Source organism: Pseudomonas moraviensis subsp. stanleyae, from assembly GCF_036283065.1.
Lineage (GTDB): Bacteria > Pseudomonadota > Gammaproteobacteria > Pseudomonadales > Pseudomonadaceae > Aquipseudomonas > Aquipseudomonas stanleyae.
Genome location: NZ_JAADJI010000002.1, coordinates 1 through 115,343, shown reverse-complemented (window position 1 = coordinate 115,343; position 115,343 = coordinate 1). Strand labels below are relative to the sequence as shown.

Annotated in this window: 91 protein-coding genes and 2 riboswitches (1 of these 93 running past the window's edge); of the genes, 35 read left to right on the top strand and 56 right to left on the bottom strand. The window is 60.6% G+C overall.

Translation table 11 applies throughout. From position 1 onward, the window contains the following. The 9 genes from GXB78_RS03015 to GXB78_RS02975 all read right to left on the bottom strand — a co-directional run. A protein-coding gene (locus GXB78_RS03015) for an amino acid deaminase (RefSeq protein ID WP_329514104.1) crosses the window boundary here: on the bottom strand, positions 1-678 show its 5' portion. The gene continues 537 nt to the left of window position 1, outside the view; the window shows 678 of its 1,215 coding nt (coding positions 1-678); it begins with the start codon at positions 676-678; its stop codon lies off the left edge, out of view. A gap of 38 nt (positions 679-716) precedes the next feature. Further along, positions 717-1,481 carry an IclR family transcriptional regulator gene (locus tag GXB78_RS03010; protein ID WP_041478714.1) on the bottom strand — a complete coding sequence of 255 codons (765 nt, stop codon included), beginning with the start codon at positions 1,479-1,481 and terminating at the stop codon, positions 717-719. 206 nt (positions 1,482-1,687) lie between these two features. Continuing rightward, positions 1,688-2,080, bottom strand: coding sequence for a RidA family protein (locus GXB78_RS03005; RefSeq protein WP_329514103.1), 393 nt, complete (start codon positions 2,078-2,080; stop codon positions 1,688-1,690). A gap of 31 nt (positions 2,081-2,111) precedes the next feature. Then, on the bottom strand, positions 2,112-2,903 hold the full coding sequence (locus tag GXB78_RS03000) for an amino acid ABC transporter ATP-binding protein (protein ID WP_329514102.1): 792 nt from the start codon (positions 2,901-2,903) through the stop codon (positions 2,112-2,114). Then, the gene (locus tag GXB78_RS02995) at positions 2,900-3,562 is read right to left on the bottom strand and encodes an amino acid ABC transporter permease (protein WP_329514100.1); all 663 of its coding nucleotides are present in this window, start codon (positions 3,560-3,562) and stop codon (positions 2,900-2,902) included. The genes GXB78_RS03000 and GXB78_RS02995 overlap by 4 nt, the downstream gene beginning before the upstream one ends. A gap of 9 nt (positions 3,563-3,571) precedes the next feature. Beyond that, entirely contained in the window at positions 3,572-4,234 is a 663-nt protein-coding gene (locus GXB78_RS02990) for an amino acid ABC transporter permease (RefSeq protein ID WP_126362776.1), read from the bottom strand. 51 nt (positions 4,235-4,285) lie between these two features. Further along, entirely contained in the window at positions 4,286-5,134 is an 849-nt protein-coding gene (locus tag GXB78_RS02985) for a transporter substrate-binding domain-containing protein (protein WP_329514099.1), read from the bottom strand. Between the two features lie 280 nt (positions 5,135-5,414). Continuing rightward, positions 5,415-5,696, bottom strand: coding sequence for a type II toxin-antitoxin system RelE family toxin (locus GXB78_RS02980; protein ID WP_329514098.1), 282 nt, complete (start codon positions 5,694-5,696; stop codon positions 5,415-5,417). Further along, positions 5,686-5,934 carry a type II toxin-antitoxin system Phd/YefM family antitoxin gene (locus tag GXB78_RS02975; RefSeq protein WP_329514097.1) on the bottom strand — a complete coding sequence of 83 codons (249 nt, stop codon included), beginning with the start codon at positions 5,932-5,934 and terminating at the stop codon, positions 5,686-5,688. The genes GXB78_RS02980 and GXB78_RS02975 overlap by 11 nt, the downstream gene beginning before the upstream one ends. 250 nt (positions 5,935-6,184) lie before the next feature. On the opposite strand from GXB78_RS02975, the gene GXB78_RS02970 reads away from it, so the two are divergent. Continuing rightward, on the top strand, positions 6,185-6,616 hold the full coding sequence (locus tag GXB78_RS02970) for a thioredoxin family protein (RefSeq protein WP_329514096.1): 432 nt from the start codon (positions 6,185-6,187) through the stop codon (positions 6,614-6,616). 138 nt (positions 6,617-6,754) lie between these two features. Here GXB78_RS02970 and GXB78_RS02965 read toward each other — a convergent pair whose 3' ends face one another. From GXB78_RS02965 to cobW, 5 genes are all read right to left on the bottom strand, one after another. Next, positions 6,755-8,314: a TerC family protein gene (locus GXB78_RS02965; RefSeq protein WP_329514095.1), complete on the bottom strand. Its 1,560-nt coding sequence runs from the start codon at positions 8,312-8,314 to the stop codon at positions 6,755-6,757. Between the two features lie 348 nt (positions 8,315-8,662). Next, positions 8,663-9,355 (bottom strand): vWA domain-containing protein, encoded by a 693-nt coding sequence (locus tag GXB78_RS02960; RefSeq protein WP_329514579.1) that lies wholly within the window; start codon positions 9,353-9,355, stop codon positions 8,663-8,665. Continuing rightward, entirely contained in the window at positions 9,328-10,338 is a 1,011-nt protein-coding gene (locus GXB78_RS02955) for an ATP-binding protein (protein WP_329514094.1), read from the bottom strand. Before GXB78_RS02955 ends, GXB78_RS02960 begins: the two co-directional genes overlap by 28 nt. A 217-nt stretch (positions 10,339-10,555) precedes the next feature. Further along, positions 10,556-14,404 (bottom strand): cobaltochelatase subunit CobN, encoded by a 3,849-nt coding sequence (gene cobN / locus GXB78_RS02950; protein ID WP_329514093.1) that lies wholly within the window; start codon positions 14,402-14,404, stop codon positions 10,556-10,558. 3 nt (positions 14,405-14,407) lie between these two features. Continuing rightward, positions 14,408-15,472, bottom strand: coding sequence for a cobalamin biosynthesis protein CobW (gene cobW / locus GXB78_RS02945; RefSeq protein ID WP_329514092.1), 1,065 nt, complete (start codon positions 15,470-15,472; stop codon positions 14,408-14,410). A gap of 99 nt (positions 15,473-15,571) precedes the next feature. Then, positions 15,572-15,782: riboswitch (cobalamin riboswitch) on the bottom strand. Between the two features lie 1,488 nt (positions 15,783-17,270). Next, positions 17,271-17,490: riboswitch (cobalamin riboswitch) on the top strand. Between the two features lie 123 nt (positions 17,491-17,613). On the opposite strand from cobW, the gene GXB78_RS02940 reads away from it, so the two are divergent. The 4 genes from GXB78_RS02940 to cobM all read left to right on the top strand — a co-directional run bounded on the left by GXB78_RS02940 (position 17,614) and on the right by cobM (position 19,758). Further along, positions 17,614-17,811, top strand: coding sequence for a CbtB domain-containing protein (locus tag GXB78_RS02940; protein WP_101159413.1), 198 nt, complete (start codon positions 17,614-17,616; stop codon positions 17,809-17,811). Positions 17,812-17,822: 11 nt separating this feature from the next. After that, on the top strand, positions 17,823-18,524 hold the full coding sequence (locus GXB78_RS02935) for a CbtA family protein (protein ID WP_329514091.1): 702 nt from the start codon (positions 17,823-17,825) through the stop codon (positions 18,522-18,524). Continuing rightward, positions 18,521-18,934, top strand: coding sequence for a cobalamin biosynthesis protein (locus GXB78_RS02930; RefSeq protein WP_329514090.1), 414 nt, complete (start codon positions 18,521-18,523; stop codon positions 18,932-18,934). Before GXB78_RS02935 ends, GXB78_RS02930 begins: the two co-directional genes overlap by 4 nt. 77 nt (positions 18,935-19,011) lie before the next feature. After that, the gene (cobM, locus tag GXB78_RS02925; protein ID WP_329514089.1) at positions 19,012-19,758 is read left to right on the top strand and encodes a precorrin-4 C(11)-methyltransferase; all 747 of its coding nucleotides are present in this window, start codon (positions 19,012-19,014) and stop codon (positions 19,756-19,758) included. 166 nt (positions 19,759-19,924) lie between these two features. Here cobM and nfuA read toward each other — a convergent pair whose 3' ends face one another. Then, complete coding sequence (nfuA, locus tag GXB78_RS02920) at positions 19,925-20,509, bottom strand: Fe-S biogenesis protein NfuA (protein WP_003225494.1); 585 nt, start codon at positions 20,507-20,509, stop codon at positions 19,925-19,927. Positions 20,510-20,773: 264 nt separating this feature from the next. On the opposite strand from nfuA, the gene GXB78_RS02915 reads away from it, so the two are divergent. Beyond that, complete coding sequence (locus GXB78_RS02915; protein WP_329514088.1) at positions 20,774-25,240, top strand: SET domain-containing protein; 4,467 nt, start codon at positions 20,774-20,776, stop codon at positions 25,238-25,240. Positions 25,241-25,366: 126 nt separating this feature from the next. On the opposite strand, the gene GXB78_RS02910 is transcribed toward GXB78_RS02915, so the two are convergent. Next, positions 25,367-27,661: a fatty acid cis/trans isomerase gene (locus GXB78_RS02910; protein ID WP_329514087.1), complete on the bottom strand. Its 2,295-nt coding sequence runs from the start codon at positions 27,659-27,661 to the stop codon at positions 25,367-25,369. A 155-nt stretch (positions 27,662-27,816) separates the two neighbouring features. On the opposite strand from GXB78_RS02910, the gene metH reads away from it, so the two are divergent. Further along, a complete protein-coding gene (gene metH / locus GXB78_RS02905; RefSeq protein ID WP_329514086.1) occupies positions 27,817-31,527 on the top strand; it encodes a methionine synthase in 3,711 nt (1,236 codons plus the stop codon). A gap of 55 nt (positions 31,528-31,582) precedes the next feature. On the opposite strand, the gene GXB78_RS02900 is transcribed toward metH, so the two are convergent. The 3 genes from GXB78_RS02900 to GXB78_RS02890 all read right to left on the bottom strand — a co-directional run bounded on the left by GXB78_RS02900 (position 31,583) and on the right by GXB78_RS02890 (position 46,192). Further along, positions 31,583-38,893: a dermonecrotic toxin domain-containing protein gene (locus tag GXB78_RS02900; RefSeq protein ID WP_329514085.1), complete on the bottom strand. Its 7,311-nt coding sequence runs from the start codon at positions 38,891-38,893 to the stop codon at positions 31,583-31,585. Between the two features lie 133 nt (positions 38,894-39,026). Further along, positions 39,027-40,511, bottom strand: coding sequence for an NEL-type E3 ubiquitin ligase domain-containing protein (locus GXB78_RS02895; RefSeq protein WP_329514084.1), 1,485 nt, complete (start codon positions 40,509-40,511; stop codon positions 39,027-39,029). Positions 40,512-40,627: 116 nt separating this feature from the next. Further along, on the bottom strand, positions 40,628-46,192 hold the full coding sequence (locus GXB78_RS02890) for a leucine-rich repeat domain-containing protein (RefSeq protein ID WP_329514083.1): 5,565 nt from the start codon (positions 46,190-46,192) through the stop codon (positions 40,628-40,630). 152 nt (positions 46,193-46,344) lie between these two features. On the opposite strand from GXB78_RS02890, the gene GXB78_RS02885 reads away from it, so the two are divergent. The 3 genes from GXB78_RS02885 to GXB78_RS02875 all read left to right on the top strand — a co-directional run bounded on the left by GXB78_RS02885 (position 46,345) and on the right by GXB78_RS02875 (position 49,170). Beyond that, on the top strand, positions 46,345-46,563 hold the full coding sequence (locus GXB78_RS02885) for a DUF2970 domain-containing protein (protein ID WP_329514082.1): 219 nt from the start codon (positions 46,345-46,347) through the stop codon (positions 46,561-46,563). 470 nt (positions 46,564-47,033) lie between these two features. Further along, complete coding sequence (locus GXB78_RS02880) at positions 47,034-48,692, top strand: nitrite/sulfite reductase (RefSeq protein ID WP_329514081.1); 1,659 nt, start codon at positions 47,034-47,036, stop codon at positions 48,690-48,692. Continuing rightward, positions 48,676-49,170 carry a DUF934 domain-containing protein gene (locus tag GXB78_RS02875; protein WP_041478697.1) on the top strand — a complete coding sequence of 165 codons (495 nt, stop codon included), beginning with the start codon at positions 48,676-48,678 and terminating at the stop codon, positions 49,168-49,170. The genes GXB78_RS02880 and GXB78_RS02875 overlap by 17 nt, the downstream gene beginning before the upstream one ends. A 66-nt stretch (positions 49,171-49,236) precedes the next feature. On the opposite strand, the gene sohB is transcribed toward GXB78_RS02875, so the two are convergent. Beyond that, positions 49,237-50,268, bottom strand: coding sequence for a protease SohB (gene sohB, locus GXB78_RS02870; protein ID WP_329514080.1), 1,032 nt, complete (start codon positions 50,266-50,268; stop codon positions 49,237-49,239). A 204-nt stretch (positions 50,269-50,472) separates the two neighbouring features. On the opposite strand from sohB, the gene GXB78_RS02865 reads away from it, so the two are divergent. Both GXB78_RS02865 and GXB78_RS02860 read left to right on the top strand, forming a co-directional pair. Continuing rightward, a complete protein-coding gene (locus GXB78_RS02865) occupies positions 50,473-51,183 on the top strand; it encodes a histidine phosphatase family protein (protein ID WP_329514079.1) in 711 nt (236 codons plus the stop codon). A 63-nt stretch (positions 51,184-51,246) separates the two neighbouring features. After that, positions 51,247-51,564 (top strand): SCP2 sterol-binding domain-containing protein, encoded by a 318-nt coding sequence (locus tag GXB78_RS02860; RefSeq protein ID WP_016774477.1) that lies wholly within the window; start codon positions 51,247-51,249, stop codon positions 51,562-51,564. A gap of 108 nt (positions 51,565-51,672) precedes the next feature. On the opposite strand, the gene GXB78_RS02855 is transcribed toward GXB78_RS02860, so the two are convergent. The 3 genes from GXB78_RS02855 to GXB78_RS02845 all read right to left on the bottom strand — a co-directional run bounded on the left by GXB78_RS02855 (position 51,673) and on the right by GXB78_RS02845 (position 53,037). Continuing rightward, positions 51,673-52,167, bottom strand: coding sequence for an RES family NAD+ phosphorylase (locus GXB78_RS02855; protein WP_329514078.1), 495 nt, complete (start codon positions 52,165-52,167; stop codon positions 51,673-51,675). Next, positions 52,164-52,640 (bottom strand): antitoxin Xre/MbcA/ParS toxin-binding domain-containing protein, encoded by a 477-nt coding sequence (locus tag GXB78_RS02850; protein ID WP_329514077.1) that lies wholly within the window; start codon positions 52,638-52,640, stop codon positions 52,164-52,166. The genes GXB78_RS02855 and GXB78_RS02850 overlap by 4 nt, the downstream gene beginning before the upstream one ends. 76 nt (positions 52,641-52,716) lie before the next feature. Then, the gene (locus GXB78_RS02845) at positions 52,717-53,037 is read right to left on the bottom strand and encodes a hypothetical protein (RefSeq protein ID WP_329514076.1); all 321 of its coding nucleotides are present in this window, start codon (positions 53,035-53,037) and stop codon (positions 52,717-52,719) included. Positions 53,038-53,049: 12 nt separating this feature from the next. On the opposite strand from GXB78_RS02845, the gene GXB78_RS02840 reads away from it, so the two are divergent. From GXB78_RS02840 to GXB78_RS02825, 4 genes are all read left to right on the top strand, one after another. Continuing rightward, positions 53,050-54,777 carry a hydrogenase maturation protein gene (locus GXB78_RS02840; RefSeq protein ID WP_329514075.1) on the top strand — a complete coding sequence of 576 codons (1,728 nt, stop codon included), beginning with the start codon at positions 53,050-53,052 and terminating at the stop codon, positions 54,775-54,777. Between the two features lie 232 nt (positions 54,778-55,009). Next, a complete protein-coding gene (locus GXB78_RS02835; protein ID WP_329514074.1) occupies positions 55,010-55,873 on the top strand; it encodes a LysR family transcriptional regulator in 864 nt (287 codons plus the stop codon). Positions 55,874-55,985: 112 nt separating this feature from the next. Continuing rightward, positions 55,986-57,131 carry a sterol desaturase/SRPBCC family protein gene (locus GXB78_RS02830; protein ID WP_329514073.1) on the top strand — a complete coding sequence of 382 codons (1,146 nt, stop codon included), beginning with the start codon at positions 55,986-55,988 and terminating at the stop codon, positions 57,129-57,131. Then, entirely contained in the window at positions 57,128-58,204 is a 1,077-nt protein-coding gene (locus tag GXB78_RS02825; protein ID WP_329514072.1) for an SMP-30/gluconolactonase/LRE family protein, read from the top strand. Before GXB78_RS02830 ends, GXB78_RS02825 begins: the two co-directional genes overlap by 4 nt. 107 nt (positions 58,205-58,311) lie before the next feature. Here GXB78_RS02825 and GXB78_RS02820 read toward each other — a convergent pair whose 3' ends face one another. Next, positions 58,312-58,476 carry a hypothetical protein gene (locus GXB78_RS02820; protein ID WP_329514071.1) on the bottom strand — a complete coding sequence of 55 codons (165 nt, stop codon included), beginning with the start codon at positions 58,474-58,476 and terminating at the stop codon, positions 58,312-58,314. A 99-nt stretch (positions 58,477-58,575) separates the two neighbouring features. Further along, the gene (locus GXB78_RS02815; RefSeq protein WP_329514070.1) at positions 58,576-58,830 is read right to left on the bottom strand and encodes a hypothetical protein; all 255 of its coding nucleotides are present in this window, start codon (positions 58,828-58,830) and stop codon (positions 58,576-58,578) included. A gap of 204 nt (positions 58,831-59,034) precedes the next feature. On the opposite strand from GXB78_RS02815, the gene GXB78_RS02810 reads away from it, so the two are divergent. Continuing rightward, positions 59,035-59,556, top strand: a complete 522-nt coding sequence (locus GXB78_RS02810) for a DUF4142 domain-containing protein (RefSeq protein WP_329514069.1) — start codon at positions 59,035-59,037, stop codon at positions 59,554-59,556. Between the two features lie 57 nt (positions 59,557-59,613). Here GXB78_RS02810 and GXB78_RS02805 read toward each other — a convergent pair whose 3' ends face one another. Then, a complete protein-coding gene (locus tag GXB78_RS02805) occupies positions 59,614-59,877 on the bottom strand; it encodes a hypothetical protein (RefSeq protein WP_329514578.1) in 264 nt (87 codons plus the stop codon). Positions 59,878-60,137: 260 nt separating this feature from the next. Between GXB78_RS02805 and GXB78_RS02800 the strand changes: the two genes are divergently transcribed. From GXB78_RS02800 to GXB78_RS02775, 6 genes are read left to right on the top strand one after another with little or no spacing between them, the layout of a single operon-like run. Beyond that, positions 60,138-60,989, top strand: a complete 852-nt coding sequence (locus GXB78_RS02800; protein ID WP_329514068.1) for an STAS domain-containing protein — start codon at positions 60,138-60,140, stop codon at positions 60,987-60,989. A gap of 2 nt (positions 60,990-60,991) precedes the next feature. Further along, positions 60,992-61,354 (top strand): STAS domain-containing protein, encoded by a 363-nt coding sequence (locus GXB78_RS02795; protein WP_329514067.1) that lies wholly within the window; start codon positions 60,992-60,994, stop codon positions 61,352-61,354. Beyond that, positions 61,351-61,755 (top strand): anti-sigma regulatory factor, encoded by a 405-nt coding sequence (locus GXB78_RS02790; protein ID WP_016774465.1) that lies wholly within the window; start codon positions 61,351-61,353, stop codon positions 61,753-61,755. The genes GXB78_RS02795 and GXB78_RS02790 overlap by 4 nt, the downstream gene beginning before the upstream one ends. After that, on the top strand, positions 61,752-62,765 hold the full coding sequence (locus GXB78_RS02785) for an ATP-binding protein (RefSeq protein WP_329514577.1): 1,014 nt from the start codon (positions 61,752-61,754) through the stop codon (positions 62,763-62,765). The genes GXB78_RS02790 and GXB78_RS02785 overlap by 4 nt, the downstream gene beginning before the upstream one ends. Further along, positions 62,758-63,633 carry a sensor histidine kinase gene (locus GXB78_RS02780; RefSeq protein ID WP_329514066.1) on the top strand — a complete coding sequence of 292 codons (876 nt, stop codon included), beginning with the start codon at positions 62,758-62,760 and terminating at the stop codon, positions 63,631-63,633. The genes GXB78_RS02785 and GXB78_RS02780 overlap by 8 nt, the downstream gene beginning before the upstream one ends. Next, positions 63,623-65,566 carry a response regulator gene (locus GXB78_RS02775; protein ID WP_329514065.1) on the top strand — a complete coding sequence of 648 codons (1,944 nt, stop codon included), beginning with the start codon at positions 63,623-63,625 and terminating at the stop codon, positions 65,564-65,566. Before GXB78_RS02780 ends, GXB78_RS02775 begins: the two co-directional genes overlap by 11 nt. 332 nt (positions 65,567-65,898) lie before the next feature. On the opposite strand, the gene GXB78_RS02770 is transcribed toward GXB78_RS02775, so the two are convergent. The 19 genes from GXB78_RS02770 to GXB78_RS02680 all read right to left on the bottom strand — a co-directional run bounded on the left by GXB78_RS02770 (position 65,899) and on the right by GXB78_RS02680 (position 90,747). Further along, the gene (locus GXB78_RS02770; RefSeq protein WP_329514064.1) at positions 65,899-68,532 is read right to left on the bottom strand and encodes an excinuclease ABC subunit UvrA; all 2,634 of its coding nucleotides are present in this window, start codon (positions 68,530-68,532) and stop codon (positions 65,899-65,901) included. A gap of 39 nt (positions 68,533-68,571) precedes the next feature. Further along, complete coding sequence (locus GXB78_RS02765; protein WP_329514063.1) at positions 68,572-70,683, bottom strand: ATP-binding protein; 2,112 nt, start codon at positions 70,681-70,683, stop codon at positions 68,572-68,574. Positions 70,684-70,818: 135 nt separating this feature from the next. Continuing rightward, positions 70,819-71,508, bottom strand: a complete 690-nt coding sequence (locus GXB78_RS02760) for a GntR family transcriptional regulator (protein ID WP_329514062.1) — start codon at positions 71,506-71,508, stop codon at positions 70,819-70,821. Positions 71,509-72,379: 871 nt separating this feature from the next. Beyond that, positions 72,380-75,478: an error-prone DNA polymerase gene (locus GXB78_RS02755; protein ID WP_329514061.1), complete on the bottom strand. Its 3,099-nt coding sequence runs from the start codon at positions 75,476-75,478 to the stop codon at positions 72,380-72,382. Then, positions 75,454-76,869: a Y-family DNA polymerase gene (locus GXB78_RS02750; RefSeq protein WP_329514060.1), complete on the bottom strand. Its 1,416-nt coding sequence runs from the start codon at positions 76,867-76,869 to the stop codon at positions 75,454-75,456. The genes GXB78_RS02755 and GXB78_RS02750 overlap by 25 nt, the downstream gene beginning before the upstream one ends. A 5-nt stretch (positions 76,870-76,874) precedes the next feature. Then, positions 76,875-77,492: a translesion DNA synthesis-associated protein ImuA gene (gene imuA, locus GXB78_RS02745; protein WP_042610311.1), complete on the bottom strand. Its 618-nt coding sequence runs from the start codon at positions 77,490-77,492 to the stop codon at positions 76,875-76,877. After that, on the bottom strand, positions 77,492-78,109 hold the full coding sequence (lexA, locus tag GXB78_RS02740; RefSeq protein WP_329514059.1) for a transcriptional repressor LexA: 618 nt from the start codon (positions 78,107-78,109) through the stop codon (positions 77,492-77,494). The genes imuA and lexA overlap by 1 nt, the downstream gene beginning before the upstream one ends. A 213-nt stretch (positions 78,110-78,322) precedes the next feature. Further along, positions 78,323-78,628 (bottom strand): DUF971 domain-containing protein, encoded by a 306-nt coding sequence (locus GXB78_RS02735; RefSeq protein ID WP_329514058.1) that lies wholly within the window; start codon positions 78,626-78,628, stop codon positions 78,323-78,325. Further along, the gene (locus tag GXB78_RS02730; protein ID WP_329514057.1) at positions 78,625-79,587 is read right to left on the bottom strand and encodes a HEAT repeat domain-containing protein; all 963 of its coding nucleotides are present in this window, start codon (positions 79,585-79,587) and stop codon (positions 78,625-78,627) included. The genes GXB78_RS02735 and GXB78_RS02730 overlap by 4 nt, the downstream gene beginning before the upstream one ends. Next, entirely contained in the window at positions 79,584-80,432 is an 849-nt protein-coding gene (locus tag GXB78_RS02725; protein ID WP_329514056.1) for an ABC transporter ATP-binding protein, read from the bottom strand. The genes GXB78_RS02730 and GXB78_RS02725 overlap by 4 nt, the downstream gene beginning before the upstream one ends. Beyond that, entirely contained in the window at positions 80,432-81,211 is a 780-nt protein-coding gene (locus tag GXB78_RS02720) for an ABC transporter permease (RefSeq protein WP_186569798.1), read from the bottom strand. Before GXB78_RS02720 ends, GXB78_RS02725 begins: the two co-directional genes overlap by 1 nt. 448 nt (positions 81,212-81,659) lie before the next feature. Continuing rightward, positions 81,660-83,084, bottom strand: coding sequence for an ABC transporter substrate-binding protein (locus GXB78_RS02715; protein WP_329514055.1), 1,425 nt, complete (start codon positions 83,082-83,084; stop codon positions 81,660-81,662). A 211-nt stretch (positions 83,085-83,295) separates the two neighbouring features. Next, the gene (locus GXB78_RS02710) at positions 83,296-83,541 is read right to left on the bottom strand and encodes a 4Fe-4S dicluster domain-containing protein (RefSeq protein WP_007959413.1); all 246 of its coding nucleotides are present in this window, start codon (positions 83,539-83,541) and stop codon (positions 83,296-83,298) included. A 27-nt stretch (positions 83,542-83,568) separates the two neighbouring features. Beyond that, positions 83,569-85,299, bottom strand: a complete 1,731-nt coding sequence (locus GXB78_RS02705; protein WP_329514054.1) for a fumarate reductase/succinate dehydrogenase flavoprotein subunit — start codon at positions 85,297-85,299, stop codon at positions 83,569-83,571. After that, entirely contained in the window at positions 85,296-86,048 is a 753-nt protein-coding gene (locus GXB78_RS02700; RefSeq protein WP_126368057.1) for a GntR family transcriptional regulator, read from the bottom strand. The genes GXB78_RS02705 and GXB78_RS02700 overlap by 4 nt, the downstream gene beginning before the upstream one ends. 225 nt (positions 86,049-86,273) lie before the next feature. Further along, entirely contained in the window at positions 86,274-87,239 is a 966-nt protein-coding gene (locus tag GXB78_RS02695; RefSeq protein WP_329514053.1) for a Gfo/Idh/MocA family protein, read from the bottom strand. Between the two features lie 9 nt (positions 87,240-87,248). Beyond that, on the bottom strand, positions 87,249-88,136 hold the full coding sequence (locus tag GXB78_RS02690) for a Dyp-type peroxidase (protein ID WP_329514052.1): 888 nt from the start codon (positions 88,134-88,136) through the stop codon (positions 87,249-87,251). A gap of 75 nt (positions 88,137-88,211) precedes the next feature. Continuing rightward, complete coding sequence (locus GXB78_RS02685; protein WP_329514576.1) at positions 88,212-88,949, bottom strand: DUF72 domain-containing protein; 738 nt, start codon at positions 88,947-88,949, stop codon at positions 88,212-88,214. 10 nt (positions 88,950-88,959) lie between these two features. Further along, the gene (locus GXB78_RS02680) at positions 88,960-90,747 is read right to left on the bottom strand and encodes a thiamine pyrophosphate-requiring protein (protein ID WP_329514051.1); all 1,788 of its coding nucleotides are present in this window, start codon (positions 90,745-90,747) and stop codon (positions 88,960-88,962) included. Between the two features lie 180 nt (positions 90,748-90,927). Between GXB78_RS02680 and GXB78_RS02675 the strand changes: the two genes are divergently transcribed. From GXB78_RS02675 to GXB78_RS02655, 4 genes are all read left to right on the top strand, one after another. Further along, the gene (locus GXB78_RS02675; protein WP_329514050.1) at positions 90,928-91,428 is read left to right on the top strand and encodes a cupin domain-containing protein; all 501 of its coding nucleotides are present in this window, start codon (positions 90,928-90,930) and stop codon (positions 91,426-91,428) included. A 208-nt stretch (positions 91,429-91,636) separates the two neighbouring features. Then, on the top strand, positions 91,637-92,476 hold the full coding sequence (yghU, locus tag GXB78_RS02670) for a glutathione-dependent disulfide-bond oxidoreductase (RefSeq protein WP_329514049.1): 840 nt from the start codon (positions 91,637-91,639) through the stop codon (positions 92,474-92,476). A gap of 267 nt (positions 92,477-92,743) precedes the next feature. After that, complete coding sequence (locus GXB78_RS02660) at positions 92,744-94,912, top strand: TonB-dependent siderophore receptor (protein WP_329514048.1); 2,169 nt, start codon at positions 92,744-92,746, stop codon at positions 94,910-94,912. A 130-nt stretch (positions 94,913-95,042) separates the two neighbouring features. Then, positions 95,043-96,236, top strand: coding sequence for a GAF domain-containing sensor histidine kinase (locus tag GXB78_RS02655; RefSeq protein WP_329514047.1), 1,194 nt, complete (start codon positions 95,043-95,045; stop codon positions 96,234-96,236). An 8-nt stretch (positions 96,237-96,244) separates the two neighbouring features. On the opposite strand, the gene GXB78_RS02650 is transcribed toward GXB78_RS02655, so the two are convergent. Continuing rightward, complete coding sequence (locus tag GXB78_RS02650) at positions 96,245-97,177, bottom strand: helix-turn-helix transcriptional regulator (RefSeq protein ID WP_329514046.1); 933 nt, start codon at positions 97,175-97,177, stop codon at positions 96,245-96,247. A gap of 551 nt (positions 97,178-97,728) precedes the next feature. Here GXB78_RS02650 and GXB78_RS02645 point away from each other — a divergent pair. From GXB78_RS02645 to GXB78_RS02630, 4 genes are all read left to right on the top strand, one after another. Continuing rightward, on the top strand, positions 97,729-99,078 hold the full coding sequence (locus GXB78_RS02645; RefSeq protein ID WP_329514045.1) for an MFS transporter: 1,350 nt from the start codon (positions 97,729-97,731) through the stop codon (positions 99,076-99,078). A 99-nt stretch (positions 99,079-99,177) separates the two neighbouring features. Next, on the top strand, positions 99,178-99,870 hold the full coding sequence (locus tag GXB78_RS02640) for a fumarylacetoacetate hydrolase family protein (protein ID WP_329514044.1): 693 nt from the start codon (positions 99,178-99,180) through the stop codon (positions 99,868-99,870). Positions 99,871-99,903: 33 nt separating this feature from the next. Continuing rightward, the gene (locus tag GXB78_RS02635) at positions 99,904-100,662 is read left to right on the top strand and encodes an SDR family oxidoreductase (protein WP_329514043.1); all 759 of its coding nucleotides are present in this window, start codon (positions 99,904-99,906) and stop codon (positions 100,660-100,662) included. Positions 100,663-100,693: 31 nt separating this feature from the next. Next, positions 100,694-101,644 carry a 2-hydroxyacid dehydrogenase gene (locus GXB78_RS02630; protein WP_329514042.1) on the top strand — a complete coding sequence of 317 codons (951 nt, stop codon included), beginning with the start codon at positions 100,694-100,696 and terminating at the stop codon, positions 101,642-101,644. Positions 101,645-102,655: 1,011 nt separating this feature from the next. On the opposite strand, the gene GXB78_RS02625 is transcribed toward GXB78_RS02630, so the two are convergent. Then, positions 102,656-102,997: a YajG family lipoprotein gene (locus GXB78_RS02625; RefSeq protein WP_329514041.1), complete on the bottom strand. Its 342-nt coding sequence runs from the start codon at positions 102,995-102,997 to the stop codon at positions 102,656-102,658. Between the two features lie 86 nt (positions 102,998-103,083). Then, complete coding sequence (locus tag GXB78_RS02620; RefSeq protein ID WP_329514575.1) at positions 103,084-103,725, bottom strand: ATPase; 642 nt, start codon at positions 103,723-103,725, stop codon at positions 103,084-103,086. 167 nt (positions 103,726-103,892) lie between these two features. Here GXB78_RS02620 and GXB78_RS02615 point away from each other — a divergent pair, with 167 nt between their 5' ends. From GXB78_RS02615 to GXB78_RS02605, 3 genes are all read left to right on the top strand, one after another. After that, on the top strand, positions 103,893-104,141 hold the full coding sequence (locus tag GXB78_RS02615; protein ID WP_122507053.1) for a hypothetical protein: 249 nt from the start codon (positions 103,893-103,895) through the stop codon (positions 104,139-104,141). Positions 104,142-104,245: 104 nt separating this feature from the next. Next, entirely contained in the window at positions 104,246-105,403 is a 1,158-nt protein-coding gene (locus GXB78_RS02610; protein ID WP_329514040.1) for a GGDEF domain-containing protein, read from the top strand. Between the two features lie 8 nt (positions 105,404-105,411). Beyond that, complete coding sequence (locus tag GXB78_RS02605; RefSeq protein ID WP_329514039.1) at positions 105,412-105,921, top strand: PaaI family thioesterase; 510 nt, start codon at positions 105,412-105,414, stop codon at positions 105,919-105,921. A 194-nt stretch (positions 105,922-106,115) separates the two neighbouring features. Here the strand turns inward: GXB78_RS02605 and GXB78_RS02600 are convergent, their stop codons facing one another. Continuing rightward, the gene (locus GXB78_RS02600; RefSeq protein ID WP_329514038.1) at positions 106,116-108,320 is read right to left on the bottom strand and encodes an OsmC domain/YcaO domain-containing protein; all 2,205 of its coding nucleotides are present in this window, start codon (positions 108,318-108,320) and stop codon (positions 106,116-106,118) included. A 220-nt stretch (positions 108,321-108,540) separates the two neighbouring features. Here GXB78_RS02600 and GXB78_RS02595 point away from each other — a divergent pair, with 220 nt between their 5' ends. After that, complete coding sequence (locus tag GXB78_RS02595; protein WP_329514037.1) at positions 108,541-111,150, top strand: bifunctional diguanylate cyclase/phosphodiesterase; 2,610 nt, start codon at positions 108,541-108,543, stop codon at positions 111,148-111,150. A 3-nt stretch (positions 111,151-111,153) separates the two neighbouring features. On the opposite strand, the gene cydB is transcribed toward GXB78_RS02595, so the two are convergent. The 7 genes from cydB to GXB78_RS02560 all read right to left on the bottom strand — a co-directional run. Beyond that, on the bottom strand, positions 111,154-112,155 hold the full coding sequence (gene cydB / locus GXB78_RS02590) for a cytochrome d ubiquinol oxidase subunit II (protein WP_329514036.1): 1,002 nt from the start codon (positions 112,153-112,155) through the stop codon (positions 111,154-111,156). A gap of 12 nt (positions 112,156-112,167) precedes the next feature. Beyond that, positions 112,168-113,541, bottom strand: a complete 1,374-nt coding sequence (locus tag GXB78_RS02585) for a cytochrome ubiquinol oxidase subunit I (protein ID WP_329514035.1) — start codon at positions 113,539-113,541, stop codon at positions 112,168-112,170. A gap of 3 nt (positions 113,542-113,544) precedes the next feature. Next, positions 113,545-113,934 (bottom strand): VOC family protein, encoded by a 390-nt coding sequence (locus GXB78_RS02580; RefSeq protein WP_329514034.1) that lies wholly within the window; start codon positions 113,932-113,934, stop codon positions 113,545-113,547. Positions 113,935-113,957: 23 nt separating this feature from the next. Then, positions 113,958-114,173 carry a hypothetical protein gene (locus GXB78_RS02575; protein WP_329514033.1) on the bottom strand — a complete coding sequence of 72 codons (216 nt, stop codon included), beginning with the start codon at positions 114,171-114,173 and terminating at the stop codon, positions 113,958-113,960. Between the two features lie 76 nt (positions 114,174-114,249). Continuing rightward, entirely contained in the window at positions 114,250-114,729 is a 480-nt protein-coding gene (locus GXB78_RS02570; RefSeq protein ID WP_329514032.1) for a hypothetical protein, read from the bottom strand. Positions 114,730-114,866: 137 nt separating this feature from the next. Beyond that, positions 114,867-115,118: a hypothetical protein gene (locus GXB78_RS02565; protein ID WP_329514031.1), complete on the bottom strand. Its 252-nt coding sequence runs from the start codon at positions 115,116-115,118 to the stop codon at positions 114,867-114,869. A gap of 22 nt (positions 115,119-115,140) precedes the next feature. Continuing rightward, positions 115,141-115,343, bottom strand: a 203-nt coding sequence (locus GXB78_RS02560; protein ID WP_329514030.1) for a hypothetical protein, incomplete at its 5' end; no start/stop codon positions are given.

The window sequence follows — 115,343 nt, the reverse complement described above, 5'->3', positions numbered from 1 at the left end:
TTTGGCGATCGCGAAAGCGCCGCTGTCCTGCAGTTGCACTGCCAGCCGTACCAGCGACGCGGCGAACTCGCGAATGCCACTGACCGCGTGATCGCCGTGAATCACACCTTCGTAACCTTCGATACCGGTCAGGGCCAGCGCCGGTTGCGCATCGATGGCCTTGGCCAGCTCGATGACTTCCTCCTCGCTGCGGCAACCGCAGCGGCCGCCGACCACGCCGTATTCGATCATCACATTGAGCTTCACGCCCCGCGAAGCGAAGTAAGCCCCGAGGTCGGCGACATTGTCCGGATGATCGACCATGCAATAGAAATCGAATGTCGGATCGGTGAGCAGATCGGCAATCAGCGCCATGTTCGGCGTGCCGACCAACTGATTCGCCATGAGCACGCGGCGCACGCCGTGGGCATAAGCGGCGCGGGTCTGGGTGGCGCTGGCGAGGGTGATGCCCCAGGCGCCGGCATCGAGCTGACGCTTGAACAGTGCCGGGGTCATGCTGGTTTTGCCGTGGGGCGCCAGTTCCGCGCCGCTGTCGCTGACAAATTTCTGCATCCAGCGGATGTTGTGCTCCAGCGCCTCGCGGTGCAGCACCAGCGCCGGCAGGCTGACGTCGCGGGTCAGTTGCGCGCCGATGGCGGCGTCGCCTTTTTCCACGGCAGAGTTGATGGCAGTCGTCATGGTCCAATCCTCACAGTCGCGGCCGCAGGCAGCCGCGGTTATTCGTTGATCCGCCGGGCGAGGCTGTTGGCGCTCTCGATCAATACCCGGCGGTAGTCGTTGTAATTGTTTTTCGCATCGGCCCGCGGAGCGACGATGCACAGCGTGCAAATGGCCACGCCTTGCGGGTCTTTGACCGGCGCGGCGAAGCAATGGGTGAAGGTGTCGGCGACGCTGTCGAAGGAGAAGAAGCCGTCGATGCCGGCCTGACGGATCTCCGCCAGGAAGCGTTCCAGTGGCAGACGCTCGCCGTCGGGCAGGATGTAGTCGTCCTCGTCGATCAGGTCGATGATCTGCTGATCGCTCAAATGCGCGAGCAGCAGACGCCCGGAGGCGGTCCACGGGATCGGCGCGTTCTCGCCGATGTCGGAGGAGATGCGAAAATGCCGCTCGCCCTCTTTCATCAACGCCACCGTGTATTTGCGTCCGTTGAGCAGGCACATCTGCGCGGTTTCGCGGGTCTGGCTGACGATTTCCTGCAAGGCGTGATCGGCCTCGCGGCTGAGGTCGAAATGGCGCAGATGCGCCTGGCCCAGGAAGTACAACTGGCGACCCAGATAGACGTGACCGTCCTTGCCCACCGGCTCCAGAATCCGCCGTTCCAGCAGGGATGCGACCAGTTCGTACACCGTGGATTTCGGCCCGCCGATGCCGTTGGCGATGTCGTTGGGGCGCAGGGGCTGGCCGATTTCCTTGAGAAAATCGAGGATATCGAACGCCCGATCCAGACCGCGTGCCCGGCGTTTGATGGTGTCTTCGGTCATTTCAGTGGTTTCCATTCAAAGTCGCCGGATGGTAACTGGCCCTTGGTGCCGTGTCAGTGACATTGCTGCCCTCACCCCCCGCCCTCTCCCGGAGGGAGAGGGAGCCTGATCGAATCGATGCATAAATCACTGATAAACGTCGATTCTGCATCGATAAAGATCAGTCCCCTCTCCCTCCGGGAGAGGGCTAGGGTGAGGGGAAAGCTTCACTCAGATCTTTTTTTGTAGGCAATGCAGTCGATCTCAACCTTGCAATCGACCATCATGCTCGCCTGCACACACGCCCGTGCCGGGGCGTGTTCGGGTTTGAAATACTCGGCGAAAACCTTGTTGAAGCTGCTGAAATCCCGTGGATCGTCCAGCCACACACCGGCGCGGACCACGTCTTCCAGCCCATAACCGGCCTCTTCGAGAATCGCGATCAGGTTCTTCATGGTCTGGTGGGTCTGCTCGACGATGCCACCGACAATGATCTCGCCATCCACCGCCGGTACCTGACCGGACACGTGCAGCCAGCCATCCGCTTCGACAGCGCGGGCGAATGGACGAGGCTGGCCGCCGGCGGCGGTGCTGCCGGTGCCGTAACGCGTAATGCTCATGGGTGTTTCTCCTGATTGCAAAAGTACAGATTCAAAACCGCGTGCTCTTGAGAAATTCCGCCAGACGCGGCGATTGCGGGCGTTCGAACAGCTCCTTGGGAGGCCCCTGCTCTTCGATCCGCCCTTGATTCATGAAAACGATCTTGTCCGAGACCTCGAAGGCAAATCGCATTTCGTGGGTCACCAGCAACATGGTCATGCCGTCCTCGGCCAGGCCCTTGATCACGTTGAGCACCTCGCCGACCAGCTCCGGGTCGAGGGCCGAGGTGACTTCGTCGAAGAGCATCAGGCTCGGGTTCATCGCAATGGCCCGGGCGATGGCCACGCGCTGTTGCTGGCCGCCGGACAACTGGCCGGGAAAGTGATTGCGCCGCTCCAGCAGGCCGACGCGCTCCAGCCATTTTTCGGCGAGCACCACGGCTTCGTCCTTGGGCATCTTCTTCACTTTGAGCAGGCCCAACGTGACGTTCTGCAACGCGGTCAGGTGCGGGAAAAGGTTGAATTGCTGGAAGGCCATGCCGGTCATCGCGCGATGGCGAGCAATGACTTTTTCAGGATGACGCACGCGTTTGCCGTTGACCTCGTCGTAGCCGATGGATTCGCCGTCGAGCAGGATCTGCCCGCCCTGGAATTCTTCGAGCATGTTCACGCAACGCAACAGCGTGGTCTTGCCCGAACCGCTGGAGCCGATCAGCGTGACCACGTTGCCGCGCTGCATGCTCAGGTCGACACCCTTGAGCACTTCCACCGCGCCGTACTGTTTGTGCAGGCCGCGAATGTCCAGCAGCGCCTGATCCTGTGAAGCAACTTGAGCTTGAGTCATGGCAGGGCCACCCGCTTTTCAATGTGCCGGCCGAGTAATTCGATGCCGTAGTTGATGACGAAGAACAGAAAACCGGCGAACAGGTAAAACTCCAGGGTCATGAAGTTCCGCGCGATGACCTGTTGCGTGCTGAGCAGCAATTCGGCGACGCCGATCACCGAGAGCAAGGTCGAAGCCTTGACGATTTCGGTGGACGAGTTGACCCAGGTCGGCAGGATCTGCCGCAGCGCCTGAGGCAACAGCACGTAACCGAGGGATTGGTAGAACGTCAGGCCGATGGCTTTACCCGCCTCCATCTGCCCGCGCGGCAAGGCTTGCAGCGCACCACGGACGATTTCGGCGACGTGCGAGCCGCAGAACAGCGTCAGGCCCAGGGCACCGGCCTGGAACGCGCTGATCTGCCAACCGAGCGCCGGGGCCATATAGAAGCAGGCCAGCACCAGCACGAACACCGGCGTGCCGCGAATCAGATCGACGTAAACGCGGAACGGCGCGCGCATCCAGAATTTGCCGTAAGTCAGTACCAGACCGGCAACCACACCGAGCACGGTGCCGAGCACAATGGCCAGCGCCGAAACCTGCACACTGGTCAGAAAGCCCTGCCACAACGGCTCGCGGGCGACCCACAATTCATGCAACCAACTGGGAGATTGGTACATCGCAGCCTCCTATCGGCGGATCGCCAGACGCTGCTCGAGGTAACGCAGCAGCATGGCAATGAGGTAACAGGCCGCGACATACAACGCCGTGGTCACCAGCCAGGTTTCGATCACCCGGTAGCTTTCGACGTTGATCTTGCGCGCGTAATAAGTCAGCTCCGGCACTGCAATCGCAGCGGCCAGCGAAGTGTCCTTGAACAGCGAAATGAAGTTGTTCGAGAGCGCCGGCAAGACGTTGCGCAGCATCACCGGAACGGTGACGTAGGCCTTCACCTGCCATTCGCCGAGGCCGATCGCCAGCCCCGCTTCGCGTTGCCCTTTGGGGATGCTCAGCAAACCGCCACGGAACACTTCGGTCAGGTACGCGCCGGCATACAACGACAGGGTGATGATGAACGAAGGGATCTTGTCCAGACGAATCCCGAGGCTCGGCAGTGCAAAGTAGATCAACAGAATCAACACCAGGATTGGCGTATTACGCACCACCGTGACGTACACCGAGGCCAGCACCCGCAAGGCGCGATGCCTGGAAAGCAAGGCAAACGCCATCAGCAGGCCGATTACGCAGCCGATGGCGATCGACACCAGCGCCAGTTGCAAGCCCAGACCGAGCCCCGCCAGCAAAGTGTCGAAATCGCGCCACACGGCGGCAAAGTTCAACTGATAGTTCATGGTCAGCAGTACCTTGAGCGGGGCGACTTAAATCGCCCCACTCTCACGGGATCATTTGAATTCGACTGGGAAACCGATCGCGGGCGACGGCAGATCGACACCGAACCATTGCTTGAAGGAGGCGGCGTAGGTCGGGAACTCAACCCCGGTCATGGCTTCATGCAGCGCGGTGTTGACGAAGTTCAGCCAGTCCTGATCGCCGCGTTTGACCGCACAGGCGTAGGTCTGTGGACTCCAGGCGTAGCTCGGGCTGCGATAACGGCCCGGGTTCTGCACCATCAGGTATTTGACCGAGGACTGGTCCGTGGCGGCGGCGTCGGCGCGGCCGGAGTTCACCGCCTGATACATCAGGTCGACGCTGTCGTACTGATCGACTTTGGCCTTGGGCAATGCCTGATGCACCAACTCTTCGGCATATACGTTCTGCAGTACCGCAACGGTGACGTCATCGCCTGCCGCTTGCAGGTCTTCGATTTCCTTGTACTTGCTGTTGTTCGGCAGCAGCAGGCCGACACCTTCGCGGTAGTACGGCAAGGTGAACGCGACTTGCTGCGCACGGCTGGCGGTGACGGTGATGAACTGGCAGCTCATGTCGACCTTGTCGGTCAGCAGGTTGGGAATGCGCGCGTCGGATGACTGCACCACGAACTCGACCTTGCTCGGGTCATTGAACAAGCCCTTGGCCACGATCCTGGCGATGTCGATATCAAACCCCTGCAACTTGCCGTCCGCGCCCTGAAAGTGCCACGGCGCATTGGTGCTGCCGGTGCCCACGATCAACTTGCCACGGGCCAGAACACTGTCGAGCTTGCTGTCAGCCGCTTGGGCCAGGCCGACGAGCGAAGAAGAAGCTGCAAGAACAAAAACACACGCTTTGAATAACGAAGGATGGCGATGCATGGCAAGCACTCCAGAATTGTGTTTATTCCGCTATACCGGAACACGGTTTGTTACTACGGAATAGACAGCAGAAAGTGTGCCACAGGAATCAGGAGAAATCTGTAGTTGCGGAGAATGCTTTGGTTATCAAATAGATATGGACTTGCAGAGCAAACGCTCGGTCCGTTCCAGCACGCAGGAGGTTTCTTGCGATCGTTGAAGAAGGGGTAAAGCATTCCCAAATTGGGTCGGATGGCGTCGTCATGGTGCGAATCAGGGTTACAGTTGAGCAAGACCGGCGTCAGCGCTTGAGAGCCTGCCTGTAAACATCACCACCCTGCCGTTTCCCGACCGCTATCACCGTAACGACCAGCACCTCGTCCCTGACCCGATAGACCAACCGATATCCAGCGCTTCGAAGCTTGATTTTATAGGCGTTACTCAACCCTTTCAGGCGAGCCGCCGGAACGTGCGGATTTGCCAGCCTTTCCAGAAGTTTATTTTTGAACTGCTCTCTGAGCTCCGACCCAAGCTTTCCCCACTCTTTCCAGGCCTTATCAGAAAACTCCAGATCATAGGTCACCAATGGAAACCTTGATGGTCGGATCGTTTTCTCGCTCCTTACAGAGGGCGATCAGTTCCAGATCCTCAAGGCGCTCCATCATTGCCTCGTATTCTTTGGCGGGCACGCAATAAAAAGCCGGTTCGTTTCGATTAAGGATCGCCACTGACCGCCCTCCACCAGCAGCCACTGTACCCATAGGATTTTTTTTCAATTCGGAAATACTCGCTACGACATGAGAAAGAACGATGTGCGTCATGAACTGTGCTCCTTGAAGTGCTCTGGTTGGTGCTCAAAATAGCACTCCAAGTGGCGCTCGGCTCGATGTATGGAGGTTATCACGCGCTTTCTTGTGAGGTTCCTGCATTGGTTGTCGGCGCTATCTGGTGTTTTTGTGGGATTAATCCCGTGGTCAAGCAGCTCACCTGTAATTTCTGACAGTAGACCCCGACACGTTTGTTCCTTTAACGTCAACACACCTTTCGCTCGTTGAAAAAAAGGATCATTCGATGAACGCCTCAAACACAACTTTTGCGCTGGCACCGGTTTACCGCAAAGCCCTGAAAACCTGGCGCCCGGTCATTCTTTATTTCGCCAATGAACACTGCCCCGCCTGCGAATGGGCCGGGCCGATCTTTCGGCAGATTGCCGAGCCTTACCGGCTGCGCGCCAACATTTACATGCTCGACACCAGCCAATCGCCCAAGCACCCCAACGTGACCGGCACGCCGACGGTGCTCTTTTACAAGGGCGGCAGGCTGATAAAAAAACTCAAAGGTATCGGCAATGAAGAAACTCTGGCACGGGATTTCGCCGTGCATATCGGCAAGACCAAAGCGCCCGTTGCCGCGCGCAAACGAACGCATGATCTGGTTTGGTTGCGTCAGACCCTCCGTACTTTGCGTACAGTCCCACTTGCACGCCTGCGCCGGATGTTCTGAACGAGCCTCACCAGAGATGTGAAGTGCATGCCAAATCGCCTTCGCGAGCAGGCTCGCTCCCACATCGAACCGCGTTGCAATGTGGGAGCGAGCCTGCTCGCGAAAAGGCCGGCACAGCTGGTAAAAAAAGCGCGAGTATTACGCGGCAGCTCTCTCCAGCAACACCCGCGTCACCCGCCGCTCTTCGACAGCTTTGACGGTCAGTTGCCAGCCCTCGTATTCCAGTCGGTCACCCGTCATCGGCAACCGATCCAGCAGACTCATGACCAGCCCGGCCATGGTCTGATAGTCCTCGGTCGGCTCGGCACCGAAGCCGGTGCGCTGGCGCACTCGTGCCAAGGGCAGCGCACCACTGACGAGGAATCCGCCGCGCTCTTCGACCACGTCCGGGCCTTCGATTTCGCTGGCATCAGGTAACTCGCCGGCGATCGATTCGAGGATGTCGGTCATGGTCAGCACACCGACAAAGTCACCGAACTCATTGACCACGAAGGCAATGTGCGTCGATGCCGCACGCATCTGCTCCAGCGCATTGAGGATCGAATAACTGTCGAGCAGATTGAGCGTCTTGCGGGCCAGATGCTCGAGGTTCGGCTCGTTGCCGGCCAGATACTCCTTGAGCAGTTCCTTTTTGTGTACGAAGCCCAGCGGTTCATCCACTGCGCCATCGCGAATCAACGGCAAGCGCGAGTAGGACGAGTGCATCAACTTTGTGCGAATGCTCTTGGCATCATCGGCAAGATCAATCAGGTCTACGTCGGCGCGTACTGTCATCAGATTGCGGATCGGCCGTTCCGCCAGTTGCAGCACGCCGCTGATCATCACCCGCTCACGGCGGTCGAACAGCTCGGCAACCGGCGCCTCACCGTTGTCGAGCAGGTCGGAAATCTCCTCGCCGACCTCCTCCACCGCCAGCTTGCGCCCGCCGAGCAAGCGCATCACTGCATGGGCCGTGCGCTCACGCATGGGCCGCAAGCCCTGCATCGAACGTTTGCGCCGAGCCCGGGCGATCTGGTTGAACACTTCGATGAGGATCGAGAACCCGATCGCGGCGTACAGATAACCTTTCGGGATATGGAAGCCCAGGCCTTCTGCGGTGAGGGCAAAACCGATCATCATCAGGAAGCCCAGACACAGCATGATTACAGTCGGGTGTGCGTTGACGAAGCGGGTCAGCGGTTTGCTGGCAACGATCATCAGGCCGATGGAAATAATCACCGCGATCATCATCACCGCCAGTTCATCGACCATGCCCACGGCGGTAATCACCGCGTCGAGGGAGAACACCGCGTCGAGCACTACGATCTGTGCCACGATCGGCCAGAACAACGCATAGGTGGCATTGGTCGAGCGCTCGCCGACGTGGCCTTCGAGGCGTTCGTGCAATTCCATGGTGGCCTTGAACAACAGGAACACACCACCGAACAGCATGATCAGGTCGCGGCCGGAGAAGCTCTTGTCGAACACCTCGAACAACGGCTGCGTCAGCGTGACCAGCCAGGAAATACTCGCCAACAAGCCCAGACGCATGATCAACGCCAGCGACAGGCCGATGATCCGCGCGCGATCGCGCTGATGCGGCGGCAGTTTGTCGGCGAGAATTGCGATGAACACCAGGTTGTCGATACCCAGCACCAGTTCCAGCACGATCAGAGTCAACAGGCCTAACCAGGCCGTGGGATCCGCTAACCATTCCATAAAACGTCTCTATCTCTCTGCAGTGAATTCAGGCAGCCGGACACGGCAAAGTGCAACGCGAAGGCTCAAGAGCCGCGTTAACAACCATAGTCGGGAGTCGGAAGACGGAATGCTGCGAATGGATCAAGACCGCACGAAGGCGCGCTGGAGAGTGCTGACTGGGAGGCTCCGAGAGGGTGCTCATGTAAATCCTGAATGAAAAATGGCCTTGGAGCGTACAGGGTCGAAGGGTCCGCTCCACAGCGGCAAATCATTTCAAAATCTGTACGAATCGAAGATTTTCAGCGTTGGTGAAGACGCCTTCGCGAGCAGGCTCGCTCCCACAGGGTTTGAGCAGTGCGGCGGATTTCAGCGCAAACCCAGCTCATCGATGTGCCGATACTGCGCTTGCAGCGCTGTCGCCAGTTCCTTCGCCCGGCCCAGTCGAATCGGCCCGCGCTCGATGTCGATGAGCAATCCGGGGCACACCAACGCTGGCAGAGCCGACTGGTCTTCCACCCGACCATCGGTCACGATCAGGCAGCGCTGCTGTTCGGCGGCAAAGCGCTTGCGCCGCAGCGTCAGCCATTGCTGCGCCTGCTCCAGTGCCGCGAGCAACGGCGTGCCGCCGCCGGCGCCCAGATTGTCGAGCCAGAGCCGCAGGCCACTGGATGCCTTCAAACCTTGCACTTGCCACTTTGGCGCAGCGCCACTGGCCGTCAGCAAGGCCAATCGCGCCCGTTGACGGTAAGCGTCGTCGAACAGCTGCGCGAGCAGGCCCTTGGCATCGCTCAAAGCCTGATGGCGACGGGTCGAGGCCGAGGCGTCGACGATCACCAGCCAGATTTCATGGGGCGAACGGGTGCGCTGTTGAAACAGCAGATCAGCGCGGCGCTGAGGGCGGCCATTGAGCAGCGTGCCCGGCCAGTTCACCGAACCGCTGCTGGCTGACTGCCGCTGGCCCTGACGGCCATTATCGAGCTGCCCGGCGCGGGGTCTGGCATTCGCCCCCGCGTCGGATCGGGGGCGAATGCCTAGGGCTTTTTTGCCAGCGGCGGCCAGCTCGGGACTTCGCGACGGGCGCCGGTGGCTTGCGCTGTTGCCGGCATCTCGCCCCACTGGCCCTGCCCTTCACTGGGCTTGTTCTGTGCGCCTGAGGGAGATTGCCCAGAGGGCTCAGCGCTCGTCGGGGGTTGCTCGCGACGGCGATGGCGCAGGGCAAACTCCGCCACCGCGTCGATATCTTCTTCAGCAATCGCATCCGCGCCACGCCACGCGGCATGGGCGCGAGCCGCGCGCAACCAGACCAGATCGGCGCGCAAGCCATCGACGCCAGCGGCGAAACAACGCTCGGTAATAAGCGCCAGTGCCGTATCGTCCAGCGGGACGTCGGCCAAGCGCTCGCGCGCGGTTTCACAGCGCGAGCGCAAGATTTGTTGCGCGCTTTCCCATTGCGCGCAGAAGGCTTGCGGATCGCTGTCGAAATCCAGCCGCCGACGGATGATCTGCCCGCGCTCGGCGGGCGCGGTGTGACCGTTGAGGGCGACATTCAAACCGAAACGGTCAAGCAGTTGCGGCCGCAGCTCACCCTCTTCCGGGTTCATGGTGCCGATCAGGACGAATTTCGCCGAATGCCTGTGGGAAATGCCGTCGCGCTCGATCAGGTTGGTGCCGCTGGCGGCAACATCGAGCAGCAGGTCGACCAGATGATCGGCCAGCAGATTGACTTCATCGACGTACAGCACGCCGCCGTCAGCCTTGGCCAATACGCCGGGGGAGAATTGTACGCGACCGTTGCTCAGGGCTGCGTCGAGATCGAGGGTGCCGACCAGGCGCTCTTCAGTGGCACCCAGCGGCAAGGTGACAAACTGGCCGCTGGCGAGCAGATCCGCCAGACCCCGGGCCAGTGTCGACTTGGCCATGCCGCGCGGACCTTCGATGAGCACACCGCCGATCTTCGGGTCGATGGCGGTCAGGCACAGAGCAAGCTTCAAGTCATCGGCGCCGACCACGGCGGAGAGCGGGAAATGCGGGGTGTCGTTCATTTGGGTTTTCTCTTTCGTGGTCGTGGGTGCTTTTTAGATCGCGGTGTGTCAATTGTTGCCCACCCTAGCCCTCTCCCAGAGGGAGAGGGAACCGACCGTGGTGTTCTCTCGAGTGCTGTCGACCTGATGTATCGGGTCGACGCAAACTTCGACAGCGCTGAAGATTTGCTCCCTCTCCCTCCGGGAGAGGGCTGGGGTGAGGGTAGCTTTTTAGCGCCTACATATCTTCCTCGATATCCAACAGCAAATTCTCCAGCGCCTCTTTATAAGCCCCAGGCTCCTGCCACATCCCCCGCTGCTGCGCCTCGAGCATGCGTTCAGTCATGTCGCGCAGCGCATGGGGATTATTCTCACGGACAAAATCCCGGGTCGCCGGATCGAGCAGATAGGCATCCGCCAGCAAGGCATATTGATGATCGTCGATCAGCTGCGTCGTCGCATCGAAGGCGAACAGATTATCAACCGTTGCGGCAAGTTCGAACGCGCCCTTATAGCCGTGACGCTTGACCCCTTCAATCCACTTCGGATTGGCCGCCCGCGAACGCACTACGCGGTTCAGCTCTTCCTTCAAGGTACGAATCTTCGGCAGATCCGGCTGGCTGTGATCGCCGTGATAACTGGCCGCAGCCTCGCCGCGCAGGCTTTCCACCGCAGCGAGCATGCCGCCCTGGAACTGGTAATAATCATTTGAATCAAGCAAGTCATGCTCGCGATTGTCCTGATTTTGCAGCACCGCCTGCACCTGGCTCAGGCGCTGGCTGAATTGCTCGCGGGCGGCGGTGCCTTCGTCTGCGCCGCCATAAGCGTAGGCGCCCCAGTTCAGGTAGACCTCGGCGAGATCTTCACGGGTCTGCCACAGGCGCCCGTCGATCGCGCCTTGCACACCGGCGCCGTACGCTCCCGGCTTGGCGCCGAAGATGCGCCAGCCGGCCTGACGCCGTGCTGTGTCCTCATCCATCCCGGCTTGCAACAGAGCTTGACGTTCGGCGCGCACCTTGGCGGCCAGTGGATTCAAGTCGTCCGGTTCGTCCAGCGCGGCCACCGCTTGCACGGCGGCGTCGAACAGGCGGATGAGATTGGCAAACGCATCACGGAAGAAACCCGAGACCCGAAGCGTCACGTCGACCCGTGGGCGATCGAGCAGACTCAGCGGCAGAATCTCGAAATCATCCACGCGCTGACTGCCTGTAGCCCAGACCGGACGCACGCCCATCAACGCCATGGCCTGGGCAATGTCATCGCCGCCGGTGCGCATGGTCGCAGTGCCCCACACGGACAAGCCGAGTTGGCGCAGGTGGTCGCCATGATCCTGCAGGTGTCGCTCGAGAATCAGCGTGGCCGACTGGAATCCGATGCGCCACGCGGTGGTCGTCGGCAGATTGCGCACGTCCACCGAGTAGAAGTTGCGCCCGGTGGGCAGCACGTCGAGGCGGCCACGGCTGGGTGCACCGCTGGGGCCGGCCGGGACGAAGCGACCGCTGAGGGCGTCGAGCAGACCGCGCATTTCGGCCGGGCCGCAGGCGTCGAGGCGCGGGGCGACGACTTGGCGCAGGGACTGGATGATCTCATTCACATCAGACCACCCTGGCCCCTGTGGGAGCGAGCCTGCTCGCGAAAGCGGTGTGTCATTCAAAACTGAATTGCCTGTCCCGACGCCTTCGCGAGCAGGCTCGCTCCCACAGGGGAAATTCAGTGTCTGGGAGATCAGCTCGGTGGCGAAGAGTTCGAGGCGTTCGCGGGTGTCGCCGGTGGTGCGCCAGAGTTCATCGCTGATCGTCTGCAACTCGCTCGGTCGCGGGCCGTTCCACGGATCGGCCAATGTGCAATCCAGCGGATCGAAGCCCAGTTCAAACGCCTTGGCCAACGCCCGCAACAGACTCGACCGCGCGCCCTTGCCGTCACCGCGCGGGATCCGCAGCAACGCCAGCAACGTGTCAATGCGCAAGCGCCCGCTCGGCGATTCGCCAAAGATGTGCAGCCCATCGCGAATCTGCGATTCCTTCAGATCGCACAGATAAGTATCCAGACGTGGCAGCCAGATTGCCGCATCGGCATCGCTGTCCAGCGCGGCATCCAGTTGCAATTCGCGGTCGATTTGCGTGTCACGCACCAGTTGCAGAATGTCGCGCTGCAACTCGCGAGCACGGCGCGGATCGAGCAGTTGCGCTTCGTAGTATTCGTCGGCGAGCAACTCCAGATTGCGCAGCGGCCCATAGGTTTCGGCGCGGGTCAGCGGCGGCATCAGGTGGTCGATGATCACCGCTTGCGTGCGCCGCTTGGCCTGGGCGCCCTCGCCCGGATCGTTGACGATAAACGGATAGATATTCGGCAGCGGCCCGAGCAGCGCGTCCGGCCAGCAATTCTCGGAAAGGCCGACGCCTTTGCCCGGCAGCCATTCGAGGTTGCCGTGCTTGCCGACATGGACTACGCCGTGAGCGCCGTAGGTGTTGCGCAACCAGAAATAGAACGCCAGATAGCCGTGCGGCGGGACCAGATCCGGGTCGTGATACACCGCGCTCGGATCGACCTGATAACCGCGTGCCGGCTGGATGCCGACGAAGGTCAGACCGAACCGCAACCCGGCGATCATCAGGCGACCGTCGCGGCACATCGGATCTTTGTCTGGCGAACCCCAACGCTCTTGCACCGCGACGCGATTCGCTTCCGGCAACGCCTTGAACATTGCCAGGTAATCGTCCATCGCCAGGCTCTGCTGGCACGGGCGCAGGTCGAGACTGTCGAGGTCATTGCTGACGCCGCCGAGCAGTTGCTGAATCAGCGCGGTGCCGCTATCCGGTAACTCGGCCGTGACCTGATAACCCTGGTCGCGCAATGCACGCAGGATATTCAGCGCCGCCGCCGGCGTATCGAGGCCGACGCCGTTGCCGATACGACCGTCGCGAGTCGGGTAGTTGGCGAGGATCAGCGCGATGCGTTTTTCGCCGTTCGGCACGCGCGCCAGATCAACCCAGCGCCGCGCCAGTTCGGCGACGAAATCCATGCGTTCGGGTTGGGCGCGATAGCAGACCACATCGGACTGACTGCGCTCGCTGCGCCAGGCCAGATCCTTGAAGCTGATCGGCCGGCTGATGATACGTCCGTCAAGCTCCGGCAGAGCAATATGCATCGCCAGATCCCGCGGCCCGAGGCCCTGCTCGCTGTCGCGCCAACCGGGCTCGTTGTCCTGAGCGCAGATCGCCTGAATCACCGGAATGTTGCGACGAAACGGGCGCAGGTGCGGTGCTTCGGGGCTCGATTGAGCAAAACCGGTGGTGTTGAGAGTCACCCCGGCCTCGACCTCATCGAGCCAATCCTCAACCACCGACAGGCAGCCAGGTTCTTTCAGACTGGCCACCGCGATCGGCAGCGGATTGAGCCCGGCAGCCTGCAAACGCTGACAGAACACATCGATGAACGCCGTGTTCGCCGCTTGCAAGTGCGAGCGATAAAACAGCAGCGCCGCCACCGGTTGATCGGGCAGCCATTCGGCTTGCCAGTCACTCAGGGCGGCGCTGTTTTTCTGTGGGTGATAAATCGCCGTGCGCGGCAGCGTTTGCGGCTCGCTCCACGGGTAATCGCGGGCGAACCATTGGTTGCCCAGGCACCGGAAGAAATCCAGCGCATTGCCCATGCCGCCCTGACGCAGGAATTGCCAGAGTCGATCACGTGCTTGGGCGCTGACCGTGCTCAAGTCGCTGAGCTCGGGATCCGGGCGGTCATCGCCGGGCACCAGAATCAGTTGCACACCGCGTTCGGACAACTCGACCAGCCGCTCGACGCCGTAGCGCCAATAAGCGATGCCGCCGTGCAGGGAAATCAGAATGACCTTGGCGTGGCGCAGCACTTCATCCACGTACAGATCGACCGAGGCATGATTCTGCACCTGCATCGGGTTGGCCAGGCGCAGGCTCGGATAATCATCCGGCAATTGCTGCGCAGCCTCGGCGAGCAGCGCCAGGCTGGAATCGCCGCTGCACAGGATCACCAGCTCGGCGGGGGTTTGTCCGAGGTCGGCAATGTTGTCATCCGAGACGAATCCGCCGGGCTGGGTCCTGAGCAGGTGCATGGCTTAAACGCTGAGCGCAGCGTGCAATTGCGCTTCTAGTTGAGCGGCATCGAGTTCCTGACCGATCAACACCAGACGCGTGACTCGCGCTTCTTCGACACCCCACTGGCGGTCGAAATGCTTGTCGAAACGCGTGCCCACGCCCTGGATCAACAGGCGCATCGGCTTGTTCGGAATCGCCGCAAAACCTTTGACGCGGAGGATGCCGTGCTGCACCACCAATTGCGTCAGCGCATCGAGCAGCAGGCTTTCGTCGGCTTGCGGCAGTTCGAGGGAGATCGAATCGAAGGCGTCGTGATCGTGGTCGTCATCATCACCGTCATGGTGATGGTCGTGGTGGCTGTGGCGGCTGTCGATGTGTTCCTCGGAACCGGCACCGAGGCCGATCAGCACGTCGAGCGGCAGACGGCCGTTGCTGGCTTCGACGATTTTCACCGCTGGCGGCAGTTCTTCTGCGACTTCTGCGCGCACGCGAGCCAGATCTTCCGGGCTGGTCTGGTCGGCCTTGTTGAGGATGACCAGATCGGCACTGGCCAGTTGATCGGCGAACAGCTCGTGCAGCGGCGATTCGTGATCGAGGTTGGGATCGAGTTTGCGCTGCGCATCGACCTGATCCGGGAACGCGGCGAACGTGCCTGCGGCGACGGCCGGGCTATCGACCACGGTGATGACTGCGTCGACGGTGCAGGCACTGCGAATTTCCGGCCACTGGAAGGCCTGCACCAACGGCTTGGGCAGGGCCAGACCCGAGGTTTCGATGAGAATGTGATCGAGGTCACCGCGACGGGCGACCAGTTCGCGCATTACCGGGAAGAACTCTTCCTGCACCGTGCAGCACAGGCAGCCGTTGGCCAATTCGTAGACGCGGCCGCTGGCTTCTTCTTCGGTGCAGCCGATGGTGCATTGCTTGAGGATTTCACCGTCGATGCCCAGCTCGCCGAACTCGTTGACGATCACCGCGATTCGCCGGCCCTGAGCGTTGTCGAGCATGTGTCGCAGCAGCGTGGTTTTGCCCGAACCGAGGAAACCGGTGACGATGGTGACGGGGAGTTTGGCCAGTGTTTTCATCGGTATGCCCTTTGGCAAGCGGCGGGCATACGGGACGAGAACCGGCATCGCGCGTGCACGCCGGAAGCATTCGCCACCGGATCACCCCGCCCGGTTGTAGTGAGAATCTGTGACGAGGCAGGTCTCCTGGCTGACGGTGTTCAGGCGGGGGGCCTGGCGTTCATTGCGCCTTCCCGCTGGCTCATGGCTGAGCTGGCAGTGGCGTGGCAACGAACATCACCGTTCACAGTTGCGGGGGCAGCCGCGGCTTTGACCGCGTTCCCTTCTTAGCTTCGGCGCGTGCCGAAGAACCTCGAAAGCGCAAGGCTACGCATGGGTCCGTCGTGGGTCAATGGTCGGTGAGTCTGAAACTGGGGGTATATCCGTTGCTGCGGTAACGGCTTCTTATGGTTTCGCTCTTACAGCGACTCACTTTTCCAAACGCCGAAAAGTAAGCAAAAGGCTTTGCCCCGGCGTACGGCCCACTCGCTGGGGCTCGGGGTACCTTCGTTACGGGATCGATCCGGGCGCAGCGTCTCCGGTTTGCTCCGCTGCACCTCCTCCCGCTGTGTACGACTGCGTCGTACGGTCGCTGCGCTCCCACGCCCGGTTCGATCCCGTAACGAAGCCTGCCGAAGGGGCGGAAGATCAAAAGCCGAAGCAAAGCAAAAGCCAGATCAAGAGCCCCTCACCCTAGCCCTCTCCCGGAGGGAGGGGGGACTGACCGAGTTGTAGAGGCGAAGTACGCCGACCTGAGATACCGAGTCGAATGCAAATATGCAGAAAATCAAAAGCCCCTCACCGTAACCCTCTCCCGGAGGGAGTGGGGACTGACCGGGTTGTACAGGCGAAGTACGCCGACCTGAGATACCGAGTCGAATGCAAATATGCAGAAGATCAAAAGCCCCTCACCGTAACCCTCTCCCGGAGGGAGTGGGGACTGACCGGGTTGTACAGGCGAAGTACGCCGACCTGAAATATCGAGTCGAATGCAAATATGCAGAAGATCAAGAGCCCCTCACCCTAGCCCTCTCCCGGAGGGAGAGGGGACTGACCGGGTTGTACAGGCGAAGTACGCGACCTGAGATACCGAGTCGAATGCAAATATGCAGAAAATCAAAAGCCCCTCACCGTAACCCTCTCCCGGAGGGAGTGGGGACTGACCGGGTTGTACAGGCGAAGTACGCGACCTGAGATACCGAGTCGAATGCAAATATGCAGAAGATCAAAAGCCCCTCACCCTAGCCCTCTCCCAGGGGGAGAGGGGACTGACCGAGGTGTTTAGGCGAAATATGCCGACTTGCGATACCGAGTCGATGCAGATTCTGAAAAGCCCGCAAATCGGCCCCCTCTCCCTCGGGAGAGGGCTGGGGTGAGGGGCGAATCCAACGCAGATCCAAAGCAGACCACACGCTCTTCACCACTCAACAATGAGCGTTAGCTCGAGTGCTCTTGATCTTGATCTTGATCCACGGGCGACTTCGGAAGGCTGAGCGGAGGGATTGATCCGGGCGTGGGAGCGCAGCGACCGTTTGGCGCAGCCAAACACATCGAGAGGAGGTGCAGCGAAGCAAACCGGAGGCGATGCGCCCGGATCGATCCCGCAGCGAAGGAACCCGAGCCTGCGAGGGCCGAACGCAGGAGCAAGCCTTTTCGGTTACCTTTTCGGCGTTTGGAAAAGGTGACCCGCCGTCAGGGCGGAACCCTGAGCAGCCGTTACCGCAGCAACGGATATACACACAAAAACATCAAAAAAAATGCCCCCCTCGCAGCACCGAAAACTCCCCGGAAATTGACTAAAAACCCAAACCCATGTTCTCCTGCCCACCTTGTTACGGGTGCCCTTCACAGGGTGAAACGGGAAACCGGTGAATCATGTGCTTTACTCAAAGCCATGTCAGTCCGGTGCTGCCCCCGCAACGGTAAGCGAGCGAAGCGTCAAATCCACTGTGCTCAAGCATGGGAAGGTGACGCTTGCAGGTCGGCCCCCAGGCCAACCCCTCGTGAGCCCGGAGACCGGCCCGCAACACCCAGCGCGCGTACACGCCGCTGACCACAAACAAACCCGCGGTGGGCGGGCGCTGTTCGAAATCCCTGCGTGCCCGGCTCGCAGGGATTTTCATGCGCTCTATTCACCCGCTGACATTTCAGAGGGAAGCGCTATGTCGATCATCAGCAATACCGTCAGCCACACTGACCACATCTCCAGCACCACCACCCTGGGCCAACGCGTGGCTGCCGCCCTCTTCGCCTCGATTCTCGGTGCCAGCCTGGTGTGGTTCGCCGGTTTCTCGCACATCGAAGCGGTGCACAACGCCGCTCACGATACCCGCCACAGCGCCGCATTCCCGTGCCACTGAGGCCTGCAGAGATGATCAAGCGTATCGCGCAAACTGCAGGTTTCACTGGCCTGCTGGCCGCCCTGCTGCTGACCTTGCTGCAGAGCTTCTGGGTTTCGCCACTGATTCTTCGGGCCGAAACCTTCGAGAAATCCGAACCGGTCGTCGAAGTCCACGAACACGCCGCTGGAACCGCCGCCCACAGCCACAGTGCCGAGGCCTGGGAGCCGGAAGATGGCTGGCAACGCGTGGCTTCGACCACTGGCGGCAATCTGGTGGTGGCGGTGGGTTTCGCCTTGATGCTCGCCGGCCTGTACACCCTGCGAGCGCCAACGAAAACCTCGCAAGGTCTGCTCTGGGGTCTGGCCGGTTACGCCACGTTCGTTCTCGCGCCGACGCTGGGGCTGCCACCTGAATTGCCGGGCACTGCAGCTGCCGATCTGGCATCACGACAAATATGGTGGATTGGCACCGCTGCTTCGACCGCTGTCGGTCTGGCACTGATCGCTTTCAGCCGTCACTGGTTGATGAAGATTCTCGGTGTGGCGATTCTCGCCGTGCCCCATCTGATCGGCGCGCCGCAACCGCAGGTGCATTCGATGCTCGCTCCAGAGGCATTGGAAACCCAGTTCAAAATTGCTTCGCAACTGACCAACGTCGCGTTCTGGCTGGCTCTGGGCCTGATCAGTGCGTGGTTGTTTCGCCGCAAAAGCGCAGGGCACTATCCGGCATGACCGATGACCGCGCAGCGCCGACGCTGGTTGTTGGCTTCGGCTGCCAGCGCGGCTGTCCGGCCAGCACGCTGCGCGCGTTACTCGATCAGGCATTGCAGGCGCATCGCATCGAACTGCGAACAGTCAAGGCGTTGGCCACCATTGATCTGAAGCGCGACGAACCGGGGCTGCTGGAACTGGCCAGCCAGTTGAATCTGCCATTGCAGTATTTCAGCAGTGCCGAACTGGCCGCTTATCAGGCGCAGCTCAGCCATCACTCGCAGATCGCTTTCGAACGCACCGGTTGCTACGGCGTGGCGGAAAGCGCCGCGCTGGCGCTTGCCGAGCAACTGATTCAGGCGCCGGCGAAGCTGCTGATTCCCCGGCAGAAATATGCCCAGGCCACGCTGGCATTGGCCGGCGCTGCATAAACCCCGATAATTCCCGCCATCGATCATGAGCACGCTTCATCTGAAGTGCGGCTGCGCCTCTTCTCAAGGATCCAACGATGACCGTTTACTTCATCGGCGCCGGCCCCGGCGACCCTGAACTCATCACTGTCAAAGGCCAGCGGCTGATCCGCAACTGCCCGGTGATCATTTATGCCGGTTCGCTGGTACCCCCGGCGGTGCTGGAAGGTCATAAGGCCGAAACCGTCGTCAACAGTGCTGAACTGCACCTGGAACAGATCATCGACCTGATGAAGAGCGCCCATGCCAAAGGCCAGGATGTCGCCCGCGTGCATTCCGGAGATCCAAGTCTGTATGGGGCGATTGGTGAACAGATTCGCTATTTGCGTGAGCTCGGCATTCCTTTCCAGATCATTCCGGGCGTCACGGCTACGGCGGCATGCGCAGCGCTGCTGGGCGCCGAGTTGACCCTGCCGGACATCTCGCAAAGCGTGATTCTGACCCGTTACGCCGACAAAACTGCGATGCCGGCCGGCGAAGAACTGTCCAGCCTGGCGCAGCATGGCGCGACCATGGCGATTCATCTGGGGGTCAATCATCTGCAGAAGATACTGGTTGAACTGTTGCCGCATTACGGCGCGGATTGCCCGATTGCGGTGATCCATCGTGCGACGTGGCCGGATCAGGATTGGGTAGTGGGAACGCTGGCGGACATTGCCGGGAAGGTCGCAGCCAAAGGTTTTCGGCGCACGGCGCTGATTCTGGTCGGGCGGGTACTGGGCAGTGAGGTGTTCAGCGAGTCATCGCTGTATCGCGCCGGGCATGCGCACCTCTACAGACCCTGAAAACAACTGTGGCGAGGGAGCTTGCTCCCGCTGGATCGCGCAGCGATCCCAAAATCAGACAACCCATTCATCACGGGTAAATGCGTCGCCTGAATTGTGACTGCTACGCAGTCAAGCGGGAGCAAGCTCCCTCGCCACAACACCGTTTCAACACGCAGCGAACGCCTTAGTAGTAGGCGTTTTCTTTCTGCGTGTGGTCGGTCACGTCGCGAACGCCCTTGAGCTCCGGAATGCGCTCGAGCAAGGTGCGCTCGATGCCTTCCTTCAAGGTCACGTCAGCCTGGCCGCAGCCCTGGCAACCGCCGCCGAACTGCAACACGGCGATGCCGTCCTCGACCACATCGATCAGGCTGACCTGACCGCCGTGGCTGGCCAGCCCCGGGTTGATCTCGGTTTGCAGGTAATAGTTGATGCGCTCGTTGACCGGGCTGTCGGCGTTGACCATCGGCACTTTGGCGTTCGGCGCCTTGATGGTCAGCTGGCCGCCCATGCGATCGGTGGCGTAGTCGACAACGGCGTCATCCAGGAACGCTTCGCTGAAGGAATCGATGTAGGCGGTGAAGCTTTTCAGCCCCAGCGCAGTATCTTCGGGTTTTTCTTCGCCCGGCTTGCAGTACGCAATGCAGGTTTCGGCGTACTGGGTGCCAGGCTGGGTGATGAAGACGCGGATGCCGATGCCCGGGGTGTTCTGCTTGGAGAGCAGATCAGCCAGGTAATCGTGGGCGGCGTCGGTAATGGTAATAGCGGTCATAAAAACTCCTCGCAGGCTTGGGCGCAGTTTACGCCAATCGGCGCGCGGGACAAAGTCCCAGTATTTTTGTCGGAAAAAGCCCGGCGCATGGCCTCAGGCACGCCCTTTTTCTAACGTGGCAGTCCCGCAGGCAGCCATCTGCAACCTTGCTGACAAATGGAAACTCAAGCGTTGACCAGCCTATATATATGTATGCCTGCGCACGTTTTCCAGTCCCTATAGTTGCCTTCGACTTTGCCGACAGCAGTTTTTCGAAGGCTCTAAATGACTACATTACTAACAAGGCTTTACAACAGAACACCGCCGCGCAGATTGCAGGACCTCAATCACCTGATCAGTTACCTGCATGCACTCATCAACGATGATTTCGACACTGATGCCAGCCACTTTTATTACCACCCTCCCGCTGACTCCGAACTGGGTCGCGAGTGCCAGGAAGCTTTCCGGGTTCTGCAAAAGCTGGAGAATGACGAAGATTTCATTGCTGATATTGCAAGGCAGGCCAAAGCCGATGAATGGCCGCTGGGCAATGATTTTCTCTATGATTTCCTGTCGTTCCAGTTGAGTTCTACAAAGAACCCGACACCCAACCCTGCCGAAGTATTCACCATTGCCGGTCACTCGGTAACGTTGAGGAATATTTCGATCTATTGGGCGATGGACGTTAACGTCTTGCTGGATATACACCGCAAGATTGGCAACGGCCTCAAAAGTGACGGTTCAGTACGGCTCGACCAGGTTCTTGACTACTACGCGCTGATTCCCCCCCGCCCGGGCACCAATGCGGACTGGCGACGCCTGCTGCACAATCTGATCGACCAACGTGCATTGTGGTTTCTTGGGTACAACGGGCATGTCAGTGATCTGCAACATTTGCTGGGCGCGCAGGGTGACAACACCATTCTGGAAGTTATCCGGAAAATCGAGGGCGAAACATCTCGATCACTATGGGCAAGTATCGTACCGGCAAAATTCAATGCCAAACTTGAACGATTTGCCAGTACTACGCCGGTAGCGCTGCTGGAAACGATTTTGCAGACCAGGAAAAATTTGCAACTGGCACAACGTATCGCCACCGAACTGGACTGGTACGGCGCAAGGGGCCAGCAAACCTGTCCCACCAGCGTACTGACAAAATTATTGTGGCGAGCCCTCTGGTTAAGTGTGAAACCGGACCCCCACAGCATCCATCCAAATGAATTACGTATTCTCATCGAATCGGGTAGTCGTTACTCCTCGATACGCGACGCTTTAACCGAACACTTTCAGAGGTCACTTGGCGTCGACAGACCGGTTGCACTACTGGCGATGGCTGTCATGAAATCGAGCATTGCCAGTGAGGTGTGGGTTCAAGACATTCCCGAAGAGCTCCTTTACGGCACTTCGAGTACCTGGGTCAGCTTCAAGAGCGGTTTTATCCTCGCAGAGTCCATTGCGCCTGGCTCTTCTCGATACATGACGTTTGAACAGCTACTCAATTTGCCAGCGGAACATTACCGGGCATTCGCCGGCAATATCGAACAGCAGCGACTGGCAGTAGCCGCCAAGGTCCGCCCGACAATTGATTGGGCGGCAGAGATGGGATTGTTCGCAATACGCCAAAATTCTTATCCGAGCAGTGAAACAGAACTCGCTTTGAAGACGCTTGATCGGCATGAGCAGGAGATGATCAGCGCCACGGCGACTCTGGCACTTAAACCGCCGAGTCATTTTCGATATGAATCGGACGCAGCGTTCGAGGAGGCATTTCAAACCTGGCTGAGCACGCAGCGAGCCGCTTACAAAACCCTGATCAAAGCCTTGCTGGCGCAAATACTGCCAACTTGCCAAGGCGATCTGGAGGCGGACGAAGTCACCGTTTACTCGTTACGTCTGCCACTCAATGACACGCAGGTCGAACATGAGAACAAACAAAACACTGACGCGGTTCGTGCACGCTCAGGTTTTATTCTGCGACTGGTCAGTGCGCACTATCCTTTTAGAACCCGCTACGTTGAAGTTTTTCCCCGTGCCGGTGTCGGGCGCGTGCGCAAAGACATCGAGTCATTACCGGTGGGCGGCGAAATCAAAGTAGAGAAAGTCGGCTCGAGTACACGGACAAGCCGTGGCGCCTTCAGAAAAGGCACAGCATTGCCCTTCGATTGGGAGGCCTATCGCGATGGCTTCGCCCCCCGGGAAAACCAGCAAGCCATACTGATTGTGGAACAGCTCGGCGACAGGTTTGACGCTGTGCCGATTGAACAGAGAAGCCCGGACGTCGCGAAGCGAACCCTGCCCTTCGCGGCCAACAACCTGACCTCTGCCCGTGCCGAAGAACTGGCAACGATGATTGCCAGGGAATTGTTTTTCAAGGACGAATCGGCATTGCTGGAACAAACCCGCAAAGCGACACGCAATATGGACATTGGCCGCGACTTCGCCGAGGACATGTCTTTCTGGGGGAAAATGTTCGTACCGTTCTGGGGTTCAATCGACGACCTTGTGTCGGGTGATCTCCAACGCGTCGAATCCGGCGGCCTGGGGCTTTTTACCGACCTTGTATCCTTTGCATTGCCCATCGGCAAATACCTCTCGGGTTGTACCCGCCTGGTATCGAATGCCGGCAGGGCCGGACTGCGTCTGGCCATGCCCAGACTCCTGGCCATGACGCGGACCCTGGCCATTTCCATGCTCCAGGAGCTCAACCCTCTGGAAGCAGCGATTGCAGCGCTCAGATTCGGCCGTTTCGGGCTTCGTAAACTGGGTAGCGCGGCGCTACATCAGGCACGCAGAGGGATCGCTCATCTCAACGACGGAACCATCGCCGCACGTCATCTGACATCTGTGGACCCGACGAACTGGGTACCGCGTCAACCGGGTGACCGCTTGTGTACCGTTGAGGGCATCGTCAATATTCCCATGCGCAACATAGGCTCCGGTCACGTTCCTGACTTCCGTCTGATCGATAGCGTTTCGAACCAGGCGTTCGGCCCGGCCTACCGTCAACCCATCACCGTGATCAGCAACAACAGCCCCCTGATACGCCAGTACGCCGTAGACCCGCACTGGATCGACGGGCTGAAAGCCGACGCTCGGGGGATATTTTTTCGCCCGGAACATAACCAGAAATTTATCTGCAACGTGGATGAGCACGGCACCATAGCCGTCTATCAGATCCGCGAAAATTCTTACGGATTCATCATGGAAACCGCCATGACCGGGGAAAACAGCTTTTCGGTCGTCCTGGTCAATCCAAGAAACAACCGCGACCTTTCGATCAACCTGTCATCGGTCAAACCTGGGCACTGGTACACCAATGAAATCAGGATGAAAGGCGGCGCTCCTGGTGATCCAGCGGAAGTTACACCGTTGATCCTGACGCAATGGTCGCAAGTCAGTGAGCGGGCGTTGGGCAGAGCCTTGAAGGCATTTGCGAAAAAGCACCGACTGGATCCGATAGCGCTGCAGCAATTCGTTCATACGCGAGGGCAGTTCACACCTCTGGGGCAACAAGTGCTGGATCAGGCCGAAACCGCACGCACGGCGGTCACTTATGAAAACCTGCAGAACTGGCGCGCGATGCCGCAGCAAGACCGCAACAGCCTTACTCGCGAAGGATTTGCCGCCCAGCACAATCTGGACCCCGTGGATTTCATCGACCACGTCCATGCCGATGGCAGTTTCAAAGCGCGAGGGAAAGTCCTGGAAAAATATGCCAATAACCAGACATTCACCCCTCTGACGCCCGAACATCTCAAGCTTTGGCGGACGAGTTTCAACCTCACCCGGTCCGCAAGCTCAATGGACACATTTATCGATGAAAACAATCTCGATCCGCTGCTCTGGGCAACGTTCGTCAATGAACGCGGCGAACTGCGAAGTGCGGTGACGGAGTGTTTGCAGTTGATCGAAGCGTCCGAGTCGGAGGTGATGCTGGCACGTAAATCACTTCCCCCCGGGACAGCGATAAAGTCCGTTCCGGCACAGCCTCTGGAAGCGCCGGAACCGCACAGCACAACGTCATCAGCGCAACCCACGGCTGGCAGTTCCAAGCGTGCCCGAATGGACGATGCTGCTGCGGCCACCGCTTCAGCTGCGGATCTGACACCGTCATTGGGGCACAAAATCAACAACAACGCGCCCATTCTGCAAGACCCGGCGGATATCAGAATCAGTCTGACGCGCAAACTCGAAGGCGCTGTCGATAAGGTCACGATCACGCAACACAACCAGTTTTTCTCGAACCTTACCGAGACCCGGCGCCAGTCGCTGACCCGCAGCATGACCGAGGACATACGCGAATGGATCATCGAAGAGGGCCGGCACCACGACCGGTTGAGCGAGCGTTTCGAACTCAGACGACCACTCGACGGCCCGGAACGAGGTTTGTCAGTGTTCGCCAAAGTCGACATCGAACCGTATGAAGTGCTGGGTCCCTACAGCGGCAAACTGCACCGCACCGTGAAATCCCTGCATGCGGAAATACTGGAAAAATCGAATGACCAGGTTAGAACCTTTCTGTATGAAACCAAAACCAGAAACGCCACCCTCAGCGGCCATGGCAACAGCAACATATTGAGCATGATCAACGCCGCCGAAGTTCCCGGCCAGCCCAGGGCAGGCATCGAGAACGTCGGCTCGATCTACGTCGGCAAGTACATGGTTTTTCTGGTCGCCTGGGAAAAGATTCCAAAAGGCACCGAGCTGTTGCTCGATTACGGCCCCGACTATTGGCAAGCCTTGACGCCCTGACCGGTGTGTGCCCGCCCGCCAAGGTCTCGGGCGCTGACGGGAACCGACAGCGCCCGATTCAACATGAACGTTCCTCAGCAGCGACGTAGCCGACCGCTCAAACCTCACCGCCATGTTTCTGCCTGGTCACAGATTTTCGTACCGGTTCATATCCAGCACACCCTCTTCCACCGGCTCGGTTTCATGGATGTACTGGCTCAAATCGTGGAAATACTCCCAGAACTGCGGATGACTGCGGCGAATGCCCCAGCGCTCGACGATTTTCTCGAACCGGTTCGCGTCCCGGGCGTTTTCCATCGCATCGACAAACGCCGGAACCTGCGCGGCCGGCACATTGAACATGAAGTTCGGGTAACTGGTGAGCACTCCCGGATAGATCGTCAAGGTGTCGAGCCCTGGCTGATAGCGCCGCGACTCACCAAGCAAAAACGCCACGTTGCTGTGCGCGCGGTTGCGCAACACACTGTAGACCTCGCGCTTGCCACCGGCTGTTTCGACACGCAGCAAGGTCGCTTCGGGCAACTGGTCGATGACTTTCAGCCCGGCTGCCGGTCGCGAGGCCAGACGACTCAACGCTTGCTCGGCATTTTGCAACGCCGGATCGATGTTCGGCCGCGAGCAATAAGCACCCTCGCAGCGATTGATCGGGTCCGGCCGCGCATTCAGATCGCCGTAGCGCGCCAGCAACTGCTGGGCGAAATCCCGTTTCGGGTCTTTTTCGTCGAGCTTTAGCGCGGTCGGCTTGTCGTCGTCGATGGCTTCATAGTCCAGCCACATCTTGAACTGCCCACCTTCCTGGTACCAATCGTTGAGGTAATCCTCACGCGAGTCGGCCGGCATCAGCCGCAGAAAATTCTGCTCCGCGCCGTTGCGGATGAGGTCGAAGTACAGACGGGTCTGCGCCTGATGGGAGACGTTGCCGAACACGTCGAAGTTGACCGCGAGCTGGTAATAGGTGCGCTCCAGCAGTGGATAGTCGAACAGCCACATCGTCTGCGGCACCTCACCGATCAAACCCTTGGTTACCGAGGCGCTGTCAAAGTGACGGAAGATGCTCAGCAAGGCGTTGTCGTTGCCGGCCCACAGCGTCGACCAGCTCGGCGCCGGCAGATCGGCGTAGCTGTCACGGCGCAGGGCTTCGTATTCGTTGCGCTTGTCGCGGTAGTCGCGCCACAGGCTCAGCACGCTGCCGACATCGTCGTTCTGCCCCGGCATCGCCAGCAGCGGCGTGGCCTGGCCGCGATAGTTCGGATCGGTGATATAGAGGTCATGTTCCGGCGCCTGGAACAGCGCCCAGAAGTTGTCGCGGATCACGTCGGTCGCAATTTGCCCACGACAAACCGGTCCGCGAATGAAGGTGCGGACGAAGTATTCGGCGTTGTCGAGCATGAACTGATAGCGGGCTTGCGCTGGAATCGCCTCGAAGGTAGCAAACGGATTGGCGCGGCTTTGCGGCCCGTAACCCGGCAGCGCGTTGACCTGCCAGTTGCCGTTGTAGAACAGGCTTTTGATCCGGGCCATTTTCGCCGCGCTCAGCGGATAAGTGATGTGCGTCTTGTGCACGATCACTCCCTGCACCGGCCACAAGCGGTAATACACCCGCGTGCCCGGGTCGTCGTTGGGGCGGCGAGTGGCGATCAGGTCGATCGGCTGCCCGCTCGGCGTGCGCGAACGCACCCACTGGAAATAGTGCCCCGGCTCGCCGCCCTTGAAGTAGATGTGCGCCAGATACCAGTGTTCGAACAGCCAGCGTCCGACCAGACTTTGCCGCGCGCCGGGGGCGTTGAGCAGGTTTTCCCACTGCGCGATCTGCAGCGCCTCTTGCGCACTCGGCGCCAGGCTCTGCTCGTCAATCGGCGCGCCAGACGCCAGCCAGCGCTGCAAGGTCTGGTACTGCTGATCGGTCAGGCCGGTGACCGCCAGTGGCATGCCCTCCTTCGGGTGCGCGCCGGCGTAGGCGTCAAATTCGCCGGGCATTGCACAGAGATTGTTGCGGTTCAGCCCCAGGACGATGTCTTCGGGCAGCTTGGCGTTCGGCGTCAGCGGGGTCTTGTGGCCAAGTTCGAGCATGCGCGCCATCAGCGCGGCCTGACTGCCCTGGGCGTCGAGCACCGAGTAGAAATCCTTCTGCTGCCACGCACGTTTGCCGAAGGCGTCGTAAAACAAGCGCGTGGTCGGCGCGGCCCGGGTGCGTTCGCCGTCATACACCGGCATCTTGCTCGCGCCTCGGCCGGCGCCTTCGCCACTGCCCAGGTTGAGCTGGCACGCCGAGTCGTAACAGGCATGGCAGGCCACGCATTTCTCGGTGAAGATCGGCTGGATATCCCGGCTGTAGGAGATAGACGCAGAAACAGCGGGATCTTGCGCCGCGACGCTCCCGCTCAGGACCAGCAACAATAAACTGATGACGCGGTACGGCATGCTGCTGATCCCGATGGTAAAAAAAGGCTGCGATTCTACCGTTACGACGCTCGTACCAACATGAGCGATATTCATGCAAAAGCTGCACATGCTCTAAAAGCGCACAGGTTTGCTATGATCCCGCTCCTTCGTAATGGTCTTTTCGAGTAGTCCACATGTCCGATCGCAGCGTCCGCCTTCAAGCTCTCAAGCAAGCCCTCAAAGAGCGCATCCTGATCCTCGACGGCGGGATGGGCACGATGATCCAGAGCTACAAGCTCGAAGAGCAGGATTATCGCGGCAAACGCTTCGCGGACTGGCCAAGCGACGTCAAGGGCAACAACGACCTGCTGGTGATCACCCGTCCGGACGTGATCGGCGGTATCGAAAAGGCCTATCTGGACGCCGGCGCCGACATTCTCGAAACCAACACCTTCAACGCCACGCGGATTTCCATGGCCGATTACGGCATGGAAGAGCTGGCGTACGAGTTAAACGTAGAAGGCGCACGTCTGGCGCGCAAGATTGCCGACGCCAAGACTGCCGAAAACCCGGCCAAGCCACGTTTCGTTGCTGGCGTACTCGGCCCGACCAGCCGTACCTGCTCGCTTTCGCCCGACGTCAACAACCCCGGCTACCGCAACGTCACTTTCGATGAGCTGGTGGAAAACTACACCGAAGCCACCAAAGGCCTGATTGAGGGCGGTGCCGACCTGATCCTGATCGAGACGATCTTCGACACCCTCAACGCGAAAGCGGCGATTTTCGCCGTGCAAGGTGTGTTCGAAGAGCTGCACATCGAACTGCCGATCATGATTTCCGGGACCATCACCGACGCCTCCGGCCGCACCCTGTCGGGGCAGACCACCGAAGCGTTCTGGAACTCGGTGGCCCACGCCAAGCCGATTTCCGTGGGTTTGAACTGCGCCCTCGGTGCCAGCGAACTGCGCCCGTACCTGGAAGAGCTGTCGAACAAGGCCAGCACCCACGTGTCCGCGCACCCTAATGCCGGCCTGCCGAATGAATTCGGCGAGTACGACGAACTGCCGTCGCAAACCGCCAAAGTCATCGAAGAGTTCGCCCAGAGCGGTTTCCTCAACATTGTCGGCGGCTGCTGCGGCACCACGCCGGGCCACATCGAGGCCATCGCCAAAGCCGTCGCCGGTTATACGCCGCGACAGATTCCGGACATTCCCAAGGCCTGCCGCCTCTCGGGTCTGGAGCCGTTCACCATCGATCGCAGCTCGCTGTTCGTCAACGTCGGCGAGCGCACCAACATTACCGGCTCGGCAAAATTTGCCCGCCTGATCCGTGAAGACAACTACACCGAAGCCCTCGAAGTCGCTCTGCAGCAGGTCGAGGCCGGCGCGCAGATCATCGACATCAACATGGACGAGGGCATGCTCGATTCGAAGAAGGCCATGGTCACCTTCCTCAATCTGATTGCCGGCGAACCGGACATCTCGCGTGTGCCGATTATGATCGACTCGTCGAAATGGGAAGTCATCGAAGCCGGCCTCAAGTGCATTCAGGGCAAGGGCATCGTCAACTCGATCAGCATGAAAGAAGGCGTCGAGCAGTTCATTCACCACGCGAAATTGTGCAAGCGCTACGGCGCTGCGGTGGTGGTGATGGCCTTCGACGAAGCCGGCCAGGCCGACACCGAAGCGCGCAAAAAGGAAATCTGCAAGCGCTCCTACGACATTCTGGTCAATGAAGTCGGCTTCCCGCCGGAAGACATCATCTTCGACCCGAACATTTTCGCCGTGGCCACCGGCATCGAAGAACACAACAACTACGCCGTCGACTTCATCAACGCCTGCGCCTACATCCGCGACGAGCTGCCGTATGCGCTGAGCTCCGGCGGCGTGTCGAACGTGTCGTTCTCGTTCCGTGGCAACAACCCGGTGCGTGAGGCGATTCACTCGGTGTTCCTGCTCTATGCGATCCGCGCCGGGCTGACCATGGGCATCGTCAACGCCGGCCAGCTGGAGATCTACGACCAGATCCCGGTCGAGCTGCGCGACGCCGTTGAAGACGTGATCCTCAACCGCACCCCGGACGGCACCGACGCCCTCCTCGCCATCGCCGACAAGTACAAGGGCGACGGCAGCGTCAAGGAAGCCGAGACCGAAGAGTGGCGCAACTGGGACGTCAACAAGCGTCTGGAACACGCGTTGGTCAAAGGCATCACCACACACATCGTCGAAGACACCGAAGAATCCCGGCAGTCGTTTGCGCGACCGATCGAAGTGATCGAAGGCCCGTTGATGTCCGGCATGAACATTGTTGGCGACCTGTTTGGCGCCGGCAAAATGTTCCTGCCACAGGTGGTGAAGTCCGCCCGTGTGATGAAGCAGGCCGTGGCGCACTTGATCCCGTTCATCGAACTGGAAAAAGGCGACAAGCCGGAAGCCAAGGGCAAGATCCTCATGGCCACGGTGAAAGGCGATGTGCACGACATCGGCAAGAACATCGTCGGCGTGGTGCTCGGCTGCAACGGCTATGACATCGTCGACCTCGGTGTGATGGTTCCGGCCGAAAAGATCCTGCAAGTGGCCAAGGAACAGAAATGCGACATCATCGGCCTCTCCGGCCTGATCACCCCGTCGCTGGACGAGATGGTTCACGTTGCCCGCGAAATGCAGCGTCAGGATTTCCACCTGCCGCTGATGATCGGTGGCGCGACCACCTCCAAAGCGCACACGGCGGTGAAGATCGAGCCGAAGTACAGCAACGATGCCGTGGTCTACGTGACCGACGCCTCGCGCGCCGTGGGTGTGGCGACACAGTTGCTGTCCAAGGAGCTCAAGGCCGGTTTCGTCGAGAAGACTCGTCTGGAATACATCGACGTGCGCGAGCGTACTTCCAATCGCAGCGCCCGCACCGAACGCCTGAGCTACGCCGCCGCCATCGCCAAGAAGCCGCAATTCGACTGGAGTAACTACGAGCCAGTGAAACCGACTTTCACCGGCAGCAAGGTGCTCGACAATATCGATTTGAAGGTGCTTGCCGAATACATCGACTGGACGCCGTTTTTCATTTCCTGGGATCTGGCTGGCAAGTTCCCGCGCATCCTTGAAGACGAAGTGGTCGGTGAAGCCGCCACCGCGTTGTACAAAGATGCGCAGGAAATGCTCGCCAAGCTGATCGACGAAAAACTGATCAGCGCCCGTGCCGTGTTCGGTTTCTGGCCAGCGAATCAGGTCAACGAAGACGACATCGAGCTCTATGACGATGCCGGCAAGCCGTTGGCCAAGCTGCATCACCTGCGTCAGCAGATCATCAAGACCGACGGCAAACCGAACTTCTGCCTCGCCGACTTCGTTGCGCCAAAGGACAGCGAAGTCACTGACTACGTCGGCGGTTTCATTACCACTGCCGGCATCGGCGCCGAAGAAGTGGCCAAGGCCTATCAGGACGCCGGCGACGATTACAACTCGATCATGGTCAAGGCCCTCGCCGACCGCTTGGCCGAGGCTTGCGCGGAATGGCTGCACCAGCAAGTGCGCAAAGAGCACTGGGGTTACGCCAAGGACGAGACCCTCGACAACGATGCGCTGATCAAAGAGCAATACCGTGGCATCCGCCCCGCTCCCGGCTACCCGGCCTGCCCGGATCACACCGAGAAAGCCGCGCTGTTCACTTTGCTCGACCCGCAAGCCGCCGAAATGCGTGCCGGGCGCAGCGGGGTGTTCCTCACCGAGCACTACGCGATGTTCCCCGCCGCTGCGGTCAGTGGCTGGTACTTCGCCCACCCGCAGGCGCAATACTTTGCGGTGGGCAAGATCGACAAGGATCAGGTGCAGAGCTACACCGCCCGCAAAGGTCAGGATCTGAGCGTGACCGAGCGTTGGCTGGCGCCGAATCTGGGTTACGACAGCTGAGGCACACTGCTGACCCAACCCGGGCGTTTGCGACTCCCGGGTTCGGCCGCATCCGTCAGTCCCGACGCGAGGACGGTCCCGGTTGCGGTGAAGCCGGGCGTGGCTGCGAATCGCTTGCACCGACCTTCGCCAGATTCTCCAGCTCCTGGCGAGACAGCTCCTTGAGTTTGTCGGTGCGCGCCTGCGCCAGTTCGATCTCCAACTGACTCATCGCGTCCACGTACAGTTTGCGCGACTCATCGTCATTCCATTTGTCTGGATGCGCATCCTCGACCGCCTCCTGACGCTGGCTGGCGTCTCGATCAAGCTCAGTAAAGACATCGGCGTATCGATCGCGCATGTAACGAATCCAGTAATCGCGAGCAATCAGATCTTCCAGGAACAGGTTTGACGCTTCGTCAGCAAGCACCGACGCGCGTGCGTCGCTCAACTGTTGCCCCTCGATCGGTGTCCGGTACAACATGTGTTCCGGTTGTGCGGGCAACTCCAGCCCGTCGGGCCAGCCGCGCGTCATGCCGATGCGGTATTGCAGACGAATTTCCGCCCGGTCCTGGTGCCTGCCAGCTGCTTCCGCCAGTCTGTCTACCCTTTCCAGTCGAAACAGACGCCGCGTCAGTTCGACCAACGCTGCGCCTCGCTGCTCCGGCAGATGCCGGGGAATGTCGCGCAATGCGGTGTATTCGTATACTCGCGTTTCCAGCTCGCTGAACGAGAGAATCCGACCGTCGGGACAGGTGCCGTGAGTTGCGGAATTGAGGAACAGCAGATCGCGCAACTCAGTGTTTTCCGTTGCGGCTTCTATGACGCGCCATACCCGTTGCGTCAGATCAGCGCCCGACAGTCTGAAATCGGCAGTGAAGCGCAAGGTCGACAGCAGATGAAAGAACGCCTCATGATTGGCTTCGCGCGCCAATTGCAGCCAGAGCGCTTGCCGCGTTTCGCGCACCTGCGCCTGCGCGTAGTTGAGCCACGTCTGCATGGCTGGCTTGTCTACGTCTTGCTGCGGATTCGCGATGACTTCGTCGTCCTCGACGGCCTCATGCCTATCCACGCGTCTGGCATCGCCGGCACCGCCACCATGGTCATCGTCATCGCCACCACTACTGCCGTCGAAATCAGAAGTCCCGCCCGATTCGCTCTCGGACGTCGTTTCAAACTCGGTAATTGCGCGGTCCAGAGATGCACGCGTATACCCCATTACGTCGCGGTTCGCGTTCGCTGCGCTGAAATCCCTGAGCTGTTCCAGACTATTGAGCGTCAGGCGGTTCTCCGACAGGTCAGTGGCCGCCAGCAGTTGCTCGTAGTCGCCTCCCAACAGCGTATCCGGGAACACGGCTATGCGGTTGTCGACGAGATCCAGGGTATGCAAATGCTCCAGCGCCAGCACGCCATCAGGCCAGTTGCGCATTGAGTTGTGAGCAAGGTTCAGGCTTTCGAGCCGGCTGAGTGCGCTGGCGTTGAATTGGCTCAATTCGTTATGACTCAGATCCAGCGAACGCAGACGATCGCCCATTTGCTGCAAAACGCCAGGGCCCTCAGCAAAATCATTGCTGCGCAGCTCCAGATGCTCAAGCCGCTGCAAGGTGCCGATGCTCTCCGGCAGGGTCTCCAGGTGATTGTAGTTGAGCACCAGCGTGGTCAGTTGAGGAAACGCGGGGCAAAAATCATTGAGGCTCTGCAAGGAAAAACCTAGCGCCGTCAGGTCAAGCGTTCGTACTTCGGTGAACGCGGTCGACAGCTGGGGCAATTGCACAATGCCCAGCCCTGTGAGGTCGAGCTTGAGCCCTGCCTCTTCGGTATGACGGGTCAGTCCATCGACCCAGCAATCGCGGATCTTCGTCGCCATCAGAACTCGACTGTGGATCGAAACCGCGTCAGAGCGCCCCTCGGTTGCGGGCTTGAAGATCCAGCCATTGAGCTGACGCGTCAGAGCTTCATCACTGTCACGCCATTCACCGATGCGGACGTCAATCTGCGCGTCACCCAACCCCGCGCTGCCCAGGCGCGCAATACATTGCTGCGCCTGTTCCTGGGACAGCACCGGGTTGATTTCCCGCAACCGGTTGGTCAGACCTGCGGTGCCTTCAGCCGCAGATGTTGCAGTACGCAGCGGTAGCAAAAACTCCTGAATCCGAGAAAATGCGGTTTCTGGCACCGAGGTGCTTGCAGCGACCAGGTTCCCGGGCGGCTGACTTTCATAGCTTGTCAGTGCACCTCCAGGCAAGCCGCTGGCAGCTTCGATTCGCCCACGCGCCGCCGTCAGAGCAGCCTCTGCCTCAACGCTTAGCGGGTTCCCGGTGAGATGGCTCTTGAGCAATACGCTGTCGCTGGCAAGAACGCGCTCGGGCAGCGAACCGAGGTTGTTGTCCCGCAAATCCAGCCACTTCAATCCCGGCAGATTTTCGACACCCGCTGGCCACGTCTGAAGGCTGTTGCCGCTCAGATCCAGCACTTCAAGCCTGGGCATGGCCGTCACGTCCAGCGCGGTCAAGCGGTTGCGCCGCAAATTCAGAAGTTCGAGTTTCTTGAACGCATCGAACCGGTTCTGAACTTCCACTGTGGAGGTGATCCGGTTGCTTGTCAGATCCAGACGTGTCAACTGGGCAAAGTCTGCCGGTCTCACTGGCACCTCCGTCAATCCACAGCCAGTGATTTGCAATGTACGCACGCCCCTGAATGCTCGAAGGAACGTCTGAATCTGTGCAACCGGCACGTTCAGCCGATCCAGGCGCACGGTCTGCACATGGGCAAACGTATCGGCCGGCAAGGATGCAAGCTCGCTGATGGCCGGGCCGTCACTCACTCCATCGATACCAGACAGCTCGAACACCAGAGGGTCGTCCTGCGGGTCGGAGAGGTTATAGCGATTACGGATGCTGGCGCGCCAGTTTCTCTCAAGCTCACGCACCACTGCGCTGTTGGGCGACGATTGCCAGCGCGGCTCGCGTGTAGCACCACGCAGGCCATCGGACACCGTCGACTGATAGAACTGGCGGAAAATCCCGGCGTGCTCCAGGCGCAGCAGTTCGACCGCTTTGAGGCGGGTTTCCGGTGTATTCCAGACAGTCATGATCTGCTGATGCAGCAGATCGAAAGACCAGCCGCCACCGGTGAGAAAGTTCAGCTCTCCAAGGATGTACTGGCGAACCATCAGATTCAGATCCATCAGATGTCCCTGGGGTCCCGAGTAACTTCTGACGTACTCAAACGCAGGTGTGAATGCCTCATGGGAGAAGTTCGACCAGTTCAACGACAACCCCGCCCACAGTTTTTCGTGGCCGATGTACAGCGCCGGAGGAATGGAAGCGATCGAAGTCCGAGCCAGATTCAGCCTCTCCAGTGCGGGAAGCTCCTGTACCGATAAAGGCCACTGCGTCATGCCCAATGCTTCGATCCTGAGACTTTTCAGGTGCTTGAGCGCTGCAAGGTCCAGAGCAGGCGGGTTCTCGTGGATGAACCCTGGATATTCGAGTTCGAGTTCTTCGAGCGAGGTCAACGTCCGCAGCCGCTGAGGGAAGTCAGTGGCCATCGCTGGCGCCGAGGTCCTCAACTTGAGCTTTTTCAAACTACGCATCCTGGTTACGCTCAAGGGCAAAGAGGTCAGCGACTGCTGGCCAACATCGAAAATCTCGCGCTTACCCAGTGACAGCTTTTCCAGGCGGGGAAAGTGCGCGAGAAAAGCATCGGCATTGCCATCGGTCACGCCATCGCCGCCAATGGACAGCCTGCGCACGTGGGAAAAATCCGCGGTCAGCGTGGGCAAAGGGTCATAGACAACCAAGTGCAGGCGATCCGCGTCGGGCACGTGCGCGGCCAGGGGGGCATTGCGCCAACTGGTTTTCAGGGCTTGTGCGACGTACAGCTTGCGCCCCGCGTCGGAACGTTCCCAGGGAGCCGCAGCATTGATACCCGACCATTCGTCCAGTGTCGCCTCAAGTTGTTGCCACTCGTGTCGCCGTGACTGCAACCACTGGAAAATCTCGCGGTTGGTTCTGCCTTCGCGTAGCTGTTCAAGGATGAAGCCACTTGCCTGCTGCTCGGTGAGGCCGGGGTAGAGGTCGCGCAGGCTGGCGAGCAGATTGTGATCCAGGCCGCCTGCTCTTCCACTGGCGGGATAGCCGATCAGCGCCTCGCCCACCCGTACCGGCGGTTTCATCCACTGCGCCGGCTGCTCCAACAGTGCGGGTGCGATGCCGTAATGCTGGTCAGCGTGGGCGATGATTTTCTGTTGCAGTTCGGCCGATTGACCGACCGCAGGTATTCCCAGGCCACGCCGCGCGTCATCCGGCAGAGCGTGCATGAGGGATGCGTAAAAATTGTCGCCGTGGCGCGGCAGGCTGTTGAGCGTTTCACCTCGATCGTCGAACGCCTGAAATTGCTCGCCGGTTTTGATCAGGTACTTCTTCTGCGCCGCCGTCTGGCTGCCAATACTGTCGAGCAACGGCCCGCTGTCACTGCCCTCGCGCACTTCAAGGCGCAAGTTATCCGGCCAGCCGGGCAACCGCTCAAGCGTGTGCAACGCCAGACGCCGGCTGTCCGCCGAGGCGATGTTTTCGCTGCGCAGCCCGGCGAATGCCCTTACCTGACGGCTGCGGCGCGCATACCAGCGGGCGTCCTCGAGCATGCGCGACGATATCCGGCGGGTCGCATCGAACTGTCGCAGCTCCTCCGGCGTGGCGTCGGCCAGCACTTGCCGGGCAGCTGACTCGCTGAGACCCGGACTGACCTTCTGCAATTGTCCGACCTGATCGGCAACGGGCTCGGTGCCCTGGTAAATACTGTCGTAGATGGCCGATTGACGGGTTTGGGCATAGGCCGCGATTTGCCTGGCGAGCTCTGCGGGTCTCGCCTCTGGGACCCGCGCCCCCTGGCCTCCAAGCAGATGGACGATTTCCGACTCATCAAGTCCTGCCAGAACCAGCTTCGGCAGATTGCCGCCGAGGATGTCCGCGCGGGATATCCGGATCGGCGCCTTGTTCTCGACACCCGGTACTCGATACCCGGCGCCGTACTTGACGGACTTGCCGGTCAGTTGTGTCCCCTCGAATACTTCCAGTACGCGGTTGGCCGGCCAGCGCGGCATGTCAGTGACCAATGGCAAAGCGTACAGATACTTGTCATCGACCGGCGCTTCTCCGTGCAATTGCTCTATGACGCGCGCGGCTTGCGCATCGGTTTTCAGCAGGCGCATGGCCTCAGTCAGCTCCGGTGGCGGCAACGCATGGTCAAGGTGCATCTTGCGCAACGCATCGTCGCTGACGCCACTGATATCCATCGCTTTGAGCAGCTCAGTGTCGGATAACGGCTCGCAGACATGGCCCATGCGCCGCAACAGGGTCAGACGATCCCATTGCAGAGGCCGTTCCAGGGTATGACGCCAGGCTCCATGGCCATTACTTTGCAGAACAGGCTGGTAGGCTTCGGGGTCCGTGGGGTGCTTGATGCGCCACTGGTTGATCGATTTGTCGTAAACCTGCTCATACACCTTGTTGCCTTGACGGATCCAGGTTTTGCCATCCGCCGTGTACTGCCCTGAAGAATTCGGAGCAAGGCTTGCGTCCGGCACGGCAGTGGCCTCATAGCCGCTGAGATCAGGTTTCCACAGGCGGTTTTCGCCATTGGGCAACGTGACCGGACTCAGTTGCTCGATAACCGGCACAGCCCTGGCGGCCGAGAATTTCCTGGCGCCTGCCCCGACGCCCGCCATCACGGCAATCTGGGCGAGATTCTCGGCGACGTCGATCAAATGATCCTTGGCGGCCCGGCGATCGCCTTCACTCCATTCGACTGCCCCCTCGAGGGTTTCGTAGAGCAACTGCCCCGCCATCACCACCATCATCACTTCGCCCAACACAGGCACGAACATCGAGACCATGTTCAGGCCGAGCATGCCGATCTGCATCAGGTGGGCCAGTTTGGCGTCCCGTGCTCGTGCGTCGACCTCGGCAGTCGGGACCGCATGGCTTCGCGCATCATCCATCACCTTGGTACGGCTCTCGCTATAGAGGTATTGCCACAGGTCCTCGTTGGGCGCCCAAAGTCCCCGCCCCTTGCGTCCCACGGTTGACGGTGCGATGTAGGGATCCGCCACTGGCTCCCATTTGACCTGGCGTTCGGGCGGTACGTGTTGAATGCGGGTGAACGCTGAACCGCCGATGAAACCCTGGAGCGCCGCCAGCCATGGCGAGCGCAGCAGATCCCAGGCATCGCCCGGTGAGTCGGCCGCCTGTTGCCTGAACTGGCTGAAATAGCCGGGACGCTGGTCATAAGCCAGGAACTGGCTGAGAAAGCGCTGGTAGGCGGTGGGCTCCGCACCTGTCTGTTGCGAAGCATCACGAGCGGTGAGCAAGCGCTTGAGCTCGTCGCGCATTTGCTGGAACGTGTAGCGCTTGAGCGGATGTTCCGGATCGTGCGGGATGTAAAGGATCAGTTCATCGGTGTAACGGTATTTCTTGCAGATGACGAACGCGACGCAGCCGGTCAGTCTTTTTTTCATCAGCCCCAGGTCTTTGAACCAGACCTGTTTTTCACCCATCCAGGGGTGCATCTGGCCGTCAATCACCGAGAGGATCATCGCGTGATCCGCCGCTTCGATGTCCTTCTGCAACAGCGCCTGCTCGGCCGCAGCGCGCATCGTCGCCTTCTGGCTGGCGATGAAGCGTTCGGCAAGTACTGCTTCTGCCACCGCCTCCTCAGGATGGAAAAATCCTTGCAGGTAAGTCTGATATTGCTGGCCGATATCCAGATCGCGACAGAGGTGCAGGAACTGGCTGACCGTAATGCCGATGTTCACGTGCTCGAACGTCTGCGCCGTGGACGTCGCCTCGACAAAACCGGAGCTCGAATGGTACGTCCCTTCGCATTCGTCAGCTTCGAAGTTGTGCAGTGCGGCTTCCAGCAGGCTTATCTTGAGAACCTCGAATGAGGCCAGTTCGATCTGCTGGATACCGATCTCGACCGCGCGGCGCAGGCACAGCAACGTTTTGTCGACATCGAGGTCCAGCGCGTATTTATCCTTCAACGCTTTGACTACCAATGGCTTGGCGAACGTCTCGACGTCCTGGAATTTTGCCATGCTCTTGTCGAGGTTGTTCTGGGCGATGACACTGGCCTTGAACGTGTCATCGAGGGTTTTGCGTCGGGCCGGTGTAGCGCTTTGATACCAGGCCGGCAACGCGGTTGGAATCGCCTTGAATGCTTCGCGCCGATGCGCCGAAGCGTTGCTCAACCACTGGGGGATCGAAGCCTCGAGAAACTCGCCGTGCAGACTTTGCGTTGCAATCGGCTGTACTGAACGACCGGCGTCTGCTGGCTGAGCGGTCGACGCCGGCTGCGTCGACAATGGATTGGTGGGGATAGCGGTCATGATCACTCCTTGTTGATGGAGCGACCAGCAAACCATGTCGCGTTATCGCTTCTGCGTTATCCGGGTATTGCGCAACCATCATTCGTAAGCGGATGTGACTTGTCAGGCCTCGATCCGCCACGTCATGGTGCCCTCAGGAACCGGATGCTGGTGGAAGGCGCCCGGGTTGCTCGGACTCAGCGGCGAAGCTGTTCAGCTCGTTGATCACCCGGCGTGTCAGCTCGGCGCGTTTCTGCCTGAGCAGCGCGTCCATGGCCTTGCCCAACCTGTCCAGCTCAAGGTCGTATTCTTCGGCGGTCAGTTCATTGCGGGCGAGACGCTGATTGAGCTGGTCCCACAGCTGCTGGCGTCGCTCGTTAACCGCAACCTCCAGCGAGGCCATCTCTCGTGGGTGAAGGTCTTGCAGATAACTGATCCAGTAGTCGCGCTCCGCCATGCTCACTGACAGCGCATCGGTGCGCTCTGCCTCAAGAATCGAGGCGCGGGTGTAGTCCAGCAGTTCATCACTCAGTGGGACGTCATAAATCATGGACGCGGGTTGCCCTGGTAAATCGACACCGTCACCCCAACCGCGGGTCAAGCCGATGCGATATTTAAGGCGCACTTCGGCACGATCCATCCCCACAGCTGCGGCTTCAGCCAGCGTCTCGACCCGATCCAGGCGAAACAGTTGCCGCGACAGACGCAGCAGCGTCCGACCTCGGAGCGCCATTCGATTCAACGGAATGTCACGCAATTGGTGATATACCGCAACCCGCACTTCCATATCACTGAATGTCAGAATTCGCCCGTCAGAGCAGGTACCGTGGGTCTCGGCGCCCAGAAACAACAGTTGCCGCAGTTCGGTATTTTCTGCAGCAGCCTGCATGACATTCCAGACTCTTTCCGTCAGGTCGCCTCGCACCTGCCGGTAGTCTTGCGTATCAATCAACAAGCGCAGCAACTGGAAAAACCGCTCGTGATTCGGCTCTTGCGCCAATTGCGCCCAGAGCCCGGTTCTTTGTGCAACCAGCTGCGGATCGCTGTCCGCAAGCCACGGATCGCGTGAGCGTGGCGCGATATCGTTGGCTGGATCGAAAACGTTCTCGGCAGGCAAGACTTGCGCATGGGGGTCGTAAACATCGCCGCCAGCGTTATCAACTGCAGCACCGTTTTCGGCAATCCCGAACACATCACCAAACACCTGATGTTCGATCATTGCCTCAATCTGCGCGCGCGTCATGCCCAGCACCTGCGGTGCCGAGTGTTCGCGACTGTAGCGCCTGAGATCCTGCAATGCAGAAAGCGACAAACGGCGATTTTCAGACAAATCCGAGCTGGCAATCAGACCCGAATGATCGCCATTGAAAAGCGCCCTGGGGATTTCCGCGATTTCGTTACCGCTGAGGTTCAAGGCCTGCAACCTGGGCGCCCTCAATACTCCGTCAGGCCATTCGCTCAGTTGGTTGTAACGCAGATCCAGAGACTCGATCACGCCATAGTCGGGCGGATTGAATACGCGAAGTTCGTTGTAACTCAAATCGAGCGTGCGCAGCCGCGCATTGCCCAGCAAAGGGTAAATACTCGTCGCACTGCGCAAGCTGCAATACTGCATTTGCAGACGCGTCAACTGACGCATGCGCAGCACCGGCGCGGGTACCGCTGCCAATTCGTTACCACTCAGAAACAACGTATCGAGGTCGGGGAAACCGTCGAGAAATCCCGCGCTCCCTCGCGCCGTGATCCCTGCACCGCTCAGATCCAGGTCGTGACCCCCGGAAACTGCACAACAAGCGTCGGCAGTTCTCCGGTCTGCAACCCTGCCAGTTCGAGCTCAAGACCAACGCTGCCTGGGTGCACCGTCAATGTATCCAGCCATGTCTCGCTGATCCGCCGGGCCACCAGCGAACGAACCTGCGCGCTGACCAGGAGCGTGTTCGTACGTACCTCTCGCGTGTAGAGCCAGTCGTTCAACTGACGGGTCAGCGCCTCGCAGCTCAAGTGCCACTCGCTGATCTGCGCATCGATCTGCGTGTCATTCAACGCCCGTGTCCGCAGCACCAGCAGACTACGTTGCGCCCGTTCGCGGTTCAGGATCACCGCCAACCGCTGCAGATGCCCAGAAGCGCCTGAGCGGCCGGCAGTAATGGGCGCCGGCTGCGGAAGTGGCAAGAGCAGTTCACTGAACGAAGCACCGGTTTCCAAAGGCGGAAAATGCTCAGGTACCGGCTCTGCGGCGAAGCGCGCCAATGTGCCCTGGCCCAACCCCCTCTGCTGCTCGATGCGCTGCAGCGCCGCGTGGAAGGCTGCTTCACCTTCAGCACTGAAGGCGTTGCCCGACAGATTTGTCCTCATCAACGCGTCAGGATGCGCCAGCGCTTGCGATGCCAGGGACGCGATACGGTTGTCTCGCAAATCGAGCCATGACAGCCGTGGCAGACGTTCCGCCCCCGTGGGCCAGGCCTGCAGATCCGTCGATCGCAGATTCAAGGCCTCGAGCCCGCTCAAGGCCGTGGCATCGAAACGCCCCAGCGGGTTATGGCTCAGGTTCAGTCGTAGCAGATGTGGCAGGGCATCGAGTTGGCGCTGGACCATCGCCGTCACCGTGATTCTGTTACTCGATACATCGAGCCGACGCAGCGCGGGCAGCTCCTGCGCCGCAAAAGGTAGCTCGGTGAAGGTACTTCCCCCCAGTTCGAGGGTTTCGATATGACTGAAGGCGCGAATAAAATAGCGCGCCTGGCCGGAGGGCACGTTCAGCCCCCCCAGACGCAGCGTGCGCACATGGGCGAAACTGCCGGCCGGCAACGACGGAAGCTCGACGCGGGTGGTGGCCCCGGGCAGCTCGACGAAGGCAAAGCGCTCTACGCTGGCTGCCAGGCCATAGCGCTGACGAATCGCCCCGTGCCAGTTGCTTTTCAGAGCACGCAATATTTCCGCATTGGCCCCTGTCGACCAGCGCCGCGCAGGCGCTGCATAGCGTGATCCCTGCCGCAGGGACGGTGGATAAAACGCGGCGAAGATGGCCTCATGTTCGGCCCGAAGCAGCTCGATCGCCGCGACCCTTGCCGACGGTGTTGACCAGGCCGCGTTGAATGCCTGCGGCAAAGGGTCGGTGCTATCCGGCACGACGGCCATGGTATCGAGCTCGGCCCGGCAATAATCACTGACCATCTGATGCACATCGAGCAGATGGCCGCGCGGGCCGGAGTGGCGGCTGACATACTCATAGGCCCGACGGAACGTTGCTGGGGTGACACGTGACCAATCCAGCGAAAGCCCGGCCCAGAGTCTTTCATGACCGCTGTAGAGCGAGTCGGGCAAGGTTTCAATCAAGGTGTGTGTCAGGTCAAGGCGTCTGAGCTGTTGAAGTCGTTCAACGTATGCCGGCCATCGCCACAACGCGTGGGGCGCATCGATGCGTAATCCGCGCAGTCGTGTCAACGGTTCCAGGTCAAGACCATGCAAGGTGGTGGAATCGAATCCGCCGTAGTCGATGCGCAGTTCCTCCAGCGAAGTCAGTGCACCAAGCCTTCGCGCAAAGCTCTCCGCCAGCAATGGCGCATCGGTAGAGAAACGCAGACGTCTCAGGCCAGACAGCCGCTCAACGGCCTCTGGCAATGTGGTAAGCGGTCGGGTCACGGGGGGCTGACCATAGCGCCGCAATTCACCGATCCTTAAATCGGTGACATTCGGGAACGCCGCCAGAAACCCATCCGCATTGGCGTCGGTGATGCCGATGCCGGTGATGGACAATTCGCGCACGTGGGGAAAGCTTGTCCCCAGCTCGGGCAATGGCGTGTCGCAATGGATTGTCAGGCGAGACGCCCCCGCCGCCTGCCCGTCCAGCGGACCATTACGCCATGTCTCTCGAAGTGTCTGCGCCAGTTGCGCCCTGTGCGTTGCAGTGCGGCTATCACTCGGCGCCGCCTGCCATCGCTCAAGTGCAACGTTCAATGCGTCCCAGTCCTGGCGGCGAGATTCCAGTTCGATGTGAATCTGCGCTTCACTCTGGCCGCGTTGCCGAGCGAGGAATGCCCGCGCCTGGCGTGTGTCGGGGTATAGATGCGCAATGCGTGATTCGAGGGATGGATTGAGGCCGGTACCACGGCCACTGGCGTAATAACCCAGCAATCGCGCCCCGACGCGCACCGGCGGTTTGAACCACTTTGCACGCGGTGACAGCAATCGCGCAGCTTCGGCTCGATGGAGGTGAGCCGATTCGATTATTTTCTGTTGCAGCTGACCATGGACGCTGCCCACAGGCAACCCGATTGATGAGCGTGTGTCCTCTGGCAACGCGTGCATGAGCGAACTGTAAAAGCTGTCCTGCACCCTCGATACTCTGTTCAATGCTTGGGCGTGATCATTGAACGCTTGATAGTAAGGTCCGTTTTTCACCAGGTAGCGTGTCACCGGGGCGATCGGCTCGCCGATGCTGTCGAGCAAAGTGCCGGTCACGCTCCCCTCACGAATCTCCAGACGCAACGAGTGCGGCCAGCCAGACAGCTGTTCCAGAGCGTGCAAGGCCAGGCGCCGACTGTCCGCCGACGCCAGGTTTTCGCTGTGCAAACCGGCGAATGCGCGGGCCTGGCGACCATGGCGGGCATGCCAGCGAGCCTCTTCAAGCATTCTCAAAGGGGAACGCCCGGTCGCATCCATTCGGGCCAGCTCGTGCGCCGAAGCATGCTCGATTACATCCTGGGCAGCCACATCGCTGAGACCGGGACATTCGCGCTGCAAAATGCGCGCGGGCGCAGGCAACGATTCCGTGCCCCGATAAAGACTGTCAAAAATCGCCGGTTGACGCGTATAGGCGTACTCGGCGAGTTGTTTGCCGAACTCATCGGGCCGCGCCGGGCGAAATTGCGCAGCCGTTCGCCCCAGCAGATAGTTGATTTCCTGCTCTTGCAATGCCGCCAGAATCCGCGCCGGCATTTCCCCGTTCAACACCTGCGTACGTGTCAGGCGGATAGCGGGCTTGTGGCTGGAGCCGGGCAGCGTATTCTGCGCACCATAGCGGATAACCGGCCCTGCGCCATGTGAATCAGCTGACATCTCCAGAACCCGATCGGACGGCCATCCGGGCATCTCGGTGATCAGCGGGACTGCATACAGGTAGTGCTCGTCAATGGGCCTGGCGCCGCGCAATTGCTCGACCATTTGCCGCGCCTGCGCATCGGCATCGAACAGGCGCATGGCATCTCGCAGTTCAGGGGGCGGTGGCAACTGATCCATATGCATCTTGCGCAGGGCGCCATCGCTGATACCGCTGATATCGGCCAGCGCCAGCAATGTGTCATCGGAGTAACCATCGGTGAGGTGCCCGATGCGCCGCAGCAGGGTCAAGCGATCCCACGCCATGGGCTGCTCCAGGCTCAGGCGCCAGGCACCGTGGCCGTTATGGCTGAGCATGGGCTGGTAAGCGAGAGAATCGGTGGGATGTTTCAGCCGCCATTGGCCGGTCGAGCGGTCAAACATCTGCTCATATAGCTTGTCGCCCTGGCGCATCCAGGTTTTGCCGTCGACCCGGTACTGCCCCAGCGTATCGGGCCGCGACAACTTGCCAGGCATCAGCTCTTGCTCATAACCGCGCAAGGCAGGCCTCCACAGGCGCCTCTCGCCAGTGGGCAGAGTCACCGGATGCAGATCGTCGATCACCGGCTCCGGTTTAACGGCTGTCACCCGGTTGAACGTTGCTCCTGCGGCGGCCATCACGCCGATCTGCGCAAGGTTTTCAGCAACATCCACGAGATGCGCCCTGGCGGCGTGTTTGTCCCCCTCGCTCCACTCGATCACGCCTTCGACAGTTTCGTAGAGCAACTGGGCCGTCATGACAACCAGCATGATTTCGCCCAGTACCGGAACGAACATGGACGCCATGTTCAGCGCCAGCAGACCGAATTGCAGCAGCCCCGACAGCTTGGCATCGCGCGCCTTGGCATCAACGTCCGCGGTGGGCACTGCGTGACCACGAGCATCATTGATTACCTTGTCACGGTGTTTTTCGTACAAGTACGCCCATAGATCGTTATTTCGCGCCCATGGATATACCTGCAGGTGCGGCATCAACGAAACAGCCACATAAGGGTCGGTATCCGCCACCATTTTCTGGTTTTTGGGTGAAGTCTTCCATATCTCCACGAAAATCAACGTTGTCTGCAGAATTTTGCGCCACGGTGACGATAGCCAATCCGATGCGCCATCAGCAGACTTTACGAATTGACTGAAGTAATACGGACGCTTCTCATAAGGGAAAAACTGACTGAAGAAACGCTGATAGGACGTGGGTGCCGTGCTGTCCGCCTGTTGCGCATCGCGCGCACTCAGCAGGCGCTTGAAGGTGTCCTGCATTTGCGTCCCGGTATAGCGCTTGAGCGGGTGTTCCGGATCGTTGGGCACATACAGGATTACCGCGTCCACCGGGTGATACTTTTGCGCGATCTTGAACACCACACAACCGACCAGCCTGTGCCGCATCAAGCCAAGGTCTTGAAACCATACCTGCTTGTCGCCGATTCGGGGGTGCCTGTTGCCGTTGATTACCGAAAGGATCATCGCGTGATCTTCAGGTTGAATATCCTTGGTCAACAGTGCGCGTTCGGCTGCCGCGCGCATGGCCGTTTTCTGACTGGCGATGAAATGCCGACGCAACTTCGCTTCCGCAGCCGGGTCGACCGGATGGAAGAACCGTGTCAGATAAGCCTGGTATTGGGCACCGATGTCCAGTTCCCGGCAGAGGTTGAGGTAGTTCCTGACCGACACATTCACCGGAACAGCCTTGAGAGCACCGTTTACGGCGGTTGCGGTTGCGAAACCAGAGCTGCTGTGAAACGCGCCGTAAGCACATTCATCACTTTCGAAATTGTGCAAAGCGGCCTGGAGCATCGGCAGCGTCAATGCCTCGAAGGAACCGATTTCCTCACCCAGCACGCCAGCTCGTATCGGCCGCCTGAGGCACAACAGGGTGTTGTCCAGATCCACGGCGACCTCGTAGCGCTGTTGCAGCGCCTGCGCCAGTAGCGGCCGGGCAAAGGTCTCGATGTCTTTGAAGGTCGACATCGATCGGTCCAGCCTCGTCTGAGCAATGAAACTCATCCTGTAGCTGGTATTCACCAGCCGACGCTGGGCCGGCGTCGCTTTCGTGTACCAGTGGGGGAATGCTGTCTGCGCCTGCTTGAGCTCAGCCTTCCTGCGCACCGGCGCCTGGATCAGCCAACGCGGCATCACTGACTCGAGCCAAGGTGCGTGGAGGCTCTCGGACGCCGCCGGTTTGAGGGGGCGTTCGGTAACTGTCGAAATGTCTGAATCGGTGGACATACATCGCTCCTGTTAGTGGAGCGACAGCACATCACTGACGCCGAGCTGTCCGGCGGTACATGGATATATCCCATGCGCAAAAGTTGTAACGTGGCATCCGCGACCACACTGATTGACTATGCTTGGGGGGACGATTTTTCGCAGAGGGATTTATGGACGATCCAGTCGACAACAACCCCCCGACTTTCTGGCAAATGGTGCACAGCGTCATGGCAGCAGCGTTCGGCGTGCAAAGCGGCAAGAACCGGGAAAGGGATTTTACCCACGGCAAACCCAGCCACTTCGTGATTCTCGGCGTGTTGTTTACAGCCGTGTTCGGCCTGACATTGTTTGCCATCGTCAAACTGGTGTTGTATCTGGCCGGGGTGTGATGGCACCAGGCAAGGCGCTGACTCAAGCTATCCGGGCCCTGGAACAAAGGCCCGGAACGCTGATTTACTGATGGCTGACCCAGAAGACCGCTGTTCCTACAACGAGAATGATCAGGAACAAAATGGCCCACGCGTCGACGCTGCTGTCGCTTTTCCTGGCTTTGGTCGGGTTGCTCATTGCATCGCCTCTTGTCGGTTTTATCGGTGATTGCACAAAGACTCGATCACAGTTAAGACGATGATTGTCCGCACGACAAATGTGGATTAGATGACCGGCATTCGCGTTAGGCGATTTGGTTCTTTACATATACTCAAACATCACTTTTGCGCATAACTGCAAACGGGTATATTGCCCCGGCTCCGTGACGGAGTGCGCGGCCGTGCGCGCAGAATTGCAGAGGCACCATCGGACTCCAGCAAGCGAAAACGCAGCGTTTTCCGAGAAGCCCAAGCCTGAGAACAGGACTTATATGTACGTATACGACGAGTACGATCAGCGGATCATCGAGGACCGCGTCAAGCAGTTCCGTGATCAGACCCGACGCTATCTGGCAGGTGAGCTGAGCGAAGAAGAATTCCGCCCCCTGCGCCTGCAAAATGGCCTGTACATCCAGCGTTTCGCGCCGATGCTGCGCGTGGCCGTGCCTTACGGTCAGCTGACTTCGCGCCAGGTGCGCATGATGGCCAAGATCGCCCGCGACTACGACAAGGGCTACGCCCACATCAGTACGCGGCAGAACGTGCAGTTCAACTGGCCGGCGGTTGAAGACATCCCGGACATCCTCGCCGAACTCGCGACCGTGCAGATGCACGCCATCCAGACCAGCGGCAACTGCCTGCGCAACGTCACCACCGATCAGTTCGCCGGCGTCGCTGCCGATGAAGTGATCGACCCGCGGCCATGGTGCGAAATCGTCCGTCAATGGACCACGTTCCACCCGGAATTCGCCTACCTGCCGCGCAAGTTCAAGATCGCCGTCAACGGTTCGACCAGTGACCGCGCTGCCATTGAAGTGCATGACATCGGTCTGGAACCTGTCTATAACGCCGCTGGCGAACTGGGTTTCCGTGTATTGGTCGGCGGTGGCCTCGGTCGTACCCCGGTGGTCGGCGCCTTCATCAACGAATTCCTGCCATGGCAGGACCTGTTGAGCTACCTCGACGCCATTCTGCGTGTGTACAACCGCTATGGCCGTCGCGACAACAAATACAAGGCGCGGATCAAGATCCTCGTCAAGGCCCTCACGCCGGAAGTGTTCGCGCAGAAAGTCGATGCGGAAATGGAGCACCTGCGCGGTGGCCAGACCACGCTGACCGAAGCCGAATTGCATCGCGTCGCCAAGCACTTTGTCGATCCGGACTACAAGGTCCTCGACAACCAGACCGCGCAACTCGCCGATCTGGACAAGGAGCACCCAGGTTTCGCCCGCTGGCGCAGCCGCAACACCCTGGCGCACAAAAAGCCGGGTTATGTTGCCGTGACGCTGTCGTTGAAGCCGACCGGTGTTGCCCCGGGCGACATCACCGACAAGCAGCTCGACGCCGTCGCCGATCTGGCCGACCGCTACAGCTTCGGTCAACTGCGTACATCCCACGAGCAGAACATCATTCTCGCCGACGTCGAGCAGAGCCAATTGTTCAGCCTGTGGGGCGAGTTGCGCGAGCAAGGTTTCGCCACGCCGAATATCGGCCTGCTGACCGACATCATCTGCTGCCCGGGCGGTGACTTCTGCTCGCTGGCCAACGCCAAATCGATTCCGATTGCCGAATCGATCCAGCGTCGCTTCGATGACCTGGATTATCTGTTCGACATCGGTGAGCTGGACCTGAACATCTCCGGCTGCATGAACGCCTGCGGTCACCACCACGTCGGCCACATCGGCATCCTCGGCGTGGACAAGAAAGGCGAAGAGTTCTATCAGGTCTCACTCGGCGGCAGCGCCAGCCGTGATGCGAGCCTGGGCAAGATCCTCGGCCCGTCCTTCGCACAGGAAGCCATGCCTGACGTGATCTCGAAGCTGATTGACGTGTACGTCGAACAACGTACCGAAGACGAGCGCTTCATCGACACTTATCAGCGTATTGGCATCGACCTCTTCAAGGAACGCGTCTATGCAGCGAATCATTAAGAACAACGAAGTCGTCGACGAGACCTGGCACCTGCTGCCGAAGGATTTCAACATCGATGAGATCAGCAACTGCGACGATCTGATCGTTCCTCTGCAGTTGTGGCGCGAGCACAGCCGCATGCTCAAGGCCCGCGACGGCGGTCTGGGCGTGTGGCTGGATGCTGACGAAGAAGCCGAAGAAATCGGTGAAGACGTAGGTGAGTTTCAAGTGATCGCGCTGAATTTCCCGGCGTTCACCGATGGCCGCAGTTACTCCAATGCCCGTCTGCTGCGTGACCGTTATGGTTTCAAAGGCGAGCTACGCGCGATTGGCGATGTACTGCGGGACCAGTTGTTCTACATGCATCGCTGCGGTTTCGACGCCTTTGCCATTCGCGCGGATAAAGACCCGTACGAAGCACTGGAAGGTCTCAAGGACTTCTCGGTGACATACCAGGCCGCCAGTGACGAACCGCTGCCATTGTTTCGTCGGCGCTAAGCCTGCGGGTTTATTGCGGACATAAAAACGCCGGTCATTGACCGGCGTTTTTTTATGCCTGCTCATTTACCAGAAGCGTTGCTGGGTGAGGCGGCTCCACCAGCTCAACAGCACACGATCCACCGAACCGCTGGCGGCCATGCCGATGCGTTCCTGCAGACTTTTGCGCTCGGCGTAGTGCAGATGATAAACCTCGGCCTGTCTGGCCTTCTGCGCCAGGTATTCGTCGCTGGTCTTCAGCTCATCCACCAGTTGGTTTTCCAGCGCAGCGATACCGAGCCACACCTCACCGGTAGCCACCTCATCGATCGCCAGTTGCGGGCGATAACGGGCGACGAAGTTCTTGAACAACCGATGGGTGATGTCGAGGTCTTCCTGGAACTTCTCGCGGCCCTTTTCGGTGTTTTCGCCAAACACGGTCAGAGTGCGTTTGTATTCACCGGCGGTCAGCACTTCAAAATCGATATCGTGCTTCTTCAGCAGGCGGTTGACGTTAGGCAACTGCGCAACCACGCCGATCGACCCAAGGATGGCAAACGGCGCACTGATGATCTTGTCGCCGATGCACGCCATCATGTAGCCGCCGCTGGCCGCTACCTTGTCGATACACACGGTCAATGGCACGCCGGCGTCGCGGATTCGCGCCAGCTGTGATGACGCCAGACCGTAGCTGTGCACCATGCCGCCGCCACTTTCCAGACGCAGAACCACTTCGTCCTTCGGCGTGGCCAGCGTCAGCAGTGCGGTGATCTCATGACGCAGGCTCTCGGTGGCGGAAGCCTTGATATCGCCGTCGAAGTCGAGCACGAATACCCGAGACTTGGACTCAGGCTTGCTCTTCTGCTTTTTCGCGCTTTTTTCGGTTTTCGCTTCGCCCTTGCGCAATGCCTTGAGCTGATCCTTGTCGAGCAGGGTCTGCTCAAGGCGTTCACGTAGCCCCTTGTAGAAATCGTTGAGCTTGCTGACCTGCAACTGACCGGCCGATTTGCGTCGGCCCTTGCTGCGCAACGCGGCGAAACTGGCGAGCACCACCAGAATGGCGATCACCAAAGTGACGGTCTTGGCCAGAAAGCTGGCGTATTCGGTGAAAAAATCCACAGAGACTCCTCAAAGCAATGCGTGATCATGTAATACACGCGGAATGGCTCCAGCATACCCATGCGCCGGCTCGTCGGCCAGCCGTGAAACCTCTGGCAACACGCCTGTAACGGGCATTTCAAACAAGCGTATGTTTTTTCATTGACAGCTCTCCGCCATCCCCATAACCTCGCCTGACCTTCAACGTACCGGGATGACGCGGACGTGGGCAGCATCTACTTGATACGACATGGCCAGGCCTCCTTTGGTGCGGACGATTACGACGTCCTGTCGCCGACCGGCGTGCGTCAGGCAGAAATCCTCGGCCAGCACCTCGCCGACCTCGACATCCGTTTTGATCGCTGCATTGCCGGTGATCTGCGCCGCCAGCAGCACACCGCCACCAGTGCACTGGAACAATTCAGTGCCCGAGGCCTGCCGGTCCCTGTCCTCGAAACCGATTCCGCCTTCAACGAGTTCGATGCCGACGCGGTGATCCGCGCCCTGCTCCCGGCCATGTTGCCGCAAGAGCCGGAAGCCCTCGACATCCTGCGCAACGCCGCGCAGAACCGCGGTGAATTCCAGCGCATCTTTGCCCTGATCGTCGAACGCTGGCTCGCCGGCACTTACGACACCCCGGGGCTGGAAAGCTGGCTGGGTTTCGTCGAACGGGTCCAGGCCGGCCTGCACCGTATTCTCGATCTGGCAGAAAAAAACCAGAAAATCGCCGTGTTCACCTCCGGCGGCACCATTACGGCCCTGCTCCACCTGATCACGCAAATGCCTGCCAGACAGGCCTTTGAACTGAATTGGCAAATCGTCAACACCTCGCTCAACCAACTGAAGTTCCGCGGTCGCGAGGTGGCTCTGGCTTCCTTCAACAGTCACGCACACCTGCAACTGCTGAAGGCCCCGGAACTCATCACTTTTCGCTGAGTCCGGCTTACTGTGACCCTGGCTGTAACCACCCAGCTCCCATGACCAAGAAAGGATCGAACCATGACCTCCGTAGCTGATGCCGTAAAAGCAATGCAAGCCAAGTTCAACCCAGCCGCCGCTGCCGGTCTGGACCTGGTCTTCGGTTTCAACATCACCGACGAAGACAAGCAATACGCACTGATCGTCAAAGACGGCACCTGCGACATCCAGGAAGGTGAAAATCCGGATGCCAACTGCACGCTGGTGCTGGACAGCCAGACCCTGAAAGACATCGTCAGCGGCGAAACCGACGGCATGCAGGCCTTCATGGGCGGCAAGCTGCGCGTTGAAGGCGACATGATGCTGTCGATGAAACTGTCCGAGCTGTTCCCTTCGTAAGAAGCAGCCTGGTAAAACACAAATCCCGCCCGTGTGGCGGGATTTGTCGTTCAAGCAACTGACAGCAGTGATGGTGTCCGCTCTAATCCTCACTCCCTGAGCGTGCGATCAAACCTCCTGCAACAACCGCGTATCAAGCCCAAACCGCTCTTGCGAAACCATTCGAAACTGACCCTCCGCCAGATCGCAGCTCACCAGTAAATTCCACGAGTGCCGTGTTGCCACCGAAGGCACCAGAATAAATGGGTGTTCGGCCAACAGCGCGTCGGCAAACTTTCGCTGGTTGGGTGAGGTTTTTATCGGGTTCAGCCAATGCGGATTGGGCACGTCTTCCGGCTGCACGATTCTGACGCGAGCCTGGTGGGCAATTTCAAAACAGGTCAACACATAAGGTTCCTGATCAAGCGCATCGAAACTGCCATGGGCGGCTACTTCAAGAATCGCCGTGGATGGATCGACTGACGCGTACACGACTCGCCGTCCAGGCGTATTCCAGCGGCCGCCGTCCCGTTTCGAACCCAGACCGCTGTCCCAGGTTTCGCTGTACACCGCGCGATCCAGCCGCCAGGCGTACCAGCGATCATCCCAGGGCAAGGGATTCATTGATAAACCCCGTATTTGATCTGGTTCAGATACTCCTCCACCATCCTGAACCCCAACGCATGTCCAACCAGATCGAGTGGCACATAACCGTAGAAATACGTAGCGCGCTGCTCCAGCCAGGATTCGGCCTTGGCCTGGCGCCCGAACACTTCGATGGCCAGTTCCAGGGCCGCGGCATATTGCCAGGCGATGATGCTCTGCTGAGTGTCCAGGCGCACCGGCGCGCCTTCCTTGAGCAGACGGCGCACGGTTCTCACGGATCTGCCGGTGATGCGTTTGACCATCTCGCCCTGCTGGTACAGCTCGGAGGAGGCAATCATGTTGACCACATCGGGCAGCTCAAACCCTTCGTTTGTACAGCGCAGGACGAGCATCGGGTCGTCGCCGGTGTCCTGCCCGCGCAACAGCAACTCCAGAGGCTTGCCCTCGAGCTTCTTCAAACCCGTGAGCCGCGGCGGTTTGACGGTCGGCATGGCGACGTCCTCCGAGGGGCATCTGGCGCGATCGTCGCGCCAGTAGTGGCGAGGGGAGTAAGCAGGTGTATGGCTTTCAATCAGCGGGATTCGCATATTCCATCCTTTGTCCGGGTCCAGAGCGATCTGTGCGCTCGATGACTTCAATGTCACGACTGATGCTATAGACCCAGCGTCCGACGACCAACCTGAAAAAGTCGTCAGAAATATCCACGCATCTGATCAAAACACGCCTGTTTCCGTAGGACTTAAACGGAAATTTCAGCGCCTGAATTGACGCCTTGCCTGACACAACCTTGACCTCGGTCAGCTGTGTACGTGCAAGCACTGCGTACTCTCCCCGCTCCATCGACAGCCACGGAAGGCTCACCGGGAGCCTGCGGCCGATCTCATTCAAGGAGGAATCCTCATGCAATCGCTCAAGATCATTTTGCTGGCGTCAGCGTTCAACGGCCTGACGCAAAGGGCCTGGCTGGAACTGCGCCAGGCCGGACACTCGCCCAGCGTGGTGCTGTTTACCGACGCAGCTGCAGTATGTGAACAGATCGAGCACAGCGGCGCCGACCTGGTGATCTGCCCGTTTCTCAAGGACCGAGTGCCACAGGCGCTGTGGAGCGATTCCCGGCGTCCGGTGGTAATCATTCATCCCGGCATCGTTGGCGACCGCGGCGCGAGTGCGCTGGACTGGGCGATCACTAACGAACTCTCGGTCTGGGGTGTCACCGCGCTGCAAGCAGTCGAGGAAATGGACGCCGGCCCAGTGTGGGCCACCTGCGAATTCAATCTGCCGGTGGGCTTGCGCAAATCCGAGCTGTACAACGGCCGGGTCAGCGATGCGGCGATGGTGTGCATCCGCGAGGTGGTGGAAAAATTCGTCGAAGGGTTTCAGCCGGTCGAGCTGGATTACACCCACCCCAGCGTGCGTGGCCGTCTGCAACCGAACATGAAACAGGCTGATCGCAGCTTCAGCTGGCACGACTGCGCGCGCTTCATCAAGCGCTGTATCGACGCGGCAGACGGCCAGCCGGGCGTGTTGGCCAGCCTGGCTGGCGGGCAGTATTACCTGTATGACGCGCACCTTGATTCGCGCAGCGGGTTGCCCGGCGAGATCCTTGCGGTACATGACGACGCCGTGCTGGTGGCCGCTGGCGACCAGAGCCTGTGGATCGGCGCGCTGCGGCGCAAACCTCAACCCGGTGAGGAAACCTTCAAGCAACCGGCGCGGCATGTGCTGGCCGGACAGCTCAACCCTGTGCCAGTGCTGGACTGGTCGATCGCCACACAGCCGTTCAGCGACGAAGCGTATCAGCCGATTCGCTACAGTGAGTCCGGGCATGTCGGGGAACTGACGTTCGAGTTCTACAACGGCGCGATGAGCACCGAGCAGTGCCAGCGTCTGGTCGCGGCGCTGCGTTGGGCCAAGGCTCGGGACACCCGAGTGCTGCTGATCAGGGGCGGCCGCGGTAGCTTTTCCAATGGCGTGCACCTGAACGTGATTCAAGCCGCGCAGGATCCCGGCGCCGAAGCCTGGGCAAATATTCAGGCAATCGACGACGTCTGCGCAGAATTGCTCAGCGCGCGGCAACTGGTGGTCAGCGGCGTGACCGGCAACGCCGGTGCGGGCGGTGTGATGCTGGCATTGGCGGCGGACATCGTGTTTGCCCGGGCCGATATCGTCCTCAATCCTCACTACAAGAGCATGGGCCTGTATGGCTCCGAATACTGGACCTACAGCCTGCCCCGCGCCGTCGGCCCGGCACTGGCCGAGCAATTGACCCAGGCCTGCTTGCCAATCAGTGCGGTTGAAGCCTGGCAACTGGGGATGGTTCAGGAGATCGGCCCACGCTGCCCGGACGAGTTTTCCCTGTGGCTGTTACAACGAGCCAACGGTGTGTTGACTGACCCAACGTATGCAGCGGTACTTGAGCGCAAGTCGCGGATCGATCAGGCGCTGATCCGTCGATGCCGGGAAGCTGAGCTGGAGCAAATGCAGGAAGACATGCTGCATGACCGCAATCGCTTTGCCGAGAAATGCAGCCATTTCGTTTACAAGCGCAGAGTGTGTAGCACGCCGGCGCGCTTGGTAGAGGATTGGGCGCGGGTTGGGTTGGTGGAGCGGACCGAGTTGGCCAGTTGAATTTATGGTGACTGTTTGCCCCTCACCCTGGCCCTCTCCCCAGGGAGAGGGAACTGAATGGGGGATATTCGGGATTTTCAGCGACATGAATTCAAGCGGTGAATCCATAACTGACACGATTTCCCCAGGTGATGCATTACAAGAGAAAACCCGATCAGCCTCTGGGAGAGGGCTAGCGTGAGGGGCTTTTGACTTACAATGTGCGCCACCTCCAGAAACCGGCCTTGCCCCCATGGACATCGACCTCGCCCGCACCTTCCTCGAAATCGTTCGTCACGGCAGTCTCGCCGCCGCTGCGCAGAAGCTGTTCGTCACGCAGACGGCAATTACCGCGCGGGTGCAGAAACTCGAGAGCCAGTTGGGCAGCACGCTGTTCGTGCGCAATCGTGCCGGGGCGAAGTTGACGGCCAATGGCGAAGCGTTCGTGATCTACGCCAATCAACTGGTACAGACCTGGGAAGCCGCGCGCCGCGACTTGCCGCTGCCCGAGGGTTATCACAACGTTCTGCACATCGGTGGCGAGGTCAGCCTGTGCAACCCGTTGATGCTCAGTTGGGCGGCGCAACTGCGCGAGAAAATTCCCGGGCACGCATTGCGCATGGAAATTCGCGACGGCGAAAATCTGTTGCGGCAGCTCGAACTCGGTGTGCTCGATGCCGCGCTGGTCTATCAACCCGAATACTGGCCAGGTTTGCAGGTCGAGCAAGTGCTGGAAGAAAAGCTGATTCTGGTTCGTGCGCCCGAGCGTCCCGAACCTTACGTCTACATCGACTGGGGCCCGGATTTCCGCCGCCAGCACGACGCCGCCCTGCCGGAAAAAGCCAAAGCCGCGCTGAGTTTCAACCTTGGCCCGCTGGCCCTGCAATACATCCTTGAGCATGGCGGCAGCGGCTATTTCCGCACCCGCGTTGTGCGCACGTATCTGGAGACCGGTGCGCTGGAAGCCGTCACCAAAGCGCCGGAATTCGGCTATCCGACCTACCTGGTGTATTCCCGTGATCGCGACTCGACAGTGCTGCAACAGGCCTTCGATCTGTTGCGCGAAGTGATCCGCACCGATGATGACTGGTCGCAACGCTGGAACCCGTTGAGCTGACCTGACAGCGCCAGTCCAGAGCATGGCGCTTGTGACCTCAAGGTTCGCTCTGCACAAGTCAGCGGATCGGCTAATCTGCCGGGTATAACAACAATACCCGCAGGTGAAAGCGTTGAGGCAGACCACCGAGGCATTTCGCAGCCGCTACCGCGCGGCCATTCATCCGTTGTACAACCCGTGGCTGCACGGCGCGTTTGTATTGCTGTTCGGCATTCTCGCTATCGCCGCATTCTGGCGCACGGTGCAGTCAGTGAACTGGCTGGAATGGCTGACCGTGCCGCTGACCCTACTGTTGTTCAACTTCGGCGTGTACATGGTCCATCGCCATCTCGGTCATCAGAAAAAGTCCTTCGCGAAGATGTTCTATGCCCGGCATGCCGGCGACCATCACAGCTTTTTCACTCCCGGCCACATGACCTACGACAGCGCGCGGGACTGGCGGGTGATTCTGTTTCCAGCCTGGCTGATCGTCATTCACACGCTGCTGATCACCCTGCCTCTGTGGTGGCTGCTCGCGCAGGTCAACGCCAATGTCGCCGGGCTGTTCGCCGGGTGCATGGTGCTTGGTTATCTGCTCTACGAAGTGTTCCACGCCTGCGAACATCTGCCGCCGCAAAACCCGTTGAGCCGTTTGCCGTGGATTCGCCAGATGCGCCGTCTGCATGAATTGCATCACCGCCGCGAGCGCATGCAGGAACGCAATTTCAACATCGTTCTGCCCTTGATGGACTACCTGTTCGGCACGCTTTATCGCGAGCCGGAACCCGCCCCTTTGAGATATTCGAAAATGCCCATGACGCGCATGCAGCACGAGATCGACATCGCCGGCGAACCGGTCGCCGTGCTGGCCTATGCCGCCAGCGTCACGCACTGGCCGGAGTGGCATCCCTCTTCATTGAAGATTGACGGCGCGCAAGGCCCGCTGCATGCCGGTGCGCGCTTTGAAGAAGACATCCGTGCCGGCGGACGTGCCGGCCATTTGCGCTGGGAGGTCACTGAATATCTGCCGGGCCGGCGCTGGTGCGCACGTGCGCAAAGTGATCAGGGTTTGGCCCTGCGCTTGACTTACGAGTGCTCCGCGGAGGCTGGCGGTACGCGCTTCGTGCGTACGCTGGAATATCGCTTCGACGGCTTGCTCATGCGTCTCGCCAATCGCCTGTTGCTCAAGCGGCGCATTGAGCGCGAATCTGCCGCGTCCATGCTCGCCCTGCGCGACATGGCTGCGCAGTTTATTGGCGCGGCGAGGGCCAGCGCGTGAAATTACGCCACGGGCTGTTCCTGCTGATCATCGTTGTTATTGCGTTGCTGTTATTGCTGCCGACCAAAGTCGAACCGGTGGCCTGGACACCGCCACCGGCGCCCTCGTTGCGAGACGGCATCTACGCGGATAACCAGCGCTTGAAAGGTCTGGTGAAGGTTGGGCCGAGCGACATCGAGGGTCCAGAAGCTTTGCTGCTGGAGGACGATTTTCTTATCACCGGGTTACATGACGGCAGGCTGATTCGCAGCAGCCTCGACGGCACGCAGCGTAAGGTCCTGGCCGACACCGGTGGCCGGCCCTTGGGCCTGGCCCGTCATCCGAACGGCATGCTGGTGATTGCCGATGCGGTCAAGGGTTTGCTGTCGCTGGATGCGCAGGGGCAAATGATTCCTTTGACCACCGAGGCCAACGGCGTGCCGTTTGGATTCACGGATGATGTCGCGATAGACAAGTCAGGCCACTACGCCTATTTCAGTGATGCCTCGAGCCGCTGGGGCTATGGTCAGGACGGTGAGGCAATCATCGAACACGGCGCCGACGGGCGTTTGCTGCGCTACGACTTCCAGACCGGCAAGACCAGCGTGCTGCTCGACAAGCTGCAATTCGCCAACGGCGTCGCTCTTGGCCCGGACGAGGCCTATGTGCTGGTCAATGAAACCGGCGCTTACCGCATCAGCCGCTACTGGCTGAGCGGGCCGAAGGCAGGCACCAATGACGTGTTCATCGACAACTTGCCGGGGCTGCCGGACAACCTCTCGTTCAATGGCAGCAATCGTTTCTGGGTAGCGCTGTATGCGCCGCGCAGTGCATTACTCGACGGCACGGCTGAACATCCGTTTTTGCGCAAGATGATCGTGCGGGCGTTGACGGTCTTGCCCAAGCCTGTGGAGAAGCGCGGCTTTGTCCTCGGGCTCGATCTGGACGGCAAGGTGATTGCCAATCTGCAGGATGCGAGCGATGGCAATTACTCGCCGATTACCACTGTGCGCGAGTATGGGCAGTGGTTGTATTTTGGATCGTTGAAGGCGAGACATATGGGGAGGTTGGGGTTGGATTCGGCCCTGAAGTGAACCTGGGGGATTTGCATGTAATGGACTGACGCGTTCGCGAGCAGGCTCGCTCCCACAGGGAAAACGTATTTCAAGGTGGGAGCGAGCCTGCTCGCGAACGCGGTCTGTCAGTTGCTGGATCTGTCGAACTTGTCCGGATCTTCATCCTCCGGCAGTTCTTTCACGGTCTTTTCAGGATGCGCAGTGGTATGCGCCGGGCTGTTCGGTTCAGGTCGGGTTGGAATCGGATCGAAGCCGCCCTGCTCTTCGCTGGGGAATTTGGGGTCATTCATGAGGCACCTCGCAACGAGTCGATGGTTTGCAGACTCTGCACATTGGAGGTGCCGTGGGCCGTAGCCGTTCCCTTGAGAAAATGACCACGGGTCGGGTGATTACTGTCCCGTCAGCGGCTGCCCGGCCAGTTGGGCGACGATCTGTTCCTTGACGATCACACGCTTCTCTTTGAGCTTTTTCAGCTCGTCGTCAGTGGGGGCATCTGACTGGGCGTTCTCGGCCTCGACGACCGCTTTATCGACATCGAAATACTTGTTGAGCAGCGAATCCAGCTTCGGATCCTCGGAGCGTTTTTGCTCGATCTCTTCCTTCCTGCAACCCAGGTCCTGATACAGATCATGTGAAACCGGCATGAAACACCTCCATCAGTTTGATCGACAACCAGCGCGACCGATGCGCTGACTCGTTATCAGCATGGCCTTGGGCGATGGCTTCTGTCGACTCCCTGTCAGACCAGCGGTTGCCGTTCGTCGCCCTGTCGTAAATGCGATAAAACCTTTGGCGCCCGCGCTCGCTCCATTGGATAACGCTCACAAAAACCTGCGTGGAGATACCCAATGGACGGATTCAACCTGCGTCATCTCGCTCTGGCTGTTGCACTGTCTGCCGGCATGGGCAGCGCCTTTGCCGCGACCGACAACGACTTTGTCGATCACGCCGCCGCCGGTGGCATCGCTGAAATCGAAACCAGTCGCCTGGCTCTGGAAAAAAGCCAGTCTGCCGACATCAAAGCCTTTGCCAACCAGATGATCACTGATCACAGCAAGGCCAACGATGAGCTGGCGGCGATTGCCAAAGCCAACGACATCGAAGTCCCGGACACCACCACCCTGGTCAAGCAGGCCAAGGAAAAGATTCTCGATATGCGCGATGAATCCTTCGATGCGGCCTACGCCAACAATCAGGTCAAGGCTCACGAAGAGACCATCGAGCTGTTCAAGAAACAGGCGAATACCGTGACCGATGACAAGACCAAAGGCGCCACTGAGTTGAAAGCGTTCGCGCAGAAAATGCTGCCGGCGCTGGAAAAACATCTGGCCCATGCCAAAGAGCTGCAAGCCAAACACCCGAGCAAATAAAACGTCGGGCAGTAAAAAGGCCGCATCCGTCGATGCGGCCTTTTTGCGTTCTGCCGATCAACCGCCATCGGTGTCGATATCGGCATCAGTGCTCTCGCCGGGTTCAGGGCGGTCAGGGTCAGGCTTGAAGCCGGGGCTGAAGTCGTTGCTGTTGTCATTGTGATGCTGCTTCTGATCGACCTCGGCAGCAGCGCTGTCCGCCTGTCCTTTTTCGGCCGGTGCAGGCTTGGTTTGCCCCGGTGTTTGCGGGTCGATTGCCGGATCGTTGCGGTTAATCGACTCTGCGGACTGATTTTGCTGTTGCGGCGCTTGCTCGTTCATATCCACCTCATTCATAGTCCTGCCTCCTTCTTCCAGCACGACTGGAAAACGTCGGGCATGCAGATTCGAAGCCCGGCGCCGTAGATTCGTTCAAAAGATCGTTGCCTGCTGCCACGCCGACTAGAGTTACCGGGGCGTTCGACGCGGCAGGCAGAAAAATACAGCGCTGGATGAACAACTATTTCAAGCGGCAAATGTCAGTCAATTCGCGCCGGTCATTTCGCTGAACCGGCCCCCTTACGTATCGGAGCGACACGCACATGGCAGCACTGCAGAACAGCACAGTCGAAGCAATCAAGAACAACCAGACGCAACTGCTGAGCGAATGGACCAAACGCCTCGAAGCCAGTGGCGCCACGCGCAACCTCAAGGAACACGATGTCACTCAGCAAACCCGCGATCTGCTAAGCCTGCTGCTGGCCGGTCTGGAAAACGGCAACGGCAGCAAGATTGCCGCCGCAGGCTGGGAAGATACCCGCCAGTTCCTTGAAAAGCTGTCGCAGAGCCGCGCCCTGCTCGGCCAGGATTCCCAGCAAACCGCCAACTTCATCTTCGCCCTGAAGGGCCCGTTGTTCGCCCTGCTGCAAAACCATTATCAAGACCAGCCGGCACTGCTCGCCGAGCAATTGCTGGAAGTCTCCGAACTGCTCGACACGGTCGGCATGCACACCATCGGCACCTTCCAGAAATCCCGTGAAGCGGTAATCAAGCGTCAGCAGGAAGAACTGCTGGAACTGTCGACGCCGGTGGTCAAGCTGTGGGACGGCGTCCTCGCTCTGCCAATGATCGGCACCCTCGATTCGCAGCGCACGCAAGTGGTGATGGAATCGCTGCTGCAACGCATCGTCGACACCGGTTCGGAAATCGCCATCATCGACATCACCGGCGTGCCGACCGTCGACACCCTGGTCGCCCAGCACCTGCTGAAAACCGTGACCGCGATTCGCCTGATGGGCGCTGATTGCATCATCAGCGGCGTGCGTCCGCAGATTGCCCAAACCATCGTTCACCTGGGCCTGGATCTGCAAGGCGTAGTGACCAAGGCCAACCTGGCCGACGCCTTGAAACTGGCCCTGACCCGCTTGGGTGTCAGCCTCGTCAAGACGGTTTGACCATGGAACGTATTCCGATTCTCCAAATGGGCGAATTCCTGCTGGTGACCATTCAGGTCGACATGCATGATCAACTCGCGATGACCCTGCAGGACGATCTGTCCGAGCGCATCAGCAAGACCTCGGCCCGTGGGGTGTTGATCGACATTTCGGCGCTGGACATGGTCGATTCGTTCATCGGGCGCATGATCGGCACGATTTCCGGTCTATCTAAAATCATGGACGCCGAAACCGTGCTGGTCGGCATGCAACCGGCGGTGGCGATCACCCTGGTTGAGCTGGGCATGACGTTGCCGGGTGTCAGCACCGCGCTCAACGTCGAACGCGGAATGAAACTGCTGCGGGAACGAGTACTTGCACAATGACCGTGCGCAGCAGCGGTACTCAACCCATTCTCATTGAACAGGACGTGGTCCTGGCCCGCCAGACCACGCGCAAGCTCGCTACCGAATGCGGCATGCGCCTGATCGACCTGACCAAACTGGTGACCGCCGTCAGCGAGCTGGCGCGCAACACCATGGTCTATGGCGGTGGTGGCGACATGGACTGGCAGATCCTCGAGGAGAACGGCCGTGTCGGTTTGCGTATCACTTTCCGCGACGAAGGCCCGGGCATTCCCGACATCAAACTGGCGATGACCGACGGCTGGACCTCCGGCAGCGGTCTCGGCCTGGGCCTGACCGGCGCCAAACGCCTGGTCAACGAATTCGAACTCGACACTGAGCCCGGCAAAGGCACGCGCATTACGATCACACGATGGACATGAATATCACCGGGTCGTTGACCCAGGTTCTGCCGATCGAGGACAGCAGCCAGATCGGTCACGCCCGGCGCACCGCGCAGAAACTTGCCGAGCAGCATGGCTTCGACGAAAACGATGCCGGCCGCGTGGCGCTGGTCGCGACGGAACTGGCCAGCAATGTGCTCAAGCATGCCCAGCGCGGTGAATTTCACCTGCGTGTGCTGCCAAGACCGGGCAACACGTTCGGCATCGAGATGCAGACCGTGGATCGCGCGCAAGGCTTTGATCTGGATGCGTGTCTGACGGATGGCTTTTCCACTGGCGGTACGCAGGGCATCGGGCTCGGCGCGGTTTCGCGGCAGACGGATGTGTTTGATGTCTACGCCGACCACCGTGGCGCCGTGCTGCTGGCGCGGATTTTTGCCCGCAGCGATCGCCTGGCCGATATCCGTTTCGGGGTCAGCCAGCATTCGCTGCATGCCGATCCCGCCTGCGGTGACGTCTGGCATTTGTCGTATGAAGGGTCACGGATCAGCGCGCTGATCGTTGATGGCCTCGGTCATGGCGAAGATGCCGAGCGCGCCGGCCTGGCCGGTGCACAGGCATTCGCCCGCGCGCCGTTTGCCGATCCTGTGGCATTGATGGAAGACCTGCATCGGGAAATGCTCGGCACCCGTGGCGGCGCCGTCGCGTTCGCGCAGTTCGACAGCCAGCGCGATGGCCTGACGTTCGCCGGTGTCGGCAACATCGGCGCCAGTCTGCTGGAGGCCGGCAGATCCCGCGGACTGGCCTCGCACCCCGGTATCGTTGGCGGCCAGTACCGTAAAGCCAAACCCTTTGACTATGCTCACGTGAACGGACATTTATTGATCATGTACAGCGACGGCTTACAGTCCCGTTGGAATCTCAAAGACTACCCCGGTCTGGTGCATCGCCATCCCGCCGTGATAGCCAGCGTCCTGCACCGCGATTTCTGTCGCGGCCGCGATGACGTGACGGTGCTGGTCGTTGCTCTGGAGGCCACCCATGGCTGAATCGACTACCTTGAGCCACGCCGAACAGGCGGCGCTCATCGCTCAGTTGCAGCGCGAAACCACTGCCCTGCGCGAAGAACTCGATGAAACCAACCAGGGTGTACTGGCGCTGTACGCCGAACTCGACAATCAGGCCGAAGAATTGCGTCAGGCGTCGGATCTGAAAAGCCGTTTCCTGTCGTACATGAGCCATGAATTCCGCACGCCGCTGGGCTCGATCCTGAGCATCAACAGTCTGCTCGCCGACGAACTCGACGGCCCGCTCAGCCCTGAACAGCACAAGCAAGTGGCGTTCGTCAGCACTGCTGCCCGCGAGCTCAGCGACATGGTCGATGACCTCCTCGACCTGGCGAAGATCGAGGCCGGGCGCATCAGCATTTCTCCGGCCTGGTTCGACATGTTCGACCTCTTCTCGGCCCTGCGCGGGATGTTCCGGCCTATCGTCGATGCAACGGCGGTGGATCTGATTTTCGAGGAGCCGCTGGGCCTGCCGCGCCTGTATACCGATGACAAGAAGCTCGGGCAGATCCTGCGCAACTTCATTTCCAACTCGCTGAAATTCACCACCCGTGGCGAAGTGCGCGTGTCGGCGCGGATGCAAGGTGAAGACAAGGTGCGCTTTGCCGTCAGCGACACCGGCATCGGCATTGCGGCCGAACTGCATGACACGCTGTTCGAAGATTTCTCCCAGGTCGATTCGCCGCTGCAGAAGCGCCTGCGCGGCACCGGCCTGGGTCTGTCACTGTGCAAGCGATTCGCCGCGTTGCTGGGCGGTGAAGTCGGGGTTGAGAGTACGCCGGGCGTCGGCTCGACGTTCTTTGTCATCATCCCGCTGGCAATCGCTCTGGAGAACGTCGATGAATCGTGACATCCGCCTGCTGATTGTCGATGACAACGTCGCCACCCGTTACGCCTTGCGCCGGCGCCTCGAACGCCACGGCTACACTGTGCTCGAAGCCGGCACTGGCAGTGACGGTCTGGCCCTGATCGAGAGCGAAGCCCTTGATGCGTTGATCCTCGACGTCAACCTGCCGGACATGAGCGGTTTCGATATCGTCCGCCTGCTGCGCGCCGACCCGGGCACCGCGCTGCTGCCAGTGATTCATGTGTCAGCGGCGTCGATCCAGACCGGCGACATCATCACCGGTCTCAACGCCGGCGCCGATGCCTATCTGATTCACCCGGTTGACCCCGATGTACTCTTGGCAACGCTGCGTACCCTGCTGCGGGTGCGTGACACGGAAAATGCCCTGCGCGAAAGCGAGGCACGTTTTCGCGAGATTTTCGCCAACGTTTCAGCGCCGATCGCGGTGCTCGATGCCAATCTCAAAGTGCATGAATGCAACCATGCCTTCGCCCAGTTGATTGTCGATAACCGCGACCCGCAGGCGCTGCGTGAATGCTTCGCCGAGGATCAAAGATCGATCCTCGATGAACTGCGTCTGCGTCTGGTCGACGGCGAGCGCTGGAAAGGCACGCTGAACATGCGCGTGCAGGGCGAGATTCGCGAGACGCAATGGCAGATTTCACCCTATCGCACCCCGGAACTGAGTCTGGTGTTCGTCGAGGACGTCACCGAACACCGCCACCGCGAGCGCTCGCATTTGGCGCGGCTGGACGACACCACCACGCAGCTGGCCAAGGAGGTTGCCGAACGCGTGCACGCCGAAGCGCAGTTGCTGCAAGTGCAGAAAATGGATGCTTTGGGCAAGCTCACCGGCGGTATCGCCCACGACTTCAACAACCTGCTGACCGGGATCATCACCAGTCTTGAACTGATTCAGAAACGCGTCGCCGATGAGCGTCTGGACAAGGTGCAGTTCTACACCGAAGCAGCGCTGAACTCGGCAATGAGCGCGGCTTCGCTGACCCATCGTCTGCTCGCGTTCGCTCGTCAGCAGCCGCTGGATACGCGGCCGGTGGACATCAACGAGCATATCCGCTCGCTGGAAGAATTACTGGTGCGCACCATCGGTGAGCGCATCACCCTCAAGCTGGAGCTGACCAACAAACCGGCGATTGCGCTGGTGGATCCGGTGCAGCTGGAAAGCGCTGTGCTCAACCTGGTGATCAACGCCCGCGATGCCCTGCCCTCCGGCGGCAATATATGGGTCAACACTTACGCCGCCTATTCCCATGGCGATCCGAATCTGGCCGATGGCGCCTATGTGGCGCTGTCGGTACGCGACGACGGCACCGGCATCGAACACAACGTGATCGACAAAGTGTTCGAACCGTTTTTCACCACCAAGCCATTGGGCCAGGGCACCGGTCTCGGCCTGTCGACGATTTACGGCTTCGCCCGTCAGTCCGGCGGTGACGCGCACATTCGCAGCGTCGCCCGGCGAGGCACCGAAGTGACCATCATGCTGCCCGGCACCAACGACCCGACCGGAGCCGACGCGCCTGTGCCGGTGCCTGACGCCAAAGGCAGTGGCGAGCATGTGCTGATCGTCGAGGACATGGCCACGGTGCGTTTGTTTGTCACCGAAGTGCTGGAGGATGCCGGTTATCGCTGCACGCAAGCGGCGGATATCGAGTCGGCACTGGAGCGCTTGCAGAATGACCCGTCGATCAACCTGCTGCTGACCGACGTCGGCCTGCCGCGCATGAGTGGCCGTGAGTTGGCAGATGTTGCCCGTGGCTGGCACGCAGGGCTGCCGATTCTGTTCATGACCGGCTACGCCGAAACCGCCCTCAACCGCCAGGTTTTCCTCGGCACAGGGATGGAAATGCTGGTCAAACCGTTCCAGATCAGCGAACTGCTCGACAAGGTCCGCCGCACAATCGATGGGGCCTGACCTAACGCACGTCCCCCTGTAGGAGTGAGCCTGCTCGCGATAGCGCTGGGTCAGTGAACACATCTGTTACTGACACTCCGCTTTCGCGAGCAGGCTCGCTCCCACAGGGGGATCCGGGTGTAACCACCTTTTCCGGGTGCACCTTGCAAAACTGTGGGAGCGAGCCTGCTCGCGAAGGCGTCCATCCAGTCAATTCTTCTGCGACTGGCACTCCGCTTTCGCGAGCAGGCTCGCTCCCACAGGGGATCCGGGTGTACCCACCTTTTCCGGGTGCACCTTGCAAAACTGTGGGAGCGAGCCTGCTCGCGAAGGCGTCTGGCGGGGCGCCGCCATTATCGGCTTAATACCCGAGCCAGAAACGGCGCAGTCTTGCTCTTCTTGCTCGCAGCGACTTTTTGCGGCGTGCCAGCGGCGACGATCCTGCCGCCCTGATCACCAGCGCCGGGGCCGATGTCGATCACCCAGTCGCTCTGCGCGACTACACGCATTTCGTGCTCGACCACGATCACCGTATGCCCCGCCGTGACCAGCGTGTCGAGTTGCTCCAGCAGTCGATCGACGTCCCGCGGATGCAATCCGGTAGTCGGTTCATCCAGCACATACAAGGTCGCGCCACGCTGACTGCGCTGCAACTCGGTCGCCAGTTTGATCCGCTGCGCCTCACCCCCGGACAGTTCCGTGGCCGGCTGCCCCAGACGCAGATAACCCAGACCAATATCGCGCAGCACCTCCAGCGACCGTCGAATCCCTGCCTGCTCGGCGAACACCACCACCGCTTCATCGACGGTCAATTGCAGCACCTGGGCGATGCTCAAGCCCTGCCAGAGAATCGCCAGGGTCTGCGGGTTGTAGCGCGCGCCATGGCAGGTCGGGCACGGCGCATAAACGCTGGGCATGAACAGCAATTCCACGCTGACGAAGCCCTCGCCCTCGCAAGTGGCGCAACGGCCCTTGGCGACGTTGAAGGAAAACTGTCCGGCGTCATAGCCCGCCGCTTGCGCGTCGGGTGTCGCGGCGAACAGCTTGCGCACGTTGTCGAACAGCCCCGTATAGGTGGCCAGATTGGAACGCGGTGTACGCCCGATCGGTTTCTGATCCACCTGCACCAGCCGTTTGATCGACTCCAGACCGGCGCTGATCTGGCCGGTGCTGGGCGGCGGCGCGTCATCTTCCAGGCTCGGTTCTTCCGACTCGGCTTCGGCCACCGGCCGGCCCAACTGCGCGCCGACCAGTTCCAGCAGCGCCTGACTGACCAGACTCGACTTGCCAGAGCCAGACACCCCGGTCACCGAGGTGAAACAGCCCAAAGGAAATTCGGCGCTGAGATTATTCAGGTTGTTGCGGGTGACGCCGTCGAGTTTCAGCCACCCGCTCGGCTTACGCGCGGCGCGCTCAGCGCGCTGGTTTTCGGCGAACAGATAAGCGCGGGTCTGCGAATCTCCAATATCAGCAAGTCCCGCAGGCGGACCGCTGTACAACACGCGCCCACCCTTTTCGCCCGCGGCCGGACCAACGTCGATCAGCCAGTCAGCACGGCGCATGGTCTCGACATCGTGCTCGACCACAAACAGCGTATTGCCGTCAGCCTTCAACCGCTGCAACGCCTCGAACAGCGCCTCGCCATCCGCCGGATGCAGACCGGCAGACGGCTCATCCAGCACGTAGATGACGCCGAACAGCTGCGAACCCAATTGCGTGGCCAGGCGCAAACGCTGCAACTCGCCAGACGACAAAGTCGGCGTACTGCGTTCCAGCGCCAGATAACCCAGGCCGAGATCGGTCAGGGTGCTCACCCGCTCCAACAGATCTTCAGCGATGCGTTGCGCCGCCAAGCGTTTTTCCAGCGACAGGTTCGGCGTGTGGCGCACGTCCGGCGCGCTGGCATGACCACTGGCGCCATGGGCGACCCGCTGCTGGCGAGCCTCACGGGTTTGCGCATGGCTGAGGGTGTCGCCGCTCTCCTCGGCCTGTTCCAGATAATTCGCCGCTGCCACTGGCCGCAGCACTTCGGCCACTTGCAGCAACGGCATCTGCGACAGCTCACCAATGTCGTAGCCGGCAAAGGTCACCGACAACGCCTCGCGTTTGAGCCGCTTGCCCTCGCACAACGGACACGGGCTGCCACGCATGAACTGCGAAACACGCTTCTTCATCAGCGCACTTTGCGAGTGGGTAAAGGTGTGCAGGATGTAGCGCCGGGCGCCGGTAAAAGTGCCCTGATAACTCGGTTCCATTTTGCGTTTGAGGGCGACGCGGGTTTCTTCCGGGGTCAGCCCTGCGTATACCGGCACCGTTGGCGTTTCTTCAGTGAAGAGAATCCAGTCGCGCTGTTTTTTCGGCAGTTTCTTCCAGGGGATGTCGACATCGATGCCCATGGTCACCAGGATGTCGCGCAGGTTCTGCCCCTGCCACGCCAAGGGCCACGACGCCACGGCGCGCTGGCGGATGGTCAGGTTCGGGTCCGGCACCATCAGCGCTTCGGTCACTTCATAGACTCGGCCAAGTCCGTGACACTCCGGGCAGGCGCCCTGCGGCGTGTTCGGTGAAAAATCCTCGGCATACAGCATCGGCTGCCCCGGCGGGTAACTGCCGGCGCGGGAATAAAGCATGCGGATCAGGCTCGACAACGTCGTCACGCTGCCGACCGACGAACGCGCGCTCGGCGTGCCACGCTGCTGTTGCAGAGCGACGGCGGGCGGCAGTCCTTCGATGGAATCGACATCCGGCACGCCGACCTGATCGATCAACCGCCGCGCGTACGGCGCCACCGATTCGAAATAACGCCGCTGGGCCTCGGCATACAGCGTAGAAAACGCCAGCGACGACTTGCCCGAACCGGAGACACCGGTGAACACCACCAGTGCATCACGGGGAATATCGACGTCAACGTTCTTCAGGTTGTGTTCGCGAGCGCCGCGCACGCGAACCATGCCGGCGAGTGCTTTGGAATTGCGCTTGGAAATCATCGGCCTGCCTTTTTTGAAAAACCGGGGCAGCGCTCGGCCTCAGGTGCCGAGCACCTCGCAAATCATCTGCAGTAAAGCTTGCGGGCTGTACGGTTTGCCGAGCAGATGCGTATCGGGGCTGAGCTGGTGGTCGCGGGAAATGATGTCGCGGGTATGCCCGGAGGTGAACAGCACCGGTACTGGCGGCGTCTGCACCTTGGCCCACGCCGCCAGATCGGAACTCTTGATCAGGCCGGGCATGACCACGTCAGTGAAGATCAGATCGATTTCGATACCTTCCAGCAACATCTGCATGGCCATGTCGCCATTGCCGGCCGTCATCACCCGATAGCCTTCTTCCCGCAGCAACTCCACCGCTGAGGCGCGTACCGCGTCGTTGTCTTCCACCACCAGAATGGTTTCGTGGCCGCCACCTTTGCGTTCGCCGACACTGGCTGTCTCTTCGCGAACCGGGCGCAGACTGCGGGGGAAATACAGCTGCACTCGCGTACCTTCGCCGAGCTGGCTGTCGATTTCGACGTGGCCGCCGCTCTGTTTGACGAAACCGAACACCATGCTCAAACCCAGGCCAGTGCCCTGCCCGTCGGCCTTGGTGGTGAAGAACGGTTCGAAGACCTGTTCGAGCATCTGCGGGGCAATGCCCACGCCGGTGTCGCTGACCGCCACACGTACATACTCGCCAGCGGAAATGCCTTTGCCGGCACAGAATTCATTGTCCAAACGCACATTGGCCGCGCTGAGGCCGATAACGCCCTCGCCCTTCATCGCGTCGCGGGCGTTGATGGCCAGATTGAGAATGGCGTTTTCCAGCTGATTGCGGTCGACGTTGATGTGCCACGGCTGCGACGGCAACTGCACGTCGATCTGGATGGTTTCGCCCAAGGCGCGCTGCAGCAATTCGCCGACGCCTTCGAAAATCTGCTCGGGGTTGCACACGGCAGGTGACAGCGGTTGCCGCCGGGCAAACGCCAGCAGCTGCGAAGACAGTTTGGCACCGCGTTCGACCGCCGCCAGCGAAGCCCCGACCCGGCGCTGTACGTTGGCATTGTTCGGCTCATGCCGGGCCAGCAGGTGCAGATTGCCGGCGATCACTTGCAGCAGGTTGTTGAAGTCGTGGGCCACGCCGCCGGTCAGGCCGCCGATGGCTTCGAGTTTTTGCGATTGACGCAATTGTTCTTCTGCAGCCAGCCGCGCATCCACTTCGGCAGCCACGCGCTGTTCCAGGTTGCGGGTAAATTTGAGCAGTGATTCTTCAGCGTTCTTGCGCTCATGGATGTCGATCAGCACACCGGGAAAGCGAAACGGTTTGCCCTGCTCATCGAACTCGCAGGCGCCACTGGCCAGCACCCACAGATACTGGCCGTCGGCGCGCTGCACACGGTATTCGGCGTTGTACGGTTCGCCGGTGCGTACGCAATGGGCAACACGGCCCTGCACCCAGGGATGGTCGTCAGGATGGATGCGTGATTCGGCGATCTCTTGTTGCAGATCGCTCAGGTCCTGTTCCGGCGGGTAGGAAAAGGTGCGGGCGAAACGTTCGTCAGCAGAGAAGCGATTGTTTTTTATGTCCCAGACAAACGAGCCAAGCAGTGCGCCGGCATTCAACGCCAGACGCACGCGTTCGTTGTCGGCGCGGTACGCATCCTCCGCGGCCTGGCGCAGGCGCTCGGAATGCACCAGTTCGGTGGTTTCGACGACCATCGCCATGACCCCGCCGGGCACGCCATCGTCGTTGGCCACCGGGCTGTAATACAAATCCATCCAGACGTCTTCGGGCACGCCGTCGCGCAGCAACACCAGCTCTTTGTTGCGATAGGACAAGGTGCCGCCGGCCAGGCAAGTGTCGACAACGTGACGGTTGAATTCGGCGACCTCCGGCCAGCCCAGCTCTACCGGCACACCGAGCAGATAGGGATGGCGGCCGCCGGCGAATTCGGAATAGGCGTCGTTGTAGATCATGTAGCCGGCGTGGCCCCAGAGCATCACCATCGGCAACGGCGAAGCCAGCATCAGTTGCACGGTGTTGCACAGGCTGGCCGGCCATTCGGCGAGCGCGCCCAGTTCCGTGTGGCTCCAGTCGAACGCACGGATACGTTCGGCCATTTCGCCTTTCCAGCCCTCACAGCCGTGGCTTTCGGATAAAAACTGCATCGCCTGACTCAGTGTCCTTTTTTGCGGTTTTCCGATCTATCGCAACGCTTCAACGACGCGACGCCCGTGTGTTTCGAGGCTCTGGAAACGCATTGGTTTCATTGGAGGTATAGCCGATTTGCGACGCCGGGCCATTCAGACCCCGATCAAGTGTTTGAGCGGGTGATAGCCGGTTTTCATTTTCGCAGCAACGTCGAGAATCGCTTTCTCGATTCCGTTGAGGTGCGTGCAGGTCAGCTCGATCGCGGCGCTCTGATTGCCGGCCTCGATGTATTCGAGCAACTGCAGGTGTTCATCATCGCGGCACGCCTGGTGGCTGTCGTCGTCGAGGGCGGCGGCATACAGCGAGGCGCGCGAGATCAGTTTCTGGAACCAGTCGAGCAGCACCGGATTGTTCAGGCTGCGCGCCAGTTTCAGGTGAAACTCGCCGAGCAGGTGAATCAGCCGTTCGTGGTCGCCGGCTGCATGGGCGGCGTCTTCCAGCAGCAAGTGCTCGCGCAGGTCCTGCATGGCAACGGTGTCTTTGCGCCGGCACAGTTCGGTGACGATGCCGATCTCGATCAGCCGCCGGGTTTCGAACAACGAACGCAGCTCCGCGTCACTGGGCAGCGACACCGACGCGCCTTTGTTGGGCTCGGTGGTGACCAGGCCATCGGCCTCCAATTGCTTGAGCGCAGCACGCACCGAAGTGCGACTGACATTGAACAGCTCGGCCAGCGAGGCCTCACCCAGCTTCATGCCCGGGCGCAACGAACGCTTGCTGATCGCCGCGTAAACCCCTTGGTAGACGCGGTCGACCGTGGTTTCCAGTTTCTTTTCGCTCATTCGAACACTCCTTTGGCGTCGGGCGATTCGTCCTGGCGGTGACTGGCCATGGAGATTGATCGGGTTCCCGTACCGGTGTGAAGCGCAGAATATCTGCCTTCGGCCCAAAGGTGCAGCCTTTTGCTGCGCCTCCATTTTCAATACACAGCCAAACCCTGTGGGAGCGAGCCTGCTCGCGAAGGCGTCGGCACAGTCAGCATCGCCATCGACTGATGCACCGCTTTCGCGAGCAGGCTCGCTCCTACATTGGGAATACGGTGCAACCGTAGGAGCTGCCGAAGGCTGCGATCTTTTGATCTTCAAAGCCAATGGCATCTCACAAAGGTAATTCCCAAGCGCAACGAGGCCGACTCGAACAGGATTTCTGATCATATAGTGTGGTGTTTTCGAGATCCCCAAAAGATCGCAGCCTTCGGCAGCTCCTACAGGTCGAGGGCAAATCGACAATCATTATCGCTACCGAAACCCCTGTGGAAGCGAGCTTGCTCGCGAAGGCGTCAGGTCAGGCAATTCAGTTGGGACTGATGCACCGCTTCGCGAGCAGGCTCACTCCTACATTGGGAATAGGGTGCAACCGTAGGAGCTGCCGAAGGCTGCGATCTTTTGATCTTCAAAGCCAATGGCATCTCACAAAGGTAATTCCCAAGCGCAACGAGGCCGACTCGAACAGGATTTCTGATCATACAGTGTGGTGTTTTCGAGATCCCCAAAAGATCGCAGCCTTCGGCAGCTCCTACAGATCGAGGGCAAATCGACAATCATTATCGCTACCGAAACCCCTGTGGGAGCGAGCTTGCTCCGAAGGCGTCAGGTCAGGCAATTCAGTTGGGACTGATGCACCGCTTCGCGAGCAGAGTCGATCCTACAGGGCTCAGTGGAAGTCCCGGCTCTGTACGTGAATGCCATTGAGCAGCGGGCTCAGGTCGCTCATGCGCCCGGCGATCAGGTGGCGCACATCGCCTTCGCGTTCCCAGCGGCCGTCGACCTTGAGCAATTGCGAACCGACCAGCACTTGTCGCTGACGCTCGGCCAGGTCACGCCAGACCACCACGTTGACGTTGCCGAACTCGTCTTCCAGCGTCACGAATGTCACACCGCTGGCCGTACCGGGGCGCTGTCGGCCGGTGACCAGGCCGGCCACGCTCACGGGCCGGCCATGTTCAACATCCATCAATTCCCGCGAGCTGCGGCAGCGCCGGGCCTGCAACTCGCCACGCAACAACGCCAGCGGATGCGGCCCCAGCGTGGTGCCTACTGTCGCGTAATCGGCATGCAGATCCTCGCCAACGCTGGGTTTGGGCAGGACGGTCTTGACTTCTTCCTCGTTGGGCAGGCCGGCGAACAGGCCTAGCTGTTTTTGCACTCCGGCCACTTCCCAGCGCGCGCGATGGCGGTGCCCGGCCAGACCGCGCAAGGCGCCGGAGTCTGCCAGCAGGGCCTGCGCCCGGCTGTCGAGGGCGGCGCGTTCGCCCAGATCGGCAACATCGGCAAAGGCTCCGTGGCGCCGCGCGGCTTCGATGCGTCGCGCGTCCTCTTCGCGAAAACCCTTGATCATCCGCAGGCCCATGCGAATCGCCGGCTGCCCGGCACTCAGCGGTTCGAGGCTGCAATCCCAGTCGCTGGCGCGCACGTCCACCGGACGGATCTGCAATTGGTGCCGACGCGCGTCCTGCAGAATCTGATCGGGGCTGTAGAAGCCCATCGGCCAACTGTTGATCAGCGCACAGGCGAACGCCGCCGGCTCGTGACATTTCAGCCAACAACTGGCGTAGGTCAGCAAGGCAAAACTGGCGGCGTGGGATTCGGGGAATCCGTAACTGCCGAAACCCTTGATCTGTTCGAAGATCTGCGCGGCGAATTCCGGGGTGTAGCCGTTCTTTTTCATGCCGGCGGCCAGACGCTCCTTGTGCGGCTCCAGTCCGCCATGGCGTTTCCACGCAGCCATGGAACGGCGCAATTGATCGGCCTCGCCGGGGCTGTAGTCGGCAGCGACGATAGCGATCTGCATGACCTGCTCCTGGAACAGCGGCACGCCCAGGGTTCTTTTCAGCACGACTTCGAGCGCTGGCGACGGATAGGTTTCCGCCTCTTCCTTGTTACGTCGGCGCAGATACGGATGGACCATGCCGCCCTGAATCGGCCCCGGCCGGACGATCGCCACTTCAATGACCAGATCGTAGAACGTCTGCGGCTTCAGACGCGGCAGCATCGACATCTGCGCGCGCGACTCGATCTGGAACACGCCGACGGTATCGGCGCGGCTGATCATTGCGTAGGTCGGTTTGTCTTCGGGGGGGATCGTCGCGAGCGTCAGGTCCAGATCGCGATGCCGGCGCAGCAGATCGAAGCAGCGGCGGATCGCACTGAGCATGCCCAAGGCGAGGATATCCACTTTAAGCAGGCCAACCGCATCGAGGTCGTCCTTGTCCCACTGAATGATGGTGCGATCGGCCATTGCCGCGTTCTCGACCGGCACCAGGGTGTCCAGCGGCTGCTCGGAAATCACGAAACCGCCGGGATGCTGCGACAAGTGCCGGGGGAAGCCGATCAGTTGCCCCGTCAGGCTCAGCACCCGACGCAGCACCGGACTATCGGGGTCGAAGCCCCCTTCGCGCAAACGCTCCAGCGGCGGGGTTTCATCGCTCCAGCGGCCGCAGCAATCGGCCAGTGCGTTGATCTGATCCGGCGGCAGGCCGAGGGCCTTGGCCACATCGCGCACGGCACCGGTGGCGTGATAGGTGCTGACCACCGCCGTCAACGCAGCGCGCCGCCGGCCGTAACGGCTGAACACATATTGCAGGACTTCTTCGCGGCGCTCGTGCTCGAAATCGACGTCGATGTCCGGCGGCTCGTTGCGTTCCCTGGACATGAAGCGTTCGAACAACAGCGTGGTTTGATCGGGGTCGATCTCGGTGATGCCCAAGGCAAAACACACCGCCGAGTTTGCCGCCGAGCCGCGCCCCTGACAGAGGATTTGCTGTTCGCGGGCAAAGCGCACTACGTCGTGCACGGTGAGGAAGTAGCTTTCGTAGCCGAGCTCGGCGATCAGCTTCAGTTCTTTATTGATCTGCCTTAGAACTTTGAAAGGCGCGCCTTTTTTCCAGCGCCAGGCAATGCCCTGTTTGGTCAGGTGCCGCAACCAGGAACTGGCACTGTGACCCTCGGGCACCAGTTCTTTCGGATACTGATAGCGCAGTTCGCTCAGATCGAAGGTGCAGCGTCGGGCCAGTGCGACCGATTCCTCGAGCAAGGCCGGCGGATACAACTCGCGCAGCACATCGAGACCGCGCAAATGCCGCTCGCCATTGGGGTGCAGGCGCAGACCCGCTTCGGCTACGGGGACGTGATGACGGATCGCGGTCATGGTGTCCTGCAAGGCGCGGCGGCCCCGGGCGTGCATGTGCACATCGCCGCTGGCCACTGCTGGTATCTGCAACTCAGCCGCCAGAGCCAACAATGCCGCCAGGCGCTGCTGATCGTTCTGCCCGCGATGCAGTTGCACGGCGAGCCACAGGCGTTCGCCGAAGGTCTGTTTCAGCCAGCGCCCTTCCTCCCGATCATCCACTGAATCGGGCACCCACAACACCAGCAAACCCGGCAGCGCTTCGGCGAAGTCTTCGCGCAGTACCTGATACTGGCCTTTCTGCGTACGCCGCCGGGCCTGGGTGATCAGGCCGCAAAGGGCCTGATAACCGGCAAGGTTTTCCACCAGTAGTACAAGTTTCGGGCCGTTGTCGATGCGCACCTCGCTGCCGATGATCAGGGGTAGCTCGACGGACTTTGCCGCTTGCCACGCACGGACGATCCCGGCCAGGGTGCATTCGTCGGTGATCGCCAGCGCCTGGTAAGCGTGTTTTTTCGCTCGTTGAAACAGTTCCAGCGCGCTGGAGGCGCCGCGCTGGAAACTGAAGTTCGACAGGCAATGCAGTTCGGCATATCCGCCGTTCATGCGAACCAGCCCTGCAGCCACAACGGACCGCCCTCACCTACTGCGCGCCAGGCCCAGCCCTGTTGACCGGCGCGGTTCTGGATCAGGTAATAATCACGCCGCACGTCACCACCATCCCACCAGCCGGATTCGATGCGCTCCGGCCCCATGAGAATCCGCGCCGAACCTTCCGGCACGCTCTGCGGTTCGTTGAGCAGCCAGCCCGGGCGCTGGACGCTGGGCAACCCCGTGCAAGGGTGTTTGTCGACGGCGTTCTGCCAAGCGCACTCGGGGCGATGATCGGCCTGAAAGCGCAGCCCTTGCACGGCGTCATCGCCCAGACGTGCGCGCAGCCGTTCGCGCAATTGCTCCCAGGGCAAGGTCTGCTGCGGGCGGTCGTCAAACAGCTCCTGATATTGCGGAACGAAACTCGGCAGGTCTTCGGCGCGCAAGCGAAAACCACGCACCGGCGCTGCGACCTGGACTTGTTCGAGGCGCCCACGGGCCAGTTCAAAGAGCATCGCCGGATCACGCTCGGCACTGAGCAGGCCGACCTTGATCACCGTGTCCGCCAGCCCGGCGTGTTCCAGATGCAGGTCGAAACGCTGCACACCGCTGTCGCGCCCGCAGAGGAACGCCGACAGGTCGCCGGTCAGGCGGCGTAACGGGAACAGCAAGGCCTGATGGGACTGCACGTCGAAATTCAGTTCGATGCGGATATCGAAACGGTCAGGCGGCAGATAGAACGCCAGCGCCAGAGGGCGTGCGCCGAACAGCGTGTCGAGGTGTTTGAGCATTTGTGCTTCGAAACGTCGCGCCAATGCCTGGCGTGGCAGGCTTTGCACCTGACTGAGATTGCGCAGGCCCATGCGCGACAACGCCGTAGCGACATTCGGCTCCAGCCCGACTCGATCCACCGGCAATTGCCCGAGATGATGCTGCAAGGCTTCGCCGTCCGGCACCACCAAGCCATCGTAGGCATTGGCCAGCACTCGCGCCGCCACCGGGTTCGGCGCGGCGACGATACGGTGCCGAAAGCCGAGGCCTTGCAACTCCTGGCGCAGGCGGGCTTCGAATTGCGGCCAGGTGCCGAACAGGCCGAGGCTCGATTCAATCTCGAAGACCACGGTGCGCGGGTAATGCACGCTGACCTGAGCACTGAAACGATAGGCCCACGCGGCAAGAAACTGCTGCCAGTGCTCAACCTCGGCCACTTCATAATCGGCGGTGGCAAAACCTTTGCTCATGGCTTGCGCGGCGGTCATCGACATGCCGGGACGCAGGCCGAGTTTGCGCGCCGCCGGATTCACCGCTTGCAGCACCCGGCGCTGGGCCGGGCCGCTGAGCAGTACCAGCGGCTCCTCAGGATCGGGACGCTGACGCAGCACGGCATCGAGGGCCAATTGCGGAAACAGGATGCATACCCAGCGCATGACGATCAGTGCCCCACGGCAAAGGCAATCGGCGCCGCACGTGCCAGCCCGCCACGGCACTTGAGCACGCGCAGCTGCGCCGGTCTGGCATCGATGGCAATCCGTAACGCTGCCGGTGACGGGTTGACCGCTTCGCTCAACGGGCGCCAGGCAAAGGCCAGGGTCTGGCCGGTTTCCGCCGCCACCTGCAAACGCCGCAAGGCTCGGTCATCGGCCTTGTTCGGCCAGCACAGCACTGCGCCGCAACTGCCCGAACGCAGGCACTGCTCCGCCGCCCACAAGGCATCCCGCTCGCTGGCCTGAATCACCGACAACTGGCGCAGATCGACCCCGGCATTGGCCCAGGCCTGCGGGTACGGCACAAATGGCGGTGCCACCAGCACGATACGTTCGCCCGCCGCCGACAATCGCGCCAGGGTCGGCCAGACCAGTTGCAGTTCACCGACACCGGGGCCGGCCAAGAGAATTTCGCTCAACGCCGCCTCCGGCCAGCCGCCGCTGGGCAGCGCTGCGTCCAGTGCCGCATGCCCGGTCGGCTGCGGGCTCGCCGCTGGTGGCGCAGGCCGGCCGCGCCAGACCTGGCCGCCATTGAACAGCGTATCCAGTGCAACGACGGCGCCCATCAGCCTTGCCTCACCAGGCCACAGAACACGCCTTCGATGGCCAGGTCCTGATCATCACGCACGACAATCGGCTGATAGGCCGGGTTGCGCGGCAGCAGGCGCACTTCTGCACCGACCCGCTCGAAACGTTTGATGGTCACCTCACCGTCCAGACGCGCAACGACGATCTGGCCGTTGAGCGCCTCGGGATTGCGCCGTACGCCGACCAGATCGCCGTCGAGGATGCCATCTTCGATCATCGAGTCACCCTGCACCCGCAGCATGTAATCCGGGGTGCGGGAGAATAGTGCCGGGTCGAGCATCAGACGGTTATGGATGTCGGCATCGGCGCCGATCGGCGCACCGGCGGCCACGCGGCCGAGCACCGGAATCTCCAGCAGCTCTGGACGCGGCGGCTGGCCGAGCAGGCGAATGCCCCGGGCCTGATGCGGGTTGACCTCGATGAAACCGGCTTCGGTGAGCGCCAGCACATGCTTGCGCGCCACGCTGCGCGAGGCAAAACCAAAAGCCTCGCTGATTTCAGCGAGGCTTGGGGGCTGACCGTGTTCGGCGATGCGATCGCGGATAAAGGTCAGGATGGCGGTACGGCGGGGAGTCAGGTTTGTCATGGAGTACATTTGTACTCCTGTGGGAAATTCCTGACAAGAACCGCCAGTCGGCGCAGGAGCTGCCGAAGGCTGCGATCTGATCGTTCCCACGCTCTGCGTGGGAATGCAGCCCGTGACGCTCCGCGTCACTGGACGCGGAGCGTCCCTTGAGGCATTCCCACGCGGAGCGTGGGAACGATCAAGATCGCAGCCTCGATTCACTCGTCAGCTCCTACAGAATCCTCATGTCTCTGTAAGAATGGGGAGATGCGAAGAATCAAGTTGCGCCAGATACTCCCACGGGTAAATCCCGCGTTGATGACCATCGCTGAACACCAGTTGCACACCATAACCCTGCGGATTGAGTTCGATCAGGCGCACGCGCTCATCGACCAGCGGCGTTACGCCGCGCAGGCGAAACGCGCGGCATTGCGAGCACGGGCATTGCCGGCGCAGATCGGCATGCCTGAGCAGCGATTCGCGCCCGTCCGGCCAGCTCAGGCGCAACGTCCGCTCACTCTGCGAGTTGCCCACCGACAGCGGGTTCATTGCAACTGACTCAAAGCGATGCGCACGGCTTTGCGCACTTCCGGGTCGCCGTCGTCCTGCGCTGCCTGCAACGCGGCCACGGCACCACGATCGTTCAATTCACCAAGGGCCAGCGCAGCTTCCTTGCGCAGGTTGCTGATGCGGTGGCCGAGGGTGTCGATCAGCGCATCCAGCGCCGGGACGAAGCGCAGGCGGCCGAGGCTGCGGGTGGCGCGCAGGCGCACTTGCCAATAGTCATCGCCCAGCGCTTCGACCAAGGCCGGGCCGGCGTCGCTGTGGCCGACCTTGCCCAGAGTGGTTGCGGCCTCTTCGCGCACTTGCCAGGCATGGTCGTGCAAAGCCTGGCGCAGCGCCGGCAGCACTTCGGCGTCGCTGGCCAGGCCGAGCGCACCGGTCGCGGCGCGGCGTACTTCGGTGTCGGGGTCGTCGCTGGCCAGTCGCGCCAGGGCTGGCAGTGCGTCGAGCTGTTTGAGCCAGCCGAGCACGCCAACCGCTTCGCGACGGACATTGGCATCGGTATCCTCCAACGCTGCGACGGCGGCCGGCGCGGCCTCGGTGAAGCGCAATTCGCGTAATGCCCGAAAGGCGGCGATGCGCACACTGACCTCGGCATGTGCGGTCCACGGCAGAATCACCCGCCCCGCTTGTGCAGTCTTGAGCAGACTCAGGCTTTGTGCCGCCGCCGATTGCACGGCGGGCGCCGGATCCGTCAGCGCTTCGCACAAGGCGTGTACGACCGCTTCGTCCTCCCACGCTTCGAGCAATCGCGCGGCCTCAGCGCGAACGTCCTCGGCGGGATCCTGGCGCAGCCGATCGACCAGCCAGAGCAAGCCATCCGGCTCCTCCAGATCGGCCAGATCAATCAGGGCAATGCGCCGCACGCCGGCGTCTTCCGCCGTCAGGCGTGGTTGCAGGGCGAGGATGTCTTCGTTATCGGTCACAGCAAAAATGGAGGTCATAGGGCAAATCGCGGCAAAGGGTTTTCGGGAGGCAGGCCGAGCGGATTGAGGCGCGGCAGCGGTCGGTCGTTGTCGTGGCGCAGCAGGTCGAGGCAGTGGCGTTTGAGGCGGGCGAACTCGGGGCTGGTCACCAGTTCACTGGTGCGCGGGCGGGGAAAGTCCAGACGCAGGTCTTCGATGATCCGCCCCGGTCGCGCGCTCATCACCAGCAAGCGATCGGCAAGAAACAGCGCCTCGTCGATGTCATGGGTGACGAAGACCACGGTGGTGCGAATGCGCGTCCAGATGTCCAGCAGCAGTTCCTGCATGTTCAGCCGGGTCAGCGCATCCAGCGCGCCGAATGGCTCGTCCATCAGCAACAGTCGCGGGCGATTGACCAGCACTCGGGCGATCTCGACACGTTGCTGCATGCCACCGGAGAGCTGATCCGGCCAGCGCTCGGCAAAGCCTTCGAGGCCGACCAGTTTGAGGATTTCGTCAGCGGCGCGATGTCGCTCAGCCTTGCCGACGCCGCGCATCTTCAGGCCAAAAGCGACGTTGTCGCGCACGGTGCGCCACGGGAACAGCGTGTGATGCTGGAACACCATGCCGCGCTGCGGTGACGGGCCGGCCACTTCGCTGCCGTCGACTTTCAGGCTGCCGGTATTGGCATTCAAATGTCCGGCCAGAGCGCCGAGCAAGGTCGACTTGCCGCAACCGGACGGGCCGAGGATGCACACGAACTGGCCGGGTTCGATCTGGCAATCGAGGCCCTGCACCGCTTCGAAGGCTTCGCGGCCCTGGCCGAGGACGATGGACAATTGGCGGATGTCGATCCGCCCTTCCGGAGTTTGCATCACGCTCATCAGGCTTTGCCTCGCGGTCGATGCCAGGGCGTGAACAAGCCGCCCAGGCGTTTGATCAGCCAACTGCTGCCCATGCCCAACACCCCGATCAGGAGCATGCCGACGACAATGTCGGCGTAGTTCTGAATGGTGTAGGACTCCCAGGTGTAGTAACCGATGCCGAACTGGCCGGAAATCATTTCCGCCGTCACCAGACAAAACCACGAAGTGCCCATGCCGATCGCCAACCCGGTGATGATGCTCGGCGCAGCGCCCGGCAGAATCACTTCCAGCAGGATCGCCCGGCGCCCGGCCCCGAGGCTTTTCGCCGAGGCGATCAGGCGCGGATCGACGCCTTCGACGCCGTGCACGGTGTTGAGCAGGATCGGGAACAGCGCGCCGGTGAATGTGATGAAGACCATCGACAATTCCGAAGACGGAAACATCAGGATCGCCAGCGGAATCCACGCGACGGCGGGGATCGGGCGCAGCACTTCCAGTGGCGGCAACAGGATGTCTTCGGCCCATTTCGAACGGCCGATGGCCAGGCCCAGAGCGATGCCGATGATCAGCGCCGCAAGGTAGCCGGCGAAGACGCGGCCGAGACTGCTGCTCAAGTGCTGCCAGAGTTTGCCGGAGTCGCCCAGGCCCAGTGCGGCTTCGATCACCGCCAGTGGCGTCGGCACGTTGGCAAAGGTCACCAGGCCGAGGTTCCAGTGATGGCTGGCGGCGAGTTGCCAGAAGAGCAGGCAGAGCAGCAGTGAGGCGGCTCTTGATGTCCAGCGCAAAGGTGTTTTCATGGAGCGGGTTTCCAGTTCGTTTGCTGTGTGATGGCTGAGATCTACCCCCTCACCCCAGCCCTCTCCCCCAAGGGGGCGAGGGGGAAAGGGAGCCGACCTGCGTGCTTTTCAAAACCTGAGTTCGACTCGGTATTTCATGTCGGCGTATCTCTCACGAACAACTCGGTCAGTCCCCTCTCCCTCCGGGAGAGGGTTAGGGTGAGGGGCTTTTGATCTTCAGCGCTGGCAGACCTGAGTTCGACTCGATATTTCACGTCGGCGTATCTCTCACGAACAACTCGGTCAGTCCCCTCTCCCTCCGGGAGAGGGCCAAGGTGAGGGGCTTTTGATCTTCAGCGCTGGCAGACCTGAGTTCGACTCGGTATTTCACGTCGGCGTACCTCTCACAAACAACTCGGTCAGTCCCCTCTCCCTCCGGGAGAGGGTTAGGGTGAGGGGCTTTTGATCTTCAGCGCGCGGCAACGGCTTGCGCAGTGGCATCGCTGAAATCGAACACCTTGCCACCCTGCGCTGTGGCGTATTGCAGGGCCTGGCCCTTGAGCAGAAATGCGCTGAGGCGGCCCTTGGCATCGCTGGCAAACCACGCCTGTTCAGCGAGCAACTTGATTCCGCTGTCACTGGCCTGCGCATACACCGCACGAATGTTCTTGCCCTCCTGCTTCAACGCCGCCAGCGCGGCGAATGCCGACTCAGCCGAACCATAACGGCGGACTTTTTCCTCACCGCGCACCCAGATTTCCGCAACATGGCTGAAGTCCGTAATGGCCTTGCCTGTCACCGCATCCACGCCCGGCAATGGCGTCTGCGCGTAGTTGGCCAGTTGCGCGGTGTAATCAAGGTTCGAAGCCTTGAAGGCGGCGCGGATGTACTGTTCGTCGATGAAGGTATTCAGATCGAGCCCGCGATCGGCTTTCTTCAGCAGCTTCAAGGTGTCGATCGCAGTGCCGACAGCCTGACGGTATTCCGGCTTCCAGCTCAGGTCGCGGGTCTGCACGCCGAGCGGGCCGTGGAACAGGTAGTTGACCTCGGCATCGACTCCGGTGACTTTGGCGATCAGCTCGCTGTACTTCTCCGGTTCGGCGGCGAGCAGTTGGTTGGCTTCGATGCTGGCGCGCAGATAGGCGACGACGATCTCCGGGTACTTCTTCGCATAGGCCTGATCCACCAGCGCGCCGTGGAAGGTCGGCGCGTTGGCCTGGGCGCCGTCGTAGATCTTGCGGGCGAAACCACGGCTCGGGAACAGCTCGGCGAACGGCACGAAATCGGCGTGGGCGTCGATTTTTCCGGCCTGCAAAGCGGAGCCGGCGACTTCCGGTGGCTGGGCGATGATGTTGACATCCTTGAGCGGATCCCAGCCCTGCTCCGCCACGGCGCGCAACAACATGCCGTGGGCGGTGGAGGCGAATGGCACGGAAATGGTCTTGCCCTTGAGTTCACTCAGGCTCTGCACGGCCGAGGCGCTCGGCACGACGATGCCGTTACCGCTGCCCTTGATGCTGCCCGACAACACGCTGATGAACAGGCTGTGCTTGCCCGCCGTTTCGAACGCCACACCGTTGAACGCACCGGGAAAATCGGCCATGGCGCCGAAGTCGAGCTTGCCGGCGACCATCTCGTTGGTCAGCGGCGCGCCACTGGTGAAGTTTTTCCACTGCACGTCGTACTTCGCGTCTTTATAGGCGCCGTCATGGGGCAGGTATTTTTCCAGCAGACCCAGTTCCCGGATCAACAGCCCGCCGGCGGCGCAGTTGATGGTGGTGTCCTGAGTGCCGATGGCGATGCGGATGGTTTCGGCCGAGGCCGACAAGGTCAATGAAGCCAGTACCAGACCGGCAAGTGCTGCACGCAACATGAGTGTTTCCCCTCGAATCATTGGTTTGAAGTTCGTCTCCGCCGCGATCGGGGCGCGGTGGGAAACGAGGGGTGTTTTGCATTCAGCGTCCGGGGTTCACCGGATGGCTATTGGATAATCACAACTGCAATGTGGGAGCGAGCCTGCTCGCGAAGGCGGCGGGTCAGTCACCATCATTGTTGAATGAGCGATTGCTTTCGCGAGCAGGCTCGCTCCCACAATGGATTTGGGGTCAACGCAGGAGATAAGGGATTTCCACTTTCACCGCGCCCGTCGGGCAATCCTTCTCGCACGGCATGCAGTACCAGCATTCGTCGAACGCCATATACGCTTTTTGCGTCGCCGGGTTGATCGCCAGCAGGTCCATCGGGCAGACGTCGACACACACGGTGCAGCCCTTTTCGGCGATGCATTTATCCTCGTCCACGGTGACCGGGGCGTTGGAGCGGAAAAAGATTTCCTGAGCTTGATAAGCCATGGTTCGGACTCTCTTTTCAGTGATGCATCAAGCGGCGAAAGCGCCGACCCGCAGACGGTCGTAAGCCTGCATTTCCTCGGCATCGAGCGGGATGATGTAAGGCTCGACGGCTTTCTTGAAACTGGTCATGCGGCCGTCCTCGCCCTTCTTCAGGTGGCAATGGCAGAACCATTCGGCATCGTTGCGTTGCGGATGGTCGACGCGGTAGTGGTACAGGCCCCAGCGGCTTTCGGCGCGGAACAACGAAGCGCGGGCGGCCATTTCGGCGCAGTCGCGAATCACGCTGGTTTCCATCGCGCGCATCAATTCATGAGCGTTGTTGGCCTTCATCTGTTCGAGATCGCGCTCGATATCGCTGAAGCGTTGCAGGCCGATCTGCATCTTCTTGGTCACTTTCGGCGGTTGCAGATAGTCGTTGACGAAGCGCCGCAGCTTGTACTCGACCTGCGCCGGCGGCAGACCGTGTTCGCGATCCAGCGGCGCGTAGACCCGGGCTTTTTCCCTGGCGATCTGCTCGGCGTCCAGTGCGGAAAATTCGCGGCCGGCGACAAAGTCTGCGGCGTTGTGCCCGGCGAACCAGCCATAAGTGAATGCGCCGAGCATGTAATTGTGCGGCACGGCGGCCATGTCGCCGGCCGAGTACAAACCTTTCACCGAAGTTTCTGCGCGCTCATTGACCCACACGCCGGACGCCGAGTGGCCGCTGCAAAAACCGATTTCCGAGATGTGCATTTCGACCATCTGCGTGCGGTAGTCAGTGCCGCGATTGGCGTGAAACTGGCCGCGACTCGGGCGCTCGTTGCTGTGCAGGATTTCCTCGATGTTCTGAATGGTTTCCTCGGCGAGGTGATCGAGCTTGAGGAACACCGGGCCGTTGCCGCTCTCCAGTTCCTGATGGAATTCCCACATCATCTGTCCGCTCCAGTAGTCGCACTCGATGAAGCGTTCGCCCTTGTTGTTGGCGGTGTAGCCACCCAGCGGGCCGGTGACGTAGGCGCAGGCCGGGCCGTTGTAATCCTTGATCAACGGGTTGATCTGGAAGCACTCGAGATTGGCCAGTTCGGCGCCGGCGTGATAGGCCATCGCGTAGCCGTCACCGGCATTGGTCGGGTTTTCGTAAGTGCCCATCAAGTAGCCCGACGCTGGCAGACCAAGGCGTCCGGCCGCGCCGCAGGCAAGAATCACCGCTTTCGCCTTGATCACATGGAAGTCGGCGGTGCGGCAGTCGAAGCCCATCACACCATTGACCGCACCCTCCTCGTCGGTGAGCAAACGCGTGCAGACCAGGCGATTGGTGATGCTCACCCGCGCACGTTTCAACTGCCGATACAGAACTTTCTTGATGTCGTGCCCTTCCGGCATCGGCAGTACATAGGCGCCCATGTGGTGAACCTTTTTCACCGCGTAGTCGCCGGTTTCGTCCTTCTCGAATTTCACGCCCCAGCGGTCGAGCTGTTCGATGGTTTCGAAGCTGTGCGTCGCATAGGCGTAGACCGCTGCCTGATTGACGATGCCGTCGTTGGCGATGGTGATTTCCTTGGTGTACTGCTCCGGCGTCGAATGCCCGGGAATGATCGCGTTATTGAGGCCGTCCATGCCCATGCTGATCGCACCGCTGCGTTTGACGTTGGCCTTGTCGACCAGCAACACACGCAAATCGCGGTTCTTCTCTTTGGCCTTGATCGCGGCCATCGGCCCGGCCGTCCCGCCGCCAATCACGACGATGTCGTATTCCTGTTCTAGAACGTTGCGGGTCATGCCTGCTCCCCTTTCTGCCGGTCGATCCGCAGGCGGTACTGGAACGCATCGCCACGGTAATAAAGGTGTTCGAAGTCCAGCGGCTGGCCTTGGGCGTCGTGGGTCAAGCGCTCGATGCGCATGATCGGCGAGCCGGCTTCGACGTTGAGCGCCTGGGTCAGGTCGCTGTCGGCCAGCACTGCGTCGATGGCCAGATCGGCGTGGCCGAGGGCGATGCCGCAGTCGTTTTCCAGGATCAGGAAGATGTCGCGCGTGACCAGATCAGCCTTCTCCAGCCGCTCGCCGACCGCTTTGGGCAGGTAGGTGATCTCCAGTGAGATCGGCTCGCGGTTGATCAGCCGTACGCGTTTGATCTGCGCAACGATCTCGCCTTCGGCCACTTGCAAACGCTCGGCGACGCGCTTGTCGGCGGCAATGAATTTGAAGCTGCGCAGGCGGTTGATCACCTCATAGCCGCGCCCGGTCATCGACTCGGCAAGGCCTTGCAGGCTGCTGACGTTTTGAAAGGTTTTCGGCTTGGCAACGAAGGTGCCCTTGCCGTGGATCTTGAAGATCAGCCCTTCTTTCTGCAGATCACCCAACGCCTGGCGCACGGTGATGCGGCTGACTTTGAACAGCGCACCGAGCTCGCTTTCGGAAGGCATCTGGCTGTCTTGCGGATACTCACCGTCGAGAATCCGCGCACGCAGCACGTCGCGCAATTGGGTGTGCAGCGGGACGCTGCTCAAGGAGAGAACGTTATCGGTCATCACGCATCACTTGTTATAACGAGTTATGACGTGATCTTAGAGATGTTATGACGAGGTTGAGAAATATTGTTTGGGCATAACCTTAGATGCGTGTTGGGCCGGCAAAACCTGTGGGAGACCTGTGGGAGCGAGCCTGCTCGCGAAAGCGGTGTGTCAGTCACCAAAATACTGACTGAAAGGATGCTTTCGCGAGCAGGCTCGCTCCCACAAGGGGTCGTGGTCTACTCAGCGTTTGAGAATCTGATCCATGAGCCAGTCGGTCTTGATGGCTTGCTCGGCCACGGCAGGATGCCGGGATTCGCCGCGAATATGCGCATTCATCCCCAGTACGTGGTGCCACTGAATATGCTCGGGATAGGCAATTTCCAGGCTGATCTGCTCGTCGGCAAACAGCTGCACCGGATGCTCATCAAAAACCGAAAAGCCGATGCGCCCCTGACTGCCGATAATCTCGACACGATCTTCACGCCGGTCAGCGACAAAATTCCAGCAGCCCATGCCCAGCGCTCCAGAGGCGAATCGCCAACTGGCGCTGACCGCATCTTCCGCGGCGTACAAACCCGCCTGACGCGCAGTGAAACCGGCGACTTCAACGATGTCGCCGAGCAGATACTGAAACAGGTCCAGTCCATGGCTGGCCAGGTCGGCAAAGTAGCCGCCGCCAGCCACCGCCGGATCGGTGCGCCAATTATCGCGGCCGTCGAGATCCGCCGGCGACGGCGCTTTAGTCAGCGTCCAGCTCAGATGGCGGACCTCGCCGATGCGCCCCGCCTCCAGCCATTGCCGCACCTGGGCAAAGCGCGGCAGCGAACGGCGGTAGTAGGAGACGAACAGATGCAGACCGGCAGCGGCGAACGCCTGCTGCATCTCGCGGCTTTGCCCGGCGTTGAGCGCCATGGGTTTTTCCACGCAGCAATGCTTGCCGGCGGCGGCGACTTTCAGGCTATAGGCGTGGTGGCTGTCGGGCGGTGTGGCGATGTACACCGCGTCCACTTCGGGATCGTTGATCAGCGCATCGACATCCGTATAGATGCGACCGATGCCGTGGCGCGCGGCGTAGTCGGTCACCGCATCGAGGCGACGGCCCATCACCGCGACCAGCGCCGAACCGGGCGCTTTGTAGAAGGCCGGCCCGCTCTTGCGTTCAGCGACACTGCCGCAACCGATCATGCCCCAGCGCACCACGTTCATAGGCAGTCCTCAGCCGATACGCAGCGCGCGCAAATCGAGGCGTCCGTCCTTGAGCGGCGGGCACCAGTAGTAGCCACCGGTGATCGGCCGGCTGATCTGATACAAGCCGTCGGCGATACCGTCTTCCAGACCGCTCATGCGCCGCAGCTGTGCCTCGAAGGCATCGAGGGAGAAACCGAAAGCGAGGAACATCAAACCGGCGCGATCGCCCTCGATCCATGGCATCGAGCGGCGCACGACGAATGCTTCCGGGGCGAAGCTTTCCTGCGCGGTGCGTTTGACGTGGGCGGATATCGGCGCGTCGTCGATTTCTTCGTTATCGCTCAAGCGCCGGCCCATGATGTCGTCCTTGGCGCCGGCCGACAGACGATGAAAACCCTTGAGGTCGTGCTGCCACTGCTGGATCGCGGCGAAGCTGCCGCCGACCAGTCCGTCAGCGCCGGAGCTCAGCAGCGCGGCGGCGACAGCGGCGTCATCATGGGGGTTTTCCGTGCCATCTTCGTAACCGGTGAGGTCGTGGCCGTCCATGTGGCGGAAGGCTTCCTGCATCTCTACCAGACGCAAGGCCGGAGCCAGCGCGGCTTCGATAGCGTTGCAACGGTTGAGCAGCTCACCCCGGTCGACACCGTGCAGCCAGATCCACAGGCCATGTTGGGTCGACGGGTTGTTCACACCGACGCCGGTCAGCGCCGGGAAGCTGCGCAGGCCCTCGATCTGCACATTCAGCGCCTTGGTCAAAGACTCACCAAAGCCAACCACCGCCGACTTGCCATCCACCAGCATCAGCAGGTTGTCGATCGCTTGCGGCAAGGCTTCAACCGACGCCAGGGCGAAGAACAGATGACGTGCTTGCGCAGGAACAGGGGTGGCGAGAATGCCCGGCTGGTAGTAACTCATGTGAACTCCTTGAAAAAGTGCGCGGAGTTTACCTGTAGCCGGAGGGTTTGTGTGGGTGGCGAGAGCGTGGTTGTTTCAGCGTGAACGGCCTTCGATCAACGCCTTCATTGCCAGCGCATCTGCCGTGGCGGCGCCGCTGGCGGTGTTGTCGAAGATGCACCAGACGTCTTTGCCCTTGGCGTTCGCGCTCAGCAGCTTCTGAGCAAGCTGTTGCAGATAAGCCGCGTCGTAAGCGCTGTGGTAAATCCGCGGCGAGCCGTGCAGACGCCAATACTGCACGCCCTGCCAGCCGCCCGGCGCGGTGTCGGTGCTGATCCGCGAGGGATCGACCACTGCTTGGGCAATCTGCAAATCCACCAGCATTGCCTCAGCGCCAGTCCATGATTCGTGTCGTGGCTCCAGCACCACACTGCCTTGGAACCGCTCGCGCAGCGCACGAAAAAACGCCTCGGCCACCGGCGCCTCAAACGCCAGTTTCGGTGGCAGTTGCACCAGCAGGCAGCCCAATCGATCACCCAAGCCTTGGCACTGTCCGAGAAACTCATCGAGCGCGGCCGCGCTGTCCGCCAGCCGCTGCTCGTGGGTGATGAGCTTCGGCACTTTGACTGCGAAGCGAAAGTCCGGTGCAACTGACTCGGCCCAGCGCTCGTAGGTCTGGCGCCGATGCGGGCGGTAGAACGAGCTGTTGATCTCCACACAGTTGCAGCGCGCGGCGTAGCGTTGCAGGTGCGTGCCATCGGCGGGGAATGCCGGCCAGTGCTCGCGACCGAGACTCCAGCCGGCACAACCGATGAATATCGCTGGCTCGTTCAAGCGCACACCGTCATCTCTTGCCGGGCAACACGGCGCCAAGTACCTGCTTGGCGGTCTGCATGATCACCCCGGCCTCGTCCGGATCGCCCTTGAGCAACGTCGTGGCAAATTTCTTCGCCTGTTCAAGCTTGATGTGCGGCGGCAGCGGCGGCACGTTGGGGTCGGTCTTGAACTCGATCAGCACCGGCACTTCCGAGGCGAGCGCTTGCTCCCATGCAGCCGCCACGTCTTCTTCGCGATCGACAAAGATGCCCTTGAGGCCGATGGAAATCGCGAACAGGTGATACGGCACGTCGGGAATGCTCTGCGACGCCTCGAACTTGGGATCGCCCTCCATCACTCGCTGCTCCCAGGTGACCTGGTTGAGGTCTTCGTTGTTGAACACCGCACAGATCCACTTCGGGCTCTGCCATTGCCGCCAGTATTTGGCGACGGTGATCAGCTCGGCCATGTTGTTCATCTGCATCGCTCCGTCGCCGACCAGTGCGATGACCGGGCGCTCGGGGAAAGCGAATTTCGCTGCAATCGCATACGGCACCGCAGCCCCCATCGAGGCCAGGCCACCGGACAAGGAGCATTTCATGCCGCGACGGATTTTCAGGTCGCGGGCATACCAATTGGCGCAAGAGCCGGAATCGCTGGTGATGATTGCCTGCTCAGGCAAGCGCGGTGACAGCTCATAGACCACCCGTTGCGGGTTGACCGGATCGGCTTTGGCCATCGCGCGTTTTTCCAGGGTTTTCTCCCAGCTGCCGCGCCAGCCTTCGATCTTCTTGCGCCATTTGTTCGAGGTTTTCTGTTCCAGCAGCGGCAGCAGCGCGGCGAGGGTTTCTGCAGAGTCACCGACCAGATTGACCTCCATCGGATAACGCAGGCTGAGCATGTCCGGTTGCAGATCGATCTGCACGCCGCGCGCCTGACCCTCCTTGGGCAAAAATTCGGAATACGGGAAGCCCGAACCGATCATCAACAAGGTGTCGCACTCACTCATCAGCTTGTAGCTGGGCTCGGTGCCGAGCAGGCCGATGCTGCCGGTGACCCATTGCAAATCGTCGGGTAACACCGCTTTGCCCAACAGCGCTTTAGCGACACCCGCGCCGAGTTTTTCCGCCACGGCGATCACTTGATCAGTCGCTTCCAGTGCACCGGCACCGACCAGAATCGCAACTTTCTCGCCACTGTTGAGCACTTCGGCGGCGCGTTGCAGATCGCTTTCATAAGGCACGACTTTGGGCTTGCTGTAACCGACGCCGGAATGCGCGGTGCCATGCGCGCGCGCCGGTTGTTCGTAAGGCAGATCCTGCAAATCATTGGGCAGGATCAGCGCGGTGACGCGGCGCTCGCCGACGGCGGTACGTACCGCGCGATCGAGCAGATGGCGCACCTGCGACGGCGCCGAGGCCTGCTGCACAAATGCCCCGGCGACATCCTTGAACATCGACACCAGATCCAGCTCTTGCTGGTAATGGCTGCCCAGCGCCGTGCGCGCCTGCTGCCCAACGATGGCCAGCACCGGCATGTGGTCCATGCGTGCATCGTAGAGGCCGGTGATCAGGTGCGAGGCGCCGGGGCCGGAGGTGGCAATGCACACGCCCAGCTCGCCGGTGAACTTGGCATGGGCCGAGGCCATGAATGCAGCCATCTCCTCGTGCCGCGCCTGGACGAATTCGATCTTGCCTTTGGCCCGGCTCATGGCACCGAACACGCCGTTGATGCCATCCCCCGGGTAACCAAAAATCCGCGTCACGCCCCACTCGCTGAGCCGCTCAACCAGAAAATCCCCTACTGTCATCGTCATCTTGACCCTCGCCATTTATCGCTGCATGGACATGTAAGGGTCTGGACAGCCCGCTGCGCGATGAAGTTTCGCTGGATTGTGCGGACTTGAACTTCGGCGCCGTGTTTGCGCGGCAATGATTTTTTGAGGCGTGCGCCCTGCCCTGTGGTCGATTGAAAAATGATCGAAGGAGGATTGGCCATGACTGAAGTACAAACCCTGCTGCTCGAACGCAATGACTGGGTGCCGAACAATCCGCGTCTGCCGGTGCTGATCTATCGCAGCGCGGTGCCCATCGAGGGCAATGATCCGGCGGCGCGCTTCGAGCAGACCTTCGGCGCCAACGGCTGGCCTGCGCAATGGCGCTACGGGATCTATGACTATCACCACTACCACACCGAAGGTCATGAAGTGCTTGGCGTGGCGGCGGGTCAGGCGCGGTTGATGCTGGGCGGGCCGAATGGGCAGGAGGTCGACGTCAGCGCCGGGGATGTGTTGTTGCTGCCGGCCGGGACCGGGCATTGCAACCTGGGATCGAGTGAGGATTTTCTGGTGGTGGGGGCGTATCCGCCGGGGCAGCAGGCGGATATCTGCCGGGCCGCGCCGAGTGATGCGCAGTTGGCGCGGATTGCAGGGCTTGGGTTTCCTGAGAGTGATCCGGTGCAGGGAACCGGTGGTGCTGTTGGACAGTATTGGATTTGATGATTCACCACATAACCCTGTAGGAGTGAGCCTGCTCGCGATGCGGTGTGTCAGTCACTACTTCTCTACCTGATACACCGCTATCGCGAGCAGGCTCACTCCTACAGCGGATTTGGGTTGGCAGATAAATCTGTGGGGGCTGGCACCCGCCGGAAATTTTCCCTACGGTGTCTACCTGTTCTCTCCCAGCATCGACGAGGTCCGTTTCATGAGCAATGCGTCTTACGTTCCGCCCAAGGTCTGGAAACACGAAGCCCCGTCCGGCGGCCACTTCGCCAGTATCAACCGCCCGATCGCCGGGCCGACCCACGACAAGGAACTGCCAGTCGGCAAGCATCCGTTGCAGCTGTACTCGCTGGCCACGCCCAACGGAGTGAAAGTCACCATCATGCTCGAAGAGCTGCTCGCGCTCGGGCACAGCGAGGCCGAGTACGATGCGTGGCTGATCCGCATTGGCGAGGGCGATCAGTTCTCCAGCGGCTTTGTCGAGGTCAACCCGAATTCGAAGATCCCGGCGCTGCTGGACCGCAGTGCCGAGCCGCCGATCCGGGTGTTCGAGTCTGGTTCGATCCTGCTCTATCTGGCGGAAAAGTTCGGCGCCTTCCTGCCGAAAGACCCGGCCGGTCGCACCGAAACCCTCAACTGGCTGTTCTGGCAAATGGGCTCAGCGCCGTATCTGGGCGGTGGCTTCGGGCATTTCTACGCTTATGCGCCGGAGAAGCTCGAATACCCGATCAACCGCTTCACCATGGAAGCCAAGCGGCAGCTGGATGTACTCAACCGCCGTCTTGCCGACAGCACCTATCTGGCCGGCGACGACTACACCATCGCCGACATCGCCGTGTGGCCCTGGTACGGGCAACTGGTGCGCAACAACGTCTACTCGGCGGCGGAATTTCTCGCCGCGCATGAGTACACCCATGTGCAGCGCTGGGCGGAAGACATCGCCAAGCGGTCGGCGGTCGTGCGTGGGCAACGGGTGAACCGCACTTGGGGTGATGAAGACAGTCAGGTGCCGGAGCGGCATGGGGCGAAGGATCTGGACTGATTGCAAAAACCGTCTAACCCTGTGGGAGCGAGCCTGCTCGCGAAAGCGGAGTATCAGACAACGCATCTGTTGAATGACACACCGCCTTCGCGAGCAGGCTCGCTCCCACATTTGCTTGTGGACGCGATCAAATCCAATTGTGAAAAAATCATTAACTAACTGACCCGTACGGGTTTAACCCCTCGGAAACTTCCGACATACTAATGCGAATAATTCTTACACGCACTCGTATCAGTACTGTTTGGGCAATCCTGGGGAAGCAGATAGATGTCGTTTCACACCATTCACCGCCGTTCGAACCTTTCACCTAACCTCCTCGCAATTGCCATCGGCATGGCCACCATCGCACCTGCCTTCGCCGAAGAAACCGCCTCCACCGCGCCAGCCAATGGCCCGCTGGAACTGCAAGCGACCGAGATCGGCGCTACGCAGATGAGCAGCACCACCGAAGACACGCAGTCCTACACCACCGGCCCGATGCAGACCGCGACCAAGCTGTCGCTGACCATGCGCGAAACGCCGCAGGCGGTGACGGTGATCACTCGCCAGCGCATGGACGACCAGAACATGACCAGCGTCAACGACGTGGTGCGTGGCACGCCGGGGCTGTTCCTCAGCGAGGCCAGCGGCCCGGGCCGGCAGACTTACAAGGCACGCGGTTTCGACATCGACAACATCATGTACGACGGCCTGCCCAGCTCCTATTCGCCGTACACCCTGGCGGTGCAACCGAACCTGGCGATGTTCGACCGAGTGGAAATCGTCCGTGGTGCGACCGGTCTGGTCACCGGTGCCGGCAACCCATCGGCGGCGATCAACATGGTGCGCAAGCGTCCGACTGCTGACCAACGCGTGACCCTCACCGGCGCCGCCGGCAGCTGGGATGACTATCGTGGCGAAGTCGACGCCTCCAGCCCGCTGAACGAAAGCGGCACCCTGCGTGGCCGCGTGGTGACGTCGTATCAGGGCGCCGACAGCTTCCGCGACAAGGAAGAAAATGATCACGGCCTGTTCTACGCCATCGGCGAGGCGGACTTGAGCGACAGCACTACCGCGACCCTCGGCTTCTCGCGGCAGAACGATCAGACCAACTATTTCTGGGGTGGCCTGCCGATTGGCGAAAACGGCCACCACCTCGACCTGCCCCGCTCCACGTACCCGGGCACGGATTGGGAAAACCGCAAGCTGCAGGTCGACACCGTGTTCGGTGAAGTCGAACACCGTTTCGACAACGACTGGAAACTGCATCTCGGCGGTTCGACTTCGACCACCGAGGGCGAATTCTCCGGCACGTATCTGTCGCGCTACGACGGCCCGCTGGAAACCACCGCCTACCAATCGCACCACACCGACAAGCAACGCGCGTTCGACGGTTTTGCCAGCGGCCCGTTCGAAGCGTTCGGCCGTACTCACGAATTGGTGGTCGGCGCGAGCAACCGCGTGTACGACGCCACCACCAAGGAATACTCGCCCTACGACACCGGCCTGCCGATCGGCGCGCCCAAGCCTGACTTCGTGCGCAGTGGCAAGTCGCGCAACGTCACCACCCAGGACGCGGTTTACCTGACCACGCGCTTGAGCCTGGCCGATCCGCTGACGCTGATCCTCGGCAGTCGTCTGGACTGGTATGACTACGACGATCGCACCGCTGACGGCGACTTCAAGGTCACGCGCAACCTGACCCGATACGCCGGCCTGATCTACAAACTCGACGACCATCACTCGGTCTACGCCAGCTACACCGACATTTTCACTCCTCAGACCCAGAAGGATCTCGGCGGCAAAGTGCTTGAGCCCATCGTCGGGGAAAACTACGAAATCGGCATCAAGGGCGAATATTTCGACGGCGCGCTGAACGGCAGCGTGGCGGTGTTCCAGATGGACCAGACCAACCGCGCGACCCAAGCGGCGACGCAGCTCGGCTGCCCGGAACTGACCTGCTACGAAACCTCCGGCAAGGTTCGCGCGCAGGGCGTAGACATGGAACTGCAAGGCGCGCTGACCGAGCATTGGCAAGTCGGCGCCGGCTACACCTACACCCGCGCCCACTACCTCAAGGACGAAAACCCGGCCAACAACAATCAGAAATTCGACACCGACATGCCCGAGCACCTGTTCAAGGTCTCCACTGTCTACCGCTTCCAGGGCCCGCTGGAAAAACTGCGGGTGGGCGGCAACGTCTACTGGCAGAGCCGCATGTACAACGACATCGCCCTGGCCAACGGCAGCAGCTATCGCCTGCAACAGGGCGGCTACGCAGTCACCGATCTGATGGCCGGTTACGAGGTCAACAAGCACCTCGACCTGCAGGTCAACGCCAACAACATCTTCGATCGCAAGTACTACTCCTCGATCGGTACCGACGTGACCTGGGGCTCGACCGACAACTACGGCACGCCACGCAGCTACATGATGACGGCGAAGTACAAGTTCTGATTCGATAGATTCAGCGAGCAGCACAACGGGCTGCCGGAAAATTTTCCGGCGGCCTTTTTTTTCGCAGGCTCATTAGGCATGGCCGGCAATTACCGATAGTCTTTGGCGACACTTTCGCGAAGCGCCGGCCATGCCCCAGACAGATTTCTCCTCCGACCTCGAAGCCATCGGCAGCATTGATGCGGTGCCGGTGATCCTGAGCATGGTCAAGCACATGACCGGCATGCGTTTCGCCGCCGTAGCGCGGGTTACCGAGAGCAAGTGGATCGCCTGCGCCGTGGATGACTCGATCGATTTCGGACTATTGCCCGGCGGCGAACTGGTGCTCGAGTCGACGATTTGCCATGAAATCCGCCAGCATCATCAGCCGGTGATTTTCGGCCACGCCAGCCAGCATCCGCTGTTCTCCACGCACCACACACCGAAAACCTACGGTCTGGAAAGCTACATCTCCATCCCAATCATCAAGGCCGATGGCGAATTCTTCGGCACGCTGTGCGCCATCGATTCGGTGCCGGCGAATCTCGATGATTCGGCCATCGAAAAGACCCTCACCCTCTTCGCCCAGTTGATCGCAATGAGCCTGGACACCCAAGGTCATCTGCACGCAACCAGAACCGCGCTGGCCGATGCCAACGAGATGGGCCGTCTGCGCGAGCAATTCATTGCGGTGCTGGGCCACGATTTGCGCACGCCACTGAGCGCCATTCGCATGAGTGCCGACCTGCTCGAAAGCAAGGCCGAGGACAAGCGCTCGCGTACGCTGTTGTCGGCGATCCGCACCAGCTCGGTGCGCATGGGCGTGTTGATCGAAAACATCCTTGACTTCGCCCGCGGCCGACTCGGCAGCGGAATTCCGGTGCAGCGCAAACTGGTGGACGACTTGCAGCAAACGCTGCGCCAGACCCTGGACGAAATCAAGGTGGCGTACCCGCAGGCGCAGTTCATTGATGTGCTGGAGGTGCCGACCGGCGTGTATTGCGACCCGCTGCGCATCAGCCAGCTGTTGTCGAATCTGCTGGGTAACGCCGTGACCCATGGCTCGACGGAAGAGCCGATCGTGCTCAAGGCGTTTGCCGAGGGCGATGAGATGGTCATTTCGCTGACTAACCAGGGCGCGCCGATTCCGCCCGCGCTGATGCCGCTGCTGTTCGAACCGTTCTCGCGTTCCGAAGCCGGACAGCGCAATGAAGGGCTGGGGCTGGGCTTGTACATTGCCGGGCAAATTGCCAATGCGCACAACGGCACCTTGAGCGTGACGTCCGACAGTGAAACGGGCACCTGTTTTGTCGCGCGCTTCCCTGCCCGCTTCAAGTGGGTCTGAGCTTCGGCTCAGGTATTGAGAGGTGTCTGCGGCGTGTCCGGATTGAGCTGGCGTCGACGGAACTGCCCCGGCGGCTGGCCATGGATCTGCCGAAAACGTCGGGAGAAATAAGCCTCATCGGCGAACCCGCACAACCGCGCCACCTCGCCCACCGAGCGCGTGCTGTTGAGCAGAAAATTGCGCGCGGCGTGCATGCGCCGCTCGAGCACCAGCTCGGTAAAGGTCTTGCCGATCTCCTTGCGCAGCCAGTGCGTCAGGTAGGTCGGTGACAGATAGGTCGCAGCGGCGACCTTGATCAGGTTCAGATCAGGATCGGCGATGTTCTTGCGCAAGTATTCGAACATACGGCTCAAGGCGTCGCGACGACTGTTCTCGGCGGCATTCTCTTCCGCCAGGTGCTTGAGCGGCTCGGCATAGAGAAAACACACGCTGCCAATCATCTGCAGCAACAGGCCCTTGAGCATTTCCCGCGTGCCGAACTGACGGTTCTCATCGAGTGCGCGCATCTGCTCGATCAAGCCGCAGACCTGAGCAAAATCCTCATCACTCAGAATGAAATCCAGATGCTCCTGAAAGCGGAACGGCGACAGCTCGGGCGCGAGCAGGATCGACACTTCTTCCAGATCCATCGGGTCGCATTGCAGATGCGGCAAGAGGAACGTCTGGGAAAAATTGATCACGATGAAGTTGCTGTCCTCGGGATGCGGAATCACATGCACGCGATGCGGCAGGATGAACGCCAGGGTGTTGCGCGGGAACGGTCGCTGCACGCTGCCGATGTGCTGCACGGTGTCGCCACCGAGGTTGATCTGAATCTGGAAGTACTCATGCCGGTGAGGCGCAGTTTCGGCGCGCCGACCCTTTTTGTCGCGAATGTAGAAATCGGTCAATTCGCTGCGTTGCTGCATGACGTAGGTCGGAATACGGCTGGGTACGGACATGGGCGGGAAGTCCTCCGGGTAGTGAGGTGGCGCTTGTCATCTTGCAGGGTTGAGCGGTGTGCGGCAATGAGTCATACGATGACCTAGGCTTTTTTGAAGGAGGCCTCGCGACGCGGCTGTCCAAAAACCTGATTGCCATCGAAATATAAGTAATCGCGGTTTTTCAATTACTTAGCTTTGCTATCTGATCTTTCTTATCAAGACAAATCGTATTTATCTTTTTGGACAGGTTCACCGAATCCACTTTTTTAAAGAAAAAACGTTCTAACCGATCGGTTGATTTAGAACCGTTGTACGACCACTGTAATGACAACGCAGCCCAACCTCTTTCAAAAACAATCAAAGGTGCGCACGTCATGATCCTGCTATTGCCCCTCGCCGCCCCGCCCGATCCTGCCCCGATAACCGCAGCGGACAGCTGTCGCTGACCGTCTGAATCCATCGGCTCATCGCGCCTGTTTCACGTTCGATTGCCTTGCCCCACACCTTGCGGGCAACGGCATCGGCTGCCCAAAAAATCTCGATTCTTCTAACAATAACGAGGTCTCCGCATGTCCAACTCCCACTCTTCCAGTGCCACGGTGCCGCCGGTGATTGCCGGCACACGTGATGCCGTCTCGTCGCAGCGCCTGCCCACCCGGCGGCGCTGGTTCATGCTGTCGTTGCTGCTGATTGCGACGATCATCAATTACATCGACCGGGTGAACATCTCGATCGCCGCGCCGTTCATGGCCAAGGACCTGGGCCTGGACAAGATCGAAATGGGCCTGATCTTTTCTGCCTTCGCCTGGACCTATGCCCTGGCGCTGGTGCCGGCCGGATTCATCGCTGACCGGTTTGGCTCGCGCTTCACCTACGGCGTTTCGCTGATCAGTTGGTCGACCGTCACCGTGTGCCAGGGTTTCGCCACCGGATTTGCCTCGCTGTTCGGCCTGCGTCTGGCGGTCGGTGCCATGGAAGCGCCGGCCTTTCCGGCCAACAGCCGCGCGGTGACGGTGTGGTTCCCGGCGCGGGAACGCGGGCTGGCCAGCAGCATCTACGTGTGCGGCCAGTACCTCGGCACGGCGCTGTTCACCGGCGCGCTGCTGTGGCTGGCGACCACCTTCGACTGGCGCCACGTGTTCTACAGCACCGGTGCACTCGGCATCGTTTTCGGCGTGCTGTGGCTGTACCTGTATCGCGATCCGCTGAACTGCAAGAAGGTCAGCCAAGAGGAATTGAAGTACATCGAAACCGGCGGCGGTCTGGTCAAGAGCAGCCAGGAGCGCACCCGTTTCAACTGGCGGCAGATTGCCGAACTGTTCAGCTATCGGCAGATCTGGGCGATCTGCATCGGCAAGTTCGCCAGCACCTCGGCGCTGTACTTCTTCCTCACCTGGTTCCCGACGTACCTGATCGAAGAACGCAAACTGACCATGATCAAGGCCGGGATCTTCGCCGTGCTGCCCTTCGTCGGTGCGACGGTGGGGATCCTTTTGGCCGGCATCGTTTCCGATCTGCTGATCCGTCGCGGCTACTCGATGTCGTTTGCACGCAAGTTGCCGCTGGTGGTCGGTTCGATGCTGGGCATGTCGATCGTGCTGGTGAATTTCACCGACTCCAATGTGATCTGCATTGCCGTGCTGACCATCGCCTTCTTCGCCCAAGGCATTGCGTCTTCGTCGTGGGCGGCGGTTTCGGAAGTGGCGCCGAAAGAGCTGATCGGCCTGACCGGCGGGATCACCAGTCTGGCGGCGAACATCGGCGGCATCGTCACGCCGATCGTGATCGGCGCCATCGTCCACGCCACCGGGACCTTCGCCTATGCCTTCTGGTTCATTGGCGGCGTGGCGCTGATCGGCACCCTCTCCTATTCGTTGCTGCTGGGGCGCCTGTATCGCATCGAACTGAAGGTGCGCTGAACGGAAAAAACCGGATTTGTCCAAACGCAGGCGGCTTTCGTCCAACTTCACCGACGCGAGCCGCCGTACGCTGCCCTTTCAAACAGGATGACCCGCAGGATGAACATGACCGAATACGTCTTTACCCCGGATCTGCCCGTAACCCTGCCGGTACTCGGCAGCGAGCAACGCTTCCCCGTTGGCCGGGTGTTCTGTGTCGGCCGCAACTACCCATGGCCGGACACTCAAGGCCAGTCGCGCCAGCCACCGGTGTTCTTCATGAAACCGGCAAGCTGCGTGGTCGATGCCGTCGGCGACGTCGCCTTCCCCTCGGTGTGCGAGGACTTCGTCCATGAAATCGAACTGGTTGTCGCCATTGGCGAAGGCGGCGCCAATATCCCCGAAGATCAGGCTCTGGCCTACGTCTGGGGCTACGCCGCCGGCCTCGACCTGACCCGCCGCGATGTGCAACGCGCAGCGAAAAGCAACGGCTTGCCCTGGGAAGGCGCCAAGGTCTTCGACGGCGCCGCGCCGATGACCGCCGTCGTCCCGGTCAGCCGCTGCGGCCATCCCGAAGGCGAGTTGTGGCTGAACGTCAACGGCGAAGAACGCCAGCGTGACAACCTCGATAGCCAGATCTGGTCAGTCAGTGAAGTGATCGCCCGCATATCTCAATCCGTGGCCCTGCGCGCCGGCGACCTGATCATGACCGGCAGCCCCGCCGGCGTCGACAGTCTGCAACCGGGCGACGTGATCAGCGCTGGCATCGACGGCATCGGCCAACTGGAAATGCGCGTCAGCCCACGGCCCTGATCCGGCGAATTCTGAGACAAGGAGAACAACAATATGACCACCCCTTTGAAAGTCGCGCTGGTCACCGGCGCCGGCAGTGGCATCGGCCTCGCCGTGGCGCTGGGCCTGATGGCCGATGGTTTCACCCTGGTGCTCGCCGGCCGCCGGCCCGAGCCCCTGCAGGCGCTGGTCGAGCAGGCGCAGAGCCAAGGTCATCAAGCCTTGGCGGTGCCCACTGACGTGCGTGATCCGGCCAGTGTCGACGTGCTGTTCGCGACGATTGCCGAGGCCTACGGGCGTCTCGACGTGGTCTTCAACAACGCCGGGGTCAACGCCCCCGCCGTGCCGCTGGATGAACTGACGTTCGAGCAATGGCGCAACGTGATCGACACCAACCTCAACGGCGTCTTCCTCTGCGCCCGCGGCGCGTTCGGGCTGATGCGCAAACAACAGCCACAGGGCGGGCGGATCATCAACAACGGGTCGATTTCCGCACACACACCACGGCCGTTCAGCAGCGCCTACACCGCGAGCAAACACGCCGTGCTCGGCCTGACCAAATCCCTCGCGCTGGACGGCCGCGAATTCAACATCGCCTGCAGCCAGATCGACATCGGCAATGCGCTCACGGAAATGTCGGTGCGCATGACCAAAGGTGTACGGCAGGCCAACGGCAGCATCGCCGTCGAGCCGATGGTCGACGTCAAACACGTCGCCGACGCCGTGCGCTACATCGCCGGCCTGCCGCTGTCGGCCAACGTCCTGAACATGACCGTCATGGCCAGCGCCATGCCGTTTGCCGGCCGCGGTTGAGCCGGCCTTTTTATTGCGTAACGAGGTAGCCATGAAGCCAGAAATCCTGCAACTGAGCCCGATCCTGATCCCGCAAATCAACGCGCGCCTGGAAGAACTGTTCACCGTACGCCGCTACTTTCAACAAGCGGACAAAGCCGCCTATATAAAGGAACACGGCGCCAACATTCGCGGCGTCATCACCGGCGGCCACACCGGCATCAGCCAGGCGCTGATGGCGCAACTGACGAACCTGGAAGTCGTCGCGGTCAACGGCGTTGGCACCGACGCCGTCGACCTCGCCTACGCCCGCGACCGCGGCATCCGCGTCACCGCCACCATCGGCGCCCTCACCGAAGACGTCGCCGACCTCGCCATCGGCCTGCTCATCTCGGTCTGCCGCGGCCTGTGCACCAGCGACCGCTACGTCCGTTCCGGCCAATGGCCGCAAAGCCCAACCCCACTCGCCCCGCTGCCGCTGGCCCGACAAGTCTCCGGCATGCGCATCGGCATCGTCGGCATGGGCCGCGTCGGCCGCGCCATCGCCGTCCGAGCCGCCGCCTTCGGCTGCCCGATCAGCTACACCGATCTGCGCCCCATGAGCGACGTCCCCCACACCTTCGTCGCCGACCTCAAACAACTGGCCCGCGACAGCGACGCCCTGATCCTCGCCGCCGCGGCGGACAAGGGCGAAGCGATCATTGATGCGCAAGTGCTGCAAGCGCTGGGCAAGGACGGTTACCTGGTCAACGTCGCCAGAGGCAAACTGGTGAATGAGGCGGATCTGGTTGCCGCGCTTGCCGCTGGCGAGATTGCCGGGGCTGGGCTGGATGTGTTTGTCGATGAACCGAATGTGCCGGAAGCGTTGTTTGGTAACGAACAGGTGGTGCTGCAACCACATCGGGCCAGCGCCACGCTTCAGACACGCACGCGGATGGGGGAAATGGTGGTGGCGAGTCTGGTCGATACGTTTGCGGGGAAAGTGCCGGTTGGGTGTGTGTGACGGGGTGAATGGTTGTTTGGGACAGGCTGCAGATCGCGGTTGTGTCAGTGAAACCCAGCCCCCCCTCACCCCAGCCCTCTCCCCCCAGGGGGCGAGGGGGAAAGGGAGCCGATCTTCGTTGAATTCGAGACCGAGTTCGACGCGGAGTCTTAGGTCGACGTATCTTCAACAAACACATCGATCAATTCCCCCTCTCCCTCTGGGAGAGGGTCAGGGTGAGGGCTGGCCCTGGAGCAACCGGATCGCAAGGCAAACGAACACTCCCCAATCATCATCATGTTTGCCTGATACACCGCTATCGCGAGCAGGCTCGCTCCTACAGTTTTGATCGAGTGCATTCAGTAACATCCAGATCGGCTGTCAGGCCGCCTTCGGGAGCACGCTTGCTCTCACAGAAAAGCAAAAGCAAAGGCCAGATCAAAAGATCGCAGCCTTCGGCAGCTCCTACAGTGGATCGCGCTCCACTCAAAAACAGGTCGGCTGTCAGGCCGCCTTCGCGAGCAGGCTCGCTCCCACAGAAAAGCAAAATCAAACCAAGCAGGCCGCCCCGCCACCCAATACGATGAGCGTTAGCTCGAGTTCCGCTTTTGATCCTGGAGCCAGTTGGCAGGCTGAGCGGAGGGATTGATCCGGGCGTGGGAGCGCAGCGACCGTACGACGCAGTCGTACACAGCGGAAGGAGGTGCAGCGAAGCAAACCGGAAACGCTGCGCCCGGATCGATCCCGCAGCGAAGGAACCCCGAGCCCCAGCGAGCGGGCCGAACGTCAGGGCGAAGCCTTTTTGGGTACTTTTTCGGCGTCTGGAAAAAGTGCCTCGCCGTAAGGGCGAAACCGCCAGCCGCAACACCGCAAGAAACAGATATGCACCCAAAACCCGAAGAGCATGGTCGGCCCAAAGGCCGCCAAGAACACAAAAAAAACCCCACAACCGGAAACCCAGTGTGGGGCCAAAAAATTGGTTGGTTGCGGCCAACCAAAGGAGCTCTGTAAAAAACCACCCAAGCGCTCAGATCAAATGCAATCCTGAGCCGCCCGCTCAAAACTCGAAGGCAGCAAATTCGACGCCAGCAAATGCCGCTCATAAATGAACACCTTGCCGCCCTTCCCCGCCTTGTAGGCCTCCAGCACGTTATCCGCCGACACCTTGCTCGGCACCACAATCCGATAACTGCGCTGACTCTGCGAAACCGTCGGATTCAACGCACTGCCCTGCAACTTCGGCACCACGCACTCGGCGTACTGCGCCGGCGTCTTGCTCGTCTGCAACGTCAAAGTCGGATCGTTCGGCGCCGAAGCACAACCGGCGAGCAACAGGGAAACAAAAGCCATGACAGGCACGAATAAAGGACGCATCGGGGTAATCCTGAAAATAAAGGTTCGGTTCAACCGGCAACGGTTCGACTTCACGGCGCCGCCGTTGCCATTTACGTTTTTGAGAATCAGCTCGACGCCACCAGGGCCTTGAGCGACACATCGAATTGCTTCAGCGCGTCGAGTTGCAGGTCACGCTGCTGATTGATCTGTGCAGCGATTTGCGGCGCCGCCTGGTTGTGCACCCAGACCGACGGCAGCTCTCGCTCGATCGCCCCTTGCGCCTTGCCGATGTATTGCAGATCGGCGTCGTAGAACCGCGCAGAAAAGCGCGCCTCGACCAGACTGTTGCGCTGGGTCAGCAAGCGATTGAAGGTGTCGAGCTTGACCACCACATCCGGATGGGCCTGCACCAGCGCATCGAGATTGTCGTAAACAGTCACCGAGACGAACTGCTGCTGCAGCGAACTCACCAGCCAGTCGAGGGCCAGTTCCGGATCGGAGCTGCCGACAAAGGCGTCGCGGATTCGCGAGTCCAGCGCGTATTTCGCGCCGTTCAGCGCCATGTCGTGGTAGCGCTCCAGGTATTGCAGGTTCTGCAAGGTGTTCTCACTCAACAGCACACCCACGGTCTGCGTGTGCTGCAACGCCGAGGCGCTGGCGGTGATGGGTTGCAGGTGACACGACCGGGCGTCGTCTGCATAAGCCGGTGCGGTAACCAACCCGCCCATCAGCAGGGCGATCATTGCCAGTCGAGTCAGAATGTTCATCGCGCAATTTCCTTGAGCTGCGTCTTCGATGGAGGCGATTTTCCGCCGATCGCCGGCAAAGCAGAACTTGCGTTTCTTGATGGTCACTATTACTTCCAGCAATAGTTGCGTGCCGCGCAGACTGATGCACACTGCACAAACCCAAGAAAAATGATGAGGGTCTCGCCTTGAGAACGTTTGATCTGATCCGTGACGCCGTGCTGCCCGAATATCGCGACCGCGTAGCCGAATACCTGATGCAGTACGAAAGCATCCTGCTGGACAAAAACAGCCGCGATGCACAATTGATCCGCGACACCGCCCAGCAACTGCGCGGTTACCTGCGCGGGCTCAACACCACTCGAGTGCTGGGCATGGCCTATTGGGAAGAGCTCGACCGCCGCGTTGTCGACACTTGGCTAAGCCCGCAAGAGTGAATGCTGGAGCGCCAGTGGTCTGCCCGGCAACGTGCCCCCTGCGAAAAACCTGACCAAACGCTTACAATCGCAGGCCTATTGCCATACAGACAGGCCTGCCCGGAATGCCGCTCGATCCGCCAACGATGCTGACCATCACGATCGCCCTCGCAGCCGCTGCCGCGATGTACCTGGCGGTCGAGTGGCGCAGCATCCGTGAGCCTTCGCTACTGTTCTGGAGCGCCGGTTTCGCCACCATCACCATCGGTTCCACCCTCGCCCTGCTGCGCAGCAGTGGTTTTCTGCTGCTGGGCATCTGGTTCGCCAACGGCCTGCTGGTGACCGCGCACTTCTTTTTCCTGCTCGGTGTGGCGCGCTTCACCCAGACCCGACTGTCGCCGGCGTGGTACCTGATTTTCGCGACGTGGCTGATCATGCTGCTCTTGCCGGACGGGCCGCTATGGTCGAAAGCCATGCTGGTGGCCAACTCGCTGCTGGTCGCGATTCCGACGCTCAAAGCCAGTTCGCTGCTGCGTCCACACGGCAAGTCGTTGAGCGTCGGCGCGGTGCAATTGCGTTATGTGCTGCTCGGCCACGGCATCTTTTATGTGGCCAAGGCCCTGACCGTGGTGATCCCCGGCACGCTGATCGATCTGGCAGCGTTTCGCGGCGAGATCATTCAGATCTCGCTGGTCGAAGGCGCAATGGCAATCATGTTGATCGCCCTGTCGATGACCGGTACCGAGCGTTATCGCCGGGAAAAGCAGATCGCCCGCCTCGCCGAACGCGATCCGCTCACCGCCCTTTATAACCGCCGCGCCCTGGAAAAACGCACGCCACGCCTGCTGGCCGGAGTTTGCGCGCAACGCCCGGGTGCGCTGCTGTTGATCGATATCGACAACTTCAAACTGGTCAACGATCAGTACGGGCACATCGCCGGCGACCGCTTGCTGATTGCCCTGAGCGAAATGATCCGCGCTCATCTGCCGGCCCATGCGCTGACCGCACGACTGGGCGGCGATGAGTTTCTGATGCTGCTCAACAACGCCCCAGCCGAAGCTATTCTTGAACTGGGCAATGCCTTGCGCGAACAGTTTCTGGCCATGGCGTCGCACACCTATCCCACGTCCGCTGCGGTGACCTTGAGCATCGGCGCCACCCTGTTCGACAAACCGCCGGCCAGTCTGGATGCGCTGATCGAACTGGGCGACGCCGCGCTTTACGAGTCCAAACGCGGAGGACGCAACCGCTTGCGCCTGTCCGGCCTCGCCACTCCAGGATGACCCACGCCATGTCCAGCCATGACACCCCACTGCAAGACCTCGCCGCCCCCGAAGGCGTTTGCTACGGCTGCGGCGGCCGCAACCCGCACGGCCTGCACGTCAAAAGTCGCTGGGACGAAGACGGCCGCCATGTGATCGCCGAACACCTGCCTGAAGCCCAATACTGCGGCTGGCCGGATCTGGTTTACGGCGGGCTGATCGCCATGCTGGTCGACTGTCACTCGAACTGGACCGCCATGGCCTGGCACTACCGCGCAGAAAGCCGCGAAGCCGGCAGCCTGCCGCGCATCGATTGCGTGACTGGCAATCTCGGGATCAAGTTCATCAAGCCAACGCCAATGGGCGTATCGCTGCTCTTGCGCGCGCGGATTGAGGGTGAGGTCGGGCGCAAGACCCGGGTGATTTGCGAGGTGTATGCGGGGCAAGTGCTGACGGCGGTGGGTGATTCAGTGTTTGTGCGGGTGGATACGGGGCAGTTGGCGGATGCGGCCCATGGCCGCAAAAACCCCTCACCCTAACCCTCTCCCAAGGGAGAGGGAACTGACCGCGGGGTTTGGTCGAACTACGCCGACTTGGGAAACCGAGTCGAACTCAAATCTTGAGAAGCCCGAATATCGGCCCCCTCTCCCTCGGGAGAGGGCTGGGGTGAGGGGCTGCGGTTTACGTCACGCAGCCACATCCAAGCCGAAAGCGAAACATCAAAGCCCGCTCTTCAAAGCCCCAAAGCCGCCACACCCGCCCGCGCCGCATGCAGCTTCTTGTAGCTCTCGATCAAGCGCAAATGCCGATCCAGCCCTTCCAGCTTCATGCTCGTCGGCGTCAAACCGTAAAACCGCACGCTGCCATTCACCGAACCAATCGCCGCATCCATACGCTCGTCACCGAACATACGGCGGAAATTCGCTTCGTAGTCTTCCAGCTCCAGGTCTTCATCCAATTCCATCTCCAGCACCACATTCACAGCCTGATAGAACAAGCCGCGCTCAACGGTGTTGTCGTTGTATTGCAGGAACGCCTCGACCAGATCCTTGGCCTCGTCAAACTTCTGCAGCGCGAGGTAGATCAGCAAGCGCAGCTCGAGAATCGTCAGCTTGCCCCACGGCGTGTTGTCGTCGAACTCGATGCCGATCAGCGTGGTGATATCGGTGTAGTCGTCCTGCTCGCTGCGTTCCAGGCCCTGGACCAGATTGCGCAAGCCGACCTTGCTGAGATTGTGCAGGTTGAGGATGTCGGCGCGAAATTGCAGGGCTTTGTTAGTGTTGTCCCAGATCAGGTCTTCGATCGGGTAGATCTCCGAGTAATCCGGCACGAGGATGCGGCAGGCCTTGGCGCCGATGTGCTCGTAGACCGCCATGTAGACTTCCTTGCCCATGTCTTCAAGGATGCCGAACAGGGTTGCGGCTTCTTCGGCGTTGGAGTTTTCGCCTTGGCCGGAGAAGTCCCACTCGACGAACTCGAAGTCTGGTTTGGCACTGAAGAAGCGCCACGACACCACGCCGCTGGAGTCGATGAAGTGCTCGACAAAGTTGTTCGGCTCGGTCACCGCCTGCCCGGAGAACGTCGGCTGCGGCAAGTCGTTCAGGCCTTCGAAGCTGCGGCCCTGCAACAGTTCGGTCAGGCTGCGTTCCAGCGCGACTTCCAGGCTCGGGTGCGCGCCGAACGAGGCGAAGACGCCGCCGGTGCGCGGGTTCATCAGGGTCACGCACATCACCGGGAACTCACCGCCCAGCGAGGCATCCTTGACCAGCACCGGGAAGCCCTGCTCTTCCAGGCCTTTGATGCCGGCGAGGATGCTCGGGTATTTCTCCAGCACTTGCTGCGGCACATCCGGCAGGGCCATTTCGCCTTCTAGAATCTCGCGTTTGACCGCGCGCTCGAAAATTTCCGACAGGCACTGCACCTGCGCTTCGGCCAAGGTGTTGCCGGCGCTCATGCCGTTGCTCAGGTAGAGGTTTTCGATCAGGTTGGACGGGAAGTACACCACTTCGCCGTCCGACTGGCGCACGAACGGCAGCGAGCAGATGCCGCGCTGGGTGTTGCCGGAGTTGGTGTCGTACAGGTGCGAACCGCGCAGCTCGCCGTCGCGGTTGTAAATGCCGAGGGTGTAGTCATCGAGAATTTCGCTTGGCAACTCGTCTTTCGGACCCGGTTTGAACCATTTCTCCTCCGGGTAATGCACAAACTCGGCATTGGCGATGTCTTCGCCCCAGAACTGATCGTTGTAGAAGAAGTTGCAGTTCAGGCGCTCGATGAACTCGCCCAGCGCCGAGGCGAGTGCGCCTTCCTTGGTGGCGCCCTTGCCGTTGGTGAAGCACATCGGCGAATGCGCGTCGCGGATGTGCAGCGACCAGACGTTGGGCACGATGTTGCGCCACGAGGCGATTTCGATCTTCATGCCGAGGTCGGCAAGGATCTTCGACATGTTGGCAATGGTCTGTTCCAGCGGCAGGTCCTTGCCGGCGATGTAGGTGCCCGCCTGCGAACCGGCCTGCGGCATCAACAAGGCCTGGGCATCGGCGTCGAGGTTGTCGACTTCTTCGATGATGAACTCGGGGCCGGTCTGCACCACTTTCTTCACCGTGCAGCGGTCGATCGAACGGAGGATGCCCTGGCGATCCTTGTCGGAGATGTCGGCGGGCAATTCGACCTGAATCTTGAAGATCTGGTTGTAGCGGTTTTCCGGGTCGACGATGTTGTTCTGCGACAGGCGAATGTTCTCTGTCGGAATATTGCGCGTGTCGCAGTACAGCTTGACGAAGTAAGCCGCGCACAAGGCCGACGACGCCAGGAAGTAGTCGAACGGCCCCGGTGCCGAGCCGTCGCCCTTGTAGCGGATAGGCTGATCGGCGATCACCGTGAAGTCGTCGAACTTGGCTTCAAGTCGAAGGTTGTCGAGAAAGTTGACCTTGATTTCCATGCAGGATTACCAGAATACGGCTAAACGAATGGCGGCCATTATCCGGTTTTTGTGCGGGAAGTCTCGCCCTTTCGGGATTCGCCGCTGGCCGGCGATGCTGGACATTCCGTGGGATTCGCTACACTTTGAACAAATCAGGCGATGTCATAGAACAACAATCTGAACATTGTGCCCGCGCCATTGTTCTAGATTCACAAGACACCGGATCAAGGACGAGCACATGGCCGTTACCCTCGCTACGCAGCCGATCCCTACCCCGCAACGCGCCGTAACCCGGCGCCTGGCGATCGCGGTTGGGGCGTTGTTCGTTGCTGGCGTCATAGCCGCGATCAGCACATTGCTAGGCATCGCCAATACCCTGGATGCCAAAGATCTGGAACAGAACCAGTTCTACTCCGTGCGCGCCGTGGAAAACCGCATCACCGCTTCGAAAAACTACATCACCAGTTACGCCTACTGGACCCGCGCCTATGAGGCCTTGAGCGGGCCGATCGACACCGAATGGGCGTACACCGAACAGAACATGGGCAAGACCCTGTTCACCAGCGATGGCTACGACGGCGTGTTCGTCCTTGATCGCCAGCGCACCAAGTACGCAGTGATTCGCGGGCAGATGGTCGAAACCGACGTGGCCACGGTGCTGCAAGCGCCCGCCTCGATGCTGGTCGAGCAAGTGCTCAGTCAGCCTGATCTGACCAAGCCGATCAGCAGCTATTCATTGTTCGAAGGCTGGCCGGCGCTGATCACCGCTGCGGCGATCATTCCCAACGACGAGCGCCCGCTGGATGAACTGCGAAACACCTCGGTGCTGGTGTTCGTCGACAAGCTGACGCCGACCAAACTGCGCAAGATCGGCAGCGGTTATGGCCTGACCAATTTGACCCTCGCCCCGGATGAAACCATTCAAACCGGTCAGCCACGCGTACCCCTCGACAGTACCGGCTACAGCCTCGTCGCCGACCTGCAACGACCCGGCCAGCAACTGTTGTGGTCGCTGGTGCCACCGCTCGGCGCAACGTTCCTGGTCCTGATGCTGCTGACCGCCTATTTCTTTCGCCACGCCTTGCGCTCGTCGCAATACGTCGACAACAGCATCCATGCGATGCAGGCGTCGAATCAGGCACTCGAAACGGCCAACCATGCACTCGAAGCCAGTGAAGAACGCTTTCGCGCCGTGGCCGAGGCGGCATCGGACTGGATCTGGGAGGTCGATGGGCAGTTGGCGCTGACGTACCTGTCGGCGCGGTTCAGCGAGGTGACCGGCTACCCACAGGCCTTCTGGCTGGGGCAGGAAATTGGTGAGCTCCTAACCTGCGATACCACGCCGCTGGAACTGTGGCTGCGCAAACTCAGCGACGAAAACAGCGCCGGCGACCTGCGCTGCACCTACCGCGATGAATCCGGGCAGCCGCGTCATTGTCGCCTGTCCGCACGACCGATTTTCGACAAGGAAAACGTCGTCGGCTATCGCGGTACCGCCAGCGACATCACCGACGAGGTCGCCGCTCATGCGCAAATCCAGCACCTGTCGATGCACGACGCCCTTACCGGTCTGCCCAACCGCAACAAGCTGGCGCGCTATCTGGATGAAGTGCTGCTATTGAAAGAACATGCGCCGCCACTGTCGCTGCTGATGATCGATCTGGACAACTTCAAACCGATCAACGATTCCCTCGGTCACCCGGCCGGTGACGCGGTGCTGCAAGAAGTCGCCACACGTCTGCGCGAATGCACTCGCGAAAACGACATCGTCGCCCGGCTGGGCGGTGATGAATTCGTCGTGGTGCTCAACGGCATGGACAGCCATCACGAGATCGACAAGTTCTGCACACGCCTGATCGGCAGCCTGCATCAACCGATCAATTACGAGCAGCATCCTCTGCACATCGGCGCCAGCATCGGCATCGCTCTGAGCCGTCGTCACGGCTTCGTCGCCAGCGACCTGATTCGCTATGCCGACATCGCGCTGTATCAGGCCAAGTCCGACGGCAAGAACACCTGGTGCTATTTCGAAGCGCACATGAGCGACCAGATCCAGACGCGGCGGCAAATGGAAGATGACCTGCGCCGTGCGCTCAAGCACAACGAGTTCGTTCTGCACTATCAGCCGCGTTACAAAGTCGATGGCAAACAGATTGTTTCGGTCGAAGCGCTGGTGCGCTGGCAGCATCCGACCCAAGGTTTGCTCGGGCCGGACGTGTTCATTCCGCTGGCCGAGCAGACCGACCTGATCGTGCCGCTGGGGCGCTGGGTCCTGCGCGAAGCCTGCGAAACCGCTCTGGACTGGCCGTCTGACATTCTGTTGTCGGTCAACCTCTCGCCTGCACAGTTTGCCCTCAGCGATGTGGTCGAGGATGTTCGCGAAGTGCTGGTGGAAACGCGTTTCCCGGCGAGCCGCCTGGAACTGGAAATCACCGAGAACGTGATGCTCAACGATACCGATGGAGCGCTGGCCACCATGAACCAGCTCAAGGAACTCGGCGTGCGCCTGAACATGGACGACTTCGGTACCGGCTATTCGTCGCTCGGTTATCTGCGCGCCTACCCATTCGACGGGATCAAGATCGACAAACGTTTAATCGCCTCGATCAGCAGCGGCACCAATGATCGTGCCGTGGTTCAGGCGATCATTGGCCTGGGCAAGGCCATGGGTTTGACGGTGACTGCCGAAGGCGTCGAGACCGAGGAGCAACTGGCGATTCTCGGCAAGGATCAATGCAACGAAGTGCAGGGCTACTTCATGAGTCGGCCGATCGACAAGGCGGCTTTTGCCGACCTGCTGCGGGCTTCGAGGCTGTCGCCGGTCAGCAAAAAGCGCCGGGTTACCTGAAGCTCAGCCGTCGTTGGCAACGCGCACCTTGCCGCTGAACACGCGGAAACCGAAGGTGTTGTAGGCCAGGGTGATCGGTATGAGCACGGCGAAACCGGACAGCATGAAGATCTGGCTGTTCGGACTGGAGGCGGCGTCGCTCAGGGTCAGATCCGGCGGAATGATGAAGGGATACAGCGCGACCAGCATCACTGCGAAGGCGAGGACGAAGACTCCCAATGCGGCGAACAGTGGCAGGCAATCGAAGCGGCTGCGGAAACCGTTGATAAAGACCATCGCTAAAGCGCTGACGAACATCCCCGCTGGCAACCACAGCCAGATACTGGCAAGCCGCCGGGCGTATTGCGGCTGCAACGTTGCTGTCCACGCGATCAACACCAGCAGTAACGCCGCGACAACCAGCGCCAGCAAGCGAGCCTGACGTGCCGAGCGTCGTTGCAGTTCATCCAGGGTGCGCCAGTACAACCAGCACGTTCCCAGCCAGACGTAACCCAGCACCAGCACCAGACCGCAAAACACCGGGAACGGGTTCAGCCAGTCGCGGCCATCACCGATGTACTGACCGCCCTGATGGGCGACGCCTTGAACCAAGGTGCCGAGCACCATGCCCTGGACAAACCCGGTCAGCAACGAAGCCAGCGCCATCACACTATCGACGATGCGCTTGCGCTTCTGGGTCGCTGCGTAGTCGCGAAACTCCAGCGCCATGGCCCGCGCGATCAATGCCAGAAACATCACGATAAACGGCAGATACAGCGCCGGCAGCAGAACTGCGTACGCCAGCGGAAACAATGCCAGCAGCCCGCCGCCGCCAAGCACCAGCCAGGTTTCGTTGGCGTCCCATACCGGCAGAATCGTCACCGCCATGGCCCGGCGCTGCTGGCTGCAACGCGTCAAGCCCATCAGCATGCCGACGCCCAGATCGGTGCCGTCGAGTAACACATAGTTCATCACCGAGAACGCCAATGCGGCGGCGCACAACAGCGTCAGCCAGTCCGTGTCCATGTCTGCGACTCCTCAGTGCCCGGTTTCGTCGGCAAGGGTTGGCTGCGGACCCGGTTGATCCTGCTGCGGCGGCTCACGCAGCAGGCGCAGCAACACCCACAGGCCGATGCCGAAGATCAACAGGTAAAACAGCAGGATCAGCCACGTCGATCCCACGACTTGCGCCCTGGACACTGACGACAGACTGTCGGCCGTACGCATCAGTCCATAGACCGTAAACGGCTGTCGCCCCACTTCAGTAACCACCCAGCCACTGAGCATGGCCAGAAACCCGGCCGGCGCCAGCAGCACGCAAGCGCCCAGCCACCGGCGCGCCGTGTACAGACGATGGCGCCGACGCAGGATCAGGCTGACCACGCCCTGCCCGAGCATCAACAGGCCCAGCCCGACCATCAGCCGGAACGCGAAAAACACTGGCGCCACGGGCGGAATGTCCTCAGCCGGGAATTCATCAAGCGCGGCGATGGTGCTGGTCAAGTCGTGATGCAGATACACGGAGCCGATGCGTGGAATGGCGACTTCCCAATGATTGCGTTGCTCGTCGCTATCCGGCCAGGCGAACAGCCGCAGTGGCTCGCCTGCGCCCTGCTCCGGCCGCGTCCAGGAGCCTTCGACCGCCGCGACTTTTTGCGGCTGGGCGTAGAGACTGTGCCGGCCATGCAGATCACCGACAACAATCTGCACCGGCATCAGCAGCGCAATCACCCACAGCGCCATGGAAAATTGCAGCCGAGCGCGTGGGTTGTTTGGGGCCTTGCGCAACTGCCAAGCGCTGATGCCGGCAACCAGCGTCGCACTGCCGATGAACACGGCGAGCAGCATGTGCGCCAGGCGATAGGGAAACGAGGGATTGAAGATGATCGCCCACCAGTCTTCGGCGAGGAAACGCCCGTCGGCGCCAATCGAATAGCCGGCGGGGGTTTGCATCCACGAGTTGGCGGAGAGAATCCAGAACGCGCTGATTATCGAGCCCACGGCCACCGCACAAGTGGCGAAAAAATGCAGACGCGGACCGACCTTCTTCAGGCCGAACAGCATGATGCCGAGGAAACCCGCTTCGATGAAAAACGCCGCCATCACCTCGTAGAACATCAGCGGACCGAGGACGTCACCGGCCTGCACCGACAGCCGCGACCAGTTAAGGCCGAACTGATACTCCAGAATCAACCCCGACGCCGTGCCCACTACAACGTTGAGGGCAAACACTTTGAGCCAGTAGCGATAGACATCCAGATAAACCTGGCGCCCGGTCCTCAACCACAACGCTTCCAGCACCATGAGGAAATTCGCCAGACCAATGCTGAACGCCGCCAGCACGATGTGGAAACTGATCGTGATTGCGAACTGGGCACGGGCCGCCATCAGGGCCGAATCGACAGCCTCCATCCATCATCCGCTGTAGAACACAGCAAGCTTGTTGCCTTCGGGGTCGCGCAGATAGGCGACATAAAAGTCCGGCGTATAGTCCTCGCGCGTACCCGGCGCGCCTTCGTCGCTGCCGCCATTGTCCACCCCAGCCTGGTGCACTTGATCAACCTTTTGCCGTGAGTCGGCGCGAAACGCCGGCATCATGCCGTTGCCCGGAGTTGCCGGCTCGCCATTGAAAGGCTTTGAAATGTGCACGCTGCCGGGACCGTTGGACTTGTCGATGCAATCCGGCAGGTAAAAACAATAGTGTTCCTCGCGATCATGCCGGTAGCCAAGCGGCGTCAGGATCGCCTTGTAAAAAGCCGCCGAGCGCTCGACATCGTTGGCGCCGACAAACAGATAACTGAGCATGGGATTTCCTCCGATGGCAGTTTTCAGCCGTGCGTTTCTTCCTGGTTCTGGGTAAACAGGTTACCGGCGTCGCGCACCAACTGGCGCCACTCCGCACTGGTGATCAGGCCTTGCTCCTCCATCTCGTCGGCAGCCTTGAGCAGTTTGTCATATTGTTGTTCCGGATCCAGAGCGGCCTCGGTCTGCTCCGCCATCTTGCGCCAGGTCGCCAGTGATGCCTTTTTTTGCTGATCGAACATACGGGTATCTCCTGAGGGACTTACCCGGTAGAAAAATCAGTGCGGCAGAGGTTCAGGGCAGACGACGGATGGACGGTTAATGCACAAAACCTTGGAGGAGTGAGCCTGCTCGCGGTAGCGGTATATCTGTCAAATTGAATTTGAATGTGCCTCCGCCATCGCGAGCAGGCTCGCTCCCACAGAGAAGCAAAATCAAGATCAAAAGATCGCAGCCTTCGGCAGCTCCTACAGTTGGATCGCGTGAATTCGACAGGAATTCGGTGACCTTCAGATCGACATCGCGAGCAGGCTCGCTTCCACGGAAAAGCAAAAGCAAAAGCAAAAGATCGCAGCCTTCGGCAGCTCCTACAGTTGGATCGCGTGAATTCGATAGAAATTCGGTGACCTTCAGGTCGACATCGCGAGCAGGCTCGCTTCCACGGAAAAGCAAAAGCAAAAGCAAAAGATCGCAGCCTTCGGCAGCTCCTACAGTTGGATCGGGTGAATTCGACAGAAATTCTGTGACCTTCAGGTCGACATGGCGAGCAGGCTCGCTTCCACGGAAAAGCAAAAGCAAAAGATCGCAGCCTTTGGCAGCTCCTACAGTTGGATCGCGTGAATTCGACAGAAATTCGTTGACCTTCAGATCGACATCGCGAGCAGGCTCGCTCCCACAGAAAAGCAAAAGTAAAAGATCGCAGCCTTCGGCAGCTCCTACAGTGGATCGCGTGAATTCGACAGAAATTCGTCGACCTTCACGTCGACATCGCGAGCAGGTTCGCTTCCACGGAAAAGCAAAAGCAAAAGCAAAAGATCGCAGCCTTCGGCAGCTCCTACAGTTGGATCGGGTGAATTCGACAGAAATTCGGTGACCTTCAGATCGACATCGCGAGCAGGCTCGCTCCCACGGAAAAGCAAAAGCAAAAGATCGCAGCCTTTGGCAGCTCCTACTGTTGGATTGAGCACAACCTCAAGATCAGGTCGGCTGTCAGGCCGCCTTCGCGAGCAGGCTCGCTCCCACAAAAGCAAAAAGCAAAGCAGCGCAGCTGCCCGCGGCGAAGCCGCCCCACTCAACAATGAGCGTTAGCTCGAGTGCTTTTGATCTTGATCTTGATCCACGGGCGACGTCGGAAGGCTGAGCGGAGGGATTGATCCGGGCGTGGGAGCGCAGCGACCGTACGACGCAGTCGT

Excerpts from the sequence above, each read along its gene's own strand:
- GXB78_RS03010 (WP_041478714.1), bottom strand. The coding sequence starts at position 1,481 with ATGACCGAAGACACCATCAAACGCCGGGCACGCGGTCTGGATCGGGCG.
- GXB78_RS03005 (WP_329514103.1), bottom strand. The coding sequence starts at position 2,080 with ATGAGCATTACGCGTTACGGCACCGGCAGCACCGCCGCCGGCGGCCAG.
- GXB78_RS03000 (WP_329514102.1), bottom strand. The coding sequence starts at position 2,903 with ATGACTCAAGCTCAAGTTGCTTCACAGGATCAGGCGCTGCTGGACATT.
- GXB78_RS02995 (WP_329514100.1), bottom strand. The coding sequence starts at position 3,562 with ATGTACCAATCTCCCAGTTGGTTGCATGAATTGTGGGTCGCCCGCGAG.
- GXB78_RS02990 (WP_126362776.1), bottom strand. The coding sequence starts at position 4,234 with ATGAACTATCAGTTGAACTTTGCCGCCGTGTGGCGCGATTTCGACACT.
- GXB78_RS02985 (WP_329514099.1), bottom strand. The coding sequence starts at position 5,134 with ATGCATCGCCATCCTTCGTTATTCAAAGCGTGTGTTTTTGTTCTTGCA.
- GXB78_RS02975 (WP_329514097.1), bottom strand. The coding sequence starts at position 5,934 with ATGACGCACATCGTTCTTTCTCATGTCGTAGCGAGTATTTCCGAATTG.
- GXB78_RS02970 (WP_329514096.1), top strand. The coding sequence starts at position 6,185 with ATGAACGCCTCAAACACAACTTTTGCGCTGGCACCGGTTTACCGCAAA.
- GXB78_RS02965 (WP_329514095.1), bottom strand. The coding sequence starts at position 8,314 with ATGGAATGGTTAGCGGATCCCACGGCCTGGTTAGGCCTGTTGACTCTG.
- GXB78_RS02955 (WP_329514094.1), bottom strand. The coding sequence starts at position 10,338 with ATGAACGACACCCCGCATTTCCCGCTCTCCGCCGTGGTCGGCGCCGAT.
- cobN (WP_329514093.1), bottom strand. The coding sequence starts at position 14,404 with ATGCACCTGCTCAGGACCCAGCCCGGCGGATTCGTCTCGGATGACAAC.
- cobW (WP_329514092.1), bottom strand. The coding sequence starts at position 15,472 with ATGAAAACACTGGCCAAACTCCCCGTCACCATCGTCACCGGTTTCCTC.
- GXB78_RS02940 (WP_101159413.1), top strand. The coding sequence starts at position 17,614 with ATGTCGATCATCAGCAATACCGTCAGCCACACTGACCACATCTCCAGC.
- GXB78_RS02935 (WP_329514091.1), top strand. The coding sequence starts at position 17,823 with ATGATCAAGCGTATCGCGCAAACTGCAGGTTTCACTGGCCTGCTGGCC.
- GXB78_RS02930 (WP_329514090.1), top strand. The coding sequence starts at position 18,521 with ATGACCGATGACCGCGCAGCGCCGACGCTGGTTGTTGGCTTCGGCTGC.
- cobM (WP_329514089.1), top strand. The coding sequence starts at position 19,012 with ATGACCGTTTACTTCATCGGCGCCGGCCCCGGCGACCCTGAACTCATC.
- nfuA (WP_003225494.1), bottom strand. The coding sequence starts at position 20,509 with ATGACCGCTATTACCATTACCGACGCCGCCCACGATTACCTGGCTGAT.
- GXB78_RS02915 (WP_329514088.1), top strand. The coding sequence starts at position 20,774 with ATGACTACATTACTAACAAGGCTTTACAACAGAACACCGCCGCGCAGA.
- GXB78_RS02910 (WP_329514087.1), bottom strand. The coding sequence starts at position 27,661 with ATGCCGTACCGCGTCATCAGTTTATTGTTGCTGGTCCTGAGCGGGAGC.
- metH (WP_329514086.1), top strand. The coding sequence starts at position 27,817 with ATGTCCGATCGCAGCGTCCGCCTTCAAGCTCTCAAGCAAGCCCTCAAA.
- GXB78_RS02900 (WP_329514085.1), bottom strand. The coding sequence starts at position 38,893 with ATGACCGCTATCCCCACCAATCCATTGTCGACGCAGCCGGCGTCGACC.
- GXB78_RS02895 (WP_329514084.1), bottom strand. The coding sequence starts at position 40,511 with ATGCGTCAGTTGACGCGTCTGCAAATGCAGTATTGCAGCTTGCGCAGT.
- GXB78_RS02890 (WP_329514083.1), bottom strand. The coding sequence starts at position 46,192 with ATGTCCACCGATTCAGACATTTCGACAGTTACCGAACGCCCCCTCAAA.
- GXB78_RS02885 (WP_329514082.1), top strand. The coding sequence starts at position 46,345 with ATGGACGATCCAGTCGACAACAACCCCCCGACTTTCTGGCAAATGGTG.
- GXB78_RS02880 (WP_329514081.1), top strand. The coding sequence starts at position 47,034 with ATGTACGTATACGACGAGTACGATCAGCGGATCATCGAGGACCGCGTC.
- GXB78_RS02875 (WP_041478697.1), top strand. The coding sequence starts at position 48,676 with ATGCAGCGAATCATTAAGAACAACGAAGTCGTCGACGAGACCTGGCAC.
- GXB78_RS02860 (WP_016774477.1), top strand. The coding sequence starts at position 51,247 with ATGACCTCCGTAGCTGATGCCGTAAAAGCAATGCAAGCCAAGTTCAAC.
- GXB78_RS02855 (WP_329514078.1), bottom strand. The coding sequence starts at position 52,167 with ATGAATCCCTTGCCCTGGGATGATCGCTGGTACGCCTGGCGGCTGGAT.
- GXB78_RS02850 (WP_329514077.1), bottom strand. The coding sequence starts at position 52,640 with ATGCCGACCGTCAAACCGCCGCGGCTCACGGGTTTGAAGAAGCTCGAG.
- GXB78_RS02840 (WP_329514075.1), top strand. The coding sequence starts at position 53,050 with ATGCAATCGCTCAAGATCATTTTGCTGGCGTCAGCGTTCAACGGCCTG.
- GXB78_RS02835 (WP_329514074.1), top strand. The coding sequence starts at position 55,010 with ATGGACATCGACCTCGCCCGCACCTTCCTCGAAATCGTTCGTCACGGC.
- GXB78_RS02820 (WP_329514071.1), bottom strand. The coding sequence starts at position 58,476 with ATGAATGACCCCAAATTCCCCAGCGAAGAGCAGGGCGGCTTCGATCCG.
- GXB78_RS02815 (WP_329514070.1), bottom strand. The coding sequence starts at position 58,830 with ATGCCGGTTTCACATGATCTGTATCAGGACCTGGGTTGCAGGAAGGAA.
- GXB78_RS02810 (WP_329514069.1), top strand. The coding sequence starts at position 59,035 with ATGGACGGATTCAACCTGCGTCATCTCGCTCTGGCTGTTGCACTGTCT.
- GXB78_RS02805 (WP_329514578.1), bottom strand. The coding sequence starts at position 59,877 with ATGAACGAGCAAGCGCCGCAACAGCAAAATCAGTCCGCAGAGTCGATT.
- GXB78_RS02800 (WP_329514068.1), top strand. The coding sequence starts at position 60,138 with ATGGCAGCACTGCAGAACAGCACAGTCGAAGCAATCAAGAACAACCAG.
- GXB78_RS02795 (WP_329514067.1), top strand. The coding sequence starts at position 60,992 with ATGGAACGTATTCCGATTCTCCAAATGGGCGAATTCCTGCTGGTGACC.
- GXB78_RS02790 (WP_016774465.1), top strand. The coding sequence starts at position 61,351 with ATGACCGTGCGCAGCAGCGGTACTCAACCCATTCTCATTGAACAGGAC.
- GXB78_RS02785 (WP_329514577.1), top strand. The coding sequence starts at position 61,752 with ATGAATATCACCGGGTCGTTGACCCAGGTTCTGCCGATCGAGGACAGC.
- GXB78_RS02780 (WP_329514066.1), top strand. The coding sequence starts at position 62,758 with ATGGCTGAATCGACTACCTTGAGCCACGCCGAACAGGCGGCGCTCATC.
- GXB78_RS02775 (WP_329514065.1), top strand. The coding sequence starts at position 63,623 with ATGAATCGTGACATCCGCCTGCTGATTGTCGATGACAACGTCGCCACC.
- GXB78_RS02770 (WP_329514064.1), bottom strand. The coding sequence starts at position 68,532 with ATGATTTCCAAGCGCAATTCCAAAGCACTCGCCGGCATGGTTCGCGTG.
- GXB78_RS02765 (WP_329514063.1), bottom strand. The coding sequence starts at position 70,683 with ATGCAGTTTTTATCCGAAAGCCACGGCTGTGAGGGCTGGAAAGGCGAA.
- GXB78_RS02760 (WP_329514062.1), bottom strand. The coding sequence starts at position 71,508 with ATGAGCGAAAAGAAACTGGAAACCACGGTCGACCGCGTCTACCAAGGG.
- GXB78_RS02750 (WP_329514060.1), bottom strand. The coding sequence starts at position 76,869 with ATGCGCTGGGTATGCATCCTGTTTCCGCAATTGGCCCTCGATGCCGTG.
- imuA (WP_042610311.1), bottom strand. The coding sequence starts at position 77,492 with ATGGGCGCCGTCGTTGCACTGGATACGCTGTTCAATGGCGGCCAGGTC.
- lexA (WP_329514059.1), bottom strand. The coding sequence starts at position 78,109 with ATGTACTCCATGACAAACCTGACTCCCCGCCGTACCGCCATCCTGACC.
- GXB78_RS02735 (WP_329514058.1), bottom strand. The coding sequence starts at position 78,628 with ATGAACCCGCTGTCGGTGGGCAACTCGCAGAGTGAGCGGACGTTGCGC.
- GXB78_RS02730 (WP_329514057.1), bottom strand. The coding sequence starts at position 79,587 with ATGACCTCCATTTTTGCTGTGACCGATAACGAAGACATCCTCGCCCTG.
- GXB78_RS02725 (WP_329514056.1), bottom strand. The coding sequence starts at position 80,432 with ATGAGCGTGATGCAAACTCCGGAAGGGCGGATCGACATCCGCCAATTG.
- GXB78_RS02720 (WP_186569798.1), bottom strand. The coding sequence starts at position 81,211 with ATGAAAACACCTTTGCGCTGGACATCAAGAGCCGCCTCACTGCTGCTC.
- GXB78_RS02715 (WP_329514055.1), bottom strand. The coding sequence starts at position 83,084 with ATGATTCGAGGGGAAACACTCATGTTGCGTGCAGCACTTGCCGGTCTG.
- GXB78_RS02710 (WP_007959413.1), bottom strand. The coding sequence starts at position 83,541 with ATGGCTTATCAAGCTCAGGAAATCTTTTTCCGCTCCAACGCCCCGGTC.
- GXB78_RS02705 (WP_329514054.1), bottom strand. The coding sequence starts at position 85,299 with ATGACCCGCAACGTTCTAGAACAGGAATACGACATCGTCGTGATTGGC.
- GXB78_RS02700 (WP_126368057.1), bottom strand. The coding sequence starts at position 86,048 with ATGACCGATAACGTTCTCTCCTTGAGCAGCGTCCCGCTGCACACCCAA.
- GXB78_RS02695 (WP_329514053.1), bottom strand. The coding sequence starts at position 87,239 with ATGAACGTGGTGCGCTGGGGCATGATCGGTTGCGGCAGTGTCGCTGAA.
- GXB78_RS02690 (WP_329514052.1), bottom strand. The coding sequence starts at position 88,136 with ATGAGTTACTACCAGCCGGGCATTCTCGCCACCCCTGTTCCTGCGCAA.
- GXB78_RS02680 (WP_329514051.1), bottom strand. The coding sequence starts at position 90,747 with ATGACGATGACAGTAGGGGATTTTCTGGTTGAGCGGCTCAGCGAGTGG.
- GXB78_RS02675 (WP_329514050.1), top strand. The coding sequence starts at position 90,928 with ATGACTGAAGTACAAACCCTGCTGCTCGAACGCAATGACTGGGTGCCG.
- yghU (WP_329514049.1), top strand. The coding sequence starts at position 91,637 with ATGAGCAATGCGTCTTACGTTCCGCCCAAGGTCTGGAAACACGAAGCC.
- GXB78_RS02660 (WP_329514048.1), top strand. The coding sequence starts at position 92,744 with ATGTCGTTTCACACCATTCACCGCCGTTCGAACCTTTCACCTAACCTC.
- GXB78_RS02655 (WP_329514047.1), top strand. The coding sequence starts at position 95,043 with ATGCCCCAGACAGATTTCTCCTCCGACCTCGAAGCCATCGGCAGCATT.
- GXB78_RS02650 (WP_329514046.1), bottom strand. The coding sequence starts at position 97,177 with ATGTCCGTACCCAGCCGTATTCCGACCTACGTCATGCAGCAACGCAGC.
- GXB78_RS02645 (WP_329514045.1), top strand. The coding sequence starts at position 97,729 with ATGTCCAACTCCCACTCTTCCAGTGCCACGGTGCCGCCGGTGATTGCC.
- GXB78_RS02640 (WP_329514044.1), top strand. The coding sequence starts at position 99,178 with ATGAACATGACCGAATACGTCTTTACCCCGGATCTGCCCGTAACCCTG.
- GXB78_RS02635 (WP_329514043.1), top strand. The coding sequence starts at position 99,904 with ATGACCACCCCTTTGAAAGTCGCGCTGGTCACCGGCGCCGGCAGTGGC.
- GXB78_RS02630 (WP_329514042.1), top strand. The coding sequence starts at position 100,694 with ATGAAGCCAGAAATCCTGCAACTGAGCCCGATCCTGATCCCGCAAATC.
- GXB78_RS02625 (WP_329514041.1), bottom strand. The coding sequence starts at position 102,997 with ATGCGTCCTTTATTCGTGCCTGTCATGGCTTTTGTTTCCCTGTTGCTC.
- GXB78_RS02620 (WP_329514575.1), bottom strand. The coding sequence starts at position 103,725 with ATGAACATTCTGACTCGACTGGCAATGATCGCCCTGCTGATGGGCGGG.
- GXB78_RS02610 (WP_329514040.1), top strand. The coding sequence starts at position 104,246 with ATGCCGCTCGATCCGCCAACGATGCTGACCATCACGATCGCCCTCGCA.
- GXB78_RS02605 (WP_329514039.1), top strand. The coding sequence starts at position 105,412 with ATGTCCAGCCATGACACCCCACTGCAAGACCTCGCCGCCCCCGAAGGC.
- GXB78_RS02600 (WP_329514038.1), bottom strand. The coding sequence starts at position 108,320 with ATGGAAATCAAGGTCAACTTTCTCGACAACCTTCGACTTGAAGCCAAG.
- GXB78_RS02595 (WP_329514037.1), top strand. The coding sequence starts at position 108,541 with ATGGCCGTTACCCTCGCTACGCAGCCGATCCCTACCCCGCAACGCGCC.
- cydB (WP_329514036.1), bottom strand. The coding sequence starts at position 112,155 with ATGGACACGGACTGGCTGACGCTGTTGTGCGCCGCCGCATTGGCGTTC.
- GXB78_RS02585 (WP_329514035.1), bottom strand. The coding sequence starts at position 113,541 with ATGGAGGCTGTCGATTCGGCCCTGATGGCGGCCCGTGCCCAGTTCGCA.
- GXB78_RS02580 (WP_329514034.1), bottom strand. The coding sequence starts at position 113,934 with ATGCTCAGTTATCTGTTTGTCGGCGCCAACGATGTCGAGCGCTCGGCG.
- GXB78_RS02575 (WP_329514033.1), bottom strand. The coding sequence starts at position 114,173 with ATGTTCGATCAGCAAAAAAAGGCATCACTGGCGACCTGGCGCAAGATG.